Annotated in this window: 105 protein-coding genes, 3 tRNA genes, 1 pseudogene and 1 other annotated feature; of the genes and pseudogenes, 59 read left to right on the top strand and 50 right to left on the bottom strand. The window is 56.9% G+C overall.

Going from position 1 to position 114,277, the window contains the following annotated elements; all coding sequences use genetic code 11:
- Nucleotides 1–165: 165 nt before the first annotated feature.
- The 8 genes from hpaA to hpaG all read right to left on the bottom strand — a co-directional run bounded on the left by hpaA (nucleotide 166) and on the right by hpaG (nucleotide 8,117).
- Nucleotides 166–1,056 (bottom strand): 4-hydroxyphenylacetate catabolism regulatory protein HpaA, encoded by an 891-nt coding sequence (gene hpaA, locus KIF87_RS18125; protein WP_042717310.1) that lies wholly within the window; start codon nucleotides 1,054–1,056, stop codon nucleotides 166–168.
- Nucleotides 1,028–2,380, bottom strand: coding sequence for a 4-hydroxyphenylacetate permease (hpaX, locus tag KIF87_RS18120; RefSeq protein ID WP_193940839.1), 1,353 nt, complete (start codon nucleotides 2,378–2,380; stop codon nucleotides 1,028–1,030). Before hpaX ends, hpaA begins: the two co-directional genes overlap by 29 nt.
- 21 nt (nucleotides 2,381–2,401) lie before the next feature.
- A complete protein-coding gene (gene hpaI / locus KIF87_RS18115; protein WP_213329942.1) occupies nucleotides 2,402–3,199 on the bottom strand; it encodes a 4-hydroxy-2-oxoheptanedioate aldolase in 798 nt (265 codons plus the stop codon).
- Nucleotides 3,200–3,208: 9 nt separating this feature from the next.
- The gene (gene hpaH, locus KIF87_RS18110; RefSeq protein WP_108417166.1) at nucleotides 3,209–4,012 is read right to left on the bottom strand and encodes a 2-oxo-hept-4-ene-1,7-dioate hydratase; all 804 of its coding nucleotides are present in this window, start codon (nucleotides 4,010–4,012) and stop codon (nucleotides 3,209–3,211) included.
- A 120-nt stretch (nucleotides 4,013–4,132) separates the two neighbouring features.
- Nucleotides 4,133–4,513, bottom strand: coding sequence for a 5-carboxymethyl-2-hydroxymuconate Delta-isomerase (locus KIF87_RS18105; RefSeq protein WP_213329941.1), 381 nt, complete (start codon nucleotides 4,511–4,513; stop codon nucleotides 4,133–4,135).
- 9 nt (nucleotides 4,514–4,522) lie between these two features.
- Nucleotides 4,523–5,374 carry a 3,4-dihydroxyphenylacetate 2,3-dioxygenase gene (gene hpaD / locus KIF87_RS18100; RefSeq protein ID WP_213329939.1) on the bottom strand — a complete coding sequence of 284 codons (852 nt, stop codon included), beginning with the start codon at nucleotides 5,372–5,374 and terminating at the stop codon, nucleotides 4,523–4,525.
- A gap of 2 nt (nucleotides 5,375–5,376) precedes the next feature.
- Nucleotides 5,377–6,843, bottom strand: a complete 1,467-nt coding sequence (hpaE, locus tag KIF87_RS18095; RefSeq protein ID WP_213329937.1) for a 5-carboxymethyl-2-hydroxymuconate semialdehyde dehydrogenase — start codon at nucleotides 6,841–6,843, stop codon at nucleotides 5,377–5,379.
- The gene (gene hpaG, locus KIF87_RS18090) at nucleotides 6,840–8,117 is read right to left on the bottom strand and encodes a 4-hydroxyphenylacetate degradation bifunctional isomerase/decarboxylase (RefSeq protein WP_213329935.1); all 1,278 of its coding nucleotides are present in this window, start codon (nucleotides 8,115–8,117) and stop codon (nucleotides 6,840–6,842) included. Before hpaG ends, hpaE begins: the two co-directional genes overlap by 4 nt.
- Before the next feature lie 270 nt (nucleotides 8,118–8,387).
- Here hpaG and hpaR point away from each other — a divergent pair, with 270 nt between their 5' ends.
- Nucleotides 8,388–8,828 (top strand): homoprotocatechuate degradation operon regulator HpaR, encoded by a 441-nt coding sequence (gene hpaR, locus KIF87_RS18085; protein WP_023334396.1) that lies wholly within the window; start codon nucleotides 8,388–8,390, stop codon nucleotides 8,826–8,828.
- Between the two features lie 83 nt (nucleotides 8,829–8,911).
- Entirely contained in the window at nucleotides 8,912–10,576 is a 1,665-nt protein-coding gene (tsr, locus tag KIF87_RS18080) for a methyl-accepting chemotaxis protein (protein ID WP_213329933.1), read from the top strand.
- A gap of 92 nt (nucleotides 10,577–10,668) precedes the next feature.
- On the opposite strand, the gene KIF87_RS18075 is transcribed toward tsr, so the two are convergent.
- From KIF87_RS18075 to KIF87_RS18030, 10 genes are all read right to left on the bottom strand, one after another.
- Complete coding sequence (locus KIF87_RS18075; protein ID WP_213329931.1) at nucleotides 10,669–11,184, bottom strand: GNAT family N-acetyltransferase; 516 nt, start codon at nucleotides 11,182–11,184, stop codon at nucleotides 10,669–10,671.
- Complete coding sequence (gene opgB / locus KIF87_RS18070; protein ID WP_213329929.1) at nucleotides 11,184–13,475, bottom strand: phosphatidylglycerol--membrane-oligosaccharide glycerophosphotransferase; 2,292 nt, start codon at nucleotides 13,473–13,475, stop codon at nucleotides 11,184–11,186. The genes KIF87_RS18075 and opgB overlap by 1 nt, the downstream gene beginning before the upstream one ends.
- 270 nt (nucleotides 13,476–13,745) lie before the next feature.
- On the bottom strand, nucleotides 13,746–14,228 hold the full coding sequence (locus KIF87_RS18065; RefSeq protein ID WP_121425077.1) for a YjjA family protein: 483 nt from the start codon (nucleotides 14,226–14,228) through the stop codon (nucleotides 13,746–13,748).
- A gap of 83 nt (nucleotides 14,229–14,311) precedes the next feature.
- Nucleotides 14,312–15,049 (bottom strand): replicative helicase loader DnaC, encoded by a 738-nt coding sequence (dnaC, locus tag KIF87_RS18060; RefSeq protein ID WP_023334409.1) that lies wholly within the window; start codon nucleotides 15,047–15,049, stop codon nucleotides 14,312–14,314.
- The gene (gene dnaT / locus KIF87_RS18055) at nucleotides 15,046–15,591 is read right to left on the bottom strand and encodes a primosomal protein DnaT (RefSeq protein WP_213329927.1); all 546 of its coding nucleotides are present in this window, start codon (nucleotides 15,589–15,591) and stop codon (nucleotides 15,046–15,048) included. The genes dnaC and dnaT overlap by 4 nt, the downstream gene beginning before the upstream one ends.
- A 148-nt stretch (nucleotides 15,592–15,739) precedes the next feature.
- Nucleotides 15,740–16,168, bottom strand: coding sequence for an organic hydroperoxide resistance protein (locus tag KIF87_RS18050; RefSeq protein ID WP_010427173.1), 429 nt, complete (start codon nucleotides 16,166–16,168; stop codon nucleotides 15,740–15,742).
- A gap of 83 nt (nucleotides 16,169–16,251) precedes the next feature.
- Nucleotides 16,252–16,704, bottom strand: a complete 453-nt coding sequence (locus KIF87_RS18045; protein ID WP_023293337.1) for a MarR family winged helix-turn-helix transcriptional regulator — start codon at nucleotides 16,702–16,704, stop codon at nucleotides 16,252–16,254.
- A 41-nt stretch (nucleotides 16,705–16,745) separates the two neighbouring features.
- Nucleotides 16,746–17,387, bottom strand: a complete 642-nt coding sequence (locus KIF87_RS18040) for a TetR/AcrR family transcriptional regulator (RefSeq protein ID WP_023334413.1) — start codon at nucleotides 17,385–17,387, stop codon at nucleotides 16,746–16,748.
- 67 nt (nucleotides 17,388–17,454) lie between these two features.
- Nucleotides 17,455–17,928 (bottom strand): threonine/serine exporter, encoded by a 474-nt coding sequence (locus tag KIF87_RS18035; protein WP_020885295.1) that lies wholly within the window; start codon nucleotides 17,926–17,928, stop codon nucleotides 17,455–17,457.
- A complete protein-coding gene (locus KIF87_RS18030; protein WP_121424960.1) occupies nucleotides 17,919–18,695 on the bottom strand; it encodes a threonine/serine exporter family protein in 777 nt (258 codons plus the stop codon). Before KIF87_RS18030 ends, KIF87_RS18035 begins: the two co-directional genes overlap by 10 nt.
- 410 nt (nucleotides 18,696–19,105) lie before the next feature.
- Between KIF87_RS18030 and KIF87_RS18025 the strand changes: the two genes are divergently transcribed.
- Together KIF87_RS18025 and bglJ are read left to right on the top strand one after the other, a co-directional pair.
- Nucleotides 19,106–19,843 carry a helix-turn-helix transcriptional regulator gene (locus KIF87_RS18025; RefSeq protein WP_213329925.1) on the top strand — a complete coding sequence of 246 codons (738 nt, stop codon included), beginning with the start codon at nucleotides 19,106–19,108 and terminating at the stop codon, nucleotides 19,841–19,843.
- Nucleotides 19,840–20,475, top strand: a complete 636-nt coding sequence (gene bglJ, locus KIF87_RS18020) for a DNA-binding transcriptional activator BglJ (protein ID WP_213329950.1) — start codon at nucleotides 19,840–19,842, stop codon at nucleotides 20,473–20,475. The genes KIF87_RS18025 and bglJ overlap by 4 nt, the downstream gene beginning before the upstream one ends.
- A gap of 38 nt (nucleotides 20,476–20,513) precedes the next feature.
- On the opposite strand, the gene KIF87_RS18015 is transcribed toward bglJ, so the two are convergent.
- The gene (locus tag KIF87_RS18015) at nucleotides 20,514–20,972 is read right to left on the bottom strand and encodes a YbaK/EbsC family protein (protein ID WP_008502085.1); all 459 of its coding nucleotides are present in this window, start codon (nucleotides 20,970–20,972) and stop codon (nucleotides 20,514–20,516) included.
- A 328-nt stretch (nucleotides 20,973–21,300) separates the two neighbouring features.
- Here KIF87_RS18015 and KIF87_RS18010 point away from each other — a divergent pair, with 328 nt between their 5' ends.
- On the top strand, nucleotides 21,301–22,647 hold the full coding sequence (locus KIF87_RS18010) for a PTS sugar transporter subunit IIC (RefSeq protein ID WP_213329924.1): 1,347 nt from the start codon (nucleotides 21,301–21,303) through the stop codon (nucleotides 22,645–22,647).
- A gap of 140 nt (nucleotides 22,648–22,787) precedes the next feature.
- Here KIF87_RS18010 and fhuF read toward each other — a convergent pair whose 3' ends face one another.
- Both fhuF and KIF87_RS18000 read right to left on the bottom strand, forming a co-directional pair.
- Entirely contained in the window at nucleotides 22,788–23,576 is a 789-nt protein-coding gene (gene fhuF / locus KIF87_RS18005) for a siderophore-iron reductase FhuF (RefSeq protein ID WP_213329922.1), read from the bottom strand.
- A 95-nt stretch (nucleotides 23,577–23,671) separates the two neighbouring features.
- Nucleotides 23,672–24,736, bottom strand: coding sequence for a GGDEF domain-containing protein (locus KIF87_RS18000; protein ID WP_213329920.1), 1,065 nt, complete (start codon nucleotides 24,734–24,736; stop codon nucleotides 23,672–23,674).
- A 215-nt stretch (nucleotides 24,737–24,951) separates the two neighbouring features.
- On the opposite strand from KIF87_RS18000, the gene KIF87_RS17995 reads away from it, so the two are divergent.
- Nucleotides 24,952–25,221 (top strand): DUF1435 domain-containing protein, encoded by a 270-nt coding sequence (locus tag KIF87_RS17995; protein ID WP_032660829.1) that lies wholly within the window; start codon nucleotides 24,952–24,954, stop codon nucleotides 25,219–25,221.
- A gap of 41 nt (nucleotides 25,222–25,262) precedes the next feature.
- Here KIF87_RS17995 and KIF87_RS17990 read toward each other — a convergent pair.
- The 4 genes from KIF87_RS17990 to rsmC all read right to left on the bottom strand — a co-directional run bounded on the left by KIF87_RS17990 (nucleotide 25,263) and on the right by rsmC (nucleotide 26,784).
- A tRNA-Leu gene (locus tag KIF87_RS17990) sits at nucleotides 25,263–25,348 on the bottom strand.
- 33 nt (nucleotides 25,349–25,381) lie between these two features.
- Nucleotides 25,382–25,468, bottom strand: a tRNA-Leu gene (locus KIF87_RS17985).
- 28 nt (nucleotides 25,469–25,496) lie between these two features.
- A tRNA-Leu gene (locus KIF87_RS17980) sits at nucleotides 25,497–25,583 on the bottom strand.
- Between the two features lie 172 nt (nucleotides 25,584–25,755).
- A complete protein-coding gene (gene rsmC / locus KIF87_RS17975) occupies nucleotides 25,756–26,784 on the bottom strand; it encodes a 16S rRNA (guanine(1207)-N(2))-methyltransferase RsmC (RefSeq protein WP_121424966.1) in 1,029 nt (342 codons plus the stop codon).
- 102 nt (nucleotides 26,785–26,886) lie between these two features.
- Here rsmC and KIF87_RS17970 point away from each other — a divergent pair, with 102 nt between their 5' ends.
- The 8 genes from KIF87_RS17970 (at nucleotide 26,887) to KIF87_RS17935 (ending at nucleotide 33,248) form a co-directional block, all read left to right on the top strand.
- Nucleotides 26,887–27,300, top strand: a complete 414-nt coding sequence (locus KIF87_RS17970; protein WP_063143283.1) for a DNA polymerase III subunit psi — start codon at nucleotides 26,887–26,889, stop codon at nucleotides 27,298–27,300.
- On the top strand, nucleotides 27,269–27,712 hold the full coding sequence (rimI, locus tag KIF87_RS17965; RefSeq protein WP_063143284.1) for a ribosomal protein S18-alanine N-acetyltransferase: 444 nt from the start codon (nucleotides 27,269–27,271) through the stop codon (nucleotides 27,710–27,712). Before KIF87_RS17970 ends, rimI begins: the two co-directional genes overlap by 32 nt.
- Before the next feature lie 20 nt (nucleotides 27,713–27,732).
- Nucleotides 27,733–28,410: a pyrimidine 5'-nucleotidase gene (gene yjjG / locus KIF87_RS17960; RefSeq protein ID WP_213329918.1), complete on the top strand. Its 678-nt coding sequence runs from the start codon at nucleotides 27,733–27,735 to the stop codon at nucleotides 28,408–28,410.
- Between the two features lie 91 nt (nucleotides 28,411–28,501).
- The gene (prfC, locus tag KIF87_RS17955) at nucleotides 28,502–30,091 is read left to right on the top strand and encodes a peptide chain release factor 3 (protein WP_032660822.1); all 1,590 of its coding nucleotides are present in this window, start codon (nucleotides 28,502–28,504) and stop codon (nucleotides 30,089–30,091) included.
- Nucleotides 30,092–30,390: 299 nt separating this feature from the next.
- Nucleotides 30,391–31,008: a molecular chaperone OsmY gene (osmY, locus tag KIF87_RS17950; RefSeq protein ID WP_032660819.1), complete on the top strand. Its 618-nt coding sequence runs from the start codon at nucleotides 30,391–30,393 to the stop codon at nucleotides 31,006–31,008.
- Nucleotides 31,009–31,135: 127 nt separating this feature from the next.
- Nucleotides 31,136–31,297 carry a DUF1328 domain-containing protein gene (locus tag KIF87_RS17945; protein WP_003856556.1) on the top strand — a complete coding sequence of 54 codons (162 nt, stop codon included), beginning with the start codon at nucleotides 31,136–31,138 and terminating at the stop codon, nucleotides 31,295–31,297.
- A gap of 119 nt (nucleotides 31,298–31,416) precedes the next feature.
- A complete protein-coding gene (locus tag KIF87_RS17940) occupies nucleotides 31,417–32,469 on the top strand; it encodes a patatin-like phospholipase family protein (protein WP_213329916.1) in 1,053 nt (350 codons plus the stop codon).
- Nucleotides 32,466–33,248, top strand: coding sequence for a TatD family hydrolase (locus KIF87_RS17935; RefSeq protein WP_213329914.1), 783 nt, complete (start codon nucleotides 32,466–32,468; stop codon nucleotides 33,246–33,248). The genes KIF87_RS17940 and KIF87_RS17935 overlap by 4 nt, the downstream gene beginning before the upstream one ends.
- Here KIF87_RS17935 and KIF87_RS17930 read toward each other — a convergent pair.
- Nucleotides 33,243–34,103 carry a YjjW family glycine radical enzyme activase gene (locus KIF87_RS17930; RefSeq protein WP_213329912.1) on the bottom strand — a complete coding sequence of 287 codons (861 nt, stop codon included), beginning with the start codon at nucleotides 34,101–34,103 and terminating at the stop codon, nucleotides 33,243–33,245. The genes KIF87_RS17935 and KIF87_RS17930 overlap by 6 nt on opposite strands.
- Entirely contained in the window at nucleotides 34,078–35,625 is a 1,548-nt protein-coding gene (locus KIF87_RS17925) for a YjjI family glycine radical enzyme (protein ID WP_213329910.1), read from the bottom strand. The genes KIF87_RS17930 and KIF87_RS17925 overlap by 26 nt, the downstream gene beginning before the upstream one ends.
- A gap of 262 nt (nucleotides 35,626–35,887) precedes the next feature.
- On the opposite strand from KIF87_RS17925, the gene deoC reads away from it, so the two are divergent.
- The 4 genes from deoC (at nucleotide 35,888) to deoD (ending at nucleotide 40,224) form a co-directional block, all read left to right on the top strand.
- The gene (gene deoC, locus KIF87_RS17920) at nucleotides 35,888–36,667 is read left to right on the top strand and encodes a deoxyribose-phosphate aldolase (protein WP_023310320.1); all 780 of its coding nucleotides are present in this window, start codon (nucleotides 35,888–35,890) and stop codon (nucleotides 36,665–36,667) included.
- A 109-nt stretch (nucleotides 36,668–36,776) separates the two neighbouring features.
- Nucleotides 36,777–38,099: a thymidine phosphorylase gene (gene deoA, locus KIF87_RS17915; protein ID WP_213329908.1), complete on the top strand. Its 1,323-nt coding sequence runs from the start codon at nucleotides 36,777–36,779 to the stop codon at nucleotides 38,097–38,099.
- 53 nt (nucleotides 38,100–38,152) lie between these two features.
- Nucleotides 38,153–39,376 carry a phosphopentomutase gene (gene deoB, locus KIF87_RS17910; protein WP_213329906.1) on the top strand — a complete coding sequence of 408 codons (1,224 nt, stop codon included), beginning with the start codon at nucleotides 38,153–38,155 and terminating at the stop codon, nucleotides 39,374–39,376.
- 125 nt (nucleotides 39,377–39,501) lie between these two features.
- Complete coding sequence (gene deoD, locus KIF87_RS17905) at nucleotides 39,502–40,224, top strand: purine-nucleoside phosphorylase (protein WP_213329904.1); 723 nt, start codon at nucleotides 39,502–39,504, stop codon at nucleotides 40,222–40,224.
- Between the two features lie 85 nt (nucleotides 40,225–40,309).
- On the opposite strand, the gene lplA is transcribed toward deoD, so the two are convergent.
- Both lplA and KIF87_RS17895 read right to left on the bottom strand, forming a co-directional pair.
- Nucleotides 40,310–41,326, bottom strand: a complete 1,017-nt coding sequence (lplA, locus tag KIF87_RS17900; protein WP_213329902.1) for a lipoate--protein ligase — start codon at nucleotides 41,324–41,326, stop codon at nucleotides 40,310–40,312.
- A gap of 39 nt (nucleotides 41,327–41,365) precedes the next feature.
- Nucleotides 41,366–42,010 carry a YtjB family periplasmic protein gene (locus tag KIF87_RS17895; protein WP_023310324.1) on the bottom strand — a complete coding sequence of 215 codons (645 nt, stop codon included), beginning with the start codon at nucleotides 42,008–42,010 and terminating at the stop codon, nucleotides 41,366–41,368.
- A gap of 117 nt (nucleotides 42,011–42,127) precedes the next feature.
- Here KIF87_RS17895 and serB point away from each other — a divergent pair, with 117 nt between their 5' ends.
- The 3 genes from serB to nadR all read left to right on the top strand — a co-directional run bounded on the left by serB (nucleotide 42,128) and on the right by nadR (nucleotide 45,826).
- Entirely contained in the window at nucleotides 42,128–43,096 is a 969-nt protein-coding gene (serB, locus tag KIF87_RS17890) for a phosphoserine phosphatase (protein WP_023310325.1), read from the top strand.
- Between the two features lie 74 nt (nucleotides 43,097–43,170).
- Nucleotides 43,171–44,556 (top strand): DNA repair protein RadA, encoded by a 1,386-nt coding sequence (radA, locus tag KIF87_RS17885; protein ID WP_014068810.1) that lies wholly within the window; start codon nucleotides 43,171–43,173, stop codon nucleotides 44,554–44,556.
- A gap of 37 nt (nucleotides 44,557–44,593) precedes the next feature.
- Nucleotides 44,594–45,826: a multifunctional transcriptional regulator/nicotinamide-nucleotide adenylyltransferase/ribosylnicotinamide kinase NadR gene (gene nadR, locus KIF87_RS17880; RefSeq protein WP_213329900.1), complete on the top strand. Its 1,233-nt coding sequence runs from the start codon at nucleotides 44,594–44,596 to the stop codon at nucleotides 45,824–45,826.
- A 54-nt stretch (nucleotides 45,827–45,880) separates the two neighbouring features.
- Here nadR and KIF87_RS17875 read toward each other — a convergent pair whose 3' ends face one another.
- Nucleotides 45,881–46,882 (bottom strand): zinc-binding alcohol dehydrogenase family protein, encoded by a 1,002-nt coding sequence (locus tag KIF87_RS17875; RefSeq protein ID WP_213329898.1) that lies wholly within the window; start codon nucleotides 46,880–46,882, stop codon nucleotides 45,881–45,883.
- 108 nt (nucleotides 46,883–46,990) lie between these two features.
- Here KIF87_RS17875 and KIF87_RS17870 point away from each other — a divergent pair, with 108 nt between their 5' ends.
- On the top strand, nucleotides 46,991–47,890 hold the full coding sequence (locus KIF87_RS17870) for a LysR family transcriptional regulator (protein WP_213329896.1): 900 nt from the start codon (nucleotides 46,991–46,993) through the stop codon (nucleotides 47,888–47,890).
- 91 nt (nucleotides 47,891–47,981) lie between these two features.
- On the opposite strand, the gene ettA is transcribed toward KIF87_RS17870, so the two are convergent.
- Nucleotides 47,982–49,649 (bottom strand): energy-dependent translational throttle protein EttA, encoded by a 1,668-nt coding sequence (ettA, locus tag KIF87_RS17865; protein WP_101738274.1) that lies wholly within the window; start codon nucleotides 49,647–49,649, stop codon nucleotides 47,982–47,984.
- Between the two features lie 227 nt (nucleotides 49,650–49,876).
- Between ettA and sltY the strand changes: the two genes are divergently transcribed.
- Together sltY and trpR are read left to right on the top strand one after the other, a co-directional pair.
- Nucleotides 49,877–51,814, top strand: coding sequence for a murein transglycosylase (gene sltY / locus KIF87_RS17860; RefSeq protein WP_213329894.1), 1,938 nt, complete (start codon nucleotides 49,877–49,879; stop codon nucleotides 51,812–51,814).
- A gap of 55 nt (nucleotides 51,815–51,869) precedes the next feature.
- Complete coding sequence (gene trpR / locus KIF87_RS17855; protein ID WP_010427104.1) at nucleotides 51,870–52,199, top strand: trp operon repressor; 330 nt, start codon at nucleotides 51,870–51,872, stop codon at nucleotides 52,197–52,199.
- Nucleotides 52,200–52,226: 27 nt separating this feature from the next.
- On the opposite strand, the gene yjjX is transcribed toward trpR, so the two are convergent.
- Nucleotides 52,227–52,742, bottom strand: a complete 516-nt coding sequence (gene yjjX / locus KIF87_RS17850) for an inosine/xanthosine triphosphatase (protein ID WP_032649880.1) — start codon at nucleotides 52,740–52,742, stop codon at nucleotides 52,227–52,229.
- 50 nt (nucleotides 52,743–52,792) lie between these two features.
- Between yjjX and gpmB the strand changes: the two genes are divergently transcribed.
- Nucleotides 52,793–53,440, top strand: a complete 648-nt coding sequence (gene gpmB / locus KIF87_RS17845) for a 2,3-diphosphoglycerate-dependent phosphoglycerate mutase GpmB (RefSeq protein WP_023310332.1) — start codon at nucleotides 52,793–52,795, stop codon at nucleotides 53,438–53,440.
- On the opposite strand, the gene robA is transcribed toward gpmB, so the two are convergent.
- Nucleotides 53,437–54,306 (bottom strand): MDR efflux pump AcrAB transcriptional activator RobA, encoded by an 870-nt coding sequence (gene robA, locus KIF87_RS17840; protein ID WP_029740850.1) that lies wholly within the window; start codon nucleotides 54,304–54,306, stop codon nucleotides 53,437–53,439. The two genes, gpmB and robA, sit on opposite strands and share 4 nt — an antisense overlap.
- A 211-nt stretch (nucleotides 54,307–54,517) precedes the next feature.
- Between robA and creA the strand changes: the two genes are divergently transcribed.
- From creA to creD, 4 genes are read left to right on the top strand one after another with little or no spacing between them, the layout of a single operon-like run.
- On the top strand, nucleotides 54,518–54,988 hold the full coding sequence (gene creA / locus KIF87_RS17835) for a protein CreA (RefSeq protein WP_032642647.1): 471 nt from the start codon (nucleotides 54,518–54,520) through the stop codon (nucleotides 54,986–54,988).
- A 14-nt stretch (nucleotides 54,989–55,002) separates the two neighbouring features.
- Nucleotides 55,003–55,692, top strand: coding sequence for a two-component system response regulator CreB (creB, locus tag KIF87_RS17830; protein WP_029740852.1), 690 nt, complete (start codon nucleotides 55,003–55,005; stop codon nucleotides 55,690–55,692).
- On the top strand, nucleotides 55,692–57,116 hold the full coding sequence (creC, locus tag KIF87_RS17825) for a two-component system sensor histidine kinase CreC (protein ID WP_213329892.1): 1,425 nt from the start codon (nucleotides 55,692–55,694) through the stop codon (nucleotides 57,114–57,116). The genes creB and creC overlap by 1 nt, the downstream gene beginning before the upstream one ends.
- 56 nt (nucleotides 57,117–57,172) lie before the next feature.
- Nucleotides 57,173–58,525, top strand: coding sequence for a cell envelope integrity protein CreD (gene creD, locus KIF87_RS17820; RefSeq protein ID WP_213329890.1), 1,353 nt, complete (start codon nucleotides 57,173–57,175; stop codon nucleotides 58,523–58,525).
- Nucleotides 58,526–58,571: 46 nt separating this feature from the next.
- On the opposite strand, the gene arcA is transcribed toward creD, so the two are convergent.
- A complete protein-coding gene (gene arcA / locus KIF87_RS17815) occupies nucleotides 58,572–59,288 on the bottom strand; it encodes a two-component system response regulator ArcA (protein WP_003856501.1) in 717 nt (238 codons plus the stop codon).
- Between the two features lie 95 nt (nucleotides 59,289–59,383).
- Between arcA and yjjY the strand changes: the two genes are divergently transcribed.
- From yjjY to KIF87_RS17780, 7 genes are all read left to right on the top strand, one after another.
- Nucleotides 59,384–59,524: a YjjY family protein gene (yjjY, locus tag KIF87_RS17810; protein ID WP_085928893.1), complete on the top strand. Its 141-nt coding sequence runs from the start codon at nucleotides 59,384–59,386 to the stop codon at nucleotides 59,522–59,524.
- Nucleotides 59,525–59,923: 399 nt separating this feature from the next.
- Nucleotides 59,924–60,610, top strand: coding sequence for a tRNA/rRNA methyltransferase (locus KIF87_RS17805; protein WP_213329888.1), 687 nt, complete (start codon nucleotides 59,924–59,926; stop codon nucleotides 60,608–60,610).
- 211 nt (nucleotides 60,611–60,821) lie between these two features.
- Nucleotides 60,822–60,890 carry a thr operon leader peptide gene (thrL, locus tag KIF87_RS17800; RefSeq protein WP_015572623.1) on the top strand — a complete coding sequence of 23 codons (69 nt, stop codon included), beginning with the start codon at nucleotides 60,822–60,824 and terminating at the stop codon, nucleotides 60,888–60,890.
- Nucleotides 60,829–60,946, top strand: a sequence feature (Thr leader region). It overlaps the preceding gene by 62 nt.
- A 24-nt stretch (nucleotides 60,947–60,970) precedes the next feature.
- Nucleotides 60,971–63,433, top strand: a complete 2,463-nt coding sequence (gene thrA / locus KIF87_RS17795; protein ID WP_213329886.1) for a bifunctional aspartate kinase/homoserine dehydrogenase I — start codon at nucleotides 60,971–60,973, stop codon at nucleotides 63,431–63,433.
- A gap of 1 nt (nucleotide 63,434) precedes the next feature.
- Nucleotides 63,435–64,364, top strand: coding sequence for a homoserine kinase (thrB, locus tag KIF87_RS17790; protein WP_032660770.1), 930 nt, complete (start codon nucleotides 63,435–63,437; stop codon nucleotides 64,362–64,364).
- A gap of 3 nt (nucleotides 64,365–64,367) precedes the next feature.
- Nucleotides 64,368–65,654, top strand: coding sequence for a threonine synthase (gene thrC, locus KIF87_RS17785; RefSeq protein WP_213329884.1), 1,287 nt, complete (start codon nucleotides 64,368–64,370; stop codon nucleotides 65,652–65,654).
- A gap of 292 nt (nucleotides 65,655–65,946) precedes the next feature.
- The gene (locus KIF87_RS17780) at nucleotides 65,947–66,249 is read left to right on the top strand and encodes a DUF2502 domain-containing protein (protein WP_213329882.1); all 303 of its coding nucleotides are present in this window, start codon (nucleotides 65,947–65,949) and stop codon (nucleotides 66,247–66,249) included.
- A gap of 32 nt (nucleotides 66,250–66,281) precedes the next feature.
- Here KIF87_RS17780 and yaaA read toward each other — a convergent pair whose 3' ends face one another.
- Nucleotides 66,282–67,055, bottom strand: a complete 774-nt coding sequence (gene yaaA, locus KIF87_RS17775; protein WP_213329880.1) for a peroxide stress protein YaaA — start codon at nucleotides 67,053–67,055, stop codon at nucleotides 66,282–66,284.
- A 66-nt stretch (nucleotides 67,056–67,121) separates the two neighbouring features.
- Nucleotides 67,122–68,552, bottom strand: coding sequence for an alanine/glycine:cation symporter family protein (locus KIF87_RS17770; protein ID WP_213329878.1), 1,431 nt, complete (start codon nucleotides 68,550–68,552; stop codon nucleotides 67,122–67,124).
- A gap of 262 nt (nucleotides 68,553–68,814) precedes the next feature.
- Between KIF87_RS17770 and tal the strand changes: the two genes are divergently transcribed.
- From tal to KIF87_RS17755, 3 genes are all read left to right on the top strand, one after another.
- Nucleotides 68,815–69,768: a transaldolase gene (tal, locus tag KIF87_RS17765; protein ID WP_023334458.1), complete on the top strand. Its 954-nt coding sequence runs from the start codon at nucleotides 68,815–68,817 to the stop codon at nucleotides 69,766–69,768.
- A gap of 110 nt (nucleotides 69,769–69,878) precedes the next feature.
- Nucleotides 69,879–70,466, top strand: a complete 588-nt coding sequence (gene mog / locus KIF87_RS17760; RefSeq protein ID WP_213329876.1) for a molybdopterin adenylyltransferase — start codon at nucleotides 69,879–69,881, stop codon at nucleotides 70,464–70,466.
- 122 nt (nucleotides 70,467–70,588) lie between these two features.
- A complete protein-coding gene (locus KIF87_RS17755) occupies nucleotides 70,589–71,911 on the top strand; it encodes an MFS transporter (protein ID WP_032642627.1) in 1,323 nt (440 codons plus the stop codon).
- Here KIF87_RS17755 and satP read toward each other — a convergent pair.
- Entirely contained in the window at nucleotides 71,888–72,454 is a 567-nt protein-coding gene (gene satP / locus KIF87_RS17750; RefSeq protein ID WP_023334461.1) for an acetate uptake transporter, read from the bottom strand. The genes KIF87_RS17755 and satP overlap by 24 nt on opposite strands.
- Nucleotides 72,455–72,749: 295 nt before the next feature.
- On the opposite strand from satP, the gene dnaK reads away from it, so the two are divergent.
- The 4 genes from dnaK (at nucleotide 72,750) to nhaR (ending at nucleotide 78,202) form a co-directional block, all read left to right on the top strand.
- On the top strand, nucleotides 72,750–74,663 hold the full coding sequence (dnaK, locus tag KIF87_RS17745; RefSeq protein ID WP_024907421.1) for a molecular chaperone DnaK: 1,914 nt from the start codon (nucleotides 72,750–72,752) through the stop codon (nucleotides 74,661–74,663).
- An 87-nt stretch (nucleotides 74,664–74,750) separates the two neighbouring features.
- The gene (gene dnaJ, locus KIF87_RS17740; RefSeq protein ID WP_023310347.1) at nucleotides 74,751–75,896 is read left to right on the top strand and encodes a molecular chaperone DnaJ; all 1,146 of its coding nucleotides are present in this window, start codon (nucleotides 74,751–74,753) and stop codon (nucleotides 75,894–75,896) included.
- Between the two features lie 172 nt (nucleotides 75,897–76,068).
- On the top strand, nucleotides 76,069–77,244 hold the full coding sequence (gene nhaA, locus KIF87_RS17735; protein WP_213329874.1) for a Na+/H+ antiporter NhaA: 1,176 nt from the start codon (nucleotides 76,069–76,071) through the stop codon (nucleotides 77,242–77,244).
- Nucleotides 77,245–77,302: 58 nt separating this feature from the next.
- On the top strand, nucleotides 77,303–78,202 hold the full coding sequence (gene nhaR, locus KIF87_RS17730; protein WP_029740864.1) for a transcriptional activator NhaR: 900 nt from the start codon (nucleotides 77,303–77,305) through the stop codon (nucleotides 78,200–78,202).
- A gap of 57 nt (nucleotides 78,203–78,259) precedes the next feature.
- Here the strand turns inward: nhaR and rpsT are convergent, their stop codons facing one another.
- The gene (rpsT, locus tag KIF87_RS17725; RefSeq protein WP_003856458.1) at nucleotides 78,260–78,523 is read right to left on the bottom strand and encodes a 30S ribosomal protein S20; all 264 of its coding nucleotides are present in this window, start codon (nucleotides 78,521–78,523) and stop codon (nucleotides 78,260–78,262) included.
- A gap of 101 nt (nucleotides 78,524–78,624) precedes the next feature.
- Between rpsT and KIF87_RS23320 the strand changes: the two are divergent.
- From KIF87_RS23320 to folA, 13 genes and pseudogenes are all read left to right on the top strand, one after another.
- Nucleotides 78,625–78,843 (top strand): annotated as a pseudogene (locus KIF87_RS23320) (DUF2575 domain-containing protein).
- Nucleotides 78,844–78,850: 7 nt separating this feature from the next.
- Complete coding sequence (ribF, locus tag KIF87_RS17720; RefSeq protein ID WP_032644021.1) at nucleotides 78,851–79,777, top strand: bifunctional riboflavin kinase/FAD synthetase; 927 nt, start codon at nucleotides 78,851–78,853, stop codon at nucleotides 79,775–79,777.
- Between the two features lie 45 nt (nucleotides 79,778–79,822).
- Nucleotides 79,823–82,639, top strand: coding sequence for an isoleucine--tRNA ligase (gene ileS / locus KIF87_RS17715; protein ID WP_213329873.1), 2,817 nt, complete (start codon nucleotides 79,823–79,825; stop codon nucleotides 82,637–82,639).
- Nucleotides 82,639–83,139, top strand: coding sequence for a signal peptidase II (lspA, locus tag KIF87_RS17710; RefSeq protein WP_008502034.1), 501 nt, complete (start codon nucleotides 82,639–82,641; stop codon nucleotides 83,137–83,139). Before ileS ends, lspA begins: the two co-directional genes overlap by 1 nt.
- A 117-nt stretch (nucleotides 83,140–83,256) precedes the next feature.
- The gene (gene fkpB, locus KIF87_RS17705; protein ID WP_003856450.1) at nucleotides 83,257–83,706 is read left to right on the top strand and encodes an FKBP-type peptidyl-prolyl cis-trans isomerase; all 450 of its coding nucleotides are present in this window, start codon (nucleotides 83,257–83,259) and stop codon (nucleotides 83,704–83,706) included.
- Nucleotide 83,707: 1 nt separating this feature from the next.
- Entirely contained in the window at nucleotides 83,708–84,658 is a 951-nt protein-coding gene (gene ispH / locus KIF87_RS17700; RefSeq protein ID WP_213329871.1) for a 4-hydroxy-3-methylbut-2-enyl diphosphate reductase, read from the top strand.
- Between the two features lie 205 nt (nucleotides 84,659–84,863).
- Complete coding sequence (gene dapB / locus KIF87_RS17695) at nucleotides 84,864–85,685, top strand: 4-hydroxy-tetrahydrodipicolinate reductase (RefSeq protein ID WP_213329869.1); 822 nt, start codon at nucleotides 84,864–84,866, stop codon at nucleotides 85,683–85,685.
- 453 nt (nucleotides 85,686–86,138) lie between these two features.
- Nucleotides 86,139–87,287, top strand: coding sequence for a glutamine-hydrolyzing carbamoyl-phosphate synthase small subunit (gene carA / locus KIF87_RS17690; protein WP_010427050.1), 1,149 nt, complete (start codon nucleotides 86,139–86,141; stop codon nucleotides 87,285–87,287).
- Nucleotides 87,288–87,305: 18 nt separating this feature from the next.
- Nucleotides 87,306–90,530 carry a carbamoyl-phosphate synthase large subunit gene (gene carB, locus KIF87_RS17685; protein ID WP_024907428.1) on the top strand — a complete coding sequence of 1,075 codons (3,225 nt, stop codon included), beginning with the start codon at nucleotides 87,306–87,308 and terminating at the stop codon, nucleotides 90,528–90,530.
- Between the two features lie 139 nt (nucleotides 90,531–90,669).
- Nucleotides 90,670–90,903, top strand: coding sequence for a YgdI/YgdR family lipoprotein (locus KIF87_RS17680; RefSeq protein WP_023310357.1), 234 nt, complete (start codon nucleotides 90,670–90,672; stop codon nucleotides 90,901–90,903).
- Between the two features lie 103 nt (nucleotides 90,904–91,006).
- The gene (gene kefF, locus KIF87_RS17675) at nucleotides 91,007–91,537 is read left to right on the top strand and encodes a glutathione-regulated potassium-efflux system oxidoreductase KefF (RefSeq protein ID WP_193940870.1); all 531 of its coding nucleotides are present in this window, start codon (nucleotides 91,007–91,009) and stop codon (nucleotides 91,535–91,537) included.
- Nucleotides 91,530–93,395, top strand: coding sequence for a glutathione-regulated potassium-efflux system protein KefC (gene kefC / locus KIF87_RS17670; protein ID WP_213329868.1), 1,866 nt, complete (start codon nucleotides 91,530–91,532; stop codon nucleotides 93,393–93,395). The genes kefF and kefC overlap by 8 nt, the downstream gene beginning before the upstream one ends.
- Before the next feature lie 114 nt (nucleotides 93,396–93,509).
- Nucleotides 93,510–93,989 carry a type 3 dihydrofolate reductase gene (folA, locus tag KIF87_RS17665; RefSeq protein ID WP_008502023.1) on the top strand — a complete coding sequence of 160 codons (480 nt, stop codon included), beginning with the start codon at nucleotides 93,510–93,512 and terminating at the stop codon, nucleotides 93,987–93,989.
- A gap of 39 nt (nucleotides 93,990–94,028) precedes the next feature.
- Here folA and apaH read toward each other — a convergent pair whose 3' ends face one another.
- From apaH to lptD, 6 genes are read right to left on the bottom strand one after another with little or no spacing between them, the layout of a single operon-like run.
- Nucleotides 94,029–94,877: a bis(5'-nucleosyl)-tetraphosphatase (symmetrical) ApaH gene (gene apaH / locus KIF87_RS17660; RefSeq protein WP_213329867.1), complete on the bottom strand. Its 849-nt coding sequence runs from the start codon at nucleotides 94,875–94,877 to the stop codon at nucleotides 94,029–94,031.
- Nucleotides 94,878–94,881: 4 nt separating this feature from the next.
- Nucleotides 94,882–95,259, bottom strand: coding sequence for a Co2+/Mg2+ efflux facilitator ApaG/CorD (apaG, locus tag KIF87_RS17655; protein ID WP_089599206.1), 378 nt, complete (start codon nucleotides 95,257–95,259; stop codon nucleotides 94,882–94,884).
- A 3-nt stretch (nucleotides 95,260–95,262) separates the two neighbouring features.
- Nucleotides 95,263–96,084, bottom strand: coding sequence for a 16S rRNA (adenine(1518)-N(6)/adenine(1519)-N(6))-dimethyltransferase RsmA (rsmA, locus tag KIF87_RS17650; RefSeq protein WP_023310362.1), 822 nt, complete (start codon nucleotides 96,082–96,084; stop codon nucleotides 95,263–95,265).
- A complete protein-coding gene (pdxA, locus tag KIF87_RS17645; RefSeq protein WP_213329866.1) occupies nucleotides 96,081–97,067 on the bottom strand; it encodes a 4-hydroxythreonine-4-phosphate dehydrogenase PdxA in 987 nt (328 codons plus the stop codon). Before pdxA ends, rsmA begins: the two co-directional genes overlap by 4 nt.
- Nucleotides 97,067–98,353 (bottom strand): peptidylprolyl isomerase SurA, encoded by a 1,287-nt coding sequence (gene surA, locus KIF87_RS17640; protein ID WP_063143323.1) that lies wholly within the window; start codon nucleotides 98,351–98,353, stop codon nucleotides 97,067–97,069. The genes pdxA and surA overlap by 1 nt, the downstream gene beginning before the upstream one ends.
- A 53-nt stretch (nucleotides 98,354–98,406) precedes the next feature.
- Nucleotides 98,407–100,752, bottom strand: coding sequence for an LPS assembly protein LptD (gene lptD, locus KIF87_RS17635; RefSeq protein ID WP_213329865.1), 2,346 nt, complete (start codon nucleotides 100,750–100,752; stop codon nucleotides 98,407–98,409).
- A 239-nt stretch (nucleotides 100,753–100,991) separates the two neighbouring features.
- On the opposite strand from lptD, the gene djlA reads away from it, so the two are divergent.
- Complete coding sequence (gene djlA, locus KIF87_RS17630) at nucleotides 100,992–101,807, top strand: co-chaperone DjlA (RefSeq protein ID WP_023310366.1); 816 nt, start codon at nucleotides 100,992–100,994, stop codon at nucleotides 101,805–101,807.
- Nucleotides 101,808–101,837: 30 nt separating this feature from the next.
- On the opposite strand, the gene rluA is transcribed toward djlA, so the two are convergent.
- The 6 genes from rluA to araB form a co-directional block, all read right to left on the bottom strand.
- On the bottom strand, nucleotides 101,838–102,497 hold the full coding sequence (gene rluA / locus KIF87_RS17625) for a bifunctional tRNA pseudouridine(32) synthase/23S rRNA pseudouridine(746) synthase RluA (protein WP_213329864.1): 660 nt from the start codon (nucleotides 102,495–102,497) through the stop codon (nucleotides 101,838–101,840).
- 12 nt (nucleotides 102,498–102,509) lie between these two features.
- On the bottom strand, nucleotides 102,510–105,416 hold the full coding sequence (gene rapA / locus KIF87_RS17620) for an RNA polymerase-associated protein RapA (RefSeq protein ID WP_213329862.1): 2,907 nt from the start codon (nucleotides 105,414–105,416) through the stop codon (nucleotides 102,510–102,512).
- A 128-nt stretch (nucleotides 105,417–105,544) separates the two neighbouring features.
- Nucleotides 105,545–107,902 carry a DNA polymerase II gene (gene polB / locus KIF87_RS17615; protein ID WP_213329860.1) on the bottom strand — a complete coding sequence of 786 codons (2,358 nt, stop codon included), beginning with the start codon at nucleotides 107,900–107,902 and terminating at the stop codon, nucleotides 105,545–105,547.
- A gap of 116 nt (nucleotides 107,903–108,018) precedes the next feature.
- Complete coding sequence (gene araD / locus KIF87_RS17610) at nucleotides 108,019–108,714, bottom strand: L-ribulose-5-phosphate 4-epimerase (protein ID WP_213329858.1); 696 nt, start codon at nucleotides 108,712–108,714, stop codon at nucleotides 108,019–108,021.
- Between the two features lie 47 nt (nucleotides 108,715–108,761).
- Complete coding sequence (gene araA / locus KIF87_RS17605; RefSeq protein WP_023310371.1) at nucleotides 108,762–110,264, bottom strand: L-arabinose isomerase; 1,503 nt, start codon at nucleotides 110,262–110,264, stop codon at nucleotides 108,762–108,764.
- Between the two features lie 10 nt (nucleotides 110,265–110,274).
- Nucleotides 110,275–111,984, bottom strand: coding sequence for a ribulokinase (gene araB, locus KIF87_RS17600; protein WP_213329856.1), 1,710 nt, complete (start codon nucleotides 111,982–111,984; stop codon nucleotides 110,275–110,277).
- A 337-nt stretch (nucleotides 111,985–112,321) separates the two neighbouring features.
- On the opposite strand from araB, the gene araC reads away from it, so the two are divergent.
- Both araC and KIF87_RS17590 read left to right on the top strand, forming a co-directional pair.
- On the top strand, nucleotides 112,322–113,167 hold the full coding sequence (gene araC / locus KIF87_RS17595; RefSeq protein ID WP_023310373.1) for an arabinose operon transcriptional regulator AraC: 846 nt from the start codon (nucleotides 112,322–112,324) through the stop codon (nucleotides 113,165–113,167).
- A gap of 128 nt (nucleotides 113,168–113,295) precedes the next feature.
- Nucleotides 113,296–114,063, top strand: a complete 768-nt coding sequence (locus KIF87_RS17590) for a DedA family protein (RefSeq protein WP_032660723.1) — start codon at nucleotides 113,296–113,298, stop codon at nucleotides 114,061–114,063.
- Nucleotides 114,064–114,277: the final 214 nt, after the last annotated feature.

Raw genomic sequence — 114,277 nt, 5'->3', positions numbered from 1 at the left:
ATTTATGTTTTGTTTTTGTTGTTTAATTGAAGCCTGAGAGGGGCGTAACGTGAAGGGACGATTGGGACAACGGCGGGTACTTTTCAGGCTGGATTGGGATTTGTGATCTGTGCGGCTTTTCGGCGGGTGGCGCTACGCTTACCCGCCCTACAAAACGTGATGCGCTCAGGAAACCGGTACTTTCTGCGCCCGATACGCGCTCGGCGAGCACCCCACTAAGCGGTTAAAAAATCGGGCAAAATAGGCCGGATCCTTAAACCCCAGCTGCCAGGCAATCTCGCTGACCGCGCTGTCGGAGAAGAGCAGCAGCCGCCTGGCCTCCCGCAGCTGGCGGTCGAAGATCAGCCGCTTCGGCGGGCGGTTGGCGAAGCGGCGGCAGATATCGGTCAGGCGGGATTCGGTCAGGTGCAGTTCGCTGGCGTATTCGGGCACCGTCCAGTGCTGGTGGTAGTGGGCATCTATCAGCTGGGTAAAGCGCTGGAACAGCTTCAACTCGCCGCGCATGCCGCCCGAAGCGTGGTCGTCGAGCTTGGCGTTGCGCAGCAGCAGGGTGAAGACCGCCTGCGCCAGCAGGACCAGAGTATGCTCTCGCCCCGGCAGCTGTTCCGTCGATTCCCGGGCAATCAGCTGCCAGTAGTGCTTCAGCGCCGCCAGCTCGTCCGGCCTGTCGGCCAGCGAGAGGCAGATCCCCGGCAGGCCAAACGCTTCCCGCGTGCCGGGGTAGAGCACCTCCAGCAGCGGCCAGATCAGATCCTCGCGCACCGTCAGCACGTGCCCGTCGCTGTCGGATTCGGTGATAAACGCGTGCGGCACCGACGGCGGCGTGAGGACGAACAGCGGGGCCTGCACCGAGTAGCGGTGATCGTCGAGCTGGAGTTCAATCTGCCCGGTATCGAGAAAGTGCATCTGAAAATACTGGTCGTGACGATGCGCCTGCATGTCGCGGCCAAAAAAGGCCGCCATGCGGGCGAACGACTGGTAGTGCACATCGTCGGTGCCCAGACTTTCGTCGTACTCCTTGCTGATATCAATGTTGGCGATAGGGCTCTGGCACATGCTCGTTCCTCTGTTGATCCCGCTGCGTCATCGGAATGCGCGTCAGCACCAGCGCGCCGACCACCAGCAGTCCGGCCACAAACCATAGGCCGGAGCTGAAGCTGCCGGTCGCGTCGCGCAGGATCCCAATCAGCAATGGGCTGACGGCGGATCCTACGTTGCCGATGGCGTTGATCACCGCCAGCGCCACCGCGCGGGACTGCAGGCTAATCACCCGATCCGGCGTGGTCCAGAATATCGCCATGGCGGTAAACGATCCGGTTGAGGCCATGATGATGCCAAGCAGCTGGATCAGGCTGTGATCGGTGGCCGAGGCCAGCATCCATCCCGCCGCGGCGAACAGGTACGGCAGGATGGTGTGCTTTTTTCGCTCTTTCAGCCTGTCGGAGCGTCGGCTCCACCAGATCATCCCGAGGATGGTGCAAAACTGCGGGATCGCCGCCAGCAGGCCGATGACGATATTGCTGCTCCCCGTGTTAAAGCTTTGCAGGATCTGCGGCGTCCAGATGTTGATCGCGCTAAGCGTGTTGGTCAGGCAGAAGTAGGCCAGCGTGTAGAGCAGCACCGCCGGGGTCAGCACTTCGCGCAGCGTCGATCGCGGCGTGACGGATTGGGCAATGGCGACCTCCTGCTCGCGGGCGATCATCGTTTTCAGCGCCTGCTTTTCGTCGTCGTCCAGCCAGGTGGCCTGATCCGGCGTGTCGTTGAGGTAAAACCAGGTCACTACGCCGAGCACCACCGACGGCAGCCCCTCCAGCAGGAACAGCCACTGCCAGCCCTTCAGGTTCCACAGCCCGTCCATCGCCAGAATGTAGCCGGAGAGGATCGAGCCGAGCATCATGGTCACCGGCATGGCGATCATAAACAGCGCGTTGGCGCGGGCGCGGTGATAGGCCGGGAACCACCAGGTGAGATAGACCAGGATCCCTGGCAGGAAGCCCGCTTCCGCAATGCCCACCAGCATGCGTAAAACATAGAGCGTGTGCGGGCTGGTGGCGAACATGGTGCAGGTGGAGGCGATGCCCCACACCACCATGATCCCGGCGATCCAGCGCCGCGCGCCGATTTTCGCCAGCATGATGTTGCTCGGGATCCCACACAGCACGTAGGTAACGTAAAACAGCGTCGCGGCCAGGCCAAACATGGTCGACGTAAGGCCCAGATCTTTGCCCATCGTCAGCCCGGCAAAGCCGATGTTGATGCGATCGAGAAACGAAAAGACAAACAGGATAAAGAGAAAGACGATCAGGCGTCGGAACAGCTTGTTAATGGCGCGATGTTCAACAGCTTTATTATCATGGGTTTGCAGGGTAGAGGTCGTCATGGTGCGCTCCAGATCTTACGTTTAGTAGACGGATTTATTGTTATTAACTGACGTAACCGGTTGTTCGATAAAGCGTGCCGCCAGCGCTTCCGCGCCGCGGGCGAGCAGGGTGGTGTCGACGCCGACGGCGACAAACAGCGCGCCGAGTTCAAGGTAGCGTTTCGCCAGCGGCTCGTTCGCCATCAGGATGCCGGGCGCTTTACCGGCCGCACGGATCTGCGCGATCGCCTGCTCAATGGCGGCCTGCACCTCCGGGTGCTGCGGATTGCCGGCAAAGCCCATGTCGGCGCTCAGATCCGCCGGGCCGATAAACACGCCGTCGACGCCTTCCACGTCCAGGATCTGCGGCAGGTTTTTCAGCGCCTCGCGGGTTTCAATCTGCACCAGCACGCACATGGCGTCGTTAGCCTGCTGCAGGTAGTCCGGGATGCGGTTCCAGCGCGAGGCGCGCGCCAGGGCGCTGCCGACGCCGCGAATGCCCGCAGGCGGGTAGCGCGTCGAACGTACCGCCAGCCGCGCTTCGTCGGCGTTTTGAACCATCGGCACCAGCAGGGTTTGTGCCCCCACGTCCAGCAGCTGTTTAATCTGCACCGGGTCGTTCCACGACGGGCGCACCACCGGCTGGCTGGGATAAGGGGCGATGGCCTGTAATTGGGTTAACACGGTCTGCACGCTGTTCGGCGCGTGCTCGCCGTCGATCAGCAGCCAGTCGAAGCCTGCCCCCGCCAGCAGCTCGGCGCTATAGCTGCTGGTCAGCCCCAGCCATAAGCCGATTTGCGGGCGGCCCGCCTGCAGCGCCGCTTTGAATGCGTTTTGCATGGTCCTCTCCTAAACAAAGCGGCAGCTGATGGAGCCCATGCTGCCGTAGTCGACGTGGAAGGTGTCGCCTCTGCTGGCGGGCACCGGGCGGGTAAACGAGCCGCCGAGAATGATTTGCCCCGGCTCAAGCTGCACGTCGTACGGCGCCAGCTTGTTCGCCAGCCACGCTACGCCGTTCGCCGGGTGGTTGAGCACGCCTGCGGCAACGCCGGTCTCTTCAATCACGCCGTTGCGGTAGAGCAGGGCGGAGATCCAGCGCAGATCCAGCGCGTCGGGCTTAATCGGACGGCCGCCGAGGATCACCCCCGCGTTGGCGGCGTTATCGGAAATGGTGTCGAACACCTTGCGCGGGCGCTGGGTTTCCGGGTCAACGTTGTGGCAGCGGGCGTCGATCAGCTCCAGCGCGGGGATGACGTAGTCCGTAGCGTTGTAGACGTCGAAGATCGTGCAGTTCGGGCCGCGCAGCGGTTTTGCCAGCACGAAGGCCAGCTCCACTTCGATGCGCGGAACGATAAAGCGATCGACGGGAATGTCGCTGCCGTCGTGGAAGAACATGTCGTCCAGCAGCGCGCCGTAGTCCGGTTCGCTAATCTGCGAGCTGGCCTGCATCGCTTTCGAGGTGAGGCCGATCTTGTGGCCCTTCAGCACGCGGCCTTCGGCGATTTTCAGGCTGACCCATTCGCGCTGGACGGCGTAGGCGTCTTCAATCGTAATCTCCGGGTACTCAAGGGAGATCGCACGGATCTGCTCCCGGGATTGTTCCGCCTGATGCAGACGATGGGCGATCAGGGTATGGGTATGTTTGTCGAGCATGGCGATATCCTGTTTTATGTTTTTTCTCCCTCTCCCCGTGGGAGAGGGACGGGGTGAGGGCATCAGGCCGCAGAGATTTCCCCTCACCCTAACCCTCTCCCAAAGGGAGAGGGGACGGTTTTACTTAAACAACGCGTGCACGTTGTTTTGTTTGTAATTGAGCGTCGGATGCAGCTCGTCGAGCTCGAACGACAGTGCCAGATAGCGGGCGGCCATCAGCTCCGCGAAGTGCGCCTTGATCAGCCCAAACAGCATCTCCCCCACGGCTTCCCGGCTCTCCAGGCTGCGCCCGGCACCAATCTTCAGCGTCATATGCACAAAGGCGTAATCGTGCTTGCCGTCGGCCATCTGCCAGGTGTCCAGCCAGTGGGCGCGGCTGCGGATACCGCCGATGGGGAAGATGCCCGTGGCGGCGAGCGCCTCGTTGACTTTGGCGAACAGCCCCGGCAGGTCGGCCTGCTCGCGGATGTTGTCGGTACATTCAGCAATAAAGTGCGGCATGGTGGCTCCTTACGCGGGCAGCGGGAAAACGGCGTTAACCTGGCCGGTGCCGGAGCTGGCGAACAGCTCGGTGAGGAACTCCACCTTGCCGTCGTACTGGTCCCAGCCGAGCATGCCCAGCAGCATCACGGTGTCGTGCATGTTGCCCTCGCCGTAGCAGTAGTCGGCGTACTCCGGCAGCATGCTGCAAAACTCCTTAAACTGGCCTTCGCGCCACAGCTTCACCACGCGCTCGTCCATCTGACGGTCAAACTCGCGGGTGTAGCTGTTCATCCCTTCTTCCGCACGCTGGTCGTCGATAAAGCGGTGCGACAGCGAGCCGCTGGCGAGCACCGCCACGGTGCCGTCGTATTTTTCGATAGCGCTGACGATGGCCTCGCCCAGCCTGCGGCTGTCGGCGAAGTCGTGAACCGTGCAGAACGCCGAGATGGAGATCACTTTGAAGTGCTTATCCGCATTCATGTAGCGCATCGGCACCAGCGTGCCGTACTCCAGCTTGAGGCTCGGGATGTTGTGCGCTTTGGCGCGCACGCCGAGCTTCACCGCTTCGTCGGCGATCAGCTGGCCGAGCGCCGGGTTGCCGTCGTAGTCATAGGTCATGTCGCGGATAAAGTGCGGCAGCTCGTTGCTGGTGTAGACGCCCGCAAAATGGTCCGCACAGTTGATGTGGTACGCGCTGTTCACCAGCCAGTGGGTGTCGAACACGATGATGGTGTCCACGCCCAGCTCGCGGCAGCGCTTGCTGATCTCTTTATGCCCGTCGATGGCCGACTGGCGGCAGCCGTGGTTTTTCCCCGGCAGCTCGGAGAGGTACATGGACGGTACGTGGGTGATTTTCGCCGCTAACGCTAGTTTACCCATGGTCAGATCCCCCACTTTGGAATTGGATGGTCGCCCATGGAGATGCAGACGTTCTTCATCTCCGCGAACACCTCGAAGCTGTACTCGCCGCCCTCGCGGCCGGTGCCGGAGGCCTTCACGCCGCCAAACGGCTGGCGCAGGTCGCGCACGTTCTGGGTGTTGACGAACACCATGCCCGCTTCGATATTGCGCGCCAGGCGCAGCACCTTGCTGATGTCCTGGGTCCAGATGTACGACGCCAGGCCGTACTCCACGTCATTCGCCAGGCGCAGGCCTTCCGCTTCGTCCTTAAACGGCAGCAGGCAGGCCACCGGCCCGAAGATCTCCTCCTGCGCCACGCGCATGCGGTTGTCGACGTCCGCCAGCACGGTTGGTCGCAGGAAGTTGCCGCCCTTCAGGTGCGCAGGCAGATCGGTCGGTTTGTCCGGGCCGCCAGCCAGCAGGGTTGCGCCCTCTTCAATGCCGAGGCGGATGTAGCCGGAGACCTTCTCCCAGTGCTGCTTGCTGATGAGTGCGCCAATCTGGGTGTTCGGATCGGTCGGGTCGCCCACGCGGAGGCGGTTGGCGCGCTCGGCAAAGCGCTTGACGAATTCCGGGTAGATGCTCTGCTGGATAAAGATGCGCGAGCCCGCGGTGCAGCGCTCGCCGTTGATGGAGAAGATGGTGAACAGGGCTGCGTCCAGCGCGCGCTCGATGTCGGCATCTTCAAAAATCAGCACCGGGGATTTACCACCCAGCTCCATGGAGTACTTCTTCAGCCCGGCGTTTTTCATGATGTTACGCCCGGTGGCGGTGCCGCCGGTGAAGGAGACGGCGCGCACGTCGTGATGGCGCACCAGCGCGTCGCCTGCCGTCGCGCCGTAGCCCTGCACCACGTTCAGCACGCCCGCCGGAATGCCCGCCTCCAGCGCCAGCTCGCCCAGACGGTCGGCGGTCAGCGGGGAGAGTTCAGACATTTTCAGCACCGCGGTGTTGCCGAGTGCCAGGCACGGGGCGACCTTCCAGGTGGCGGTCATAAACGGCACGTTCCACGGCGACACCAGCGCGCAGACGCCCACCGGCTGCACCAGGGTGTAGTTGAGCATCTTGTCGTCCACCGGGTAGGTTTTGCCGTTCATCTGCTGGCACACCTCGGCGAAGAACTCGAAGTTGTGCGAGGCGCGCGGAATGAGCACGTTTTTGGTCTGGTGGATCGGCAGGCCGGTGTCGGCGGTTTCCATGGCGGCGATCTCGGGCACGTTCTGGTCAATCAGATCGCCCAGGCGGCGCATCAGGCGCGCGCGCTCCTTCATCGGCAGATTGGCCCATTTCGGGAACGCCTCTTTGGCGGCGGCAACGGCCTGGTGAATTTCAGCTTCACCGCCGGAGGCGACTTCCGCTAATACCTCGCCGGAGGCCGGGTTGGTGGTGTGGAAGTACTCGCTTCCGGCGACGTTTTTACCGTTGATCCAGTGGTTTATCTTTTTCATTTTGCAGTCTCCTCGCTGACAATTCTGTTCACCAGGCGTCCCACGCCCTCCACTTCCACCACCACCTCATCGCCCGGCACCACGTCGGACAGCCCTTTTGGCGTGCCGGTGGCAATCATGTCGCCCGGCTGCAGGGTCATAAAATCGCTCAGGTACGCAATCAGGAACGGAATGCTGAAGATCAGATCCGCCGTGGTGCCTTCCTGGCGCAGCTCGCCGTTGACGAAGGTGCGCAGGGCGAGATTGTGAGGGTCGGGAATCGCCGCTTTCGGCACGATGTGGGGGGAAATGGGCGTCAGCCCGTCGCGGCTTTTTACCCGCAGGTTCGGGCGGTAGTAGTTTTCCAGGTAGTCGCGGATGGCGTAGTCGTTGCAGACCGTATAGCCCGCCACGTAGTCCATCGCCTCGGCTTCGCTGGCCTTACGCGCGGTTTTACCGATGACCACCACCAGCTCGGCCTCGTAGTGCATGTATTCGATATTGTTCGGGCGCACCGACGTCTGGTTGTCGCCGTTGAAGGTGTTTGGCGCTTTGATAAATACCAGCGGCTCGGTGGGCGGCTTGAAGTCCAGCTCGCTGGCGTGATCGGCATAGTTCAGACCGAGGGCAAACAGCGTGGCGTGCGGCGGCGTGCTGTGCGCAATAGTGACGTTGCGCTCATCTACCACCGGGTTTTCCAGCGGCGGAAAGCCTGCCGCCAGAATCCGCACGCGATCGCCCGGGCGGATCTCAACGCGGCTTTGCGGCGTGCCGAGCAGGATCGCATCGCCGGGGTTGAGGGTGGCGAACTCGCTCAGGGCGCTCAGCAGTTCGGCAGCGCTGCGCTGAAGATCGGCGGTGTTCCAGTGGTCCGCTTCGCGACCGTTGATCTCGGTAATGATGGTCAGGTTATCCACGCTATCAACGGCGACAAGTTCGCCCAGCGGGCAAAATCCGTCCCGGCATTTGGCCTTGATGGCCGGGCGGTAGAAGCTCTCTTCCGGCAGGCTCACTTCGTTGGCCAGCGCGTATCCCGCGATGTAGTCCGCGGCGTCCTCCACGCGCACCCTGCTGGCGGTTTTGCCCACCACCAGCGCCACCGTCGCGCCGCTCAGCACCGTTTCCCCCTGCGGGAAGGGGATCGGCTCGCCCGCGCGAATCACCGTGTTGTGCGGTTTTATAAACCACACGGCTGTTTTCGGCGGCGTGCTGTAGGGGGCTTTTTCAAACGCCTCGCGCCAGGCTTCACGCTGGCTTCGATGGTTGAGGGCGACGGCAAAAACGGTACCTTTCATTCACATACTCCTCACCCCGGCGGTCCGGGTTATGATTTCATTAATATGTTAATGATCTGGTTTTATGCTTTTGCTGTTTATTTCGCAATCAGAAGTGAAAAATTTGTGATATGAATAACAATAAATTTACATATTGGTAATTATTTATAGGTAAATCAGCTGGTTAATAAATTTGAATGGTTTCTGTTAGACTTTTTGGCAGAAAACGTGTTGTTTATAAAAGCATCTTTTAGTGATTGTTTACTTGTTAATGATGTGAAGGGAGAGCCTATGCATGACTCATTAACCATCGCGCTGCTGCAGGCGCGGGAAGCGGCGATGTCGTACTTCCGCCCGATCGTGAAGCGGCATAACCTGACCGAGCAGCAGTGGCGCATTGTGCGCGTGCTGGCTGAGCATCCGTCGATGGATTTTCACGATCTGGCGTTTCGCACCTGCATCCTGCGCCCGAGCCTGACCGGCATTCTGACGCGCATGGAGCGTGACGGCCTGGTGCTGCGCTTAAAGCCGGTCAACGACCAGCGCAAGCTGTACGTGTCGCTGACCAAAGAGGGGAATGCGCTGTATGAACATGCCCAGGCGCAGGTCGAAGAGGCGTATCAGCAAATTGAGGCGGAATACACGCCGGAGAAGATGAAACAGCTGACGGCGCTGCTGGAAGAGTTTATTGAACTCGGAAACCGTCATAACGCAGCGCGGGAAGAAGAGTAAAAACCACAAATTCCAGAATGATTTTCGTAAAGTTTTCCCTTTCCAGGCCGAAAATTCTGTATCTGTCTGAGGAAAGAGAAAACATGTTAAACCGTATCAAGATTGTCACCAGCTTAATGCTGGTTTTAGCGATATTTGGCCTTTTACAACTCACGTCCGGTGGTCTTTTCTTTAATGCCCTTAAGAATGACAAAGAGAATTTCACCGTCCTGCAAACCATTCGCCAGCAACAATCCACGCTGAACGCCAGCTGGGTCGCGTTGCTGCAAACCCGTAATACCCTGAACCGCGCGGGTATCCGCTACATGATGGATCAGAGCAATATCGGCAGCGGCGCGACCGTTAACGATTTGATGCAAATCGCGTCTACGTCTCTGAAACAGGCGGAAAAAAACTGGGCTGCCTACGAAGCCCTGCCGCGCGATCCGCGTCAAAGCGATGCGGATGCCATGGAGATCAAGCGTAACTATGATATTTACCACGGCGCGCTGGCGGAGCTGATTCAGCTGCTGGGCGCGGGCAAAATCAACGCCTTCTTCGACCAGCCGACCCAGAGCTATCAGGACGGTTTTGAGAAGCAGTATGTGAGCTACCTGCAGCAGAACGACAAGCTGTACCAGACGGCGGTCGAGGACAGCAACAGCTCCTTCAGCCAGGCTATCTGGGTGCTGATCAGCGTCCTGATTGCCGTGCTGGTGGTGATCGTGGCCGTCTGGCTCAACATCAAGCAGACGCTGATCTCTCCGCTGAATCGTCTGATCGACAACATTCGCCATATCGCCAGCGGCGACCTGGTGAAGCGCATTGAGGTTCAGGGCACCAACGAGATGGGTGAACTGGCCGACTCGCTGCGTCATATGCAGGGTGAACTGGTGCGTACCGTCGGCGACGTGCGTAACGGCGCGAACGCTATCTACAGCGGCGCGAGCGAAATTGCGATGGGCAACAACGACCTCTCCTCCCGTACTGAACAGCAGGCCGCTTCCCTGGAAGAGACCGCGGCCAGCATGGAGCAGCTGACGGCGACCGTTAAGCAGAACGCCGAAAACGCCCGTCAGGCGAGCCATCTTGCGCTGAGCGCCTCTGAAACCGCGCAGAAAGGCGGCAAAGTGGTGGATAACGTGGTGCAGACCATGCGCGATATCGCGGGCAGTTCGCAGAAAATTGCCGACATTATCAGCGTGATCGACGGCATTGCCTTCCAGACCAACATTCTGGCACTGAACGCGGCGGTAGAAGCGGCGCGTGCGGGCGAGCAGGGTCGTGGTTTTGCGGTGGTGGCAGGTGAAGTGCGTAACCTGGCCCAGCGCAGCGCCCAGGCGGCTCGTGAAATCAAGAGTCTGATCGAAGACTCCGTTGGCCGCGTGGAAGTGGGTTCAACGCTGGTAGAAAGCGCCGGTGAAACCATGGGTGAGATCGTGAACGCGGTTACCCGCGTAACGGACATCATGGGTGAAATCGCCTCTGCGTCTGACGAGCAGAGCCGCGGTATCGACCAGGTGGGTCTGGCGGTAGCCGAGATGGATCGCGTGACCCAGCAGAACGCCTCGCTGGTTGAGGAATCTGCCGCAGCGGCGGCCGCACTGGAAGAGCAGGCGAGCCGTCTGACTCAGGCCGTGGCGGTGTTCCGCATTCAGCAGGAGCAGATGAAAGCGCGCGAATTCGCTGCGGCTAAAGCGGTTTCCGCGCCGGTGATGGCGCGTAAAACCGCGACTGCCGATTCAGGCGATAACTGGGAAACGTTCTAACTCTGCGCGTTGTGCCGGGTGGCGGCTGCGCCTTACCCGGCCTACGGTTCAGGGTTTTGTAGGCCCGGTAAGCGCAGCGCCACCGGGCGATATTACATAGGCAGGCGCATGGCGCAGCGCGTTTCATACGCGAAACCGTGCGCTGCCTCTTCTTCCCTTTTCTGACGCAGTTCAGGCGTCAGCGTCGTCATTTTTTCAAACCCCAGCCGCGCATAGAACGGCGCGTTCCACGGTACGTCCCGAAACGTCGTCAACGTCAGCGACGCCAGCCCCAGCGTCCGGGCATGGGCAGCCGCACGGGCGATGAGCTGCCGACCAATCCCTTTTCCCTGCCAGTCCAGAACGACCGAAAGCTCCACGATAAACAGCGACGAAGAGTGCGCTTCGGTGAGGATAAACCCTGCGGGGCGGTCGTTAACCAGCGCCAGCCAGCTTAGCCCACGTTCGGCATACTCAAGGTGCTGCTCAGCGGAAATGACCTCACCGTCGGCAAGCCAGGCGAGCTCCTGGACTTCACGAAAGCGCTCGCCCGCCGCGCGTTCAATGGCGGGCAGGGCGGTAACGTCGCCGGGACGCGTGGGTCGAACGGTGAGGTTAAGGTCGACCATTAGCCTGCGCGACTCACAATTTTAATTTCTACCATGCCAATCCCGATTTCGCGCGGTGAGTGTCCAAGGATATTCCCTTCATTGGTCGACTGCGGGTCCGGCGGCACGATCACCAGGGTGTTGCTGCGCGATGGGTTCTCAAAATGCAGCGTGTGCGTGCTCACGTCGTTCCCGAGCGTCAGGGTCTGCTCCCGATCGCCCACGCGCACCGGTACGGGCCTGTTAGCGTTAGGGCCATACGCTCTGGCGGTGATCACCAGGTCGAACTGTTCCGGCAGCGGATGGGCGTACTCAATTTTCACCTCATTGCCCAGCTGCGCGTTTGACCAACGTCCCCAGGACTCCGGACGCGAGATGCCGCTAAACTGCTTCACTTCCTCGGGCGCGCCGGCCACGTTAAAGATAAAGCTGTCCGCTTTGTAGCGAATATCGTTATCGCTGACTTTCAGCATGTCGATGTTGTGCTGATAGCGCGCCGTATCAATCACCGTATCTTTAAACGCGGTTTTGCCTTTCCACTGGGCTTTGTCCACGTGCTGCACGGTTTGCTCCCCGCCGAGCTGGCCCTGAGAGACGCACCAGTCGGTAGAAAGCGCCAGCGGCTGCGACCAGAGCTGGCCCATTTTGAAACACCTGTCGACCCAGACGAAATTATCGCGCGGAGCAAAATCGGCCAGCTGATAGCGCAGCGGTGCGGAATATTCGCTTTCCGGCAGCGGCTCAACGCGCCCCTCCGACACGCGCACCAGCAGCGGCAGACGGAAGCTGCTGCCCGAGAAGGCAATCGTGTTTTTATCCCGATCTACAGTGAAGTCCTTCATCTCTTTCGGGAAGTTCCACAGGCGGATGATGTCTGGCTTCCAGGCGAGGATTTTTTCCTTCATGTTGAGGAACACTTCCGACAGGGATTGCCCCGACAGCGTGCTGCGGCCCAGGCCAATAAAGTTGTCGCCACCCAGAATGTCCAGCACGGTTGCGCCGTTATCCATGGAGTTGCGTTTGGTGGCGATGACCTCCTGCTGCGGCTGGTCGCCGCGCAGGACGAAGAACAGATTGCTGCGATCCTGCTTGTTGAGCTGATCCCAGGCGCTATTTTTCATCGCCAGATGGTCAGACGAAACGACGATGACGGTGTTTTTAAACCAGGGCGAGGCTTTGATTTTCTCGACCAGCGCGGCAATGTGCTCCTGGCTGCAGGTCACGGCGCTGAAAGACTTGTTGTTTTTGCCGTCAACGTCATAGCTTTTGCGTTTGCAGCTGCGCGAGACGAACCCGTCCGGATGGTGGGTGTCCACCGTCAGCGCAAAGAGGGAGAAGCGCTTGCCCGAGCGGGAAAGCTCCTCGAATTTCTTCCAGGTTTCGTCGAGTACCGTATCGTCATAGAAGCCCCAGTCGTTACGGTAGCTCGGATCGGCAACCGTCGTTTTTAACTCTTCTGAGCCATACAGGTGGTCAAAACCGTGGGATTTCAGGAACACGTCTTTTCCGGCAAAGCGCAGGTTTGCCCCCTGCATAAAATAGTTTTCGTAGCCGGAGTTTTTCAGGATATCGCCGAGGCAAATATTCTGCGGGAAGAACGTCGACATCGAGGCTGAGGCGTTACCCTCAAAAGGCGCGAACAGCGGGATACCGCACTGGGAGGCAACCATCCCGGCAATCGTGTAATCCGTACCGGGCAGCTGCATGGTGTGGCTGAAATCAAGACCTTCATTTTTCAGCGCACCCAGGTCTGGCGTCAGGTCCGGGAACGCATCGTTATCAAAGTACGTGCGTTCCAGGCTTTCACCGTAGATGTAAACCAGGTTGAGCTTCGGGTTGGCGATCGTTTTCGACGGTTCTTTATAGTAAGCCACGAAATCAGGATCGCCGTCGCGCGACTGGGATTTCACCAGCTCGGTGATCTGATGGAACGCCGGGCTGGCGTCGACGGAGGCCAGCGCCAGGAATAACGCCAGCAGGCTGTAGCCATGATGGTGAGGATGATGGCGACGTCGACGCAGCACCCAGGCCAGCGCGCCAAAAATCGTCACCAGCGCGACAATAATGCCGAGCCCCGGAAGAATGTACTTGCCCACACCCGCGCCCGTCAGGCTGTTCGTCAGCGTGTAGAGCACCGCATCGTTAATACCGTCACCGGTAAAGTAATCGCTGGCGTATAAGGTAATGTTTAAAATAATAAAAATGCCGAGCACCACCAGCGTGGCGATAAACCACCAGGTGTGACGGCCGGCTTTCCAGGCGTAAACGCCGACGGAAGCCAGAAAAAGGATAAGAGACATGAATTCAGACAACAGCATATCCTCATGACGCCAGATGGTTCGCTGGCTAACTGTTTATTTTTTGGGTCATACAATGTAATTGCGATGTCGTTAAGCTGCAATTTTAGTGTCACGAAAGTGTGCTGTTGTTAGGATTTGGTTTAGAAAATCGTTTTTATGAAGATGGACACATCCTGACAAACGGACGCTGAGACGGTGGCAGGTGGGAAAAACGCTCATTTAGCGCCGCGCTGCAAGACTATCGCATTAAACGCGGCGTGTTGTGGCAGAAAATGGGATGGATCAGGAGAGGAAGTTAACGCCTTGTTTCAGCACCAGATCGCAGGCTTTGGTTTTCACCTGTTTTGCCAGAGAAGAGTTGCCGAGGGTGCTCAGGTTCAGCTGCTGGCCGTTTTGCGCGTTAAGCAGGCCCTGAATGCCGTCCATATAGTTGGTGTCCGCTTTCTGCTCCTGGGTATCCAGACCCAGTTTACCCAGCACCTGGTTTTTCACGTTTTGCGCGTCGGTCACGGAGGCCAGCTTTTGCTTCGCGCAATATTCCAGAATCCCCGCCGCATTGTTCATCGTGCCCGCGCTGAGGCTCTGAGAGCTGTTGCCCAGCAGGCTGGTAAGGGAGGAGGCGGAGAGTCCGCCCTGAGAGCTGCTGCTCTCCTTGGTCAGCTCATTTGCTGCGCTTGACAGGGACTCCTGCCAGGACGCCGCTTGCGCCGCGCCGGTCACCAGCAGCGCGCCTAAAAAGGTGCTGATTAGAATCTGTTTTTTCATCATGGCTCTCTCAAAAAGGTCCGTTTTGGGCCGAAGGGGTTCCAGTATATACCTATGCCCTGGCGGCGATTCCTGGAACTGTCTTAATACTCTTTGCCGGTAACGCGGCTGCGGTAACTTTCCCAGTCGAAGATGACATAGAGACTGTTACCCAGCTTCATGCGGTCCATGACGCGTTCCCCCAGCAGGCGGGTCATCTCGTCGATATTGTGGTTCGTCAGCATGCCGGTGGGGCGCTTGGACGAGGAGCGGCGATCGACAATCTGGTTGATGATCACTTTTTCATAGCGGGATTCTGTCTGAACGCCAATCTCGTCGATGACCAGCAAATCCACATTGCTCAGATCGTTAAGCAGCTGTTCTTCGCTGGTTTCGCGGTTGCTGAAGGTGTCTTTCATCGCGGACATGATATCGGCCACGGTGATGATAAGAACCGATTTACCCCGCAGAAGCAGCTCGTTGCAGATGGCGGCTGCAAGGTGATTTTTTCCGGTGCCCGGCTTGCCGCTAAAGATGAAGCTGGCGATATTGCCGTCGAATTCATCCACGTACTGACGGGCGGCGGCAAGGGCGTTCATCTGTCCATTGGTTTCGACTTTATAGTTATCGAACGAGCAGTTCTGGTGCAGGGGACGGATACCGGAGCGGTTAAAGGTGCGCTGCATTTTCATCGCCCGGTTTTCCCTGGCGAGCGCGGCGGCGCGGATCTCACCTTGCTCTTTTTGCCACGCCAGCAGCTCTTCACCCGTGGTGAAAGCGGGCTTCACGTTGGCAGGCATCATTTTTTGCAGACGTTTCATCAGGTCGCCGACGTTCTTCATTTCGCACCTCGGAATCCGCTGGGGATCTGTTTATCCGGTTCTGAAAACGCGTTGATATCGCGTTTGGGCTGGCCGTTGTTGCCGGCGCGGGTAATTTGAAGATGACGCGCAAGCTTTTGCTGCCACTGAATGTGGGTGAAGACTTTCCCTTCCGCCTGCCACCAGGCGGTAAACGCGGCGAGCTCTTCGGCGGTGGTCGGTTGGGTTAACGCAATGCCCCAAAGCGCCGCCTGCCGCTGAAAATCCGCATCTGGCTGCCAGCCCGCGTACAGGGCAAATTTTCCCATCGGAACGGTCACGGGGACGTTGACCGGCTCATCAAAGAACTGGTTGTCCAGCGCGACATCGCTCGCCGGGCGTGACAGTTGCGCTTCGATCTCCAGAAGCTGTGCCAGGCGTTCCGGCGTGATTGCGTAAAACGCCGGCGCGTTGTCGGCAAAAACCGCAACCGTGCCGCCTTCGGCGTGGGTCAACACACCGCGTGGGTCGCGCATAAAGGCATCAATGCCAGCAATGCTGGTGGTCAGAATTCTGGAGGACATAGCGCTTACTCTACTGATTACTACGGGCGTGATATGGGCTTATGGTAGCACAGAGAGAGGAAAGGGAAGGAGGGGATTTCCCCGGTGGCGCTGCGCTTACCGGGGCTACGGTCGTAGGCCTGATAAGCGCAGCGCCATCAGGTATTTATCACGCGATGATGTTCAGGGTCACGTCGATGTTGCCGCGGGTCGCGTTAGAGTACGGGCAAACAATGTGCGCCGCGTCGACCAGCTTTTTGGCTTCCGCGGGATCCATACCCTCAACGTGGATGTTCAGTTTCGCTTCGATACCAAAACCGGTTGGCAGCGGGCCAATACCCACTTCGCCTTCAATAAAGGCCTCTTTTGGCAGGGCAAATTTGTCGCGCGCCGCCACAAACTTCATCGCGCCAAGGAAGCAGGCAGAGTAGCCGGCAGCAAACAGCTGCTCAGGGTTCGTCACTTCTCCCCCCATGCCGCCCATCTCTTTTGGCACGCCCAGTTTTACGTCCAGTACGCCATCGGAAGAGGTGGCACGACCGTCACGGCCACCGGTTGCTTTGGCTTTGGCGGTATAAACGACTTTTTCTAAAGACATGGCAGGTTCCTCATCTTGCTTTAATGTGTGCTATTAAATAGCGTGCGATATATATGGGTAATAATTACGCGTAAAGTATAGCCTTACGCGCGGTGTAGCTGTTGTCGCAAAAGTTCGAGCTGCTGTTTGAGCGCCAGCAGGGTGTCGGTATCACACTGCGCTGCGCAACCCACAGCATGGGGGATACCCAATGCCTGCTGCTGCAGTTCACGTCCCGCTTCGCTCAGGGTAACGGCGACCTGACGTTCGTCTTTGCGGGAACGGTGACGGTTGATTAACCCGGCACTTTCCAGCCGCTTCAAAAGCGGCGTCAGGGTCGCAGAGTCCAGAAACAGCCGCTCGCCGATGTCCGACACCGTCATGTCATCCTGCTCCCACAGCACCAGCATCACCAGGTATTGCGGGTAAGTCAGGTTCAGCGGTGCCAGCAGTTGCCGGTACAGCTTATTAAGCGCCAGATTTGCCGAATAGAGGGCAAAGCAGAGCTGGTTATCCAGCTTGAGCGCAGCGGTTGCGTCGTTCGTTTTCGCGTTCATGAAATGAATATAGATAGTGCACGATTTAATTGCAAGCAATTTTATGGGCAGGTGTAGCGGAGCGCTACCTGAACGGCCATTTTGCGGTAGTGCTGGCGCTGGGCCTGTTCGTCCGCACCGTCTTCAAACAGGAGCGTGAAGGTGTAGCTGTTGGCAACGTAGTGAAAGCTGAAGCTGCTTATCAGGCGGTGAAGATCGCGGGCGTCGACCGTCTGGCTGAAGAGCTGTTTTTCTTTGCCCCGGCGCAGGATCTCCTCCAGCAGGTCGAGCGCGCTGCGGTTGACCTGGCGAAGATAGCTCGACTGCTGCATAAAGCGGCCACGCTGCATGTTTTCCATGCAGATAATCCGGATGTAGTCTGGATGGTCGGCATGATAGTCAAAGGTGGCTTCAACCAGGTCGACCAGCGCTTCAACGGGGGGCATTCCTGCCAGGCTTAGCGCTTTTTCACTGGCGCGAATCTGGGTGTAAACGTGTTCCAGCACCAGGAGATAGAGATTCTCTTTATTTTTAAAATGGTAAACCACCATGCGTTTGGTGGTACCCGCTTTCTCCGCGATTTGCTCCATGCGGGCACCGTTCAATCCATACTCGGCAAAAAGCGCGATGGCGCTCTGAAAAATTTTCTCTTTCAGGCTGGATTCTTCGCCGTGCTCGGGGTGTTCGCTGCCAGGGTTAGCCACATCCTTTCCTTATTTTCACCAAACGGACCAGAAGGATTATCTCCATGGCAGCGAAATAACACAAATATCAAACGCGTGGGCGTTTGCGGTACAGCCACAGTCCGGGGATTGACAGCCCGATAGAGAGCGCGCCGACGATGGACGACGCCTTAAGAAAGTTGCTCAGAAGGAGGATCATCTGGGGCTCGGTGTAGCCAAAATGGCTGATTTTCACCGCGGAAATCATCGCCGTATACGCAGATATGCCCGGGAACATCGGGATCACGGCGGCGACGGTGAACACTTTGGGATGCGCCAGATACCAGCGCGACCACTGGATGCCGATACTGCCGACCAGCATGGACGCCATGAACGTTGACCATTCGATGTTAAAACCCGCGGTCATCATCACCATTCGCGAGCCATGGCCAATCGCGCCCAGCAGCGCACACCACGGCAGCGCGCGTTGCGGAACGTTAAATACCATCGCAAAGCCGACGGCGGGAATGGCGGCCAGAAGCATGTCCTGGGCCAGCGCCAGCAGAAAATCTATCACGCCCATCCGCGTAACCCCCAGAGTGTCATGGCCATAACCACGCCGATGCAGGTCGCCAGCGTCAGCAGGCTGGCGATAGCCCAGCGTGCCAGACCGGTATTAATGTGCCCTTTAAACATGTCGGCGACGGCGTTGATCAACGGAAAGCCCGGGACCAGCAGAAGCACGCTGGCGGCCATGGCAATCGTCGGGGTGTTAGCAAACTGCGGCAGGCGCAGAAGCAGGCCGGAAACCGTGGTGGCGACAAACGCGGTAATGCAGAAGTTAATCTGCGGATGCAACTGCCGGTGCGTCAGCATCTGGCGAACATACATGGCGATACTGCTGGCAAAAAAGGTGACGATCGCACCGTCCCAGCCGCCTTTATTGAGCTTACAAAAGCAGGCGCACGACAGCCCTACCATCAGCACGACAAGCCAGCGCGGATAACGTAACGGCTTAATTTGGTTGAACCGCTTTTCAATTTCATGGAGATCGAGAAGCTTGTGCTCAGCAAGGATCACGATGTGCTGCACTTCGGTCACGACGTGCATGTTAATGCCGCGGTCATGGTTTTTGCGGGTGGAGGTCAGGCACTGACCGTCTTTGATCGTGGTAAGCACAATGGCGTTGGATGAGATCGCGCTTTCAACGCTATCCATACCCAGCGCCACGCCCAGCCGGGTGGAGAGCTCCTCAACCAGCGCGCTTTCCGCGCCGTGCTGGAGCAGAAAAAGACCGCACTGAATACATAGCCGCGTGATAGCACGCTGCGTTGACCGATCTGCCTGCATGTATTGTCCTGAAGAAGATGGAAAGTTGCCGGTTGGCCCATAGTGATTACTTTTAGCACAAAGTGCAGTGCCTCTTGCTGTGGGCCAGATCAAGGTTTATGCAAACAGTTTCCGCCCGTATCGCGAAAGGGGAGTTGGATAAATTTATCAATGCGGTGAATTATTAATATGGAAATATAGAATATTTGTATTTAGTTATTCTAATTTTATATTGTCGTTATTTTAATGGCTCCGCAATTAAATTTATTTGCGCTTTATGAGATATTACCGCTGTTTTAGGCATTTCTTAAACTAAGAACATATCTCATCTTCTGCTTGTATTAATCAGTTTTACACTCAGGGACGAAAATACTCATACATTGATGCGTTTTAACGTGACTCATCAAATGAAGAATGGACACGGAGGGTCTATGTTGTCATTGCATGGTAAGCGCGGCGTGGTCATTAGCCGGATACCCGTGATGCAAAACGGGTTAGGGGGCTTGATGGCACGCCATTTCCCGGATTTTGAATTGACCTATTGCCGCTCACTGCAGGAGCTGACGCTGCTCCAGTTACGGCGCGCGGATGTCATTATTGCCGATGTTTCAGGTGAATACAGGAATCCTCGGGGCACCCTCGAAGAGTATTACGGTTTATTGAATCAATACCGGGACATTCACTGGATCTTTTTAGTTTCGCGGCCGCTTTATCCTATTGCGGTTGAGTTGCTTATGCGCCCGGAAAGTACGTTGCTTTCTGATATGGAGCCCATTGAAGGCGTGGTTAACGCAATTCGGGCTGGTAGCGAGCGGGCAGAGCGGATAAGCCAGACGTTATTAACCCCGGAACCTCAAAGTACGGAGGATGAAGACGAACACGTTATCGCGCTCACGCACTCCGAACGCAAGGTACTGCGTCTGTTAGGTAAAGGATGGGGGATTAACCAAATCGCCACATTGCTCAAGAAGAGCAATAAAACCATCAGCGCGCAGAAAAACAGTGCGATGCGACGGCTGTCTTTACGCAGTAATGCCGATATGTACGCCTGGATCAACAGTACGCAGGGAATGAGAGAGCTGAGTCTGATGTCAGCCTATGGAGAGTTCGAGGAATGGAAAAAACCGATTCAACAAGAAATATCGCCATCGTCGAAAATTGCACGATGAGTGCTGTTGGGCTACAGCATCTTTTTGCGAGGCCCGGCCTGAACCAATATCAGCTGCATCTGTTTAGCGAATTTGACAGCTTTAAGAAAGCGCTTCAGCACGTCAATTTTTTCTCGCTGATCTATTCACTTTCCGATGCGCGAGAGGAACGTCGTAACTGTCTGGCGCACCTGCGGGATCTCGCGTTTACGCATGGTCATATCCAGCGCATTATCCTGGTCGCTGATGAAACGGAAGCACGGTTAATTAGCCATCTTTCGCCGTCACGCCTTCACGGTGTGGTCAGTAAATCGCTGACGCTTGAGCACCTGCAGCAGGAACTCATGGTGTTGTTGAGTGAAACGCTGCGCATCAATGACAATATGATGAATCACTGGTACCGGAGTCAAAACAGAATGTTAAGCCCAACGGAACGGGCAATATTGCGTTATATGTCTTGCGGTTATTCTATTCCTCAAATCGCGGCACAGCTTGAACGCAATATTAAGACCATCCGGGCGCATAAGTTTAATGCGATGGTGAAGCTGGGGGTGAACTCTGACGTCGGGTTGCTCGATGCGGCGGATATTATTACTCACCTTCCGGCAAGAGAACCGCGAAGTTCGGCACTCGGCAAGCCGACCTTTTTATAACCTGCCCGTTGCGCGCCAGACAGGCTCTGGCGCATCCATCAGATGCAAACATCAACCCACTTTGCGGAAGTCAGCTCTGCCATTCTGTCAGGTGAAATACGCACGGCACTGTGAATTGCGCCTGCGGCGGGCAGGACTTCGGCGTACTGCTTTAATGAGATATCGCAGTAAACCGCGAGCGGATTTTCCAGCCCGAACGGGCACACGCCGCCAACGGGATGACCGGTGATTGTCACCACTTCATCACTGCTGAGCATGCGCGCTTTCGCACCAAACGTGTCTTTCAGCTTTTTGTTATCCAGACGCGCATCGCCTTTCGCTACCACCAGAATCACCTCATTTTTAACCTTCAGCGACAAGGTCTTGGCGATTTGTCCCGGTTCAACACGATGGGCGGCAGCAGCCAACGCAACGGTAGCGGTACTCTGGCTAAGTTCAATTACGTCTATATCCGGCGCGTTGTCGGCAAAAAACTGCTGTACAGACTGCAAACTCATTGTTTCCTCCTGACAAATATCCTGCGTAATCTGTCATAAGAATTTATGCTCTGTAAATATCTCTTAAGTAACAAATATCCCGAACGGCTGATTTCTGGATCCTCTTCACATTCACAGAAACCGGTTACAGTAACCGGTTGCAGAGCGTGATGCGTCGATTAATACTGAGTACGTAACGTCCCCTGTATCCAATAATAAGAGCAAATTATGAAACCATTTCGTCTGAGCAGTACCACTGGTACACAAGCCAGCAAGGTTGTGAAGCTGATTTATGGAACAACGTGCGGCGCGAATGTGCCCGTAACAAACGTCTGACAGGAGATCTGCCATGTCTGCCAACCATGCTGCGTTTAACCTGATATTCCGTTTCGTTGAAAATTACGTGAGTCCGATTGCCGGGCGGATCTCTTCCCAGCGTCATGTCATGGCTATTCGTGATGGGTTCATCTCCGCGATGCCATTTATGATTGTGGGTTCATTTTTGTTAGTGTTCGCTTACCCACCTTTTTCGCCTGATACCACCTGGGGGTTCGCCCGCGCCTGGCTGGATATGGCGAAGCAGTTTGAAGGACAGATCCTGACGCCGTTTGATATGACGATGGGCATTATGTCCATTTATATCTGTGCGGCGATTGCCTATAACCTTGGCAAACACTATGTCAAATCGCACCAGTTAGATCCGTTCATGTGTGCCATGCTGTCGCTGATGGCGTTTCTGCTGGTCGCGGCTCCGAAAACCGAAGGCACGCTTCCTGTCGACAGCCTGGGTGGGACGGGGATTTTTACCGCGATTCTGGTGGCGATCTACTGCGTTGAGATGATGCGTTTCCTCAAGGCGCATAACATCGGTATTCGCCTGCCAGACCAGGTTCCTCCGATGATCAAAAACTCTTTTGATCTGCTGATCCCGGTGCTGGTGGTGGTGTTAACGCTCTATCCTCTGAGCCTGGTCATTCAGTCTCAGTTTGGCATGCTGATCCCGCAGGCCATTATGTCGGTCTTTAAACCGCTGGTGTCCGCGGCGGATTCGCTGCCTGCGATCCTGCTGGCCGTGTTGATTGGCCATCTGCTGTGGTTCGCCGGGATCCACGGAGCCGCCATTGTCTCCGGGATGCTGCAGATGTTCTGGCTGACGAACCTGGGCGCTAACCAGACCGCGCTGGCCGCCAGCCAGCCTCTGCCGCATATTTTTATGGAGGCGTTCTGGACGTTCTTTATCGTGATTGGCGGGTCGGGCGCCACGATGGGTCTGGTGATTTGCTATCTGCGTAGCCGTTCAGCGCATTTACGCTCTATCGGGCGTTTGAGCGTGGTACCCAGCTTCTTTAACATCAACGAACCCGTCATTTTCGGTACGCCGATTGTGATGAACCCGGTGTTCTTTATTCCGTTCCTGCTGGCACCGATGGTAAATGCCGTGCTGGCCTGGGCAGCGATGACGTTTGACCTGATTGGCCGCGTCATCTCAGTGGTCCCCTGGACGGCACCGGCACCGATAGGCGCAGCGTGGGCTCTGGGCTGGGATTTCCGCGCGGCTATTCTGGTTGTGGTTCTGGCCTGCGTATCGGCAATCATCTACTACCCGTTCTTCAAAGTGTACGAGAAGCAGCTGCTGGAGCAGGAAGCGGAAGAAGCGCAGCGTAACGCGGAAGAGGACAATCAGCAGGTGGCATAGGTAAAAGTAAAACGGCAACGCAGGTTGCCGTTTTTAGTGTTTGTTCCCTCTCCCTGTGGGAGAGGGGCAGGGTGAGGGCATTAGGCCGGGCCTGTTTTTGTAGGCCCGGTAAGCGAAGCGCCACCGGGCAATTCACTGCACTACTTCAGCGTGCAATCCCCGCACTGCTTAACGTCCGGCAGGCGGTAGCGCTGGCAGCAGGTGCGGCGAACCAGAAGACCATCACGGAGTACGACGGTACGGAATAACGGGTTGTCACGGCCATCGGAAAGCTGTTTTGCAAAGAAACAGGACTGACGCAGGGTGTCAACGTTCTCATCACCAAGCAGAGGCTTCATTTCCGTTAAATACCAGTGGATTAAATAGCCCGTATTGCTCCAGATAAGCTTCCCATTAATCTCTCCCGTCGCTTCAAGCGCTTCCACCACCGGGATCAGGGCCTGCGTGATAAGCTGCTCCATACGTTCCTGAGCCGTCAGGCGTTCCGCGTTCTGGTCTTCGTGAAGATCGATCCAGAAGCAGGCTGCGCGCCCGGTTTCGTGAAACTCGACGTGGAAATTATCCGGCGAGAGTTCCAGCATGCTCTTTTGCGTTAACAGCGCCAGCATGAGGGGAGGCACCATCAGCCCGATATACCACTGCGCCCAGAGTGAGAGCAGAGGTTTATTTTCCCGCGTAAGGGTGGGCTGATTGCGATAGATATGGTCGGAATAGGTGGCCAGCAGCGATTGCAGTTTTGCCGGCTGGCGCCACTCTGCGAGCGTCATTGCATTGTTCGGGTGCGCTTCATCAAGCCGGATAAAGTCCAGCAGGTGGGCGCGCGTCTCCGCAATCTTATCCCGTATGGCATCCGCAAGCGAAGCATTCCCTCTGGTGAGGGGCGCTCGCCAGAGGAGGGGTTCGACGATGTGTGCGGTATGCGTGGTCATAGTATAGATAGAAATCTAAATGATAATGATTGCCAATCCTAACTATTGCTCATACCAATGGCAAGACTTTTGTCCTGGTGACATCGCCGTGATGTTTACGCCGTCTGCAGCTCTTCGCTCAACAGAATGTTATTGCGCCCCATATGCTTTGCTTCGTAGAGGGCTTTGTCCGCTTTTTCCAGCGCGCCTTCCACGTCTTCATCCTCGAAAATGGCAATACCAATGCTGATGGTGACGTTTGTCGCGACGCTCTCGTTAAACAGATGCGGGATTTTCAAATCGTAGACTTTCTGACGGATCCGCTCGGCCGTCTGGCGAGCATGCTCGAGTGAAATATTGGTCAGCAGCACCATAAACTCTTCCCCGCCAAAACGCGCCACAATATCGCGAGAACGCACGGCGTCGCGGATTGCCGCAGAGACGCGCTTCAGCGCCTGGTCGCCCATCATATGGCCATAATGGTCGTTATAGGCTTTGAAGTGGTCGATATCCATCAGCAGGACAAAGTGCTCGCCATTTTCTACCGTCGGCAGGTTCTCCAGACGGCTTTGCAGGCCGCGACGATTATAGAGCCCGGTAAGCGGGTCCATCATGCTGAGATCGGTAAGAGTTTCTCGCTCTTCCAGCAGTCGAGAGAGCAATTCCTGAGCGAAACGATCGTTGCGTCTTTGCAAAATGTTATGAATAGCGATTGCCACCACAGGAAGTGCGAAGGAATAGGTCATTCTCAGCCATATATCGTGATCGCTTAGCCACAGGCAGACAATAAAGGTGGGCAATGAGTGCAGCGTAAATGCTTTGATATTACTGGCGAATGCCAGCGTTCCGATAAAAAGCACCGTTAACAGGGCAATTAACAAATACGTCGCATGGTCGTGGGAAATTAAGGCGAATTTCGACACAATTTGCCAGGCCCATAAAATACCGAAGATCCCTGAAACGACAGGAATATTTATCTTCCGCGCGCGCTTTCTCCAGTGCCAGACGAACAGCCCTGTGCTGATGGAGAAAATAGCTATAAGCGGGGCAGATAACAGGCGTACGGAATTGAGCGGGTTTGTTACCGAGAACACTGCCGAGGTCGCGTTCAGAAATAAAAACAAACGTAACGACAATTGATATTTTCTGTGAACCAAAGACCGCCAGGATTGTGATGTCATAGTCGTGCGTTTTTATTAATATTTAATTAAAACAAATAAGTAGGTGTTGTTTCGCAATAAAATATGCAAAAAACTCAAAGAGTAATTATCAGAAAATCTTTAGATGTTGTTAACAGGTGTGCAATTTATCACCTTAGGCAATTCCTGTCATTACGCGAAAGGTAAAGGTCGATGGATTTTGATTCATTCAGCTGACAAATGATAATCTCTGTCATATGATATTGGTTATCATTATCGTTGTGAGAGGGCAGATCATGTTGAACAGGGCGCTGGGAAGTGGTTGGGGGGTATTGCTACCGGGAGCCATTCTCGGCGGTTTGATGTTTGCCGATCTCTCCCTTGATACCTGGAAAGCGATCATTGTGTCGGGTCTGTTAGTCACGTCAGGCATGATCTGGCATAAGCAGCTTCGCCACTTTGTTTTACTGCCATCCTGTGTAGCACTGGTCAGTGGAATTCTGGTGATACTGATGAGTTTGAAATAACAGGGAAAACAAGAGGAACTTCAGAAGGGATGTAAGATAATTGGTGCGAGGGGGGGGACTCGAACCCCCACATCCTAAGGACACTAACACCTGAAGCTAGCGCGTCTACCAATTCCGCCACCTTCGCACAGTCATCTTACTATTGTTGATATCGCCTCGTTGGTGCGAGGGGGGGGACTCGAACCCCCACATCCGTAAGGACACTAACACCTGAAGCTAGCGCGTCTACCAATTCCGCCACCTTCGCCCAGTGCGAGCAATATCATTGTGATTTATGGTGCGAGGGGGGGGACTCGAACCCCCACATCCGTAAGGACACTAACACCTGAAGCTAGCGCGTCTACCAATTCCGCCACCTTCGCATACCATCGATACTTTAAAAGTATCGTAACCACGGAGGCGCATTCTAGATGTTTTCAGCTTTACGTCAACTGAAAAGTGCTCACCTTTTATTGATTGCTGCAAAAATGGCCGGAACGGAGACGCCTGCTTGCCGGATGGTGATTGCGCTTATCCGGCAAGCAGGAGTGGAGATTACTTTTTGGCCTGACGCGTCATCACGGTACGGTAGACCTTAAAGCGGCCGGTCTGGGCGATCACTTCGTGGAAGCCGAAGGTTTCGTCGAGCACTTTCGGGTACGCCAGGAAGGCGTTTGCGACAATACGCAGCTCGCCGCCGCTGTTAAGATGACGGGTTGCGCCACGGATCAGCGTTTGTGCCGCTTCAAGGCTGGTTTCCATACCGTCGTGGAACGGCGGGTTGGAGATAATCATGTCGAAGCGACCGGTGACGTCAGAGAAGACGTTGCTGGCAATCACCTCGCCTTCAATGCCGTTTGCGGCAAGCGTTGCGCGGCTGGCTTCTACCGCCGGGGCGCTCACGTCACACAGGGTTAAACGCACTTTTGGTGAATGGCTGGCGAGCACGGTAGAGAGCACGCCAGCGCCGCAGCCCACGTCCAGCACTTTGCCTTTGGTGTGCGGCGTCAGGGTGGAGAGCAGCAGCTTGCTGCCCGTATCCAGCGCGTCACGGCTGAACACGCCCGGCAGGGTTTTGATGGTCAGGCCGTCAAGCTGGTACTCGTCCCAGTAAGCCTGTGGATCAAACGTTGTCTGTTTTTCCAGACGGCCATGGTACAGACCACAGCGGCGAGCGCTGTCGACTTTGTTCAGCGGGGCGTATGCTTCCAGCATCTGTTCAGCGCTGCGCACGCCGCTGCGGTTCTCACCCACCACGAAAATATCGCAGCCGACCGGCAGCAGGGAGAGCAGGTTCATCAGCTGGAACTGGGCTTCCGGTTTGTTCTTCGGCCAGTAGTAAATCAGCGTATCGCAGTCGGCGATATCGCTCTGCTCCGCCACCAGGCTAAAGCGCGCGCGCTCGCCCATCTGGCGGCTTAGCACCTGCCAGTGGTGGTAGTATTGGGTGTGGGCACGGCTTTCAGCACAGTCGAAACGCGCAGGCAGGTCATCCTGCATATCTCCGGCAAACAGAATACGGCTTTCTTCGAAATCATCACTGTGACGCAGCAAGACTTCACTTGCCGGGGTAAATGCAGACATGAATTGTTCCTCAATAAACTCAGGCGGGGATTATAGTAGGTAGATGGCGCACTTTCGACACATTTGCTATATTTGCGCGCCTGAGAGACAGGAGTTTTCCCTATGACATCCCGACGAGACTGGCAGTTGCAGCAGCTGGGCATTACCCAGTGGGCTTTGCGTCGCCCGACGGCGTTGCAGGGCGAAATCGCCATTTCCATCCCTGCGCACGTACGCCTGGTGATGGTGGCGGAAGAACTGCCTGCCCTGAATGAACCCCTGATCGATGATGTCCTTCGCAGCCTGAAGATGACGGCCGACCAGGTTTTACAGCTGACGCCAGAGCGAGTCGCGATGCTTCCTCCTGATAGCCGCTGTAACAGCTGGCGTATCGGAGAGACAAACGAGATCCCCCTCCAGGGGAGCCAGATCTCCACGCCAGCGCTGGACGAACTGAAAGCCAACCCAAAAGCGCGCAGCGCGCTATGGCAACAAATCTGCGAATATGAACACGATTTCTTCCCTCACGACGACTGACCTGACCACCGCGTTTGCGATTGAAACACGCGCCCACGCCTTTCCGTGGAGCGAAAAAACCTTCGCCAGCAATCAGGGCGAACGGTATCTGAACTACCGACTGGACGTTGACGGCACCATGGCCGCCTTCGCGATCACGCAGGTTGTTCTTGATGAAGCGACGCTGTTTAATATCGCGGTTGATCCCGCGTTCCAGCGCCGTGGGCTGGGAAGAGAACTGCTCGAGCACCTCATCCGTGAGCTCGAAACCCGTGACGTTTTCACCCTGTGGCTGGAGGTGCGCGCGTCGAATGTCGCCGCCATCGCGCTCTATGAAAGCTTAGGCTTTAACGAGGCGACAATCCGCCGTAACTACTACCCCACCGCAGAGGGACGTGAAGACGCCATCATAATGGCTCTGCCGATTGGATAATAAAAAATAAGGTTGTAACGATGAAATGGGACTGGATTTTCTTTGATGCCGACGAAACGCTGTTTACGTTCGATTCGTTCGGCGGCCTGCAGCGGATGTTTCTCGACTATAGCGTGACCTTCACCGCTGAAGATTTTCAGGACTATCAGGCGGTAAACAAGCCGCTGTGGGTGGATTACCAGAACGGTGCCATCACCGCGTTACAGCTTCAGCATCAGCGCTTTGACGTTTGGGCGGAACGCTTAAAGGTCAGTCCGGGGACGCTAAACGAGGCGTTCCTGAACGCGATGGCCGATATCTGTGCGCCACTGCCGGGCGCGGTTTCCCTGCTGAATGCGTTGAAAGGCAAGGTGAAGCTGGGGATCATCACCAACGGTTTTACCGCCCTGCAGCAGATCCGCCTTGAGCGCACCGGCCTGCGCGATCATTTCGACGCGCTGGTGATCTCCGAAGAGGTGGGTGTACCTAAACCGGATCCGCGTATTTTCGATTATGCGCTGTCGCAGGCCGGTAATCCTGACCGCGATCGCGTACTGATGGTGGGTGATACGGCAGAGTCAGATATCCTGGGCGGCATGAATGCCGGTCTGTCGACCGTCTGGCTCAATGCGCATAGCCGCGTGAAGCCTGAAGGCATCGAGCCGACCTGGACCGTAACATCGTTGAACGAACTGGAGCAACTCCTGTGTAAACAATGATTGCCTGCCCCCCATTGATGGGTAAAATAGCCGCAATTTTGTATTCCATGATGCGTGGCGTGCTGCCGCGCTTATAAAAGAAGATTTAATTATGACGTTGTCTCCTTATCTGCAAGAGGTGGCCAAGCGCCGCACTTTTGCCATTATCTCGCACCCGGATGCCGGTAAAACGACCATCACCGAGAAGGTGTTGCTGTTCGGACAGGCGATCCAGACTGCGGGTACCGTTAAAGGCCGTGGCTCCAGCCAGCATGCAAAATCTGACTGGATGGAGATGGAAAAGCAGCGTGGTATTTCGATTACCACCTCCGTGATGCAGTTCCCGTATCACGACTGCCTGGTGAACCTGCTGGACACCCCGGGCCACGAAGACTTCTCCGAAGATACCTACCGTACCCTGACGGCGGTGGACTGCTGTCTGATGGTGATCGACGCCGCGAAAGGTGTAGAAGACCGGACCCGTAAGCTGATGGAAGTTACCCGTCTGCGCGATACGCCGATCCTCACCTTCATGAACAAACTCGACCGTGACATCCGTGACCCGATGGAAGTGATGGACGAAGTGGAAAGCGAGCTGAAAATCGCCTGTGCGCCAATCACCTGGCCAATTGGCTGCGGTAAGCTGTTCAAAGGGGTGTATCACCTCTATAAAGACGAAACCTACCTGTATCAGACCGGTAAAGGCCACACCATTCAGGAAGTTCGCGTGGTGAAAGGTCTGGATAACCCTGAGCTGGACGTGGCAGTCGGCGAAGAGCTGGCCGCGCAGCTGCGCGACGAGCTGGAGCTGGTGAAGGGTGCGTCTCACGAGTTCGACAAAGAGCTGTTCCTGAGCGGTGAAATCACCCCGGTCTTCTTCGGTACCGCGCTGGGTAACTTCGGCGTTGACCACATGCTGGACGGTCTGGTGGAGTGGGCGCCACGCCCGATGCCGCGTAAAACCGACACCCGTGAAGTGGAAGCAAAAGAAGAGAAATTCACCGGATTCGTCTTCAAAATTCAGGCCAACATGGACCCGAAACACCGCGACCGCGTGGCCTTTATGCGCGTGGTGTCCGGTAAGTATGAAAAGGGCATGAAGCTGCGCCAGGTGCGTACCGGTAAAGACGTGGTGATTTCCGACGCGCTGACCTTTATGGCGGGCGACCGTTCGCACGTTGAAGAGGCGTATCCGGGCGACATCATCGGTCTGCACAACCACGGCACTATTCAGATCGGCGATACCTTCACCCAGGGTGAAATGATGAAGTTCACCGGTATTCCGAACTTCGCACCGGAGCTGTTCCGTCGTATCCGTCTGCGCGATCCGCTGAAGCAGAAACAGCTGCTGAAAGGCCTGGTTCAGCTCTCCGAGGAGGGCGCCGTGCAGGTGTTCCGCCCAATCGCGAACAACGATCTGATCGTTGGTGCAGTCGGCGTGCTGCAGTTCGACGTGGTTGTTGCCCGTCTGAAGAGCGAGTACAACGTGGAAGCGATTTACGAGTCTGTGAACGTCGCGACCGCGCGCTGGGTTGAGTGTTCTGACGTGAAGAAATTCGAAGAATTTAAGCGTAAGAACGAAATTCAGCTGGCGCTGGATGGCGGCGATAACCTGACCTATATCGCACCAACCATGGTGAACCTGAACCTGACCCAGGAACGTTATCCTGACGTTCAGTTCCGTAAAACCCGCGAGCACTAATCCCCTCTCAGAGCACGGCTGCCGCCGTGCTCTTCTTTAATTCCTGTCTTATTAATCCCTTGCGGAATGTTCTTAATTCAACGCAATTTCACGCTATTCGAGCGTTTTTTACCCAATTCTGAAAGCGGCTCTGTGAGAGTGATCTATATTTAACTCAGTGTTTAACACCGGGCGTGGATAAATTAACTGTTCAATGCATGACTTTAGGTTGTCCATTTTGCCCGCGTGTTTATTCGCAATATATAAAACTACTAAGGAAGTATGTAGCCCGAATAACGGGTCAACACAGGAATAGATCGATGAATATGACAAGACTGAAGATTTCGAAAACTCTGCTGGCTGTAACCCTGGGTAGCGTTCTGGTGAGCGGTTCCGCCCTGGCGGAAAGCACCACCATGGATAAAGCACAGTCCACTGCCGATACCGCAGGGCAAAAAATCGATAGCTCTATGAATAAAGTCGGCAACTTCATGGATGACAGCTCAATCACAGCAAAAGTGAAAGCCGCACTGGTGGATGATGAATCCATCAAAAGCACCGATATTTCCGTTAAGACCGACAAGAAAGTGGTCACGCTGAGCGGCTTCGTGGAAAGCCAGGCTCAGGCCGAACAGGCGGTGAAAGTGGCGAAGGGCGTCGAAGGTGTTGCCTCCGTCAGCGATAAGCTGCACGTACGTGACGGCAAAAACGCGTCGGTGAAAGGTTATGCCGGTGATGCCGCTACCACCAGCGAAATCAAAGCTAAACTTTTAGCAGATGACATCGTGCCGTCCCGTAAGGTGAAAGTGGAAACCACCGATGGTGTGGTTCAGCTTTCCGGTACGGTAGATTCGCAGGCGCAAAGTGAACGCGCCGAGTCCATCGCGAAAGCGATTGACGGTGTGAAAAGCGTTAAAAACGATCTGAAAACGAAGTAAATCTGGACCATTCGCCCGTCTGGCTAACACCTGCGGGCGAAATAAGAACGACTCTGGAAGAACGCCGGTGAGTGACCTGAGCGCTCACGTTTAGCGGCCGACATTAACTATGGTAAAGGAGAAGCTTATGTTTCGTTGGGGCATTATATTTCTGGTTATCGCGTTAATTGCCGCCGCATTGGGCTTTGGTGGACTGGCAGGTACAGCGGCATGGGCAGCTAAAATTGTCTTCGTTGTGGGTATTATTCTGTTCCTGGTCAGCCTGTTTACGGGTCGTAGACGTCCGTAGCAAACGCAATATTCCTTCAACAAAAAAAGCCAGTCACTGCGACTGGCTTTTTCTTATTTGCGTAACAGGTCGGGTGCGTTACTGTGGTGTTATAAAATAATCAAAACAGGAAAGCAGAGGTGGGGCAACGAATTCCCGTTACGCTCGGCAATATTGCGCCGCTGACGTTAAAACCGTTTCGCGCAGGTCAACTCGCGCTGGTCTGCGAAGGTGGAGGACAGCGCGGCATTTTCACCGCCGGCGTGCTGGATGAATTTATGCGCGCGCAGTTCAACCCGTTTGACCTTTACTTCGGCACCTCTGCCGGCGCGCAGAACCTCTCTGCCTATGTCTGTAACCAGCCCGGCTACGCGCGAAAGGTCATTATGCGCTACACCACGGCGAAAGAATTTTTTAACCCGGTGCGCTTTGTGCGCGGCGGCAATCTGATCGATCTCGACTGGCTGCTGGAGTCGACCTCCAGCCAGATGCCGCTGGCCATGGATACCGCTGCCCGTCTGTTTGATAGCGGCAAAGAATTCTGGATGTGCGCCAGCCGGGGCGATGATTATTCGCCGGGCTATTTTTCTCCTCAGAAGCAGAACTGGCTGGACATCATCCGCGCCTCCAGCGCGATCCCCGGCTTTTATCGTACCGGCGCCCTGCTGGACGGCATTAGCTATCTGGACGGCGGGATCAGTGACGCGGTGCCGGTGCAGGAAGCCGCCCGGCGCGGGGCGAAAACCATCGTGGTGATCCGTACCGTGCCGTCGCAAATGTATTACACGCCCCAGTGGTTTAAACGGATGGAGCGCTGGTTGGGCGACAGCAGCCTGCAGCCGCTGGTGAACATCGCGAAGCAGCATGAAACCACCTACGGCGCGATGCAGCGCTTCATTGAAAAACCGCCGGGTAAGCTGCGTATTTTTGAAATCTATCCGCCTAAGCCGCTGCTGAGCATGGCCCTGGGCAGCCGCGTTCCTGCGCTGCGCATGGATTACAAAACGGGACGGCTGTGCGGGCGCTATTTCCTGGCGACGGTGGGGAAAATGCTGGCGGAGCAACCGCCGCTTCATCGCCATAAACGCATTATTATGCCGCCTGCGATTGTCGCCAACGACGCCCTGACGATGCCGCTGGTGGATATTCCGCAGGCGAATGACGCTTTACTGGATAACGAGGATCTGGCGTGACGCACCGCTTTGTCGATACCCACTGCCACTTTGATTTCCCGCCGTTTACGGGGGATGAAGCGCAAAGTATTGCGAGAGCTGCCGAGGCAGGCGTTCAGGCCATCATTGTGCCGTCAGTGGAAGCGGCCTATTTTTCCCGGGTGCTGGATCTTTCCATGCGGCACCCCGCGCTCTATGCCGCGCTCGGCCTGCATCCGATTGTGATTGAGCGGCATCTTGATGAGCACATTGAGAGGCTTGATGAGGTAGTGCTGACCGCAGGAGACAAACTTGTCGCCATCGGTGAGATCGGCCTCGATCTTTATCGCGAGGATCCGCAGTTTGAGCGCCAGCAGACGATCCTCGACGCGCAGCTCAGGCTGGCGAAGCGCCACGATCTGCCGGTGATCCTCCATTCGAGACGCACGCACGATAAGCTGGCGATGCACCTGAAGCGCATCGATCTGCCGCGCAGGGGCGTAGTGCACGGTTTCTCCGGCAGCCTGCAGCAGGCGCAGCGTTTTATTGAGCTGGGCTATAAAATCGGCGTCGGTGGCACCATTACCTATCCGCGCGCCAGTAAAACCCGTGACGTGATGGCCCAGCTGCCGCTGTCGGCGCTTCTGCTGGAAACCGACGCGCCGGATATGCCGCTGAATGGTTTTCAGGGCCAGCCGAATCGTCCGGAACAGGCGGCGCGCGTGTTTACCACCCTGTGTGAACTGCGAAAGGAGCCTGAAGAGGTGATTGCCGATGCGCTGCTTGAAAACACCCGTTCGGTATTTGGCATCACGCTATAGGTAAAGCGCCGGGCGGATCACCGTTATCTTCTGTTTTTCCAGCGCCAGCGCCAGCGGCTCAACGTCCTCTGGCGTGGCGCTGCGCCATGATGATGCCTCACCGTAAACGCCATGGGCATGAAATGCGTTGATGCGCACCGGCACATTTCCAAGCCCGTGGATAAAGGTCGTTAGCGGTTTGAGATGTTCCAGGTAATCACACTGCTCCGGAATAACCAGCAGGCGAAGTTCCGTCAAACGGTGACGATCTGCCAGCCAGCGGATGCTCTGTTTAATCAGCGGGTTTTCGCGCCCGGTCAGGAAGCGGTGATGCTCGTTCCCCCACGCCTTCAGATCCAGCATCGCGCCATCCAGTACCGGCAGCAGCTTTTGCCAGCCGGTTTCGCTTAACAGACCGTTGCTGTCTACCAGGCAGGTGAGGTGACGCAGGGCAGGATCGGCTTTGATCGCTGAGAATAGCGTCACTAAAAACGGCAGTTGCGTTGTGGCTTCGCCGCCGCTCACGGTGATCCCTTCGATAAACGGTGCGGATTTGCGGACCTGGGTGAGGATCTCGTCCAGGCTGAAGCGGTGCGCCATAGGCGTTGCCTGCTGCTGGCACAGGTGCAGACAGGTGTCGCACTGCTGGCAGTCACTCTCCTGCCACCAGACGCGTCCGGCCTGAATGGTCAGCGCGTCGTGCGGACAGTGGGGCACACAGTCCCCGCAGTCGTTGCAGCGGCCGATCGTCCACGGGTTGTGGCAGGTTTTGCAGCGCAGGTTGCAGCCCTGCAGGAACAGGGCCAGGCGGCTGCCCGGCCCGTCCACGCAGGAAAAAGGAATGACCTGACTAACTAAAGCGCATCTGCTGTTCATGGCTAATCACGCGCGGTTGACGTTCCAGAATACGGGTATTGCGCGCGGCCTCTTCTCCCAGCCACGTGGTATTGGTGCGCGATCCCGCTTCCCGGTATTTCTCCAGATCCGATAGTCGCACCATATAACCGGTCACGCGGACCAGATCGTTACCCGCCACGTTGGCGGTAAACTCACGCATACCCGCTCTGAACGAGCCCAGGCAAAGCTGAACCACCGCCTGCGGGTTGCGTTTTACCGTCTCATCCAGCGTCAGGATATCGCTAATCCCGGAAGAGTAGTGCTTGTGGTGGGGGGCCACCGCCAGCAGATGGCTGATGGGATCCGGCTCGTCGCCGTAGGGCAGGCGCGCGCCCGGCGTGGTGCCGGAGTCGGAGCTGATCCCCGACTGCGCGTGGAGCATCGCGCGGTGCTTCCAGCCGTGCTTCACCGGCGTGTTTTCCACGAACGCCGCAAGCTGTTCGCTGATGCGATAGCCCAGCGCGTTGGCCTGTTCGTCCTTTCCGTAGCGTCCCGCTATTCCTGCTTTCTCACAGAGCGCGTTTACCGCTTCCGCCAGGCCGTACATGCCAAACATGGGCACAAACCGATCGGCATCAATCAGCCCCTCTTTTACCAGGAAGCTATTCTCAAAGAAGCCAGATTGCCCGTACAGGAAATCGCAGCGTGCATCGATGATGGCAATTTGCTGCTGGCAGTAGTGCGGGAGCGCGCGGGTGAAGAAGTCTTCAATGGATGTGCTGCGTTCAGCAATGGCTTTGAGGTTAAGGCGCACCAGGGTGCTGCCACCGCCTGCAAGCGGCAGGGAGTTGTAACAACTCACCACGCCGTAACGGCCTTTTGTGAAAATTTTATCATTCATCGGGCCATTAGAAATATGCGGTTTACTGCATTCACATATGTTTTTTGCCACCTCAAGCAGCAGGTCGTCCGGGGTGATATCGGGATCGTAGATAAAGGTCAGGTTCGGCGCGACCTGCTTCAGTTCTGCGTCGGCACGCAAAATAGCACGGGTGATGGGGCCGTCGTCAGGCCCGATATTTGCGTGCATAAACGCATCCGGCAGCGTACGGTCGAGATAGCGCCAGAAACGTTTTATTCGGCTATCGATCGCTTCTTGTGTTAGAATTCTAACATATGGAGTTAATATCGCATCAAGCTGACCGAGATAGACCGGCATCGATGTGACGGACGGAACATGATGGTAGAGGATGGTTAACAGCGAGAGGGCGTCGTCGAGATCTTTTGCCCCTTCCAGCTCCAGCCATTCTGAACCGTTAGCCAGAAATTTTGCGTAATCCGGCAGAACGTAACGGGGTTTGTAAGGCGCGTGGCCTTCGAACATGTCGCAGATAACCCCCTCGTCCAGCGCGGCTCTCGCGGCCTCAGGAAGCGCCGGATAAGACAGGTTGTTTTCCGCTTCCAGCGCCAGAAAATGACGTTTTTGTTCCGGGGTTAACACCGGGCTTGTCACAATGTGCTGGCAACGTTGTTGCAGGGCGTCGGGGCTGGAGTGGGGCATATTCGCTTCCTTGAGTGTTCTGCGGATGATGAACGGATTGTAGGAAGCCAGCCTGTCGGGGCTTTTGATCCGACAGGGGGTATCGCTGCTTTAGTCGACAATTTACGCGCTAAAGTTTGAAGAAGATCTCATTACAGTAATGCAAATTTGTACGCAGTTTTCATTAACTGTGATGAATGTCGAAGTGTGGATGCGGGTGAATGTTAGAATACTCACAGACCCGCAAGGTAAAATTTATACGGCACTGCCGTTGGAGAATGTTATGACCGATTTAACTGCAAGCAGCCTGCGCGCGTTGAAACTGATGGACCTGACCACCCTGAACGATGACGACACCAATGAAAAAGTCATCGCCCTGTGCCATCAGGCGAAAACGCCGGTGGGTAACACCGCAGCCATCTGTATCTACCCGCGCTTTATCCCGATTGCCCGTAAGACGCTGAAAGAGCAGGGCACGCCGGACGTGCGCATTGCAACCGTAACTAACTTCCCGCATGGCAACGATGATATCGAGATTGCGCTGGCAGAAACCCGCGCGGCGATTGCCTACGGCGCAGACGAAGTTGACGTGGTGTTCCCGTACCGCGCGCTGATCGCCGGCAACGAGCAGGTTGGTTTTGACCTGGTGAAAGCCTGTAAAGACGCGTGTGCGGCGGCAAACGTGCTGCTGAAAGTAATCATCGAAACCGGCGAGCTGAAAGAAGAGGCGCTGATTCGTAAAGCGTCTGAAATTTCCATCAAAGCCGGTGCGGATTTCATTAAAACCTCTACCGGTAAAGTGCCGGTGAATGCGACTCCAGAAAGCGCGCGCATCATGATGGAAGTGATCCGCGACATGGGCGTGTCCAAAACCGTTGGTTTCAAACCTGCGGGCGGCGTGCGTACTGCCGAAGACGCGCAGCAGTTCCTGGCGATTGCCGACGAGCTGTTTGGCGCCGACTGGGCTGATTCCCGCCACTACCGCTTCGGCGCGTCCAGCCTGCTGGCCAGCCTGCTGAAAGCGCTGGGTCACGGCGACGGCAAGAGCGCAAGCAGCTACTGATTGCCAGACAATGCCGGATGACGCTTCGCTTATCCGGCCTACAGGATCGTAGGGCGGGTAAGCGTAGCGCCACCCGCCACAACTCCCCCGATTCCGCATGGAGGTTACCGTGTTTCTCGCACAAGAAATTATTCGTAAAAAACGTGATGGTCATGCATTAAGCGACGAAGAGATCCGCTTCTTTATCAACGGCATTCGTGATAACACCGTCTCAGAAGGGCAGATTGCGGCTCTGGCGATGACCATTTTCTTCCACGATATGTCGATGCCTGAGCGCGTGTCGCTGACCATGGCGATGCGAGATTCAGGAACCGTTCTGGACTGGAAAAGCCTTAACCTTAACGGCCCGATTGTGGACAAACACTCCACCGGCGGCGTGGGCGACGTGACGTCTCTGATGCTCGGCCCAATGGTGGCAGCCTGCGGCGGTTACATCCCGATGATCTCCGGACGCGGCCTGGGCCACACCGGCGGTACGCTCGACAAACTGGAAGCCATTCCGGGCTTCGATATCTTCCCGGATGACAACCGCTTCCGCGACATTATTAAAGACGTTGGTGTGGCGATTATCGGCCAGACCAGCTCTCTTGCTCCGGCAGACAAGCGTTTCTACGCGACCCGCGATATCACCGCGACCGTTGACTCCATCCCGCTGATCACCGCCTCTATCCTGGCGAAGAAACTGGCTGAAGGGCTGGACGCGCTGGTGATGGACGTAAAAGTGGGCAGCGGCGCGTTTATGCCGACCTATGAACTTTCTGCTGCGCTTGCCGAAGCGATCGTTGGCGTCTCCAACGGCGCGGGCGTGCGCACCACCGCGCTGCTCACCGACATGAACCAGGTGCTGGCCTCCAGCGCCGGTAACGCGGTCGAAGTGCGTGAGGCGGTACAGTTCCTCACCGGCGAATACCGTAACCCGCGTCTGTTCGACGTCACCATGGCGCTGTGCGTTGAGATGTTAATCTCCGGCAAGCTTGCCAGAGACGATGCGGAAGCGCGCGCGAAACTGCAGGCGGTGCTGGACAACGGCAAAGCGGCGGAGATCTTCGGCCGCATGGTTGCGGCGCAGAAAGGCCCGACCGATTTCGTCGAAAACTATGCGAAATACCTGCCAACCGCGACGCTCAGCAAAGCGGTGTATGCCGATAGCGAAGGCTTCGTTTCCGCAATGGACACCCGTGCCCTCGGCATGGCGGTGGTCTCGATGGGCGGCGGCCGCCGCCAGGCATCGGACACCATTGATTACAGCGTCGGCTTTACCGATATGGCCCGTCTGGGCGACAGCGTTGACGGTCAACGTCCGCTGGCGGTGATCCACGCCAAAGACGAAGCCAGCTGGCAGGAAGCGGCTAAAGCGGTGAAGGCAGCCATTACGCTTGACGATAAAGCACTGGAAATCAAACCGACTGTCTATCGCCGCATCACTGAATAACTGTATACTGATCTGATCGCTATTTTTTGAAGCACTACGTACGGAGAACAATTATGAAACGTGCATTTATTATGGTGCTGGACTCATTCGGCATCGGCGCAACCGAAGATGCAGAACGTTTTGGTGACGTGGGTTCCGATACCATGGGTCACATCGCGGAAGCCTGTGCGAAAGGCGAAGCGGACAACGGTCGTAAAGGCCCTCTGACTCTACCCAACCTGACCCGCCTTGGTCTGGTGAAAGCGCATGAAGGCTCTACCGGTAAAATCGCAGCCGGTATGGACGGCAACGCGGAAGTCGTGGGTGCCTACGGCTGGGCTCACGAGCTCTCCTCCGGTAAAGACACCCCGTCTGGCCACTGGGAAATCGCCGGTGTGCCGGTGCTGTTCGACTGGGGTTATTTCTCCGATCACGAGAACAGCTTCCCGCAGGAGCTGCTCGATAAGCTGGTGAAGCGCGCCAATCTGCCGGGCTACCTCGGCAACTGCCACTCTTCCGGTACCGTAATTCTGGATGAGCTCGGCGAAGAGCACATGAAAACCGGCAAGCCGATTTTCTACACCTCCGCTGACTCCGTGTTCCAGATTGCCTGTCACGAAGAGACCTACGGCCTGGATAAACTCTACGAGCTGTGCGAAATCGCCCGTGAAGAGCTGACCGAAGGCGGCTACAACATTGGCCGCGTGATCGCGCGTCCGTTTGTGGGCGACAAAGCGGGTAACTTCCAGCGTACCGGTAACCGTCACGACCTGGCCGTTGAGCCACCGGCGCCAACCGTGCTGCAGAAGCTGGTTGAAGAGAAAGACGGCCACGTGGTTTCCGTGGGTAAAATCGCGGATATCTACGCCAACTGCGGCATCACCAAAAAAGTGAAAGCCACCGGTCTGGATGCGCTGTTCGATGCCACCATCAAAGAGATGAAAGAAGCGGGCGACAAGACCATTGTCTTCACCAACTTCGTAGACTTCGACTCCTCCTGGGGCCACCGTCGTGATATCGCGGGTTACGCCGCCGGTCTGGAACTGTTCGACCGCCGTCTGCCGGAGCTGATGGAGCTGGTGGGTGAAGATGACATTCTGATCCTGACCGCGGACCACGGCTGCGACCCAAGCTGGACCGGTACCGACCATACCCGTGAGCACATTCCGGTGCTGGTGTACGGCCCGAAAGTGAAGCCGGGCTCGCTCGGTCACCGTGAAACCTTCGCGGACATCGGCCAGACTATTGCGAAATACTTTGGTACGTCTGACATGGAATATGGCAAGGCCATGTTCTAAACGGATTGGGTGCGGCCTGATGCCCTCATCCCGGCCCTCTCCCACAGGGAGAGGGAGAACAGAATGTAGGCCGGGTCAGGCGTAGCCGCCACCCGGCAAAAACAACAATGTAAAAGGAACTGAAGATGGCAACTCCTCACATTAATGCAGAAATGGGTGATTTCGCTGACGTCGTATTGATGCCGGGCGACCCGCTGCGTGCGAAGCACATTGCAGAAACCTTCCTGGAAGACGTGCGTGAAGTGAACAACGTTCGCGGCATGCTGGGCTTCACCGGTACCTACAAAGGCCGCAAAATCTCCGTGATGGGCCACGGCATGGGTATCCCATCCTGCTCTATTTACACCAAAGAGCTGATCACCGACTTCGGCGTGAAGAAAATCATCCGCGTGGGCTCCTGCGGCGCGGTGCGCATGGACGTTAAGCTGCGCGACATTGTTATCGGGATGGGTGCCTGCACCGATTCCAAAGTTAACCGCATGCGTTTCAAAGACCATGACTTCGCGGCGATTGCTGACTTTGGCATGGTGCGTGACGCGGTTGACGCGGCAAAAGCGCTGGGCGTTGAAGCGCGCGTGGGTAACATCTTCTCTGCTGACCTGTTCTATGCACCGGACGGCGGCGAGATGTTCGACGTGATGGAGAAATACGGCATCCTGGGCGTGGAAATGGAAGCGGCGGGTATCTACGGCGTCGCGGCTGAGTTCGGTGCGAAAGCGCTGACCATCTGCACCGTGTCTGACCACATCCGTACCCACGAGCAGACCACTGCTGCCGAGCGTCAGACTACCTTCAACGACATGATCAAAATCGCGCTGGAATCCGTTCTGCTGGGCGATAAAGGGTAAGAGCTGTTGTGCCGGGTGGCGGCTTCGCCTGACCCGGCCTACGGTTTTGTAGGCCCGCTAAGTGCAACGCCAGCGGGCTTTTTTACTAGCGCACGGCCTGCGCAATCCATGCTGACAAATCCCTTAACTCTTTCTCCTGCTCCGGGAAATCCCCAATCAACGCGTCGCATTCCTGCTGCAGCATATCCGCCCGGTACAAACAGCCCTGCAAACGTGCCGCCAGCGCCTCTAACGGTGCCGGGTTCAGGCTATCGGTAAACACCTGCGTGCGGGTGATATGGCCTTTCTCCACGTCAAAGTGCAGCTCCACGCCGCCCCAGGTAAAACGCTCGTCCAGCAGATGGGAAAACGCAGGCGCCTGACCGAAGTTCCACTCCCAGCTGCTCTGGCGGGCGAAGGTGTCGGCGAAGTTGGGCAGGTCCGGGGTTTTGTCAGGGGAGATCACTTCTGCTTCCACTCGCTCGCCGTAATGCTCAAAGAATGCCTCGCGGATCGCATCGCAAATCTGCTCGTGGGTAATTCCCGGCAGCAGCTCCACCAGATTCGCCACGCGCCCGCGCACGGAGGTAATGCCTTTCGCCTGGAGCTTTTTCTTATCAGGATTCAGATAGTTCGCCAGGCGGCTCAGGTCAGCGTTCAGCAGCAGGGTGCCGTGGTGGAAGCCGCGATCCATCGTTTCGCGGTAGGCGGAGCCGGAGACCTTCCGGTCGCCCTCGGGGGTTTTCACCACCAGATCGTTACGCCCGGACGCTTCCGCCGTCACGCCGAGCGAATTGAGGGCGTTAAGGACGATGGAGGTTGAGATGGTTTTGTCGTACTCCGGTTTGCCCGCCATAAAGGTAAAGCAGGTATTGCCCAGATCGTGAAACACCGCGCCGCCGCCGCTGCTGCGGCGCGCCAGGCGGACGTCATCCTCTTCCATACGCCGCGTGTTGCACTCTTTCCACGGGTTTTGCGCGCGGCCAATGACCACCGTATCGGCGTTACGCCAGAGAAACAGTACGCGCTGGGTAGCGGGCATCTGGCGGAAGATGCACTCTTCTACCGCGAGATTAAACCAGGGATCGTAAGAGTCAGAGATAAGCAGGCGTAACGTCGTCATGGCAAAGTTCCTTTTCCGAATCGTTCGCCTACTTTATCACTAATCTTTCTTCTCGCTCTCTTCGTCTTCGGGGACGGATTTGCTGGCGGTCAGCAGGAACGGGGATTGCTGCCAGCGCGAGCGCTTGCCGCGAAGCAGGGTACGCGCCAGCACAACGCCGATGGCGAGTGAAAGCAGCAGCATCAGGCGCAGAATATTGGTGGTATTATCGACCTGTTTGGCTTCAGTGGGCAGGGTGTGGGTATCGAGGGTCAGGCGCAGATAGCCCAGCGGGCCATTCTTCCCCTGAATAGGTTCGACGATCTGCTGGTTAAAATAGCCCCCGGCTTTTTTGCCGTCCAGCGCCAGCCTGTCGCGCACGTCGACGTGCTCGCCCGCGCGGGCAATCAGGTTGCCTTGCTCATCATAGACGCCGGCATCAAGAATGCGGCTGTTCTCCGTGAGCAGGCGTAAAACCTGGCCTATCCGCTTATCGTCCGGCGTTTCGGTACGCATGGACGGCGCGACGTTGAGCGTCACCTGGCGCGCCAGCGTGCGGGCCAGCTCTTCAAACTGCGGGTTGCGTTGCCGTTGATGGTTCTGGCTAAACCACGATGCCCCTTGCATCAGCACGACTAATAGTGCGAGACAGGAAAGGACAATCACGGCGCGATGAAGCCGGAATTTCAGTTTTGCGCGAGCCATATTCCACCTGCTGAAAATTTACGGCTTAATGTTGCCAGAAGTGATGGTTACAGGGTAGCCTCATGCGTTATTTTCCCTCTGCAACCTTCCGGCGCGAACGAAATTACAGGAGCTTTAATGCCGAACATTACCTGGTGTGACCTGCCAACGGATGTCTCTTTATGGCCAGGATTGCCGCTCTCTTTAAGTGGCGATGAGGTGATGCCTCTGGATTACCACGCCGGTCGTAGCGGCTGGCTCCTCTACGGACGCGGTCTGGATAAGCAACGCCTGACCCAGTATCAAAGCAAGCTGGGTGCGGCGATGGTCATCGTCGCCGCCTGGTGCGTGGAAGACTACCAGGTGATTCGCCTTGCGGGTTCCCTGACGCAGCGCGCAACGCGTCTGGCGCATGACGCCGGGCTGGACGTCGCGCCGCTGGGTAAAATCCCTCACCTGAAAACCCCTGGCCTGCTGGTCATGGACATGGACTCAACCGCCATTCAGATCGAGTGTATTGACGAGATTGCGAAGCTGGCGGGCAGCGGCGAGCTGGTGGCGGAAGTTACCGAGCGTGCGATGCGCGGCGAGCTGGACTTTACCGCCAGCCTGAGACAGCGCGTGGCGACCCTGAAAGGGGCCGATGCCAACATTCTGCGCCAGGTGCGCGACGTGCTGCCGCTGATGCCTGGGCTGACGCAGCTGGTGCTGAAGCTGCAGTCCCTCGGCTGGAAAGTGGCGATCGCCTCCGGTGGCTTCACCTTCTTCGCGGATTACCTGCGGGAAAAACTGCATCTGACCACCGTGGTGGCCAATGAGCTGGAGATCATGGACGGCAAGCTGACCGGCCAGGTGATCGGCGATATCGTGGATGCCCAGTACAAAGCCAACACCCTGACCCGTCTGGCGGAAAAATATGAAATTCCGGTCGTCCAGACCGTCGCCATCGGGGACGGCGCGAACGACCTGCCGATGATCAAAGCGGCCGGGCTGGGCATTGCCTACCATGCCAAGCCAAAAGTGAATGAAAAGACGGAAGTCACTATCCGTCACGCTGACCTGATGGGGGTGTTCTGCATTCTCTCCGGCAGCATTAATCAGAAATAACGGTCTGCTTTGTAGGCCGGGTAAGCGTAAGCGCCACCCGGCACGCTGGCCGCACAGAAATAACGAGGTAAACCGTGGCGAAAGCTCCAAAACGCGCATTTGTCTGTAATGAATGTGGTGCGGATTATCCGCGCTGGCAGGGGCAATGCAGCGCCTGTCATGCCTGGAACACCATCACCGAAGTGCGTGGTGTGGCGGCTTCGCCGAGCGTGGCCCGCAACGAGCGCCTGAGCGGCTATGCCGGTAACGCGGGCGTGGCGAAGGTGCAAAAACTCTCGGACATCAGCCTCGAAGAGCTGCCGCGCTTCTCCACCGGGTTCAAAGAGTTTGACCGCGTGCTCGGCGGCGGCGTGGTGCCGGGTAGCGCCATTCTCATCGGCGGTAACCCGGGGGCGGGTAAATCGACCCTGCTGCTGCAAACGCTCTGCAAGCTCGCCGAACAGATGAAAACCCTGTACGTCACGGGCGAAGAATCACTTCAGCAGGTGGCGATGCGCGCGCACCGTCTGGGCCTGCCGACCGGCAACCTGAACATGCTCTCGGAAACCAGCATCGAGCAGATCTGCATGATCGCTGAAGAAGAGCAGCCGAAGCTGATGGTTATCGACTCCATCCAGGTGATGCACATGGCGGACATTCAGTCCTCGCCGGGCAGCGTCGCGCAGGTGCGTGAAACCGCGGCTTACCTGACGCGTTTTGCCAAAACGCGCGGCGTGGCGATTGTGATGGTCGGCCACGTGACCAAAGACGGCTCGCTGGCGGGACCGAAGGTGCTTGAACACTGTATCGACTGCTCCGTGATGCTCGACGGCGACGCGGATTCCCGCTTCCGTACCCTGCGTAGCCACAAGAACCGGTTTGGGGCGGTGAACGAACTGGGCGTGTTTGCCATGACTGAACAGGGGCTGCGTGAAGTCAGCAACCCGTCGGCCATCTTCCTGAGCCGTGGCGATGAGATCACCTCCGGCAGTTCGGTGATGGTGCTGTGGGAAGGGACGCGCCCGCTGCTTGTCGAAATTCAGGCGCTGGTGGACGTGTCGATGATGGGCAACCCGCGGCGCGTGGCGGTCGGTCTGGAACAGAACCGTCTGGCGATCCTGCTGGCGGTGCTGCACCGTCACGGCGGGCTGCAGATGGCGGATCAGGACGTCTTCGTTAACGTGGTCGGCGGCGTCAAAGTCACTGAAACCAGCGCAGACCTGGCGCTGCTGCTGGCGATGGTCTCCAGCCTGCGCGACAGACCGCTGCCGCAGGATCTTGTCGTCTTCGGCGAAGTGGGCCTCGCCGGGGAAATCCGTCCGGTGCCCAGCGGTCAGGAGCGTATCTCCGAGGCGGCAAAACACGGCTTCCGCCGGGCGATCGTTCCCGCCGCCAACGTGCCGAAAAAAATCCCGGAAGGGATGCAGGTATTTGGCGTGAAGAAACTCGCAGATGCGTTAAATGTCTTTGACGACTTATAATTACGTAAATTTGATTTTGCAGGAGGCACCGTAATTTATGTCATCATTTGACTACATCAAGACCGCAATCCGCCAGAAGGGCTGCACGCTGCAGCAGGTGGCGGACGCCAGCGGCATGACCAAAGGCTACCTGAGCCAGCTGCTGAACGCCAAAATCAAAAGCCCCAGCGCGCAGAAGCTCGAAGCGCTGCACCGCTTTCTGGGGCTGGAGTTCCCGCGTATGCAAAAGAACATCGGCGTGGTGTTCGGCAAGTTTTACCCGCTGCATACCGGGCATATCTATCTGATCCAGCGCGCCTGTAGCCAGGTTGACGAGCTGCACATCATCATGGGCTACGACGAAACCCGCGACCGCCAGCTGTTCGAAGACAGCGCCATGTCGCAGCAGCCCACGGTGTCAGACCGCCTGCGCTGGCTGCTCCAGACCTTTAAGTATCAGAAAAACATTCGTATTCATGCCTTTAACGAAGAGGGCATGGAGCCGTATCCGCACGGCTGGGACGTGTGGAGCAACGGTGTAAAAACCTTTATGGAAGACAAGGGGATTGCGCCGAACTGGATCTACACCTCTGAAGAGTCCGACGCGCCGCAGTTCCGCGAGCATCTGGGCATCGAGACGGTGCTGATCGATCCGAAACGCACCTTTATGAACATCAGCGGGGCGCAGATCCGCGAAAACCCGTTCCGCTACTGGGATTACATTCCGACCGAAGTGAAGCCGTTCTTCGTGCGCACGGTAGCTATTCTGGGCGGCGAGTCGAGCGGTAAATCAACGCTGGTCAACAAGCTGGCGAACATCTTCAACACCACCAGCGCGTGGGAGTATGGCCGCGATTATGTCTTCTCGCACCTTGGCGGCGACGAGATGGCACTGCAGTATTCCGACTATGACAAAATTGCGCTCGGACACGCCCAGTACATTGATTTTGCGGTGAAATACGCCAACAAAGTGGCGTTTATCGATACCGACTTCGTCACCACGCAGGCGTTCTGTAAAAAATACGAAGGGCGCGAGCACCCGTTCGTGCAGGCGCTGATTGACGAATACCGCTTTGACCTGGTGATCCTGCTGGAGAACAACACCCCGTGGGTGGCTGACGGCATGCGCAGCCTCGGCAGCTCCGTGGACAGGCGAGAGTTTCAGACCATGCTGGTGGAGATGCTCAACGAGAACAACGTTGAGTTTGTGCATGTGGAAGAGTCGGACTACGACTCCCGCTTCCTGCGCTGCGTCGAGCTGGTGAAGGAGATGATGGGGGAGCAGGGGTAGGCGTTAACCTCCCTCTCCCTGTGGGAGAGGGCCGGGGTGAGGGCATCAAACCACTCAGAACTCAACCACCACTTTCCCCCGCATATGCCCCTCCAGCACCTTACGGTGCGCCTCGGTAATGCTTTCCACGCTCAGCCCATGCAGCGTTTCACTCAGCGAACTTTCCACCACGCCGTTATCCACCAGCTTCGCCACCTCATCTAAGATCTCCCCCTGACGCGCCATATCTGCCGTCTGGTACATGCTGCGGGTATACATAAATTCCCAGTGCAGGGCGGCGGATTTGGACTTCAGCTTGTCCTGGTTCAGCGGACGTTCATTCTCGACGATAGAGCAGATATGCCCCTGCGGCGCAATCAGTTCGCTGACCGCATCCCAGTGCCCGTCGGTGTCGTTGAGGATGAAAATATAATCCACAAAGGTGAGCCCGTGTTTCGCCAGCTCGCCTTTCAGGTCGCGGTAGTTGACGACAACGTCAGCCCCGCGATCGCGGCACCACCGGGCGGAATCTTCTCGCGAAGCGGTTGCGACGATCTTCACCTTGCTGTTGTGCTTCGCAAACGGGATCGCCAGCGATCCCACGCCGCCCGCGCCGCCGATGATCAGCAGCGTTTTGTCCGCCCCGGCATCCTGAATATTCAGCCGTTCAAACAGACCTTCCCACGCGGTGAGCGCGGTCAAGGGCAGTGCAGCGGCAGCCGCCCAGCCGAGGCTGGCAGGCTTGTGCCCGACAATCCGCGCATCGATCAGCTGATGCGTGGTATTGCTGCCCGGGCGGGTGATGTCGCCCGCGTACCACACTTCATCCCCCGGTTTGAATCCGGTGACGCCAGCCCCAACGGCTTTGACGATCCCGCTGGCATCCCACCCGAGAATGCGCGGCGCGTTCAGCCCGTTTTTAGCAACGCCCGCGTGGACTTTGGTATCGACCGGGTTAACGGAGACGGCCTTCACCTCTACCAGCAGATCGTGCTCGCCGGGCTGCGGCATCGGCGGGGTGATTTCAATGAAGGTGGACGGATTTTCTGGGTTAACGGCGATGGCTTTAACAGACATGGTGTGCTCCTCAATGGAATGCGTTTTGTTGAGGCTAGTCTATAAAGTGGACAGCTGCGTGATAAGATGGACAATCAAGAACTCAGCGTTCGTACAGGATGAACAATCATGTTTAAACAGCTGCAGGATATGGCGCTGTTCGCGCTGGTGGCGGAGATGGGCAGCTTTACCGCGGCGGCGCAGAAGGCGGAACTGCCGAAATCCAGCGTTAGCCAGCGAATTAGCCAGCTGGAGCAGCAGGTGGGGATCCGTCTGCTCAACCGCACCACGCGCAGGATCAGCCTGACATTTGCGGGCGAGCACTATCTGGTGCACTGTCGTGAGATGCTGGCGGCCAGCGAGCGGGCGGAGTACGCCATTCAGCGGCTGCGCGAAAACCCGAGCGGGCGGCTGCGGATCACCTGCCCGGCGGGGATAGGGGCGACGCTGCTGGCGCATATGAATGCCGAGTTCCAGCTTCGCTATCCTGACGTGTCGCTGGACGTGTCGATCTCTGATGACGTGGTGGATCTGGTCGAGGCCGGGTTTGACGTGGCGCTGCGTACCGGCAAGCCGCAGGACTCCTCCCTGATTGGCCGGATGATCGGGCACTGCCCGCGCTACATGCTGGCCTCGCCGGACTATCTGGCGCGTCGGGAATCGTTAATTCATCCCCGTCAGCTGGTGGAACACCGCTGCATTACGCACCGGGCATGGTCGGAGTGGCTTCTGCGAAGCGAAAGCGAGGATTACCGCTACCTGCCGGATAACGCACACATGACCGATAATCTGGTATACGCCCGCGAGTGTGCGATTGCCGGTGCGGGGATCACGCTGTTACCCGCGTTTCTGCTGGAGGATAAGATCGAAAAGGGTGCGCTGGTTCAGGTGCTGCCGGAGTGGAATGTTGAAGGTAACGATCTTTGGCTGGCGTACCCAAGCCGCAAGCTGAACTCGCCCGCGCTGATGAGCTATATCGAGTTTGCGATGCAGTTCGATGAGGTGAAGCGGTATTACGTGGGTGGGTGATTTTGTGCGGCCTGATGCCCTCACCCTGACCCTCTCCCACGGGGAGAGGGTACAAACATAAAAAACGGCAACCGAAGTTGCCGTTTTGCTTTTATTTCGCAATACGCTTGTACTTAATACGCTTCGGCTCCAGCGCGTCGGCGCCCAGCGTGCGTTTCTTGTACTCTTCGTATTCGGTGAAGTTACCTTCGAAGAACTCCACTTTACCTTCGTCCTGGTAGTCCAGGATGTGGGTCGCGATACGGTCCAGGAACCAGCGGTCGTGCGAGATAACCATCGCGCAGCCCGGGAACTCCAGCAGGGCGTTTTCCAGCGCGCGCAGAGTTTCAATGTCCAGGTCGTTTGTTGGTTCATCGAGCAGCAGAACGTTACCGCCAACCTGCAGCAGCTTCGCCAGGTGCAGACGACCGCGCTCGCCGCCGGACAGCTCGCCCACGCGTTTGCCCTGGTCGGTGCCTTTGAAGTTGAAGCGGCCAACATAGGCGCGGCTTGGCATCTCGGTGTTGCCGATACGCATGATATCCAGACCGCCGGAGACTTCTTCCCACACGGTTTTGCTGTTATCCATCGCGTCACGGAACTGGTCAACGGAGGCCAGCTTCACGGTTTCACCCAGGGTGATAGAGCCGCTGTCAGGCTGTTCCTGACCGGACATCATGCGGAACAGGGTCGATTTACCCGCGCCGTTCGGACCGATGATGCCAACGATAGCGCCTTTCGGTACGGAGAAGCTCAGGTCGTCGATCAGCAGGCGGTCGCCGTAAGACTTGCGCAGGTTGCTGACTTCAACCACTTTATCCCCCAGACGTGCTCCAGGCGGAATAAACAGTTCGTTGGTTTCGTTACGTTTCTGGTATTCGGTGTTGTTCAGCTCTTCGAAGCGTGCCAGACGGGCTTTGCCCTTAGACTGACGGCCTTTCGCGCCCTGACGAACCCACTCCAGCTCTTTCTCAATAGACTTGCGACGCGCCGCTTCCTGAGAAGCTTCCTGCGCCAGACGCTGATCTTTCTGCTCCAGCCAGGAGGAGTAGTTGCCTTCCCACGGAATACCTTCGCCGCGGTCCAGCTCCAGGATCCAGCCAGCGACGTTGTCGAGGAAGTAACGGTCGTGGGTGATCGCCACAACGGTGCCTTCGAAGTCGTGCAGGAAGCGCTCCAGCCACGCCACGGATTCCGCATCCAGGTGGTTGGTTGGTTCGTCGAGCAGCAGCATGTCTGGTTTTTCCAGCAGCAGGCGGCACAGCGCCACGCGGCGGCGTTCACCCCCGGAGAGCTTCTCAACTTTCGCATCCCAGTCCGGCAGACGCAGGGCATCAGCCGCGCGCTCCAGCTGCACGTTCAGGTTGTGACCGTCGTGCGCCTGGATAATCTCTTCATACTTGCCCTGCTGCGCGGCCAGCTTGTCGAAGTCCGCATCCGGTTCGGCGTATTTGGCATACACTTCATCCAGACCTTTCAGCGCGTTAACCACTTCGGAAACCGCTTCTTCAACGGATTCGCGAACGGTGTGTTCCGGGTTCAGCTGAGGTTCCTGCGGCAGGTAGCCAATCTTGATGCCAGGCTGCGGACGGGCTTCACCTTCGATGTCTGTATCGATGCCCGCCATGATGCGCAGCAGGGTGGACTTACCGGCACCGTTGAGACCCAGAACACCAATTTTTGCGCCCGGGAAGAAGCTCAGCGAGATATTTTTAAGAATATGACGTTTCGGCGGGACAACTTTGCCGACACGATGCATGGTATAAACGAATTGAGCCACGTTGGACTTCGCCTCTTTTATCGTGATGAGAAGGAATTTCAGCCTCGAAGTGTAGCCTTTTTCACGTCCTAATCCCAGCCAGGAACGTCGGGAGTGTTAAAACGCGCAAGAAAGGTAAAAAAGTGTCCATGACGTGGCGCGTTGAAGGATGCCTGGTTAGCATAAGTTAATTAGACTTTGACGTGGCAAGACGCTGCAATTGACGAAAAAACAATGAGGAAGAGCTTGTGGAAAAAGCCAAACGGGTGGTCTGGCGTCTGCTGGCTGCCAGCGTATGCGTAATGGCGGTAAGCCAGGCGGTGCATGCCGATTCACTGGATGAACAACGTAACCGCTACGCCCAGATTAAACAGGCGTGGGACAACAAGCAGATGGATACCGTGCAGGCGCTGATGCCGACGCTAAAGGATTATCCGCTGTATCCGTATCTGGAGTATCGCCAGATAACCGACGATCTGATGAACCAGCCTACCGTCACCGTGAATAACTTCATTCAGGCGAACCCGACCCTGCCGCCTGCCCGAAATCTCCAGTCTCGCTTTGTGAATGAGCTGGCGCGCCGCGAAGACTGGCGCGGACTGCTGGCGTTTAGCCCTGAAAAGCCGAACGCCACCGAAGCCCAGTGTAACTATTACTACGCGAAATGGGCGACCGGCCAGCAGGAAGAGGCCTGGGCCGGGGCGAAAGAGCTCTGGCTGACCGGGAAAAACCAGCCGAACGCCTGTGATTCCCTGTTCGGCGCATGGCGCGCTTCCGGCAAGCAGGATCCGCTGTCCTACCTTGAGCGCATCCGTCTGGCGATGAAAGCCGGTAACACGCGTCTGGTGACCTCGCTGGCGGGGCAGATGCCGTCCGATTACCAGACGATCTCCACCGCGGTTATCTCGCTGGCTAACGATCCAAACAGCGTGCTGACCTTTGCCCGCAGTACGGGCGCGACCGATTTTACCCGCCAGATGGCGGCGGTGGCCTTTGCCAGCGTGGCGCGTGACGATGTGGAAAACGCGCGGCTGATGATCCCGCAGCTGGTGCAGGCGCAGCAGCTCAATGAGGAGCAAACCCAGGAGCTGCGCGACATCGTGGCGTGGCGACTGATGGGCACCGATGTGACCGATGAACAGGCGCGCTGGCGTGACGATGCCATTATGCGTTCGAACTCCACGTCGCTGGTGGAGCGCCGCGTGCGCATGGCGCTGGGCACGGGCGATCGCCGTGGGCTGAATACCTGGCTCGCGCGGTTGCCAATGGAGGCCAAAGAGAAAGACGAATGGCGCTACTGGCAGGCCGATCTGCTGATGGAGCGCGGTCGTGATGATGAAGCTAAAGAGATCCTCCATACGCTGATGCAGCAGCGCGGGTTTTACCCGATGGCCGCCGCGCAGCGTCTGGGCGAGGAGTACACCTTCCGCATTGATAAAGCGCCCGCTAACGCGAACCCGGCGCTGACGCAGGGGCCAGAAATGGCGCGCGTTCGCGAGCTGATGTACTGGAATATGGATAACACCGCGCGCAGCGAGTGGGCGAATCTGGTGACCAGCCGCACCACCGATGAGAAAGCCCAGCTTGCCCGCTATGCGTTTGATAATCACTGGTGGGATCTCAGCGTGCAGGCGACGATCGCCGGCAAGCTCTGGGATCATCTCGAAGAGCGTTTCCCGCTGGCGTATAAAGATCTTTTCGATCGCTATACCAGCGGCAAAGATATCCCGCAAAGCTACGCGATGGCGATCGCTCGTCAGGAGAGCGCCTGGAACCCGAAAGTCCGTTCCCCGGTGGGCGCCAGCGGCCTGATGCAGATCATGCCGGGCACGGCGACGCACACGGTGAAGATGTTTAATATTCCGGGGTACAGCAGCCCGTCACAGCTCCTGGATCCGGATACCAATATCAACATCGGTACCAGCTATCTCCAGTACGTGTATCAGCAGTTCGGCAATAACCGCATCTTCTCTTCGGCGGCGTATAACGCGGGGCCTGGACGCGTGCGTACCTGGCTCGGCAACAGCGCCGGACGCATCGACGCCGTAGCGTTTGTCGAGAGCATCCCGTTCTCGGAAACGCGCGGGTACGTGAAGAACGTGCTGGCCTATGACGCCTACTATCGCTACTTCATGGGGCAGAAAGATACCCTGATGAGCGATGCCGAGTGGCAGAGACGTTACTGATCGGCGTGGGTTGTGTTATGCTGTACTCGCTAATGAGTACAAGAGGCAGCATAACATGACCCAGCATTCCCCGTATTCCTCGGCAATGGCCGAACAACGTCATCAGGAGTGGCTTCGTTTTGTGGAGCTGCTGCGTCAGTCTTACGAGCAGGATTTGCACTTGCCCCTTATGCAGCTGATGCTCACGCCGGACGAGCGTGAGGCGCTGGGCACGCGCGTGCGGATCATTGAGGAGCTGCTGCGCGGTGAGATGAGCCAGCGTGAGCTGAAAAATGAGCTTGGTGCGGGTATCGCAACGATCACCCGCGGCTCGAACAGCCTGAAGTCGGCACCGGTTGAGCTGCGCCAGTGGCTGGAAGCGGTATTGCTGAAAAACGCCGGATGACGGCTACGCCTTATCCGGCCTGGAAACTTACCGATAAATCGCGTTATGGAACGGGCTTAACGCCAGAATCACCGCCTGGTGGTAAACGCCTGAACGCGTCAGCGCGCCTGCGGTAAAGACGCCAATCGCTCCTTCTTTACGACCAATCTCATCAATGCCGGTGTACTGCGACATCACCGGCCCGAGCGCTTCACCCGCACGGACTTTTTCCAGAATGATCTCCGGCAGCGGCAGGGTGGCCGAACGCGCTTCACCTCGCTGCTCGCGGCTTTCGATGACCACCCAGCTAAAAGTTGCGCCTTCGTCGATACCTGCTTCAATCGCTACCCAAAAGTCAGCATCCGGTGCCGCGGCCTTAGCGTTTGCCACGCGATTTCGTGCGCCAGCGCGCGTTTCCTCGCTGCCAAAGGGTTGTTCAGGTACGCCGCTCTCGACGCCGATGGCCTCAATATGGCAGGATCCTGCGCCGAAGATCTCGTCAAATGCCCTTAGAATTGCCTGAATTTTGGCAGGATTAGTGGTAGCAGAGACAACATGGTGCATAATTAAGCTCGATTCAAAAAAAACTCATCGCAGTATAACGGAAAAAAAGCATGTTACAGGTATACCTTGTTCGCCACGGTGAAACGCAGTGGAACGCCGAGCGACGTATTCAAGGCCAGTCAGACAGTCCTCTCACTGAGAAGGGTGTGCAGCAAGCGTGGCAGGTGGCGGAACGCGCCAGAACGCTGGGGATTACCCACGTGATTACCAGCGATTTAGGTCGCACACAGCAGACGGCGCGCATCATCGCAGATGCCTGCGGCTGTGACGTCATGCTGGAGCCGCGCCTGCGCGAGCTGGATATGGGCGTGCTGGAAAAACGCCATATCGATACGCTGACGGAAGCGGAAGAGGGCTGGCGCCGCACGCTGGTGAACGGTACCGAAGATGGCCGTATTCCTGAAGGCGAATCCATGCAGGAGCTCAGCGTACGCATGCATGCCGCACTGGCGGAATGCCTGAAGCTTCCGGCGGGAAGCCGTCCGCTGCTGGTGAGTCACGGGATTGCGTTGGGTTGCCTGGTGAGCACCATTCTGGGGTTACCGGCCTACGCTGAGCGCCGTTTGCGTCTGCGCAACTGCTCCATTTCCCGAATTGACTATCAGGAAAGCGCGTGGCTGGCCTCGGGCTGGGTAGTGGAGATGGCAGGGGACATTTCGCATCTTGATGCCCCTGCGCTTGACGAACTGCAGCGTTAACGACGTATCGGAATCAAGAATTCCATACGCAGATTGATTGGGCCTTCTTCCGGTTTGGCATCCTGCGCCGGGTAGTAGCGCTCAATGTCCTGACCCTTACGGCGATTCAGATTCAGCATCGGCATGCAGGTTCCGTAAACGGTCAGGATAAACTCCTGAACCCCCGTTCCCAGCCCTTCATAGGCGAACATCACGTATTCGCCGCCTTCCAGCACGACAGGCTTCGAACCCTGAATATACCCATTGGCCATCTCTGGCGTCAGCGCGGTGGTGTAGAACACCTCCTGCTCGTCGTCTTTTTCCTGGCTTGGGTGCGTTTCGTTGAGGCCATACAGAATTGGCGGGATCGCCGGTGCGTGGCTCAGGAAGTCGCGCCAGAACTGGACGCGCATCTGATGACGGAACTCAGAAATCTGCTCCAGTGAACAGGAGTAGCTCTGGGTTGTGCCGATCAGATGGGTTTCCGGCAGCGCGACAATTTCATATTTCGGCATTGCGAACTCGCCCAGACGCAGCGGCGGACGCATGCCAAACGAGCTCCAGTCAGGCGAGCGACGATAAAGCGCTGGCGTCAACGAGAACTGTTTTTTAAAGGCGCGGGTGAAGGTCTGCTGCGAATCGAAACGATATTGCAGGGCAATATCCAGAATCGGCCGCGCGGTCAGGCGCAGTGCCACAGCAGATTTTGATAAACGACGTGCGCGAATATAGGCCCCGATAGCATGACCGGTGACATCCTTGAACATCCTTTGCAGATGCCACTTGGAATAGCCTGCTTTAGCCGCCACATTATCCAGTGACAAAGGCTGGTCGAGATGACCTTCCAGCCAGGTGAGCAGGTCGCGAATAATTCCAGCCTGATCCATATACTATCCTCATCCTTAAAACAGCAGGTGCCTGATAACAGGTTAGCGGATAATAGCATTTTTTGATGTTTTAGCATTCAGTGTTTTTTTTGCGCATTCATGCTTTTTAGAGCACATTACAGGCAGATATATTCTAATCCTGTGATCTTGCTACATTTTTGTCTAAAGTGTTGAATAATCGCTCAGTGTAATTTTAAAGAATGGTAACAATATGAAATACAAGACTTTGATCTTCACCGCGTTGATGCTGATGGTCGGGCGCGCGGCGCAGGCAGAACAGATTGGCTCCGTCGATACCGTGTTCAAAATGTTTGGCCCAGACCACAAAATCGTGGTGGAGGCGTTTGACGATCCGGACGTGAAAAACGTCACCTGCTACGTCAGCCGCGCGAAAACGGGCGGTATCAAAGGCGGGCTGGGGCTGGCGGAAGATACCTCCGATGCGGCGATTTCCTGTCAGCAGGTGGGGCCGGTTGAGTTGAGCGATAAAATTAAAAACGGTAAAGCGCAGGGCGACGTGGTATTCCAGAAACGGACCTCGCTGGTGTTTAAAAAGCTGCAGGTGGTGCGTTTCTATGATGCCAAACGCAACACCCTGGCTTACCTCGCCTATTCTGACAAAGTGGTGGAAGGCTCGCCGAAAAACGCGATCAGCGCGGTGCCGATTATGCCGTGGCATTAATTCAGGGATGAACCATGCAACAACCTGTGGTCTGGCTGGTTGAAGACGAAACCAGTATCGCCGATACGCTGATCTACATGCTTCAGCAGGAGGGATTCGCGGTAAAGGCGTTTGAACGCGGTTTACCCGTGCTGGAGGCGGCGCGGCGGCAGGCTCCGGCGCTCGCCATTCTGGACGTCGGGCTGCCGGACATCAGTGGATTTGAGCTTTGCCGCCAGCTGCTGGCGCAGCATCCTTCACTGCCCGTGCTGTTTCTGACGGCGCGCAGTGATGAGGTAGACAAGCTGCTTGGCCTGGAAATGGGCGCTGATGACTACGTTGCGAAACCTTTTTCACCTCGTGAAGTCTGCGCCCGGGTGCGGACGATTTTACGGCGCATGCAAAAATCCGCCGCGCCAGCAGAAACGTTGCGCATCGGGCAGTTTGAACTGAACGAGCCTGCCGCGCGAATTAGCTGGTGCGGGGAAGCATTGCCCCTGACCCGCTACGAGTTTTTGCTGCTCAAAACCTTGTTGCAGGCTCCCGGGCGGGTCTTTTCTCGTCAGCAGCTCATGGACAAGGTGTGGGGTGAAGACGGCGACAGCTTCGATCGTACCGTGGACACCCACATCAAAACCCTGCGCGCCAAGCTGCGGGCGGTGAACGAGGAACTGTCACCCATCAGCACCCATCGCGGTATGGGCTACAGTCTGGGCCTTTACTGATGCGCATTGGGATGCGGCTATTGCTGGGGTATTTTCTGATCGTGGCCATCGCCGCGTGGTTTGTGCTGTCGATCTTTGTTCAGGAAGTAAAGCCCGGCGTGCGCAGGGCAACCGAGGGCACGTTGATCGACACCGCGACTCTGTTGGCTGAAATTGGACGTGATGATTTGCTTTCGGGTCATGCGCAGCAGGGCAAACTGGCGCAGGCCTTTTCTCAGCTTCATCAGCGCCCCTTCCGCGCCAATATCGGCGGGATTCATAAAGTGCGTAACGAGTACCACGTCTACATGACCGATGCGCAGGGCCGCGTCGTGTTTGATTCCGCCGGTCTGGCCGTGGGGCAAGATTACTCGCGCTGGAACGATGTCTGGCTGACGCTTCGCGGTGAATACGGCGCGCGCAGTACCCAGAGCCATCCTGACGATCCGGAGAGCACGGTGATGTATGTTGCCGCGCCGGTTGTGGATCAGGGCAAGATTATCGGCGTGCTGTCGGTCGGGAAACCTAACAGCGCGATGGCCCCGGTTATCCATCGCAGCGAGCGGCGGATCCTGTGGGCAGGCGGGGCGCTGCTCGGCATTGCCCTGCTGATCGGTCTTCTCGTCGCCTGGTGGATCAATCGTTCTATCAGTACGTTATCGCGCTATGCCGACTCGGTGACCACGGATACGCCTCTCCCGCTGCCTAATCCTGGCAGCAGCGAACTGCACAAGCTGGCCCTGGCGCTGGAGAATATGCGCATTCGCCTGGAAGGGAAAAACTACATTGAACACTATGTCCATGCGCTCACCCACGAGCTGAAAAGCCCCATCGCCGCTATACGCGGCGCGGCGGAAATTCTCGCCGAGCAGCCGCCGCCGCAGGTGGCCGCGCGGTTTATCGATAATATTCTGGTGCAAAACGCGCGCATGCAGTCGCTGGTTGAAAAACTGCTCACCCAGGCGCGGCTTGAAAATCGGGTCGAGATTACGCCTCAGACCGTCCGCGTCGACCTGCTGTTTACGCGTCTTGCCGACGCCCGCTCGGCGGTGCTGGCGGCAAAAGAGATTGGGCTGACACTCCAGCCCGCTTCGCTTCATGTTGAAGGCGATCCCGACCTGCTCGAGCAGGCGCTCGGTAATTTGCTGGATAACGCTATCGATTTTACGCCGCAGGGGGGCGCCATTGAACTGGCGGCCCGGGAAGAGCAGGGGCAGATACAGCTTCTCGTCACCGACAGCGGAAGCGGGATCCCGGATTACGCGCTGGCGCGTATTTTTGAACGCTTTTATTCCCTGCCGCGCGAGAACGGGTTGAAGAGCAGCGGACTCGGGCTGGCGTTTGTCCAGGAGGTGGCACGTTTGCATCAGGGAGAGATTACGTTGCGTAATCGTGATGAAGGCGGCGTGATGGCCACGCTGACGCTTCACCGTCTCTTCACATAACTTCAAACTGACCCCACACGGCCTGGTTACGCTCTCCTCATCACAAAGGAGACGTAATGATGAAATCCCCCCTGTTCTGGAAAGTAAGCACCCTGCTGGGGTGCATCCTGCTGCTGTTAGTCCCGCTTTTTATGGTCAGTAACCTGATATCAGAGCGGGAGAGCTACCGCAACGATGTCGAAAATACGCTTCGTCAGAGCACCAGCGGACCGCAAAAGCTGGTCGGTCCGATGATTGCGATTCCGATGACGGAGATCTTTTACAAGATAGAGGACGAGAAGAAAGTCGAATACAAGAAAAGCTATATGCATTTCATTCTGCCGGAATCTCTGGTTGTGGAAGGGAACCAGCGCGTGGAGTCCCGCAATATTGGCATCTACGACGGGCAAATCTGGAACACTGACCTGAAGATAAAAGCGCAGTTTAATACCGACGAGCTGAAGCAGCTGAAAGGGGAAACGATCGCGACAGGGCAGCCGTTTATCGTGACGGGCGTTGGCGACGCGCGGGGCATTGGCACGGTCAGTATCTCTAAAATCAACGGTGAGACGCTAAGCGTGGAACCCGGCTCAGGCGTCTACGGGGCGCTTGCAGGGATCCACATCCCGCTGACCGACAAAGCGCTGGAAGCCAAAACGTTTGCGCTTGAGATGTCCCTCAGCCTGGCGGGAACCGGCAGTTTTGCGGTGGTACCGGTAGGGCGTAATAGCGAAATGACCCTCACCAGCAACTGGCCGCATCCGGGCTTTATGGGCGATTATCTCCCTGTTAAGCATCAGATTGGCGAGTCTGGTTTCCAGGCGAACTGGCAGAGCAGCTGGTTTGCAAATAACCTTGAAAGCTGGTTCTACGACAAGGAGTCGCCGGAGTGGGAGGCACTCCCGGCCTTTAGCGTCACGGTAGCCACGCCCGCCGATCAGTATCAGCTGACCGACCGTGCGATCAAGTACGCCATTTTGCTGATTGCGCTGACGTTTATGGCCTTCTTTGTCTTCGAAACCTTAACCGGATTGCGCCTTCATCCGATGCAGTATCTGCTGGTGGGGCTGTCGCTGGTCCTGTTCTATCTGGTGCTGCTGGCGCTGTCAGAACACGTCGGGTTTACGCCAGCCTGGGTTGTTGCAAGCCTGGTAGGCGCAGCGATGAACGGAATGTACCTGCAGGCCGTGCTGAAAAGCTGGAAGCGCAGCGGGCTGTTTGTGCTGGCGCTGCTCGGGCTGGACGTGGTGATGTGGTTCCTGCTGCGCTCGGAGGACAGCGCGCTGCTGTTGGGGTCAGCGGTTCTCGCGCTGGCGCTGTTCGCCGTGATGTATCTGACCCGGCATTTCGACTGGTACTCGCTCTCTCAGCCGAAGCGACCTGAGCCACCCGCAGCATCGGATGACGATACGATGCGGATCTGGAAATAAAAAAAACGGCGCAAATGCGCCGTTTTTTAATGCGTTAACTGCGGGATTACTCCTGCAGATCGCCGCAGAAACGGTACCCTTCACCGTGGATCGTGGCGATGATTTCCGGCGTATCTGGCGTAGATTCGAAATGCTTACGAATACGACGGATGGTCACGTCTACGGTACGGTCGTGCGGTTTCAGCTCACGGCCGGTCATTTTCTTCAGCAGCTCTGCACGGGACTGAATTTTGCCCGGGTTTTCGCAGAAGTGCAGCATCGCGCGGAATTCACTGCGCGGCAGTTTATACTGCTCACCGTTCGGGCTAATCAGCGAACGGCTATTGATATCAAGTTCCCAGCCGTTGAATTTGTAGCTGTCTACGCTACGACGCTCTTCGCTGACCGTACCCAGGTTCATGGTGCGGGACAGCAGGTTGCGTGCACGAATGGTTAACTCGCGTGGATTAAACGGTTTGGTGATGTAGTCATCCGCACCGATTTCCAGGCCAAGAATTTTATCAACTTCGTTATCACGGCCCGTCAGGAACATTAACGCGACGTTCGCCTGCTCGCGCAGTTCGCGCGCCAGAAGAAGACCGTTTTTGCCCGGCAGGTTAATATCCATGATCACCAGGTTGATATCATTTTCAGAAAGGATCTGATGCATCTCTGCGCCATCGGTCGCTTCAAAGACATCGTAGCCTTCTGCTTCGAAAATGCTCTTTAACGTGTTGCGTGTTACCAACTCGTCTTCAACGATAAGAATGTGCGGGGTCTGCATGTTTGCTACCTAAATTGCCAACTAAATCGAAACAGGAAGTACAAAAGTCCCTGACCTGCCTGATGCATGTCGCAAATTAACATGATCGGCTTAACGTGACTAAAGTACGTAATTGCGTTCTTGATGCACTTTCCATCAACGTCAACAACATCATTAGCTTGGTCTTGGGTACTTTCCCTTTGGACCCGACAGTGTCAAAAACGGCTGTCATCCTAACCATTTTAACAGCAACATAACAGGCTAAGTGACACCAGACACCCAATAAAACTACGCTTCGTTGACATATATCAAGTTCAATTGTAGCACGTTAACAGTTTGATGAAATCATCGTAGCCGAATGCTAGCCTTTGTCACAATTTTTCAATAAACCAACTAGTTGCGGACATTGATTTATAAACGAAGCGAATCCAATCAGAATAGGGTATTCATGTCGCTATTATCATTATAAAACATAGGGATAATAGTGTTCTGTTAACATTCTAACTGATTGTTCAGACAAGGAATAGTTTAGCGTTTTTAATTTGTTATGAAACGCTATTTCGGTGATTTGTGTTGCAATTTTGTAAATTCGCGCTGCGTAATATGTTGAGGCGCATCACATTTTTACCCGCTAACTGATTAAAAAGAGACCATAAATGCATCTGTCGATTGTACTGGTTGCCCCAGCCAGAGCAGAAAATATAGGCGCTGCCGCGCGTGCCATGAAGACCATGGGTTTTACCGATTTACGTATTGTGGACAGCACGGCCCACCTGGAGCCTGCGGCACGTTGGGTGGCACATGGTTCAGGCGATATTCTCGATAATATAACCACTTACGCGACGCTGGCTGATGCGCTGCACGACATTTCATTTACCGTTGCAACCACCGCGCGCACCCGGGCGAAGTTCCACTACTACGCCACCCCGGCTGAACTGGTGCCGATGCTGAGCGAGAAAAGCCAGTGGCTGGATAAAGCCGCACTGGTGTTTGGTCGCGAGGATTCCGGATTAACCAACGAAGAGCTGGAGCTGGCGGACGTTCTTACCGGCGCGCCGATGGTAGCCGATTACCCCTCCCTGAATTTAGGCCAGGCGGTTATGGTCTACTGCTATCAATTAGCCTCCCTAATACAAATCCCCCAGCCTCAGGCAGAAGGGGCAAATGAAAATCAGCTGGCTGCGCTGCGGGCGCGCGTTGAGCAGCTGTTATCTCAGTTGGGGGTGACGGACGATCAAAAAATGGCTGACTGGCTGCAGCAGCGTTTGGGGCGTCTTGAGCAGCGGGACACCGCAATGCTGCACCGTTTGCTGCACGATATTGAAAAAAAATTGGCCGAGTAAAATACTGCCATAAGTTTTTACTATGGCGAATAAGTCTGTCCAGAAGGGTTGCTATTGGGCGAATCGGATGAAAATAAATCTGCAAGCAGCGGGACGTGAGAGTCTCCCGAATTGTGATCAAATTAAAAATTCGTTGACTTAAGGTGCCCGATCCTTTAACCCTAAAAGAATACAGCACAGACAGATAATAATGACAGAGTACACAACATCCATGAAACGCATCAGCATCACCACCATTACTACAACCATCATCATTACCACAGGTAACGATGCGGGCTGACGCGTACAGGAAAAACAAAAAAAAGCCCGCACCTAGACAGTGCGGGCTTTTTTTTCGGCTAAAGGAAACGAGGTAGAACCATGCGAGTGTTGAAGTTCGGCGGTACATCAGTGGCAAATGCAGAACGTTTTCTGCGTGTTGCCGATATCCTGGAAAGCAACGCCAGGCAGGGGCAGGTTGCGACCGTGCTCTCTGCCCCGGCAAAAATCACGAACCATCTGGTGGCGATGATTGAAAAAACCATCGGTGGCCAGGATGCACTCCCGAACATCAGCGACGCAGAGCGTATCTTCGCTGACTTACTGCAAGGGCTGGCAGAGGCGCTGCCTGGCTTCCCGCACGCTCAGCTGAAGTCCTTCGTTGAGCAGGAATTCGCGCAAATCAAACACGTCCTGCACGGCATCAGCCTCCTCGGCCAGTGCCCGGACAGCATCAACGCGGCGCTGATCTGCCGGGGCGAAAAACTCTCAATCGCCATCATGGCGGGCGTGCTGGAAGCGCGCGGCCATAGCGTGACCGTAATTGACCCGGTTGAAAAACTGCTGGCGGTGGGCCACTACCTCGAATCCACCGTTGATATTGCCGAATCAACCCGCCGTATCGCCGCAAGCAAAATTCCCGCTGACCACATGATCCTGATGGCGGGCTTCACCGCCGGTAACGAGAAGGGCGAGCTGGTGGTGCTGGGCCGTAACGGCTCCGACTACTCCGCCGCCGTGCTGGCCGCCTGTTTACGCGCGGACTGTTGTGAGATCTGGACTGACGTCGACGGCGTCTATACCTGCGACCCGCGCCAGGTACCCGATGCCAGACTGCTGAAGTCGATGTCGTACCAGGAAGCGATGGAGCTTTCCTACTTCGGCGCTAAAGTGCTTCACCCGCGTACCATCTCCCCGATTGCCCAGTTCCAGATCCCTTGCCTGATTAAAAATACCGGTAACCCGCAGGCGCCGGGTACGCTGATTGGCGCGAGTACCGATGAGGACGGTCTGCCGGTGAAAGGCATTTCCAACCTCAACAACATGGCGATGTTCAGCGTCTCCGGTCCGGGGATGAAGGGGATGGTCGGCATGGCGGCGCGCGTGTTTGCGGCCATGTCACGCAACGGTATTTCGGTGGTGCTGATCACCCAGTCCTCTTCCGAGTACAGCATCAGCTTCTGCGTGCCGCAGGCCGACTGCCTGCGCGCCCGCCGCGCGCTGGAGGAAGAGTTCTATCTGGAGCTGAAAGAAGAGCTGCTGGAGCCGCTCTCCATTCAGGAGCGTCTGGCGATCATCTCTGTGGTCGGCGACGGCATGCGCACGCTGCGCGGTATCTCCGCCAAGTTCTTTGCCGCGCTGGCGCGCGCCAATATCAATATCGTGGCGATTGCCCAGGGCTCGTCTGAGCGTTCAATTTCTGTTGTCGTGGACAACGATGACGCCACCACCGGCGTACGCGTGGTTCACCAGATGCTGTTCAACACCGATCAGGTCATCGAGCTGTTCCTGATTGGCGTGGGCGGCGTGGGCGGCGCGCTGCTGGAGCAGGTGAAGCGTCAGCAGGAGTGGCTGAAGAAGAAACATATCGATCTGCGCGTCTGCGGAATTGCCAACTCCAGAGCGCTACTCACCAACGTTCACGGTCTGAACCTGGAGAACTGGCAGGCCGAGATGAACGAGGCGAAAGAGCCGTTCAACCTGGGCCGCCTGATCCGTCTGGTGAAAGAGTACCACCTGCTCAACCCGGTGATCGTCGACTGTACCTCGAACCAGGCGGTGGCCGATCAGTACGCCGACTTCCTGCGCGAAGGTTTCCACGTGGTGACGCCGAACAAAAAGGCCAACACCTCGTCGATGGATTACTATCACCAGCTGCGTCTGGCGGCGAGCAAGTCGCGCCGCAAGTTCCTGTACGACACCAACGTGGGCGCGGGGCTGCCGGTTATCGAGAACCTGCAAAACCTGCTGAACGCGGGCGACGAACTGCAGCGTTTCTCCGGCATTCTCTCCGGCTCGCTGTCGTTTATCTTCGGCAAGCTGGATGAAGGGATGAGCCTGTCGGAAGCCACCCGCGCCGCGCGCGAGCTGGGCTATACCGAGCCGGATCCGCGCGACGACCTTTCCGGGATGGACGTGGCGCGCAAGCTGCTGATCCTCGCGCGTGAAACGGGCCGCGAGCTTGAGCTTTCGGATATCGTGATTGAACCTGTCCTGCCGGCAGAATTTGATGACGGCGGTGACGTCAGCGCCTTTATGGCGAATTTGCCACAGCTTGACGACGCTTTTGCCGCGCGCGTTGCGAAAGCCCGTGATGAAGGTAAGGTATTGCGCTATGTTGGCAACATTGAAGAAGATGGCGTGTGCCGGGTGAAGATTGCCGAAGTGGATGGCAACGACCCGCTGTACAAAGTCAAAAACGGCGAAAACGCCCTCGCGTTTTACAGCCACTATTATCAGCCATTGCCGCTGGTGCTTCGCGGCTATGGCGCAGGGAACGATGTTACGGCGGCGGGTGTGTTTGCCGATCTGCTGCGTACCCTGTCATGGAAGTTAGGAGTTTAACATGGTCAAAGTTTATGCCCCGGCTTCCAGCGCGAATATGAGCGTCGGATTTGACGTGCTGGGTGCGGCGGTGACGCCGGTGGATGGTTCGCTGCTGGGCGATACGGTCACGGTGGAAGCGGCGGATAGCTTCAGCCTGAATAACGTGGGCCGCTTCGCCAGCAAACTGCCGTCTGAGCCGCGCGAAAATATCGTCTATCAGTGCTGGGAACGCTTCTGTCAGGAGATCGGCAAAAACGTGCCGGTTGCCATGACGCTGGAAAAAAGCATGCCGATTGGCTCGGGACTGGGTTCCAGCGCCTGCTCGGTAGTCGCCGCGCTGGTGGCGATGAACGAGCACTGCGGCAAGCCGCTGAACAACAACCGCCTGCTGGGGTTAATGGGCGAGCTGGAAGGGCGCATCTCCGGCAGCATTCACTATGACAACGTGGCGCCGTGCTTCCTCGGCGGCATGCAGCTGATGATCGAAGAAAATGGCATCATCAGCCAGCAGGTGCCAGGGTTTGATGAGTGGCTGTGGGTGCTGGCCTATCCGGGCATTAAGGTTTCTACCGCGGAAGCGCGTGCGATCCTGCCCGCGCAGTATCGTCGTCAGGACTGTATCGCCCACGGGCGTCATCTGGCGGGCTTTATTCACGCCTGCTACACCCGTCAGCCGCAGCTGGCGGCGAAGCTGATGAAAGACGTCATTGCCGAGCCGTACCGCACGAAGCTGCTGCCCGGCTTTAACGAGGCGCGACAGGCCTCGATGGATATCGGCGCGCAGGCGTGCGGCATCTCCGGCTCCGGCCCGACGCTGTTCGCCCTTTGCGACAAGCCTGACACCGCGCAGCGCGTGGCGGACTGGCTCTCTAAACACTACCTGCAAAATCAGGAAGGCTTTGTTCATATTTGCCGTCTGGACACGGCTGGCGCACGAGTACTGGGATAATCAATGAAACTCTACAACCTTAAAGATCATAACGAGCAGGTCAGCTTCGCGCAGGCGGTAACTCAGGGGCTGGGCAAAAACCAGGGGCTGTTTTTCCCGCATGACCTGCCGGAAGTTCAGCTGACCGACATCGACGAGCTGCTGAAGCAGGACTTTGTTACCCGCAGCACCAAAATTCTCTCGGCGTTTATCGGCGATGAAATCCCGCAGGAACTGCTGGAAGAGCGCGTGCGTGCGGCGTTCGCTTTCCCGGCGCCGGTGAAGCAGGTTGAGCCTGACGTTGGCTGCCTGGAGCTGTTCCACGGCCCGACCCTGGCGTTTAAAGACTTCGGCGGCCGCTTTATGGCGCAGATGCTGACCCACATCAGCGGCGACAAACCGGTGACCATCCTGACCGCAACCTCCGGCGATACCGGTGCGGCGGTGGCGCACGCGTTCTACGGCCTGAAAAACGTCCGCGTGGTGATCCTCTATCCGAAAGGCAAAATCAGCCCGCTGCAGGAAAAACTGTTCTGTACGCTCGGCGGCAACATTGAAACCGTGGCAATTGACGGCGATTTCGATGCCTGCCAGGCGCTGGTCAAGCAGGCCTTCGACGATGAAGAGCTGAAGGTGGCCCTGGGTCTGAACTCCGCCAACTCTATCAACATCAGCCGTCTGCTGGCGCAGATCTGCTACTACTTCGAAGCGGTGGCGCAGCTGCCGCAGGAAGCGCGCAACCAGCTGGTGATCTCCGTGCCGAGCGGCAACTTCGGTGACCTGACGGCGGGCCTGCTGGCGAAATCCCTGGGTCTGCCGGTGAAACGCTTTATCGCCGCCACCAACGCCAACGACACCGTGCCGCGCTTCCTGAAAGACGGGAAGTGGGCGCCGAACGCCACGCAGGCAACGCTCTCTAATGCGATGGATGTGTCGCAGCCGAACAACTGGCCGCGCGTGGAAGAGCTGTTCCGTCGTAAGATCTGGCGTCTGGGTGACCTGGGCTACGCCGCGGTGACGGATGAAACCACCAAAGCGACCATGCGCGAGCTGAAGGCGGTGGGGTATACCTCTGAACCGCATGCGGCGATTGCCTACCGCGCGCTGCGCGACCAGCTTAACCCGGGTGAATACGGCCTGTTCCTGGGCACCGCGCATCCGGCGAAGTTCAAAGAGAGCGTGGAAGCGATCCTGGGCGAAACGCTGTCGCTGCCGAAAGAGCTGGCCGAGCGTGCCGACCTGCCGCTGCTGTCTCATGAACTGCCGGCAGATTTTGCCGCGCTGCGTAAGCTGATGATGGCTCGAGCGTGATTTGTGTCGGGTGGCGGCTACGCCTTACCCGACCTACAACGGCTCAGAACGTAGGCCGGGTAAGCGCAGCGTCACCCGGCAACAGCAGTACTGTACCGAGGCCGGGTAAGGCGAAGCCGCCACCCGGCTTTTTTGTGAAGAAATTAAGGAGAAATAAAGCAGGAAAAAAGCAGAAATTCCCAATAAATGCGGTCACTTAGCGTTTAGGATTGCAGAGAATAACATCCCCCGTTCCCCTCGCGTAATCTCCTTACATCGGCCCACGTTGGGCAAGAAGAATAAGGAGTCACCTGTGTCTACACTGAAACCTGCACTCATCGCGCTTTCACTGGTGCTGGCCGCCCCCATGGCGGTTCAGGCGTCTGAAATTACCCTCATACCTGCGGTAAAACTGCAGATTGGCGACCAGGATAACAACGGGCACTACTGGGACGGCGGCCGCTGGCGAGACCACGACTGGTGGAAAGCGCACTATGACTGGCGTGATAACCACTGGCGTCCACATGATGAGCATCGTAAACATGACGATCGCCATGATGACCATCACCACGATGACCACCGTGACGATCGCGGCCCGGACTGGAAACACCATTAATGCAAAACCCCGCCATCTGGCGGGGTTTGTTTTTACTGCTCGTGGCGCTTAAACACCAGCTCGCCTCTCCCCGACGACGCCTCGTCAAAGAAATAGCCTTGGCTGTTAAAGGCGGTCAGCTGCTCCGGCTTCGTCAGGCGGTTCTGGATGATGTAGCGGCTCATCAGGCCGCGCGCTTTCTTGGCGTAGAAGCTGATCACCTTGAACTTGCCGTTCTTCTCGTCGAGGAACACCGGTTTGATAATCTCTGCATCCAGCTTTTTCGGTTTCACCGACTTGTAGTACTCATCGGATGCCAGGTTAATCACCACGTTATCGCCCTGAGCGCGCAGCGCCGCGTTCAGCTTGTCGGTAATGATATCGCCCCAGAAATGGTACAGGTCTTTGCCTTTGGCATTTTCCAGGCGAATCCCCATCTCCAGACGATACGGCTGCATCAGGTCCAGCGGGCGCAGTACGCCGTACAGACCCGACAGCATGCGCAGATGCTGCTGGGCAAAATCGAAATCGGCTTCGCTAAAATCTTCCGCCTGCAGGCCGGTATAGACATCGCCTTTAAAGGCCAGAATCGCCTGGCGAGCGTTCGCCGGGGTGAAATCCGGGTGCCACTCGTGAAAGCGGGTCGCGTTAAGATCGGCCAGCTTGTCGCTGATGCTCATCAGCGAGGCGATTTGCGGCGCAGAGAGCTTACGCGCTTCGCGGATCAGCTGTTGCGAGTAGTCCAGCAGTTCAGGCTGGGTATAGCGCTCGGTGGCGAGCGGGCTCTGGTAGTCGAGCGTTTTTGCAGGTGAAATCAGAATCAGCATATCCAGTCCTTGCAGGAAATTTAGAGCGACTTTAGCAAAAAATCGCCCTGAATTGATCGATAGCTGTTATTGTCGCGGCAAATCATCCCACGTGCCGGGGGCAAGCTGCGCCTTAATGTCGGGATAGCGGGCGGGATCAAATACCGGTGGCACGCCGAGTTTGCGCTGGCGCAGATAGTCTCTGGCAATCAGGGTCACAACGGGCGAGAGCAGCAGGATCGCCGTGAGGTTAGTGATCGCCATCAGCGCCATAATAATATCGGCCAGCTGCCAGACCAGCGGCATACTGAGCAGGGAGCCTGCTATCACCATCAGTATGACCCCCAGGCGCAGGGTTCCGATTGCGGCGCGCGAGTCGAGCTTCAGGAAAATAAGGTTATTTTCGGCGTAGAGGTAATTCACCACAATCGAGCTGAAGGCAAACAGGATCAGGATGAGCGAGACAAACCCTGCACCCCAGCCGCCGGTCAGGTTCACCAGCGCCTGCTGGAGAAGCTGTATCCCGGCGGTTCCCGACGAATGCGGTACGGGGCCTGCCAGCAGCAAAATCATGGCGCTGGCGGAACAGATGATAATGGTATCGGTAAAGACGCCAATCATCTGCACAATGCCCTGTGCGGCCGGGTGCGGCGGCCAGGAAGAGGCGGCGGCTGCCGCGTTGGGGGTTGATCCCATACCGGCTTCGTTGGAGAACATTCCCCGCTGAAAACCCGCCATCAGCGCCTGGCTGAAGGTGTAGCCCAGCGCCCCGGAGGCCACCTCGCGCCAGCCAAAGGCGCTTTTGAAGATGGTCGCAATCACGCCCGGAACCAGGTCGATATGCAGTGCGGCGACGAACAGACTCGCCACAACCCAGAGCAGCGCCATAATGGGAACCAGCCACTGCATCAGGCGGGCGATGCCCTTAAGACCGGCAGAAATGGTGAGCAGAACGACGAGGGCTAAAGCGATACCGGCGACCCACTCCGGGCAGGAGAAGGCGTAGCTCAGGGCATTGGCGACAGAATTTGCCTGGACGGTATTAAAAATAAGACCGTACGCGAGCAGTAAAAAAAGCGAGAACAGGACGCCCATCCAGCGCATCCCCAGGCCACGCGCCATGTACCAGGCAGGACCACCGCGAAACTGGCCGTTTTTATCTTTCTCTTTATAAAGCTGGGCGAGCGAACTTTCGGCAAAGGAGGTGGCCATTCCGAGTAGCGCCGTCACCCACATCCAGAAGACCGCGCCTGGCCCGCCCGCGCTGATGGCCAGCGCAACGCCCGCCAGATTACCGCTGCCGAGCCGTGCCGCCAGGCTGGTACAGAGTGCCTGGAACGACGTTAATCCGCCCGGCTGGGGCGTAACGCTGTTTTTCAGACTTCTGCCAAACTTGCGAATATAACGAAACTGGATGAACCCACTGCGTAGCGTAAACCAAATACCTGCTCCCAGAAGCAGGTAAATCATTATCGAACCCCAGAGGACTTCGTTAATAAAGAAAAAGAAATCAGGCATTAACGTCCCTCTTGTTGATGCCAATGTGAATATGTAAGCGCTACCACTGATTGGGCATGCTGTTGCTTAGCAGCCTGTTAATCTTCCCAGTTTACCATACTCTGCCTAAGCGCACTGTCTGCGGTTGCGCTACCCCTCCGTCGTGTTATCATCAGGGCAGACCGGTTACATCCCCCTAACAAGTAAACCTGTCATTTTTCCGCTGCAGGCATGCTGTCGGTAGCGTGAATTATCCAGGGCACGTTAAAAGAGAAACACTATCATGACGGATAAATTGACCTCCCTTCGTCAGTTCACCACTGTCGTAGCTGACACCGGAGATATCGCGGCAATGAAGCTGTACCAGCCGCAGGATGCCACAACTAACCCTTCTCTGATCCTTAACGCCGCACAGATCCCTGAGTATCGCAAACTGATTGACGACGCAGTGACCTGGGCGAAAGCACAGAGCAACGACCGCGCGCAGCAGGTTGTGGATGCCACCGACAAGCTGGCAGTGAACATCGGTCTGGAAATCCTGAAGCTGGTTCCTGGCCGTATCTCTACCGAGGTGGATGCGCGTCTCTCCTACGACACCGAAGCGTCTATCGCCAAAGCGAAACGTCTGATCAAAATGTACAACGACGCTGGCATCAGCAACGACCGTATCCTGATCAAACTGGCTTCCACCTGGCAGGGTATCCGCGCGGCAGAGCAGCTGGAAAAAGACGGTATCAACTGTAACCTGACCCTGCTGTTCTCCTTCGCGCAGGCGCGTGCATGTGCAGAAGCGGGCGTATACCTGATTTCTCCGTTCGTGGGCCGTATTCTGGACTGGTACAAAGCCAACACCGATAAGAAAGAGTACGCACCGGCTGAAGATCCAGGCGTGGTTTCTGTTACTGAAATCTACGAATACTACAAACAGCACGGCTATGAGACCGTGGTTATGGGCGCAAGCTTCCGTAACGTCGGTGAAATCATCGAGCTGGCTGGCTGTGACCGCCTGACCATCGCGCCTGCCCTGCTGAAAGAGCTGGCTGAAAGCGAAGGTACTCTGGAGCGTAAACTGTCCTACACCGGTGAAGTGAAAGCACGCCCAGAGCGCATCACTGAATCCGAGTTCCTGTGGCAGCACAACCAGGATCCAATGGCTGTAGACAAACTGGCGGACGGTATCCGTAAGTTTGCTGTTGACCAGGGCAAACTGGAAAAAATGATCGGCGACCTGCTGTAATCATTCTGCGTGACCGGGCTTCCGGTCACGCGTCTTACCCCCGCCTCTGTCTGAATTTCCTCTCTGCGTGTATCATTCCCTTTAATCAGTACTCTTTGAATGGAATGGATATGAATACCTTACGCATCGGCTTAGTGTCGATTTCTGACCGCGCCTCCAGCGGCGTTTACCAGGATAAAGGCATCCCCGCTCTGGAAGAGTGGCTTGGCAGCGCGCTGACCACCCCCTTTGACATTCAGACCCGCCTGATCCCTGACGAACAGCCGATCATCGAGCAGACGCTCTGCGAGCTGGTGGATGAGATGAGCTGCCACCTTGTTCTGACGACGGGCGGAACCGGCCCCGCGCGCCGCGACGTGACGCCGGACGCAACGCTGGCGATTGCCGATCGTGAAATGCCGGGCTTCGGCGAGCAGATGCGCCAGATAAGTCTACACTTTGTCCCGACGGCCATTCTTTCCCGCCAGGTGGGGGTAATCCGCAAGCAGGCGTTGATCCTTAACCTGCCGGGCCAGCCGAAGTCGATTAAAGAGACGCTGGAAGGGCTGAAATCAGAAGATGGCAGCGTCCTCGTTCACGGCATCTTTGCAAGTGTACCGTATTGTATACAGCTGCTTGACGGTCCCTATGTGGAAACCGATGAGAAAGTGGTAGCAGCTTTTCGTCCGAAAAACGCACGTCGCGAAACAATCTCCTGAAATTAATCAATATGTGACATTAGCTGAAGCGGCGATAGCGTGGTAAAGCTTTTACGGTATAGTAATTTTTTCTTTACGATTGCTGTAAAAATAAATCCACAATAAACGCATAATGGTTCGCTATGTCACATAACACCCGACCTCTGAATCGACAGGACTACAAAACCCTCACGCTCGCGGCCTTAGGCGGCGCGCTGGAGTTTTACGACTTTATCATCTTCGTCTTCTTCGCCGCCGTGGTGGGAGAACTCTTCTTCCCGGCGGATATTCCTGAATGGCTGCGTCAGGTGCAAACCTTCGGCATTTTTGCCGCCGGGTATCTGGCGCGTCCGCTGGGCGGCATTATCATGGCCCACTTTGGCGATCTGGTCGGGCGCAAGAAGATGTTTACCCTTAGCATCCTGCTGATGGCCGTACCCACGCTGGCCATTGGTCTGCTGCCCACCTATGCCTCGATGGGCATCCTTGCTCCGCTGCTGCTGTTGCTGATGCGCGTCCTTCAGGGCGCGGCGATTGGCGGTGAAGTGCCGGGCGCGTGGGTGTTTGTCGCGGAGCATGTTCCGGCGCGCCGCATTGGTATCGCCTGCGGAACCTTAACGGCGGGGCTGACCGTCGGAATCCTGCTCGGTTCGGTGGTTGCAACGATTGTTAACACCAGCATGACGCAGCAGGCCGTGCACGACTGGGGCTGGCGTATTCCGTTCCTGCTGGGCGGGGCGTTTGGTCTGGTGGCGATGTACCTGCGCCGCTGGCTGCAGGAGACGCCGATTTTCCTCGAGATGCAGCAGCGCAAAGCGCTGGCGCAGGAGCTGCCGGTGAAGGCGGTCGTGGTACGCCATAAAAAAGCGGTGGTGGTGTCGATGCTGCTCACCTGGCTGCTTTCGGCGGGCATTGTGGTGGTGATATTGATGTCCCCGGTGTGGCTGCAAAAGCAGTACGGCTTCGCCCCTGCCGTGACGCTACAGGCGAACAGTATCGCGACAATCATGCTCTGCTTTGGCTGTCTGGCCGCCGGGCTGGCGGCAGATCGTTTCGGTGCCAGCGTTACCTTTATCGTCGGCAGCCTGTTACTGGCCGCATCAAGCTGGGCGTTTTACCATCTGGCGGGCAGCCATCCTGAACAGCTGTTTTTGCTGTACGGCGTGGTAGGGTTGTGCGTGGGCGTAGTGGGTGCTGTGCCTTACGTCATGGTGCGAGCTTTCCCGCCGGAAGTGCGTTTCACCGGGATCTCGTTCTCTTACAACGTCTCATATGCCATTTTCGGCGGGCTGACGCCAATTGCCGTCACCGTGCTGATGGGCGTGTCGCCGATGGCGCCAGCCTGGTATGTACTCGCGCTCTCGCTGATGGGGCTGGTATTAGGATTTTGGCTGCGTCAGGCGGGGGGATGTCGTGCCCGCGAGGCGGGCACGACAGAGGGATCAGTGTTTTTCACCAATCGGTAGAATGGTGCGGTCAAACTGCTCGTTCAGCACTTCACCCATTGCGAGGTAGATAGCGCTTGCGCCGCAAACCAGACCAATCCAGCCTGCAACATGAACGATGCCTTCGTTATCCACCAGGTGACCAATCGCCAGCAGGGCGAACAGCACGGTCAGGCTCAGGAAAACGAACTGCAGCATGCGGTTACCTTTCAGGGTACCGAAGAACATGAACAGGGTGAAGACGCCCCACAGGCCCAGGTAAACGCCCAGGAAATGGGCGTTTGCCGCGTCCGCCATGCCCATTTTAGGCAGCAGCAGAATGGCAACAAGGGTCAGCCAGAAAGAACCGTAAGAGGTGAAGGCGGTTAAGCCGAAGGTATTGCCTTTCTTATATTCCAGCAGGCCCGCGAAGATTTGCGCGATACCGCCGTAAAAAATGCCCATCGCCAGGATGATGCCATCCATCGGGAACATCCCGATATTGTGCAGGTTCAGCAGGATAGTGGTCATGCCAAAACCCATCAGGCCCAGCGGAGCCGGATTAGCCAACTTAGTGTTGCCCATAAGTCCTCAAAAAAATCATCATTAATATGGTGAAATGGTTAAACCCGCGTCAGTACTCCCTGACTGGGCGCGGCATCATAATGGGCGCAATCGATGGCGTCTATGATCTCATCAGGGTGAAATTAAATTTTTTTTATGCTTGCCCCTTGATGGATGCCGTCGCGACCCCATCTTGTAGTCAACCGCAGTGTGTGGACCTGAAAAAAATCAAATCTGGGCAGTTGAAAAAGCACGTTCTGCCCTTATTACAGGTACACAACCACATGTTGACTGAATTTTTAGTGGAGACGTTTAGATGGGTAAAATTATTGGTATCGACCTGGGTACTACCAACTCTTGTGTAGCGATTATGGATGGCACTACTGCACGCGTGCTGGAGAACGCCGAGGGCGATCGCACCACGCCTTCTATCATTGCTTATACCCAGGATGGTGAAACTCTGGTTGGTCAGCCGGCTAAACGTCAGGCAGTGACAAACCCGCAAAACACCCTGTTTGCGATTAAACGCCTGATCGGTCGCCGCTTCCAGGACGAAGAAGTTCAGCGTGACGTTTCCATCATGCCTTACAAAATCATCGCGGCAGATAACGGCGATGCGTGGCTTGATGTGAAAGGCGCTAAAACTGCACCACCGCAGATTTCTGCTGAAGTGCTGAAGAAAATGAAGAAAACCGCTGAAGATTACCTGGGTGAACCGGTAACTGAAGCTGTTATCACCGTACCTGCTTACTTCAACGATGCTCAGCGTCAGGCAACCAAAGATGCTGGCCGTATCGCAGGTCTGGAAGTAAAACGTATCATCAACGAACCAACCGCTGCTGCACTGGCTTATGGTCTGGATAAAGAAGTTGGCAACCGTACTATCGCGGTTTACGACCTGGGTGGTGGTACCTTCGATATCTCTATTATCGAAATCGACGAAGTTGACGGCGAAAAAACCTTCGAGGTTCTGGCAACCAACGGTGATACCCACCTGGGTGGTGAAGACTTCGATACCCGTCTGATCAACTACCTCGTTGACGAGTTCAAGAAAGATCAGGGCATTGACCTGCGTAACGACCCGCTGGCGATGCAGCGCCTGAAAGAAGCCGCTGAGAAAGCGAAGATCGAGCTGTCTTCCGCTCAGCAGACCGACGTGAACCTGCCGTACATCACTGCAGACGCGACCGGTCCTAAACACATGAACATCAAAGTGACCCGTGCGAAACTGGAAAGCCTGGTAGAAGACCTGGTGAACCGTTCAATCGAGCCGCTGAAAGTAGCTCTGCAGGACGCTGGCCTGTCCGTATCCGATATCCAGGACGTTATCCTGGTCGGTGGTCAGACCCGCATGCCAATGGTTCAGAAGAAAGTGGCTGAGTTCTTTGGTAAAGAGCCACGTAAAGACGTTAACCCGGACGAAGCGGTTGCAATCGGTGCTGCGGTTCAGGGTGGCGTACTGACCGGTGAAGTTAAAGACGTACTGCTGCTGGACGTTACCCCGCTGTCTCTGGGTATCGAAACCATGGGCGGTGTGATGACTGCGCTCATCAACAAAAACACCACCATCCCGACGAAACACAGTCAGGTGTTCTCTACCGCTGAAGACAACCAGTCTGCGGTAACCATCCATGTGATTCAGGGTGAGCGTAAGCGTGCGGCGGATAACAAATCTCTGGGTCAGTTCAACCTGGACGGTATCAATCCGGCACCGCGCGGCATGCCGCAGATCGAAGTGACCTTCGACATCGATGCTGACGGTATCCTGCACGTGTCTGCGAAAGACAAAAACAGCGGTAAAGAGCAGAAGATCACCATCAAGGCATCTTCTGGCCTGAACGAAGCGGAAATCGAAAAAATGGTTCGCGATGCCGAAGCTAACGCGGAATCAGACCGTAAGTTCGAAGAGCTGGTTCAGACCCGCAACCAGGGCGACCATCTGCTGCACAGCACCCGTAAGCAGGTTGAAGAAGCAGGCGATAAACTGCCAGCGGAAGACAAGACTGCTATCGAAGCTGCACTGAGTGCGCTGGAATCCTCACTGAAAGGTGAAGACAAAGCGGACATCGAAGCGAAGATGCAGGAACTGGCGCAGGCTTCTCAGAAGCTGATGGAAATCGCTCAGCAGCAGCACGCTCAACAGCAGGCGGGCGCTGACGCTTCAGCGAACAACGCGAAAGACGACGACGTTGTCGACGCTGAGTTCGAAGAAGTTAAAGATAAAAAATAATCGCCCTGATGCAGGGTAATTAATCGGCACGGGCGTAGGAGAACTCTCCACGCCCGTGCTCGCATGTTAAGGGGCTTAAAAAAACCAATGGCAAAGCAAGACTATTACGAGATTTTAGGCGTTCCGAAAACTGCGGAAGAGCGTGAAATCAAAAAGGCGTACAAGCGCCTGGCCATGAAATTCCACCCGGACCGTAACCAGGGTGACAAAGAGGCTGAAGCCAAATTTAAAGAGATCAAAGAAGCCTACGAAGTCCTGACCGATGCACAAAAACGTGCGGCCTATGACCAGTACGGTCACGCAGCCTTTGAACAGGGCGGCATGGGCGGCGGTGGATTCGGTGGCGGCGGCTTTGGCGGCGGCGCTGACTTCAGCGATATCTTTGGCGATGTATTTGGCGACATCTTCGGCGGCGGTCGTGGTCGTCAGCGCGCGGCGCGCGGCGCGGATCTGCGCTACAACATGGAGCTGACGCTGGAAGAGGCCGTTCGCGGTGTCACCAAAGAGATCCGTATCCCGACGCTGGAAGAGTGTGACGTTTGCCACGGCAGCGGCGCGAAAGCGGGTACGCAGCCTCAGACCTGTCCAACCTGTCACGGCTCTGGTCAGGTACAGATGCGTCAGGGCTTCTTCGCGGTACAGCAGGCCTGTCCGCACTGTCACGGTCGCGGTACGCTGATTAAAGATCCGTGCACCAAATGCCACGGCCACGGTCGCGTTGAGAAAACCAAGACCCTGTCCGTTAAAATCCCGGCTGGCGTCGATACGGGCGACCGCATCCGTCTGGCAGGTGAGGGCGAAGCAGGCGAGCACGGCGCACCGGCAGGCGATCTGTACGTTCAGGTGCAGGTAAAGCAGCACGCCATCTTCGAGCGTGAAGGTAATAACCTGTACTGCGAAGTGCCGATCAACTTCGCGATGGCTGCACTGGGCGGTGAAATCGAAGTACCGACGCTGGATGGTCGCGTGAACCTGAAAGTGCCGGGCGAAACCCAGACCGGCAAGCTGTTCCGCATGCGCGGGAAAGGCGTTAAATCCGTTCGCGGTGGTGCGCAGGGCGACCTGCTGTGCCGCGTCGTCGTGGAAACGCCGGTTGGCCTGAACGACAAGCAGAAACAGCTGCTGAAAGAGTTGCAGGAGAGCTTTGGCGGCCCGACGGGTGAGAAAAACAGCCCGCGCTCCAAAAGCTTCTTCGATGGCGTCAAAAAATTCTTCGATGATTTGACCCGTTAATCTGTTCTCAGGTTTTCATCCGTAAAGGCCCGGAAGCGATTCCGGGCTTTTTCTATTTATGGGTATTGCTCGGTAAAACTGAATCTATACTCAATATTAATCTGTTTTTGCCGAGCTATCTGGCTTGGTATTATGGTTTTATCGAGGTATTGTTGTAACAGAGAGAATTAAAGTGAAATTACTACACCGTTTTTTTAGCAGTGAGGCGTCCGGCGGCGTGATCCTGATTATTGCCGCTGCGGCCGCGATGGTGCTGGCTAACCTTGGCATCACGCAGGGACTCTACCATGCATTTCTGGAAACGCCCGTTGAGCTGAAGGTCGGGGCGCTCGAAATTAAAAAGAACATGCTGCTGTGGATCAACGATGCGCTAATGGCGGTGTTCTTCCTGCTCGTCGGGCTTGAGGTTAAGCGTGAGCTGGTTCTGGGCTCGCTTGCCAGCCGCCAGCGCGCGGCGTTTCCGGTGATTGCCGCGCTCGGCGGGATGGTGGTGCCGGCGCTGCTCTTCCTGGCGTTCACCTGGCAGGATCCGATTGCACGTCACGGCTGGGCGATCCCGGCTGCGACGGATATCGCCTTTGCGCTCGGGGTGCTGGCACTGCTGGGAAGCCGCGTGCCGGTGGCCCTGAAAATCTTCCTGATGGCGCTGGCGATCATCGATGACCTGGGCGCCATTGTGATTATCGCGCTGTTCTACACCAGCGATCTGTCGATCCTGTCCCTGAGCGTGGCCGCTGGGGCGATTGCCGTGCTGGCGCTGCTGAACATCTTCAATGTTCGCCGCATCGGTATCTATATCCTGGTGGGGATGGTGCTGTGGACGGCGGTGCTGAAATCGGGCGTGCACGCGACGCTGGCAGGTGTGATCGTCGGCTTCCTCGTGCCGCTTAAGCCGCAGGACGGTAAGTCGCCTGCCAAACAGCTGGAGCATGTGCTGCACCCGTGGGTCGCCTTTATGATCCTGCCGCTGTTTGCGTTTGCCAACGCGGGCGTTTCCCTCGGCGGCGTGACGCTGGACGGGCTGACGTCCGTGCTGCCGCTGGGCATCATTGCCGGGCTGTTTATCGGTAAGCCGCTGGGCATTAGCCTCTTCTGCTGGCTGGCGACGAAGCTGAAGCTGGCGTCTTTGCCGCACGGCACCACGTTTAAGCAGATTATGGCCGTCGGCGTGCTGTGTGGCATCGGGTTTACGATGTCGATCTTTATCTCGACGCTGGCGTTTGGTGCGCATGCGCCTGAGCTTATCGTCTGGGCTAAACTCGGCATTCTCATCGGGTCATTACTGGCCGCGGTAATCGGTTATACCTTGTTGAAGGTGAAATTGTCCGGACAGGCTGTCCAGGCATAACGGAACACCGGGAGGAGGCGATCCTTCTCCCGATACACACTCAGGGAGAGAAGACGCGATGTCTCATTTAAATTACAACCATCTGTACTACTTCTGGCACGTCTATAAACAGGGCTCGGTGGTGGGGGCGGCAGAGGCGCTCTACCTGACGCCGCAAACCATCACCGGGCAAATCAAGGCCCTGGAAGAGCGCCTGCAGGGCAAGCTGTTCAAGCGTAAAGGGCGTGGGATTGAACCCAGCGAACTGGGCGAACTGGTTTTCCGCTATGCGGACAAAATGTTCACCCTGAGCCAGGAGATGCTGGATATCGTCAACTACCGCAAAGAGTCGAACCTGCTCTTTGACGTGGGCGTGGCGGATGCGCTGTCCAAGCGGCTGGTGAGCGGTGTGCTGGATGCGGCGGTGGTGGAAGATGAGCAAATCCATCTGCGCTGCTTTGAATCCACCCACGAGATGCTGCTGGAACAGCTGAGCCAGCACAAGCTGGACATGATTATCTCGGACTGCCCGATCGACTCCACCCAGCAGGAAGGGCTGTTCTCGGTGAAAATTGGCGAATGCGGCGTCAGCTTCTGGTGCATTAACCCGCCGCCGGAAAAACCGTTCCCCGCGTGCCTTGAAGAGCGCCGCCTGCTGGTGCCGGGAAGACGTTCCATGCTCGGACGCAAGCTGCTGAACTGGTTTAACTCGCAGGGGCTAAAGGTAGAAATCCTCGGTGAGTTCGACGATGCGGCGCTGATGAAAGCCTTTGGCGAAGCGCATAACGCGATCTTCGTTGCGCCGACGCTGTATGCGCACGATCTCTATTCGGACGATAAGATTACGGAGATAGGCAGAGTGGATAACGTGATGGAGGAGTATCACGCCATATTTGCCGAACGGATGATTCAGCACCCGGCGGTACAGCGAATCTGTAACCGTGACTACGCGGCGCTGTTTACGCCACCGGCAATCTGAAGGCATAAAAAAACCCGCGTTAAGCGGGTTCTTTAAACAAGCAACAACAAGTAGCGATTAAGCCAGTTTGTTGATCTGCGCGGTCAGGTTTGCTTTATGACGCGCTGCTTTGTTTTTGTGGATCAGACCTTTAGCAGCCTGACGATCCACGATTGGTTGCATTTCGTTAAATGCGTTCTGCGCTGCAGCTTTGTCGCCTGCTTCGATTGCTGCGTATACTTTCTTGATGAAAGTACGCATCATAGAGCGACGGCTTGCGTTGTGCTTACGAGCCTTTTCAGACTGAACGGCACGTTTCTTAGCTGATTTGATATTAGCCAAGTCCAACTCCCAAATATGTTCTATGTGGACAATTCAAAGGCCGAGGAATATGCCCTCTTTGCCTTCTTTTGTCAATGGATTTGTGCAAATAAGCGCCGTTAATTAGCGACGCTACGTTACGTAGTGATGGCGCAGGATTCTACCAGCTTGTCTTCCCTGAATACAGCCTTTCGGCATAAAAATCGCAGTTCACGAGCAGATTTTTTCGCTGCGAAAGGTCAGCCTGATGAAATCATTACGGCTTTCTGTTTTGCGCGAACAATCGCCGGTTAACCTTAACCGCTGTACAAGGTATACTTTGGCGATTTTCACTGTTTTGAGCCAGACATGAAGCTGATACGCGGCATACATAATCTCAGCAGCGCGCCACACGGGTGCGTGCTGACCATTGGTAATTTCGACGGCGTGCATCGTGGTCATCAGGCGCTGTTGCAGGGATTGCGTAAAGAAGGGGAGGCCCGTGGCCTGCCCGTTGTAGTGATGATTTTCGAGCCGCAGCCGCTGGAGCTGTTCGCGGGCGATAAATCTCCCGCCCGCCTCACTCGCCTGCGCGAGAAGCTGCGCTATCTGGCGGAGTCCGGCGTGGACTATGTATTGTGTGTGCGTTTCGATCGCCGCTTTGCCGCGCTGACAGCACAAAATTTCGTCAGCGACCTGCTGGTTAAGCGTCTTGGCGTGCAGTTTCTCGCCGTGGGCGATGATTTCCGCTTTGGCGCTGGTCGTCAGGGCGATTTCTTGCTATTACAGAAGGCTGGTCTGGAGTACGGATTTGACGTCACCAGCGCGATGACCTTCTGCGAAGGCGGCGTGCGCGTCAGCAGCACGGCGGTTCGCCGGGCACTGGCCGATGACGAACTGGATACGGCGGAAACCCTGCTGGGGCATCCGTTCACTATCTCTGGCCGCGTGGTCCATGGCGATGCGCTGGGCCGCACGATAGGCTTCCCGACGGCGAATATACCGCTGCGTCGTCAGGTTTCCCCGGTTAAAGGGGTGTATGCGGTGGAAGTGGCAGGACTGGGCGATAAGCCGTTTTACGGCGTCGCCAACATTGGTACGCGTCCGACCGTCGCCGGTGTGCGTCAACAGCTAGAAGTGCACCTGCTGGACGTTGTAATGGACCTCTACGGTCGCCATATAGATGTGATACTGCGTAAAAAAATACGCAACGAGCAGCGATTTGGTTCGCTGGATGAACTAAAAGCGCAAATTGCGCGAGATGAATTGACGGCCCGCGAGTTTTTTGGGCTTTGAACCCGGCTTAACTGCCTACGTGATAAATACGGAACCGAGAATCTGATGAGTGACTATAAATCAACCCTGAATTTGCCGGAAACAGGGTTCCCGATGCGCGGCGATCTCGCCAAGCGCGAACCGGGAATGCTGGCGCGTTGGACCGATGATGACCTGTACGGCATCATTCGTGCAGCCAAAAAAGGCAAAAAATCCTTCATTCTGCATGATGGCCCTCCATATGCGAATGGCAGCATTCATATTGGTCACTCGGTTAACAAGATTCTGAAAGACATTATCGTGAAGTCCAAAGGCCTCACGGGATATGACTCGCCTTACGTTCCGGGCTGGGACTGCCACGGTCTGCCGATCGAGCTGAAAGTAGAGCAAGAGTTTGGCAAGCCGGGTGAGAAGTTCACCGCCGCCGAGTTCCGTGCGAAGTGCCGCGAATACGCCGCTACGCAGGTTGACGGTCAGCGCGCTGACTTCATCCGTCTGGGCGTGCTGGGCGACTGGTCGCACCCGTACCTGACCATGGACTTCAAAACTGAAGCCAACATCATCCGTGCGCTGGGTAAAATCATCGGTAACGGCCACCTGCACAAAGGCGCTAAGCCAGTGCACTGGTGCGTGGACTGCCGCTCTGCGCTGGCAGAAGCGGAAGTGGAGTATTACGACAAAACCTCTCCTTCTATTGACGTGGCATTCCATGCCGTCGATCAGGATGCGGTGAAAGCCAAATTTGGCGTGTCGTCCGTTAACGGCCCAATCTCTTTGGTTATCTGGACCACCACCCCGTGGACCCTGCCAGCCAACCGCGCGATCTCCCTGTCCGGTGAGTTCGAATACGCGCTGGTTCAGGTTGAAGGTCAGGCGGTTATCCTGGCGAAAGATCTGGTTGAGAGCGTGCTGAAGCGCGCGCATATCACCGACTACACCGTGCTGGGCACCGTGAAAGGTGACGCGCTGGAGCTGATGCGCTTCAAACACCCGTTCCTGGACTTCGACGTTCCGGCGATCCTGGGCGACCACGTGACGCTGGAAGCGGGTACCGGTGCGGTGCATACCGCCGGTGGCCACGGTCCTGACGACTACAACATCAGCCTGAAGTATGGTCTGGAAATCGCTAACCCGGTTGGCCCGGACGGCTCTTACCTGCCTGGCACCTACCCGGCGCTGGACGGTATCAACGTCTTCAAAGCGAACGACATCATCGTCGACATGTTGCGCACCAGCGGCGCGCTGCTGCACGTTGAAAAAATGCAGCACAGCTATCCGTGCTGCTGGCGTCACAAGACTCCGATCATCTTCCGTGCGACCCCGCAGTGGTTCGTCAGCATGGATCAGAAAGGTCTGCGCGAGCAGTCTCTGAAAGAGATCAAAGGCGTGCAGTGGATCCCTGACTGGGGCCAGGCGCGTATCGAATCCATGGTGGCTAACCGTCCTGACTGGTGTATCTCCCGTCAGCGTACCTGGGGCGTGCCGATGTCTCTGTTCGTACATAAAGAGACGCAGGAGTTGCACCCGAACACTCTGGAACTGATGGAAGAAGTGGCGAAGCGCGTCGAAGTTGACGGCATTCAGGCGTGGTGGGATCTCGACTCCCGCGACATCCTGGGCGCTGACGCAGACAGCTACGAGAAAGTGCCGGATACCCTGGACGTATGGTTCGACTCCGGGTCTACTCACTCCTCCGTGGTTGACGTGCGCCCGGAATTTGCCGGTCACGCTGCCGATATGTATCTGGAAGGGTCTGACCAACACCGCGGCTGGTTCATGTCATCGCTGATGATCTCCACCGCCATGAAGGGTAAAGCACCTTACCGTCAGGTACTGACTCACGGCTTCACCGTGGATGGTCAGGGCCGTAAGATGTCCAAATCTATCGGTAACACCGTTTCTCCGCAGGATGTGATGAACAAGCTGGGCGCAGACATTCTGCGTCTGTGGGTGGCCTCTACCGACTACACCGGCGAAATGGCGGTGTCCGACGAGATCCTGAAGCGTGCCGCCGACAGCTATCGTCGTATCCGTAACACCGCGCGCTTCCTGCTGGCGAACCTGAACGGGTTCGATCCGGCAAAAGACATGGTGAAACCGGAAGAGATGGTGGTGCTGGACCGCTGGGCGGTAGGCTGCGCGAAAGCGGCGCAGGACGATATCCTGAAAGCCTATGAGTCTTACGACTTCCACGAAGTGGTGCAGCGCCTGATGCGCTTCTGCTCCATCGAGATGGGCTCGTTCTACCTCGACATCATCAAAGACCGCCAGTACACCGCGAAAGCGGACAGCGTGGCGCGTCGTAGCTGCCAGACCGCACTGTTCCACATCGCAGAAGCGCTGGTGCGCTGGATGGCGCCGATCATGTCCTTCACCGCGGATGAAATCTGGGGCTATCTGCCGGGCGACCGTGAGAAGTATGTCTTCACGGGCGAGTGGTACGAAGGCCTGTTCGATCTCTCCAGCACCGAAGCAATGAACGATGCCTTCTGGGACGAACTGCTGAAAGTGCGTGGCGAAGTGAATAAGGTTATCGAGCAGGCGCGTGCAGACAAGAAAGTCGGCGGCTCTCTGGAAGCGGCAGTGACCCTGTACGCCGAACCGGAGCTGGCGGCGAAGCTGACGGCGCTGGGCGATGAATTACGATTTGTCCTGTTGACCTCCGGTGCGAAAGTTGCGGATTATGCCGAAGCTACTGCTGATGCTCAGCAGAGCGAACTGCTCAAAGGACTGAAAGTCGCGCTGAGCAAAGCCGACGGTGAGAAATGCCCGCGCTGCTGGCATTACACCACCGATGTTGGCCAGGTGGCGGAACACGCAGATATCTGCGGACGCTGTGTAAGCAACGTCGCCGGTGACGGCGAAAAACGTAAGTTTGCCTGATGAGTAAAACTCTCTGTTCAACAGGACTGCGCTGGCTGTGGCTGGTTGTGGTGGTGCTGATTATCGATCTGGGCAGCAAGTTCCTGATCCTCCAGAATTTCGCTCTGGGGGAGACGGTCCCGCTGTTCCCGTCGCTTAACCTGCACTACGCACGTAACTACGGCGCAGCGTTTAGTTTCCTTGCCGACAGCGGTGGCTGGCAGCGCTGGTTCTTTGCGGGTATCGCTCTCGGTATCTGCGTGATCCTGGCGGTGCTGATGTACCGCTCGAAGGCCACGCAAAAGCTGAATAACATTGCCTACGCGCTGATCATTGGCGGCGCCCTGGGCAACCTGTTTGACCGCCTGTGGCACGGCTTTGTGGTCGATATGATCGACTTCTACGTCGGCGACTGGCACTTCGCGACCTTTAACCTCGCCGATAGCGCAATTTGCATCGGTGCGGCGTTAATCGTGCTGGAAGGCTTCTTGCCAAAACCGGCCGCGAAAGAGCAGGCTTAATTGTCAATGCCGGGTGGCGCTGCGCTTACCCGGCCTACAGAATTTGTGGCCTCCCGTAGGCCCGGTAAGCGCAGCGCCACCGGGCAACAGGTGACCCAAAACAAGCGAGCAATTTGCATGTCTAAATCCGTACAGAGCAACAGCGCGGTTCTCGTTCACTTCACGCTGAAGCTGGATGACGGCTCCACGGCTGAATCCACCCGCAACAACGGCAAACCGGCCCTGTTTCGTCTTGGCGATACCTCACTTTCTGAAGGTCTTGAGCAGCAGCTTCTCGGTCTGAAAGAGGGTGAGAAAAAAGCCTTTTCGCTGGAGCCGGATGCCGCGTTTGGCGTACCGAGTCCGGACCTGATCCAGTATTTCTCGCGCCGTGAGTTCATGGACGCGGGTGAACCGGAAATCGGGGCGATTATGCTCTTTACCGCTATGGACGGCAGCGAAATGCCTGGCGTGATCCGCGAAATCAACGGCGACTCTATTACCGTTGATTTCAACCATCCGCTTGCCGGGCGTACCGTTCATTTTGATGTTGAAGTGCTGGAAATCGATCCTGCACTGGAGGCCTGAAATGCAGATCCTGTTGGCTAACCCGCGCGGCTTTTGCGCCGGTGTAGACCGCGCTATCAGCATTGTTGAAAACGCGCTGGAGATTTACGGCGCGCCGATTTATGTGCGTCACGAAGTGGTGCATAACCGCTACGTGGTCGACAGCCTGCGCGAGCGCGGCGCAATCTTTATTGAGCAGATCAGCGAAGTGCCGGACGGTGCGATCCTGATCTTCTCCGCGCACGGCGTCTCGCAGGCGGTACGCAACGAGGCGAAAAGCCGCGACCTGACCGTATTCGATGCCACCTGTCCGCTGGTGACAAAAGTGCATATGGAAGTGGCGCGCGCCAGCCGTCGTGGTGAAGAGTCGATTCTGATTGGCCATGCCGGGCATCCGGAAGTCGAAGGCACCATGGGCCAGTACAGCAACCCGGAAGGGGGTATGTATCTGGTTGAGTCGCCGGAAGATGTCTTGACGCTGAACGTGAAAAATGAAGACCGTCTGTCGTTTATGACCCAGACGACGCTCTCCGTAGATGATACCTCGGACGTGATTGACGCCCTGCGCCAGCGCTTCCCGAAAATCGTCGGTCCGCGTAAGGATGATATCTGCTACGCGACCACTAACCGTCAGGAAGCGGTGCGCGCACTGGCTGAACAGGCGGATGTGGTGCTGGTGGTCGGCTCCAAAAACTCGTCTAACTCCAACCGTCTGGCCGAACTGGCGCAGCGCATGGGGAAAATGGCTTTCCTGATTGATGACGCGTCGGATATTCAGGAAGCGTGGGTTAAGCACGCGGCCTGTGTCGGCGTGACGGCCGGGGCGTCTGCGCCAGATATTCTGGTACAGAACGTCATTTCCCGTCTGCAGGAGCTGGGCGGCGGCGAAGCGGTGCCGCTGGAAGGACGTGAAGAGAACATCGTTTTCGAAGTCCCGAAAGAACTGCGCATCGACGCCCGCGAAGTCGAATAGTCCTTTTTCTGATGAAAGGCCAGCACCTCCTGTGCTGGCCTTTTTTTTACCCGTTACTTTATCGTGACGACAAAATCATGTCTTTTACTGATATTTAAGTCGGTTTCACGTTAAATTCTAATTATTGGTGTTTTCAGTTGGCAGTGCTTCTCAAGGCTGGTTAATCTGAAAACGGTTTACATCATTTTAACGTAAGAGAATAACTATGCATGATGCACAGATCCGTGTCGCCATTGCGGGCGCGGGTGGACGTATGGGCCGTCAGCTTATTCAGGCGGCACTTCAGATGGATGGCGTCGCGCTTGGCGCGGCTCTGGAGCGTGAAGGTTCTTCGCTTCTGGGGACCGATGCCGGCGAGCTGGCGGGCGCAGGCCACACGGGCGTTACCGTGCAAAGCAGCCTGGAGGCGGTAAAAGAGGACTTCGATGTGTTCATCGATTTTACCCGCCCGGAAGGGACGCTCGCGCATCTGGCGTTTTGTCGCCAGCACGGCAAGGGGATGGTGATCGGCACCACCGGTTTTGACGATGCGGGTAAGCAGGCTATCCAGGATGCATCAAAAGAGATTGCGATCGTCTTCGCCGCAAACTTCAGCGTGGGCGTTAACGTCATGCTGAAGCTGCTGGAGAAGGCCGCGAAGGTGATGGGCAACTACACGGATATTGAGATCGTAGAAGCTCACCACCGTTACAAAGTTGATGCGCCATCAGGTACGGCGCTGGCGATGGGCGAAGCGATTGCTCATGCACTCGATAAAAATTTAAAAGAGTGCGCGGTCTACACCCGCGAAGGTTACACCGGCGAACGCGTGCCGGGCACCATTGGTTTTGCAACCGTGCGGGCGGGTGACATCGTCGGCGAACACACGGCGATGTTCGCCGATATTGGTGAACGCGTCGAAATTACGCATAAAGCCTCCAGCCGAATGACGTTCGCCAACGGCGCGGTACGTTCCGCTTTGTGGCTTAAAAACAAGAAAGATGGTCTTTTTGATATGCGAGACGTGCTCGATCTCAACAATTTATAAGCATTATTACCCATCGTGATGTGGTTATTGCAGTCGTAATTGTTTGATTGCATAGGGCAATATTTTATTGCCCTTTTATTTTACCTACTTCATGTTTTATTTTGCTTTAAAGCCATATATATCTATTTAATGTTGCATTTTAACGTTACTGAAATGTAAATTTTGACCATTTGGTCCACTTTATTATGCTCTATCGCGTTATTTTTTATTAAACCAGGCGCGCAAGCGTTTTCTGCTGTGATTTACCTGATCTTTTTGTCGCTTAAGCCGCATTCTTCTCGCCAGGCCTGCAAAAGACTAAACAAAATATCCGTTTTAAGTTGACTTTTACCCACCAAATCCCCAGAATGCCGCCGTTTGCCAAAAATCCGCTGGTAACACATTTGCATTGATCCATGACATGCTATGAATTAATATGCAAATAAAGTGAGTGAATATTCTCTGGAGGGTGTTTTGATTAAGTCAGCGCTATTGGTTCTGGAAGACGGAACCCAGTTTATCGGTCGGGCCATAGGGGCAACGGGTTCGGCGGTTGGGGAAGTCGTTTTCAATACTTCAATGACCGGTTATCAAGAAATCCTCACTGATCCTTCCTATTCTCGCCAAATCGTTACTCTTACTTATCCTCATATCGGCAATGTCGGCACCAATGCGGCTGACGAAGAATCTTCTCAGGTACATGCGCAAGGCCTGGTCATCCGCGACCTGCCGCTGATTGCCAGCAACTTCCGCAATACCGAAGACCTCTCTTCTTACCTGAAGCGCCATAACATCGTGGCGATTGCCGATATCGATACCCGTAAGTTAACGCGTCTGCTGCGCGAGAAGGGTGCACAGAACGGCTGCATCATCGCGGGTGATAACCTCGATGCGACGCTGGCGCTGGAAAAAGCGAAAGCCTTCCCGGGCCTGAACGGCATGGACCTGGCGAAAGAAGTGACGACCGCTGAAGCCTACAGCTGGACCCAGGGTAGCTGGACGCTGGAAGGCGACCTGCCGGAAGCGAAAAAAGAGAGCGAGCTGCCGTTCCACGTGGTGGCCTACGATTTCGGCGCCAAGCGCAACATCCTGCGCATGCTGGTTGACCGCGGCTGCCGCCTGACGGTGGTTCCGGCGCAAACGTCTGCCGAAGACGTGCTGAAGATGAATCCGGACGGTATTTTCCTGTCCAACGGCCCTGGCGACCCGGCGCCGTGCGATTACGCTATCGCCGCCATCAAGTCCTTCCTGGAAACCGACATCCCGGTATTCGGCATCTGCCTCGGCCATCAGCTGCTGGCGCTGGCGAGCGGTGCGAACACCGTTAAGATGAAGTTCGGCCACCACGGTGGCAACCACCCGGTGAAAGACATCGATAACAACACGGTGATGATCACCGCGCAGAACCACGGCTTTGCCGTCGATGAAGCCTCGATGCCGGCTAACCTGCGCGTGACCCATAAGTCGCTGTTCGATGGCACCCTGCAGGGGATTCATCGCACCGATAAGCCAGCATTCAGCTTCCAGGGGCACCCGGAAGCCAGCCCGGGCCCACACGACGCCGCGCCGCTGTTCGATCACTTCATCGAACTTATCGAGCAATACCGTAAGACCGCTAAATAATCAGGAGCCGAGAAGACAATGCCAAAACGTACAGATATAAAAAGCATCCTGATCCTTGGCGCTGGCCCGATCGTCATCGGCCAGGCCTGCGAATTCGACTACTCCGGCGCGCAGGCGTGTAAAGCCCTGCGTGAAGAGGGTTACCGCGTTATCCTGGTGAACTCTAACCCGGCAACCATCATGACCGACCCGGAAATGGCCGATGCAACCTACATCGAGCCGATTCACTGGGAAGTGGTGCGTAAAATCATCGAGAAAGAGCGTCCGGACGCGGTGCTGCCAACCATGGGCGGCCAGACGGCGCTGAACTGTGCGCTGGAGCTGGAGCGTCAGGGCGTGCTGGCCGAGTTCGGCGTGACCATGATTGGTGCGACCGCCGACGCGATTGATAAAGCAGAAGACCGTCGACGCTTCGACGTGGCGATGAAGAAAATCGGCCTCGACACCGCGCGTTCCGGTATCGCACACAACATGGAAGAAGCGCTGGCCGTCGCGGCTGACGTGGGCTATCCGTGCATCATCCGTCCATCGTTCACCATGGGCGGCACCGGCGGCGGCATCGCCTACAACCGAGAAGAGTTCGAAGAGATTTGCGAACGCGGTCTGGATCTCTCCCCAACCAAAGAGCTGCTGATTGATGAATCGCTGATTGGCTGGAAAGAGTACGAGATGGAAGTGGTGCGTGATAAAAACGACAACTGCATCATCGTCTGTTCTATCGAAAACTTCGATGCGATGGGTATCCACACCGGCGACTCCATCACCGTTGCGCCAGCCCAGACCCTGACCGACAAAGAGTATCAAATCATGCGTAACGCCTCGATGGCGGTACTGCGTGAAATCGGCGTGGAAACCGGCGGTTCTAACGTGCAGTTCTCCGTTAACCCGAAAACCGGCCGTCTGATTGTTATCGAAATGAACCCGCGCGTGTCCCGTTCCTCCGCGCTGGCCTCTAAAGCGACCGGCTTCCCGATTGCGAAAGTGGCGGCGAAGCTGGCGGTGGGTTACACCCTCGACGAGCTGATGAACGACATCACCGGTGGCCGCACGCCTGCGTCCTTCGAGCCGTCCATCGACTACGTTGTCACCAAAATTCCACGCTTCAACTTCGAGAAATTCGCAGGCGCGAACGACCGTCTGACTACCCAGATGAAATCTGTCGGTGAAGTGATGGCGATTGGCCGCACGCAGCAGGAATCCCTGCAGAAAGCGCTGCGCGGCCTCGAAGTGGGCGCGACCGGCTTCGACCCGAAAGTGAGCCTGGACGACCCGGAAGCGCTGACGAAAATTCGTCGCGAGCTGAAAGACGCGGGCGCAGAACGTATCTGGTACATCGCCGATGCCTTCCGTGCGGGCCTGTCCGTCGACGGCGTGTTCAACCTGACCAACATCGACCGCTGGTTCCTGGTGCAGATTGAAGAGCTGGTGCGTCTGGAAGAGCAGGTGGCTGAGCTGGGCATCACCGGCCTGGACGCTGACTTCCTGCGCGTGCTGAAGCGTAAAGGCTTCGCCGATGCGCGTCTGGCTAAGCTGGCGGGCGTGCGCGAAGCGGAAATCCGCAAGCTGCGCGACCAGTACGACCTGCACCCGGTCTACAAGCGCGTGGACACCTGTGCGGCTGAATTCTCGACCGACACCGCCTACATGTACTCCACCTATGAAGACGAGTGCGAAGCGAACCCGTCCGTCGACCGCGACAAGATTATGGTGCTGGGCGGCGGTCCAAACCGTATCGGCCAGGGCATCGAGTTCGACTACTGCTGCGTACACGCCTCCCTGGCGCTGCGTGAAGACGGTTACGAGACCATCATGGTCAACTGTAACCCGGAAACCGTATCGACCGACTACGACACCTCTGACCGCCTCTACTTCGAGCCGGTTACGCTGGAAGACGTGCTGGAAATCGTGCGCATCGAGAAGCCAAAAGGCGTTATCGTGCAGTACGGCGGCCAGACCCCGCTGAAGCTGGCGCGCGCGCTGGAAGCAGCAGGCGTGCCGGTTATTGGCACCAGCCCGGACGCGATTGACCGTGCGGAAGACCGCGAGCGTTTCCAGCAGGCGGTTGACCGTCTGAAGCTGAAACAGCCGGCGAACGCCACCGTCACCGCCATCGAAATGGCCGTTGAGAAGGCGAAAGAGATTGGCTACCCGCTGGTGGTGCGTCCTTCGTACGTGCTGGGCGGCCGCGCGATGGAAATCGTGTATGACGAAGCCGACCTGCGCCGCTACTTCCAGACCGCGGTAAGCGTCTCCAACGATGCGCCAGTGCTGCTCGACCGCTTCCTCGACGACGCGGTGGAAGTGGACGTTGACGCCATCTGCGACGGCGAAATGGTGCTGATTGGCGGCATCATGGAGCACATCGAGCAGGCGGGCGTGCACTCCGGTGACTCAGCCTGTTCTCTGCCTGCGTACACCCTGAGCCAGGAGATCCAGGACGTGATGCGCCAGCAGGTGCAGAAGCTGGCCTTCGAGCTGCAGGTTCGCGGTCTGATGAACGTCCAGTTCGCGGTGAAAGACAACGAAGTCTACCTGATTGAAGTGAACCCGCGTGCGGCGCGTACCGTACCGTTCGTCTCCAAAGCCACCGGCGTACCGCTGGCGAAAGTGGCGGCGCGCGTGATGGCGGGCCAGACGCTGGCGCAGCAGGGCGTGACCAAAGAGATCATTCCACCGTACTACTCGGTGAAAGAAGTGGTGCTGCCGTTCAACAAATTCCCGGGCGTTGACCCGCTGTTAGGGCCAGAAATGCGCTCTACCGGGGAAGTGATGGGCGTGGGCCGCACCTTCGCAGAAGCGTTTGCGAAGGCGCAGCTGGGCAGTAGCTCCACCATGAGAAAATCAGGCCGTGCGCTGCTCTCCGTTCGTGAAGGCGACAAAGAGCGCGTGGTTGACCTGGCCGCTAAGCTCCTGAAACAGGGCTTCGAGCTGGATGCAACCCACGGTACGGCGATTGTGCTGGGCGAAGCCGGCATCAACCCGCGTCTGGTGAACAAGGTGCATGAAGGTCGTCCGCACATTCAGGATCGTATCAAGAATGGCGAATACACCTACATCATCAACACCACCGCAGGCCGCCAGGCGATTGAAGACTCCAAGCTGATTCGCCGCAGCGCGCTGCAGTACAAAGTGCACTACGACACCACCCTGAACGGCGGTTTCGCAACGGCCATGGCGCTGAACGCGGATGCCACCGAGAAGGTGATTTCAGTGCAGGAAATGCACGCGCAGATTAGCAAGTAAGTCAAAATGCCCGGTGCCGTTCGGCTGCCGGGCATTCTCCCCATCTTCAGAACCTTCTGGTTTTTCATCCGCTTTCAGTCAGTTAGCCTAAAATGGTTAGGTCGATAACGAAATTCAACTGAGAGCAGGGGAAAACACCATGCAAAATAAATTACTGATCGCTTCCGTTCTGGCTGCCACGACAATGTTTACCGTTGCGGGCTGTTCGTCTAATCAGGCCGTAAAAACCACCGATGGCAAAACCATTGTCACCGACGGCAAACCGCAGGTGGATGACGATACCGGTCTGGTGTCGTACAAAAACGCCGAAACCGGTCAAACCGAGCAGATCAACCGTGACCAGGTGAAATCCATGGGCGAGCTGGATAACTAATTCAGAATTCTGACGTAAGCCCGTCAATAATATTCACTATTAGCCTGTTGAATTACTGACTACACTCTTTTGTTAAAAGAAAGCAGTAACAACAGGCTAATCAATGATTCTGATAATTTATGCCCATCCATATCCGCAGCACTCGCATGCGAATAAGCGGATGCTTGAGCAGGTAAGGACGCTTGATAACGTAGAGATACGTTCCCTCTATCAACTCTATCCCGATTTTAATATCGATATCGCCGCCGAGCAGGAGGCGCTTTCCCGTGCCGATCTGATTGTCTGGCAGCATCCCATGCAGTGGTACAGCACGCCCCCGCTCCTGAAGCTGTGGATTGATAAAGTCTTCTCCCACGGCTGGGCGTACGGCCACAACGGCAATGCGCTAAAAGGAAAAAGCCTGATGTGGGCGGTCACTACCGGCGGAGGGGAAAGTCACTTTGATATCGGTTCCTTCCCGGGTTTTGACGTCCTGGCGCAGCCGCTGCAGGCGACTGCGCTCTATTGCGGTCTGAACTGGCTCCCGCCGTTTGCGATGCACTGCACGTTCGTTTGCGATGATGAAACGCTGCAGGCGCAGGCTCGCCATTATAAACAACGCTTACTTGAGTGGCAGGAGGCGCACCATGGATAGCCATACGCTGATACAGGCGCTGATTTACCTCGGCGCGGCGGCGCTGATTGTGCCCGTGGCGGTACGCCTGGGGCTGGGCTCTGTTCTCGGCTACCTGATTGCGGGCTGCGTTATTGGGCCGTGGGGCTTTCGTTTAGTCACCGATGCCGAAGCGATACTGCATTTCGCTGAAATTGGCGTGGTGCTGATGCTGTTTGTGATTGGCCTGGAGCTTGACCCGCAGCGGCTGTGGAAGCTTCGCGCCTCGGTATTTGGCGGTGGGGCACTGCAGATGGTGGCCTGCGGCCTGCTGTTGGGCGGGTTCTGCATCCTGTTGGGTATGGACTGGAAAGTGGCAGAGCTCATCGGCATGACGCTGGCGCTCTCCTCAACGGCCATTGCCATGCAGGCGATGAACGAGCGAAATCTGACGGTATCCCAGATGGGACGCAGCGCGTTCTCGGTGCTTCTGTTCCAGGACATTGCCGCTATCCCGCTGGTGGCGATGATCCCGCTGCTGGCGGCCAGCGGTTCCTCTACCACGCTGGGCGCTTTCGCGCTGTCGGCACTGAAGGTGGCGGGCGCACTGGCGCTGGTGGTGCTGCTTGGCCGCTACGTGACCCGCCCGCTGTTGAGGTTTGTTGCCCGTTCTGGCCTGCGCGAAGTGTTCAGCGCCGTGGCGCTGTTCCTGGTGTTTGGCTTCGGTCTGCTGCTGGAAGAGGCTGGGCTGTCGATGGCGATGGGGGCGTTCCTCGCAGGCGTTCTGCTGGCGAGCTCTGAATACCGTCACGCGCTGGAAAGCGATATCGAGCCGTTCAAAGGGTTGCTGCTGGGGCTGTTTTTCATCGGCGTCGGGATGTCCGTCGACTTCGGCACGCTGGTGACGCACCCGCTGCGGATCGTCGTCCTGCTCGTCGGCTTCCTGGTCATTAAAATGGTGATGCTGTGGCTGATTGCGCGTCCATTGAACGTGCCGGGCAGGCAGCGCCGCTGGTTTGCCGTGCTGCTGGGGCAGGGGAGTGAATTTGCGTTCGTGGTCTTTGGCGCCGCGCAGATGGCTAACGTGCTCGATCCCGAGTGGGCGAAAGCGCTGACGCTGGCGGTCGCACTGTCGATGGCGGCGACGCCTGTGCTGCTGGTGATGCTGACGCGCCTGGAAAAATCGGACAGCGAGCAGGAGCGCGAAGCCGATGAGATTGACGAGGAGCAGCCGCGCGTCATCATCGCCGGATTTGGTCGCTACGGGCAGATCGTCGGCCGCTTACTGCTGTCGAGCGGAGTGAAGATGGTTATCCTCGATCACGATCCCGACCATGTCGATACCCTGCGTAAATTCGATATGAAGGTATTCTACGGGGATGCGACTCGTGTCGATCTGCTGGAATCCGCCGGGGCGGCAAAAGCCGAGGTATTGATTAACGCCATTGACGATCCGGAAACCAGCATGCAGATGGTGGAGATGGTAAAAGAACATTTCCCGGCGCTGACCATTATTTCCCGCGCGCGCGATGTGGATCACTACATCCGGCTGCGGCAGGCGGGCGTAGACGCGCCGGAGCGTGAAACGTTTGAAGGTGCGCTGAAGTCTGGCCGTATGGCGCTGGAAAACCTGGGGCTCGGCGCGTATGAAGCGCGCGAGCGGGCGGACCTGTTCCGCCGCTTTAATACCGAGATGGTTGAAGAGATGGCGGCGATGGCCGGCAGTACGGCCACCGAGCGCGCGGCGGTGTTTAAACGCACCAGCGCGATGCTGACGGAAATCATTAACGAGGACCGTAACCACCTGTCGCTTACCCAGCGCCATGGCTGGCAGGGCACGGAAGAGGGCAAGCATACCGGCGATCCGGCTGACGAGCCCGAGAGTAAACCTTCCGCGTGAAGTGGAGTTGCCAGCAATATTAAAAAATTTCTTTATCTTTACCCTGCCGCCAGTCGACGAAAGATTAAGCTTTCCGTATAGTGGCGGCAATTTTTTGCATCCGGGAAATTTTCAATGATCAGTCTGATTGCAGCGCTGGCGGTGGACCGCGTTATCGGTATGGAAAATGCCATGCCGTGGAACCTGCCTGCCGATCTCGCATGGTTTAAACGTACTACGTTAAACAAGCCGGTAGTGATGGGCCGCCTGACCTGGGAGTCGATTGGTCGTCCATTGCCGGGCCGTAAGAATATCGTTATCAGCAGCCAGCCGGGCACTGACGATCGCGTCGAATGGGTAAAATCAGTAGACGAGGCGATTGCTGCATGCGGCAATGCCGAAGAGATCATGGTGATTGGCGGTGGGCGCGTGTACGAGCAGTTCCTGCCAAAAGCGCAGAAGCTGTATCTGACCCACATTGATGCAGAAGTGGAAGGGGATACCCATTTCCCGGACTACGATCCGGACGAGTGGGAATCGGTATTCAGCGAATTCCACGACGCGGATGCACAGAACTCCCACAGCTACTGCTTCGAGATTCTGGAACGTCGTTAAGTGATTGTCCCTCTCCCGGCCGGGAGAGGGAATAGCGTATCAGGAGGCAACGGCCTCACTTTCTCCTAAGTCCAGCTGTCGGTTGGACGGCTGCACAAAGTAAGCTTTATCTTCCCAGCGTAAGCAGGTTAACTCTCCGCCCCAGCAGCATCCGGTATCCAGACCGTAAATCCCTTCCGGTGTTCCTTTTCCTTCCAGCGCAGCCCAGTGACCAAATACCACGCTGTACTCGCTGGTCACCGGTCCCGGAATGGCAAACCACGGTTTCAGCGGGGCGGGCGCACTTTCCGGCGTCTCTTTGGAATACATGTCGAGCTGCCCGTTCGGGAAGCAGAAACGCATGCGGGTGAACGCGTTGGTGATGAAGCGCAGGCGTGCCAGACCGCTGAGTTCTTCGCTCCAGTGGTTCGGCATATCGCCGTACATGGCATCGAGGAAGAAAGGATAGGAGTCGCTCGCCAGCACCGCCTCAACGTCACGCGCGCAGGTTTTCGCCGTCTCAAGATCCCATTGTGGCGTGATCCCGGCATGCGCCATGACCAGCTTTTTCTCTTCGTCGATCTGCAGCAGGGGCTGACGGCGCAGCCAGTTAATCAGATCGTCCGCGTCCGGCGCTTCCAGCAGTGGGGTGAGGCGATCTTTAGTTTTGTTGCGGCTGATCCCGGCGAAAACCGCCAGCAGATGCAGATCGTGATTACCCAGCACCATGCGCACGCTGTCGCCCAGCGATTTGACGAAACGTAATACTTCAAGGGAGCCGGGGCCACGCGCGACTAAATCGCCCGTCAGCCAGAGCGTGTCCTGACCTGGCGTAAAGTCGACCTGTTTTAATAATGCGATCAGTTCATCGTAGCAACCGTGAACGTCGCCAATCAGATATGTAGACATTAGATTAATGAATGAATGTGGTTACGGCGAGACGGAACACAGGAATGGCAACGCGGAATCCATTGCCATCGACGTCGACCATTTCATAATGGCCTTGCATGGTACCCATCGGCGTTTCAATCACCGCGCCGCTGGTGTACTGGTACTCTTCGCCAGGGGCGATGTGGGGCTGTTCACCGACCACACCTTCGCCCTGAACTTCGATTTCGCGGCCATTGCCGTTAGTGATAAGCCAGTAGCGCCCGCGCAGCTGCACGGGCATCCGCCCCAGATTGCGAATGGTCACGGTGTAAGCGAAAACAAAACGTTCTTCGTCCGGGGAGGACTGTGATTCAACATAGACGCTTTGTACATGGACACATACGCGGGGCGAATCAATCATGGCTTAACTCTCCTTCGGCGGCGCATTATCGCTGATGTAATTAGCCAGCTTGCAGTACTGCTCTACGGAAATGTTCTCCGCACGCATTGCCGGGTCGATCCCCAGCTCGGCTAATACCTCAACGGTAAACGAATTGCTCAGGCTGTTACGGATCGTTTTACGGCGCTGGTTAAAGGCTTCTGTGGTAATGCGGCTCAGTACGCGCAGATCTTTAACCGGATACGGTTTCGTTTTGTGCGGCACAAGGCGCACAACCGCTGAATCCACTTTCGGTGGTGGTGTGAACGCTGACGGCGGTACTTCGAGTACCGGGATCACGTTGCAGTAATATTGTGCCATCACGCTTAAACGACCATACGCTTTACTGTTCGGGCCTGCAACCAGACGGTTAACAACCTCTTTTTGCAACATGAAGTGCATGTCGGCAATGGCATCAGTATAGCTAAAGAGGTGGAACATGAGCGGCGTGGAGATGTTGTACGGCAGGTTGCCGAAGACGCGCAGCGGCTGGCCCATTTTTTCCGACAGCTCGCCAAAGTTCATGGTCATGGCGTCCTGCTGATAGATGGTCAGCTTCGGCCCGAGGAACGGGTGCGTTTGCAGGCGTGCGGCCAGATCGCGGTCCAGTTCGATGACGGTCAGCTCGTCGAGGCGTTCGCCTACCGGCTCGGTCAGCGCGGCAAGGCCCGGGCCGATTTCGACCATCGCCTGACCTTTTTGCGGATTAATAGCCGAGACAATGCTTTCGATCACGAACTGATCGTTAAGGAAGTTTTGCCCGAAACGTTTACGGGCTAAGTGGCCCTGATGGACTCGATTAGTCATTGAGTATTAACAATCATTTTGATGGCGAGATTAAGCGCCGTAATAAAACTGCCGACATCCGCTTTCCCCTGGCCTGCCAGATCCAGCGCAGTACCGTGGTCAACGGACGTTCGAATAAAGGGTAAACCGAGGGTGATATTCACCCCGCGGCCAAAGCCCTGGTATTTTAGCACGGGCAGGCCCTGATCGTGGTACATCGCGAGCACGGCGTCGGCATTATCCAGGTATTTCGGCTGGAAAAGGGTATCCGCAGGCAGCGGCCCGCTGAGATTCATCCCTGTCGCCCGCATTTCATTGAGCACCGGAATAATGGTGTCGATCTCTTCGGTGCCCATGTGCCCGCCTTCTCCGGCGTGCGGATTCAGGCCGCAGACCAGCACGTGCGGCTGCGGAATCCCGAATTTTGTCTGCAGATCGTGGTGCAAAATCCCGATGATCTCGCGCAGGAGTTCAGGGGTGATCGCATCAGGAATGGCTTTGATCGGCAGATGGGTTGTCACCAGCGCAACGCGCATCTCCTCCGTCGCCAGCATCATCACCACTTTCGGGCTGTGCGAGCGCTCTTCGAAGAACTCCGTATGCCCGGTAAACGGTATGCCCGCTTCGTTGATGACGCCTTTGTGGACGGGGCCGGTAATCAGGGCGGCAAATTCGCCCTTCAGGCAACCGTCGCAGGCGCGCGCAAGGGTTTCAACGACATAATGACCGTTTTCCGTGCTGAGCTGGCCCGGGATGACCGGCGTACGAAGGGGAACTGAAAGAAGGGTGAGCGTACCGGCTTGCTGCGGTGCAGGCTGTTGGCCTTCAACGTAGGGGATGAGCGTTAAAGGCAGACCGAGCAGCGTTGCCCGGTCTTGTAACAGTGTTGCATCGGCGCAGACAACCAGTTCTACCGGCCAGCTGCGCTGGGCGAGCTGGACAACGAGGTCAGGCCCAATCCCGGCGGGTTCGCCGGGCGTGATAACAACACGATGCTGTTTCATTAGTTACTCAGAACTTTCACGTAAGCACTGGCGCGTTGTTCCTGCATCCAGGTTGCTGCTTCTTCAGAGAACTTACGGTTAAACAGCATACGATAGGCTCTGTCTTTCTGTGCCGCATCCGTTTTATCAACGTTACGGGTGTCCATCAGCTCGATCAGATGCCAGCCAAACGAAGAGTGGACCGGCGTGCTGATCTGGCCTTTGTTCAGCTTCATCAAGGCGTCACGGAAGGCAGGATCGTAAATATCCGCAGCCGCCCAGCCCAGATCGCCGCCCTGGTTAGCAGAGCCTGGATCCTGAGAGAACTCTTTTGCTGCCTTCGCAAACGAGGTTTTGCCGCTCTTAATGTCTGCTGCGATCTGTTCCAGCTTCGCACGCGCCTGATCGTCAGTCATGATCGGTGACGGTTTCAGAAGAATGTGGCGAGCGTGAACTTCGGTGACGGAGATATTTTGGCTCTGGCCGCGCAGATCGTTCACCTTCAGAATGTGGAAGCCCACGCCTGAACGGATAGGACCGACGATATCCCCTTTCTTCGCCGTGCTCAGCGCCTGGGCAAAGATGGATGGCAGCTCCTGAATACGTCCCCAGCCCATCTGGCCGCCTTTCAGCGCCTGTTGGTCAGCGGAGTAGGTGATTGCCAGCTTGCCAAAGTCGCCGCCGTTACGCGCCTGTTCAACGATAGAACGCGCCTGGCTTTCTGCTTCCGCAGCCTGATCTGACGTTGGGTTCTCTGGCAGTGGGATCAGAATGTGGCTCAGGTTCAGCTCTGTGCTCGCATCGTTCTGGTTACCCACCTGTTTAGCCAGCGCGTCCACTTCCTGAGGCAGGATCGTGACGCGGCGACGCACTTCGTTGTTACGCACTTCCGAAATCAGCATCTCTTTACGGATCTGGTTACGGTAGGTGGCGTAGCTGATGCCGTCATAGGCCAGACGGCTGCGCATCTGGTCTAAAGACATATTGTTCTGCTTCGCGATGTTAGCGATCGCCTGATCGAGCTGCTCGTCAGTGACCTTCACACCCATTTTCTGCCCCATCTGCAGAACGATCTGATCCATGATCAGACGCTCCAGGATCTGGTGGCGCAGCGTGGCGTCATCCGGAAGCTGTTGACCGGCTTCGCCCGAATTGAGCTTCACCGATTTCATCAGACCGTCAACGTCACTTTCAAGCACGACGCCGTTGTTAACCACAGCAGCGACTTTATCAACAACCTGGGGGGCCGCGAAGCTGGTATTCGCAACCATAGCGACACCGAGCAGCAGCGTTTTCCAGTTCTTCATACTTTTTCCATTTCAATTAACCGCAAAGCGGATTACGTTGCAAATCAAGCACATTACAAGGCGCTACTGTACGGCAGAATATTCGAGCGCAGCATTTTCTGCGTACCCAGACCGTAGTTGGAACTCAGGCCACGTAACTCGAAGTTAAAGCCAATCACGTTATCGTATTTGCTCTGATTGTTTTCCCAGCCGTTAAGCTTACGTTCGTAACCGACACGCAGCGCGTAACAGCAGGAGTTATATTGCAGACCTACCATCTGGTCAGCAGCTTTATTGGCGTTAGTGTCGAAGTAGTACGCGCCTACGATTGACCAGCGGTCGGCGATTGGCCAACTCGCTGCGCCACCCACCTGCGAAATACCGTCTTTATACTGCTCTGCAGTACCATAGTTTGGTAACGTCGCCTGAATATATTCCGGGCTGGCATAACGATAGGTCAACTGCAACATACGATCTTCATCCCGACGATACTCAATGGACGCCGTACTGTTGGCGATATTGTCGAGACGGGTGTCATATTGCACGCCACCGCGCAGACCCCAACGATCGGTCATGCGCCAGTAGGTATCACCAGCCCAAATCAGCGAACCTGTCTTGTTATCTTTCTCCCACTTAATATTGTCATCGCCCGTGCGAGACTCGGTGAAATAGTAGATTTGACCAACAGAAACGTTAAAACGTTCAACGGCAGCGTCATCATAAACGCGCGATGTGACCCCGGTCGTTAACTGGTTCGCTGAGGCGATGCGGTCAAGACCACCGTAGGTACGGTCGCGGAACAGGCCGCTGTAGTCAGATTGCAGTAACGAGGAGTCGTAGTTATTGATGTTGCTCTGGTCGCGATAAGGCACGTACAGGTACTGCATACGTGGCTCAAGCGTCTGGGTATAGCCATCCGCCAGAAGTTCCATATTGCGTTCGAAGATCAGCTTACCGTCCATTTTGAACTGCGGAAGCGTACGGTTTACGGATTCCTCAAGATGGGCGTTATTGCTGGTATTGTAATCATCAATATTTTTTTGCTGATAGTGTGTCGCCATCAGCTTGGCTTCCGTGTTCAGGCTTGCCCAGTCATTCGACCATGGCAAGTTGATGACGGGCTCCAGGTGAACTCGGGTGGCTTCCGGCATACTGGAATTGGTGTTTACAAAATGCACCGCCTGACCATAAATACGGGTGTCGAACGGACCCACGTCATTCTGGTACCAGTTAACGTCCAGCTGCGGCTCGGCACCATAGGTACTCGCGGTCTGGCTGGAGAACACCTGGAACTGCTTGTTGGTTACCGTCGCATCGAAGTTCTGCACCGCATAGCCAACGCTGAAGATCTGTGTGGCGTAACCGTCGGTGCTTGAACCGTATTTTGACGAGAAATCGTTGAAGTAGTTCGGGTCACTGACCTTGGTGTAGTTGACGTTGAAACGCCAGACCTGATCCATCACCCCAGAATGCTGCCAGAAATACATCCAGCGGTGCTTGTCGCCTTCAGTCGGATGCTCGTCCTGGAAGACTTTATCCGACGGCAGATAATCCAGCTCCATCAGACCCGCACCGGCGTGGGTCAGATAGCGGAACTCGTTCTCCCACATGATGTTGCCGCGCTTGTGGATATAGTGCGGCGTGATCGTCGCATCCATGTTTGGCGCGATGTTCCAGTAATACGGCAGTTGGAACTCAAAGTAGTTCGTGGTGCTGTATTTGGCATTCGGGATCAGGAAACCGGAGCGACGTTTGTCACCCACGGGAAGCTGCAGATAAGGGCTGTAAAATATCGGCACCGGACCCAGCTTGAAGCGGGCGTTCCAGATCTCTGCGACCTGTTCTTCGCGGTCATGGATAACCTCGCTCCCGACCACGCTCCAGGTATTCGAACCCGGCAGACATGACGTGAACGTACCGTTTTCCAGGATCGTATAGCGGTTTTCACCGCGCTGTTTCATCAGGTCCGCGTCACCGCGCCCCTGGCGACCCACCATCTGGTAATCACCTTCCCAGACGTTAGTATCTTTCGTATTCAGGTTTGACCAGGCTTTCGGACCTTTCAGGATGACCTGATTGTCGTCGTAGTGCACATTACCCAGCGCATCCACCGTTCGTACCGGCTCGGCCGCACCTTCCGGCTGCTTCTGGTGCAACTGCACTTCATCTGCCTGCAGGCGGCTATTACCCTGGTTAATATCAACATTGCCCGTAAACGTGGCATTGTCAGGGTAAGTCCCTTTCGAACTGTCGGCAGTAATGGTTACCGGCAAGCTATTTGTATCGCCACTCACCAGTGGGCGATTATAACTTGGGACGCCAAGCATACACTGCGAGGCGAGATCGGCCGCCAGCCCCTGTTGACTGTACAGGGCGGTGCCAATCATTGTGGCCAGGAGGGTGGGGATACGTTTTTTCATACGTTGTATTTTATTGTTCCGTCATCAGTGGCTACGGCTTACAAACGCTCAGAGACTATCTTACTCATCTGCGCAGTACCAGCGTTAATCCTGCCCGTTTGCGTGCCAGAGTGTTAGGCTCGCTATCGAATGACGAGTATGATAAAGCAAATTATAGGCGATGTCCTTCAATTGACCGTGACTTGAACACAGTGATGATGACGTTGCGTCGGCCAGGAATATGACTATCCGGGGAGTATATGCAGTATTGGGGTAAAATAATCGGCGTTGCGTTCGCCATCATCATGGGTGCCGGGTTCTGGGGGATTGTGCTTGGGCTTATTATCGGCCATATGTTTGATAAGGCGCGCAGCCGCAAAATGGCCTGGTTTGCCAATCAGCGCGAGCGTCAGTCACTCTTTTTCTCCACCACCTTTGAGGTGATGGGGCACTTAACCAAATCCAAAGGGCGTGTCACAGAAGCCGACATTCAGATTGCCAGCGTCTTTATGGATCGCATGAACCTGCACGGCGACTCCCGTCTGGCAGCGCAAAATGCGTTTCGCATCGGTAAATCGGATAATTATCCGCTTCGCGAGAAAATGCGTCAGTTCCGCAGCATCTGTTTTGGACGTTTTGATTTAATTCGGATGTTTCTGGAAATTCAAATCCAGGCGGCCTTCGCCGACGGTTCGCTTCACCCTAATGAACGTGATGTGCTGTACGTCATTGCGGAAGAGCTGGGCATCTCCCGCATGCAGTTCGACCAGTTCCTGCGCATGATGCAGGGCGGGGCGCAGTTTGGCGGCGGCTATCACCAGCAGTCGTCCGGCGGAGCCTGGCAGCAGGCGCAGCGTGGTCCGACGCTGGAAGATGCCTGCAACGTGCTTGGCGTAAAGCCCTCTGACGATCAGACCACGATTAAACGTGCCTATCGTAAGCTCATGAGCGAGCATCATCCGGACAAACTGGTCGCGAAAGGCCTACCGCCAGAAATGATGGAGATGGCGAAGCAAAAAGCGCAGGAAATCCAGAAGGCGTACGAGCTCATCAAAGAGAAGAAAGGTTTCAAATAAGAAAAAGCCCGACGGTGTCGGGCTTTTTTTTTAGAAGTCCACCGGGGCTTTAAACGTCATCGCGTTACCGAAGGCCGGATGAGTGATGGTGAGCGTCTGCGCGTGCAGCTGCAGACGTGGCGCTAAGGCCAGCGCTTCAGGCGGCGCGTAGAAGCGGTCGCCCAGAATCGGATGACCCAGGGCGAGCATATGCACGCGCAGCTGGTGTGAACGTCCGGTAATCGGCTTAAGCAGGACGCGCGCGGTATTATCCGGCGCGTACTCCAGCACTTCATACTCGGTCTGCGCGGCCTTGCCGGTTTCATAACACACCTTCTGCTTTGGCCGGTTCGGCCAGTCGCAGATCAGCGGTAAATCCACCAGCCCTTCCGCCTGCGCGGGGTGGCCCCAGACGCGGGCGATATACTGCTTTTTCGGCTCGCGCTCGCGGAACTGGCGCTTTAATTCGCGTTCCGCGGCTTTATTCAGCGCCACCACAATCACGCCGCTGGTGGCCATATCAAGGCGATGGACGGACTCCGCCTGCGGATAATCGCGCTGAATGCGCGTCATCACGCTGTCTTTGTGTTCGTCCAGACGCCCCGGCACGGACAACAGGCCGCTGGGCTTGTTGACCACCATAATGTGTTCATCCTGATACAGAATGACCAGCCAGGGATCCTGCGGCGGATTGTAAGGCTCTATCACCATTTTGCGCTCCGTTTACTGATGCGTCACAACGATAAGACGCAGGGCATCCAGACGCCAGCTCGCCTGATTCAGGCTTTCCAGCACCTGCTGACGGTTGCTTTCAATCGCCGCTAGCTCGTCGTCACGGATGTTCGGGTTAACGGCTTTTAACGCTTCCAGACGGGATAGCTCCGCAGACAGTTTGTCGTCGGCTTCGCTGCGCGCGGCGTCAATCAGCGCTCTGGCCGCTTTTTCAATCTGGGTTTCACCCAGTTGCAGAATAGCGTGCACGTCCTGCTGTACCGCGTTCACCAGCTTGCTGCCCGTATGGCGGTTTACCGCGCTCAGCTGTCGGTTGAAACTCTCGAATTCAACCTGTCCCGCCAGGTTCGTGCCGTTTTTGTCCAGCAGCAGGCGGACGGGCGTTGGCGGCAGGAAGCGGGTGAGCTGCAGCTGTTTCGGCGCCTGCGCTTCCACAACGTAGATCAGCTCCACCAGCAGGGTGCCCACCGGCAGCGCCTTGTTTTTCAACAGGGAGATGGTGCTGCTGCCGGTATCGCCGGACAGGATCAAGTCCAGACCGTTGCGGATCAGCGGGTGTTCCCAGGTGATAAACTGGGCATCTTCGCGGGACAGCGCCACATCACGCTCAAAGGTGATGGTACAGCCATCTTCCGGCAGTCCCGGGAAATCCGGAACCAGCATGTGATCGGACGGGGTCAGGACAATCAGGTTCTCGCCACGGTCGTCCTGGTTGATGCCGACGATGTCGAACAGGTTCATGGAGAAGCCGATCAGACTGGTGTCATCATCTTGTTCTTCAATGCTGTCGGCAAGCGCCTGCGCTTTTTCACCGCCGTTGGAGTGGATCTCCAGCAGGCGGTCGCGGCCCTGCTCCAGCTGCGCCTTCAGCGCATCGTGCTTCTCACGGCAGGACTTGATCAGCTCATCAAACCCTTCCACGTTTTCCGGTGCGGCCAGGTAGCCGATCAGATCGCCATGCACCCGATCGTAAATGGTGCGGCCCGTCGGGCAGGTGTGTTCAAACGCGTCCAGACCTTCGTGGAACCAGCGCACCAGCACGGACTGGGCGGTTTTTTCCAGGTAAGGAACGTGGATCTGAATATCATGCGCCTGACCGATACGATCCAGACGGCCGATACGCTGCTCCAGCAGATCCGGGTTAAACGGCAGATCGAACATCACCAGGTTGCTGGCGAACTGGAAGTTACGGCCTTCAGAGCCAATTTCCGAGCACAGCAGAACCTGTGCGCCGCTGTCCTCTTCCCCGAACCACGCCGCGGCGCGGTCGCGCTCGACGATGGACATGCCTTCGTGGAACACGGCGGCACGAATACCTTCGCGCTCGCGCAGGACCTGCTCCAGCTGCAGCGCGGTGGCCGCTTTGGCGCAGATCACCAGCACTTTCTGGGAGCGGTGCGCGGTCAGGTAGCCCATCAGCCACTCCACGCGCGGATCGAAGTTCCACCAGGTGCCGGTATCGCCTTCAAATTCCTGGTAGATTTGTTCCGGATAAAGCATGTCGCGGGCGCGCTCTTCCTGGGTTTTGCGCGCACCCATAATGCCGGAGACTTTAATCGCCGTCTGATACTGCGTCGGCAGCGGCAGCTTGATGGTGTGCAGCTCGCGTTTCGGGAAGCCTTTGACGCCGTTACGGGTGTTTCGGAACAGCACGCGGCTGGTGCCGTGGCGGTCCATCAGCATGTCGATCAGCTCTTTACGCGCGGATTCCGCGTTGTCGCTCTCGCTGTTCGCAGCCTGCAAAAGCGGCTCGATGTCCTGCTCGCCAATCAGATCGCTCAGGGTGTTGAGTTCGTCATTTGAAAGACGCTTGCCCGCCAGCAGCATAGCGACGGCATCCGCGACCGGACGGTAGTTATTCTGTTCCTCCACGAACTGCTCAAAGTCGTGGAAACGGTTTGGATCGAGCAGGCGCAAGCGGGCGAAGTGGCTTTCCAGGCCCAGCTGCTCCGGCGTTGCGGTCAGCAGCAGAACGCCAGGCACGCGCTCGGCAAGCTGCTCGATAGCCATGTATTCGCGGCTCGGCGCGTCTTCGCTCCAGACCAGATGGTGCGCTTCGTCAACGACCATAATGTCCCACTCGGCATCGCACAGGTGCTCAAGGCGCTGCTTGCTGCGGCGCACGAAGTCCAGGGAGCAAATGACCAGCTGTTCGGTTTCAAACGGGTTGTCGGCGTCGTGCTGCGCTTCGGCATAGCGTTCGTCATCGAACAGGGAGAAACGCAGGTTAAAGCGGCGCAGCATCTCAACCAGCCACTGGTGCTGCAGGGTTTCTGGCACCACAATCAGCACGCGTTCGGCAGCGCCGGAAAGCAGCTGCTGGTGCAGGATCATGCCCGCTTCGATGGTTTTACCCAGACCCACTTCATCTGCCAGCAGCACGCGCGGCGCGTGGCGACGGCCCACGTCATGGGCGATGTTCAGCTGGTGGGGGATCAGGCTGGTGCGCTGGCCGCGCAGGCCGCTCCACGGCATGCGGTACTGTTCACTCTGGAACTTACGCGCGCGATAGCGCAGGGAGAAGCGATCCATACGGTCGATTTGCCCGGCAAACAGGCGGTCCTGCGGCTTACTGAACACCAGCTTGCTGTCGAGCAGCACTTCACGCAGGATGACATTGGCCTCGTCGGTGTCCAGGCGAGTCCCGATGTAGGCGAGCAGTCCATTCTCTTCTTTTACGTCTTCAATCTTGAGCTGCCAGCCGTCATGGCTGGTCACGGTGTCACCCGGATTAAACATCACGCGGGTTACAGGGGAGTCATTGCGAGCGTACAGACGGTTTTCACCGGTGGCTGGGAAGAGGAGGGTAACCATACGCGTATCGATTGCTACGACGGTTCCTAATCCAAGTTCGCTTTCTGTATCGCTGATCCAGCGTTGACCAAGTGTAAAAGGCATAGTTGTTCGGCTCTAATCTTTAATTGCAGGCAATAGTTCGACCCCCGTCAAAAAAGACGGTCATCGAAAAATGGGTCCGGGAATGGAAAGGGCGCTATGGTACTGGATGGCAGCCATTTCGTCACGCGTCAAAATAGGCCAAGTTGCCCTGTCGCTAGTGTAGCAAAATCATCGTCGATGAAGGGCAAAATTCCGTCGGCAACCGGCTGAAGCTGACGCGTCAGATAGTGTTCGTAATCCAGAGGAGAATGCTGATAATCCACGGGTTCCGGGCCGCTAGTGGTCCAGACGTATTTGATGGTTCCCCGGTTTTGATACTGCGGCGCGCGGCCACGGCGTACGTTTTCTTCATCCGCCAGACGCGCGGCGCGTACGTGAGGAGGAACGTTACGCTGGTACTCCGCCAGCGGGCGGCGCAGGCGCTTGCGGTACACCAGCTGCGCGTCAAGTTCGCCCGCCATCAGGCTGGCTATCGTCTCACGCACGTAGTCCTGATATGGCTCATTGCGGAACACCCGCAGATAGAGCGTCTGCTGGAACTGCTGCGCCAGCGGCGTCCAGTCGGTACGCACCGTTTCCAGCCCTTTAAAAACCATCCTCTGCGCATCGCCTTCCTGAATCAGCCCGGCATAGCGCTTCTTGCTGCCCTGATCGGTACCGCGAATGGTGGGCATTAAAAAGCGGGCGAAATGGGTTTCAAATTCCAGCTCCAGCGCGCTGGTTAACCGCTCTTTCTGCAAATGTTCCTGCCACCAGTCGTTCACGAAGGCGACCAGCGCTTTGCCGATTTGCGCGGCGTCGTCTTCTGAATGCGTGCCCTTAAGCCACACAAAGGTGGAGTCCGTGTCGCCGTAGATGACGTCATAGCCCCGGGATTCAATCAGCGCTTTAGTCTGGCGCATAATCTCGTGCCCGCGCATGGTGATCGAGGAGGCCAGACGCGGGTCAAAGAAGCGGCAGGCGCTGGTGCCCAGCACGCCGTAAAAGGCGTTCATGATGATTTTCAGCGCCTGAGAAAGGGGTTTGTTACCGTGGCGCTTGGCCTCGTCGCGGCCGTTCCAGATGTTTCCCACGATTTCAGGCAGGCAGTGTTTTTGTCGCGAGAAGCGTGCGCCGAGGAAGCCTTCGGTGCTGTGCTCATCATCCGGCTGGGCCATACCCTCAACCAGCCCGACGGGATCGATCAGGAAGGTGCGGATAATCGACGGGTACAGGCTTTTGTAATCCAGGACCAGAACGGAGTCATACAATCCTGGTCGGGAGTCCATGACGTAGCCGCCGGGGCTGGCCTGCGGCGGCACGTCCCCAAGGTTGGGGGCGACATATCCCACGCGGTGCATGCGGGGAATATAAAGATGGCCGAACGCGGCTACCGAACCGCCGTGCCTGTCGACAGCCAGTCCGTTCACCGTCGCGCGCTCCAGCAAGAACGGCATGATCTCGGTTTTGTGGAATATCTGCGTGACCAGCTCGCAGTCTTTCAGGTTATAGGTGGCGAGCGCGGGTTTATCTTCGTTAAAGCGCCGGTCGATCTCGTCCATTCTGTCCCATGGATTGTCGATGGATTTGCCTTCGCCAAGCAGCTCCTGCGCGACGGCTTCGAGGGAGAATGAAGAGAAGTTCCAGAAGGCGGATTTTAGCGCCTCTATGCCGTCGATAATCAGGCGACCGTTAGCCTGCGCAAAGAAAACGCCGTTCTTAAAACCGTGTTCGCGCCATTCCAGCTCGCTGTTTCCGCGCCCCAGCATCAGCGGGATGCGGTAGCGCTCGGCGTGCTTTTGCAGCACGCGCAGGTCGAATTGCACCACGTTCCAGCCGATCAGAACATCGGGATTGTAGTCGGCAAACCACTGGTTAAGCTTCTCCAGCAGCTGTGGGCGGCTGTTGACGTACTCAAGCCGGAAATCCAGCGCGGTAGCATCACCATTCGGCGGCCCAAGCATGTAGACGACCCGATCGCCGCAGCCTTCCAGGCCAATGCAGTACAGCTCGCCGTGGCGGGTGGTTTCGATATCCAGCGATACCCACTTCAGCGGTGGGCGATAGTGTGGGTTAGGCTTCAGGCGCGCGTTAACGACGCCGCCGTTTTGTTCGATGCCATCCACCCAGACGGGGGCGGTGATGAACCGCTCCATCAGAAAGCGTTCCGGTGGGCGGATATCCGCTTCGTAGAGCGTCACGCCCGCCTCGCGGAGCAGTTTTTCATAGCGCATCAGCTGTCGATGGGCGCGGCAGTAGAGGCCGTAAACCGGCTGGCGGTGGAAATCTTTCAGTTCAAGCGGGGTGATGCGCCAGCCGTTTTCGCCGCGCAGCAGCTGCTTCACCTTCTCGACGTGGGCTTCAGGAATAAAGGCCACGGATTCCTGCGGGGGCAGCGTAACGTGCAGCGGGCCGTTGTCCGTCGCCAGCCAGAACGCGACCTCGGTGCCCTGAGGGGTATCCCGCCAGTGTCGGGTCAGTAAAAAACCTTCTTGCGCCTGCGCCACGCCGTTATCCCATAAAACAAAACCAGGCCTGATTATAGCCTGGTTAAGGTGGGTTTGCTGGGGTTTTATACAGTGCCTGTTTTGCCGGATGGCGCTGCGCTTATCCGGCCTACAGGCTACTGCCCGTAATACGCCTTCGCGCCGTGCTTGCGCAGGTAATGCTTATCCAGCAGGGTTTGCTGCATGTCCGGCAGCTGCGGCGTCAGCTGTCGGCAGAAGATCCCCATATAGGCGACCTCTTCCAGCACGATGGCGTTATGCACCGCGTCTTCTGCGTTTTTCCCCCAGGCGAACGGGCCGTGGGAATGGACCAGCACGCCGGGCATTTGCGCCGCGTCGATCCCGTGTTTTTCAAAGGTTTCAACAATCACGTTACCCGTTTCCCACTCGTACTCACCGTTAATCTCCGCATCGGTCATCAGACGCGTGCAGGGAATGGTGCCGTAAAAGTAGTCCGCGTGGGTGGTGCCGGTCGCCGGGATGGACTGGCCCGCCTGCGCCCAGATGGTGGCGTGGCGCGAATGGGTATGCACAATGCCGCCGATGGTCGGGAATGAGCGGTATAGCAGTCGGTGAGTCGGGGTATCGGAGGAGGGTTTTTTGTTGCCTTCCACCACTTCGCCGGTCTCGAGGCTGACAACGACCATATCGTCTGCGTTCATCACCGTGTAATCCACGCCGGAAGGCTTAATCACGAACACGCCTTTTTCCCGGTCAACGGCGCTGACGTTGCCCCAGGTCAGGGTCACCAGATTATGTTTCGGCAGCGCCAGGTTGGCTTCGAGCACCTGACGTTTGAGATCTTCTAACATCGTTATCTCCCTGCCCGGTGAGCGTAGCGTCACCGGGCATTCCGTACTTAGCGTTTTGAACCGTAATAGACTTCGTTCCAGCGCAGCGCGTCTTTGAAGGCGGGCAGGCGCGTGTCGTTATCAATCACGGTCAGTTCGATGTCGTGCAGCTCGGCGAACTGACGCATGTCGTTGAGATCCAGCGCGTGGCTGAACACCGTATGGTGCGCGCCGCCGGCCAGGATCCAGGCCTCTGAGGCGGTTGGCAGGTCAGGCTGCGCTTTCCACAGGGCGTTGGCGACCGGCAGTTTCGGCAGGGAGTGCGGCGTTTCAACCGCATCGACGCAGTTCACCAGCAGGCGGAAACGATCGCCCAGGTCGATCAGGCTGGCGTTGATGGCCGGGCCCGTACGGGTGTTGAAGATCAGCCGCGCCGGATCGGCTTTACCGCCGATGCCGAGATACTGCACGTCGAGGATCGGTTTCTCTTCGACGGCGATTGTCGGACACACTTCCAGCATGTGGGAGCCGAGCACCAGGTCATTGCCGTTTTCGAAGTGGTAGGTGTAGTCCTCCATAAAGGAGGTGCCGCCCTGCAGACCGGTCGACATCACCTTCATGATGCGAAGCAGAGCGGCAGTTTTCCAGTCGCCCTCGCCCGCAAAGCCATAGCCCTGCTGCATCAGACGCTGTACCGCCAGGCCCGGCAGCTGTTTCAGGCCGTGGAGGTCTTCAAAGGTGGTGGTAAAGGCGTGGAAGCCGCCCTGTTCCAGGAAGCGCTTCATGCCCAGCTCGATGCGCGCCGCGTCCAGCACGTTCTGGCGCTTGTCGCCGTTGATTTGTGCCGCAGGAGTCAGGCGGTAGCTGCTTTCGTACTCGTCCACCAGCGCGCTCACGTCGCCGTCGCTGATTTCATTCACCACCTGCACCAGGTCGCCCACGGCCCAGGTATTCACGGAGAAGCCGAACTTGATCTGCGCGGCCACTTTGTCGCCGTCGGTGACCGCCACTTCACGCATGTTGTCGCCGAAACGCACCACTTTCAGGTGGCGGGTGTCCTGCTTAGAGACCGCCTGGCGCATCCATGAGCCGATACGTTGTTGCGCCTTGCCATCCTGCCAGTGGCCGGTGACCACCGCGTGCTGCTGACGCATACGCGCGCCGATAAAGCCGAACTCGCGGCCGCCGTGCGCGGTCTGGTTCAGGTTCATAAAGTCCATGTCGATGCTGTCCCACGGCAGGGAGGCGTTGAACTGGGTATGGAACTGCAGCAGCGGTTTGTTGAGGATAGACAGACCGTTGATCCACATTTTTGCTGGCGAGAAGGTGTGCAGCCACACCACCAGACCGGCGCATTTATCGTCGTAGTTGGCGTCGCGGCAGATGTGGGTAATTTCGTCAGGCGTGGTGCCCAGCGGTTTTAGCACCAGTTTGCACGGCAGTTTAGCTTCCGCGTTCAGCGCGTTAACGACGTGCTCCGCGTGTTTCGTCACCTGCTGCAGCGCTTCCGGTCCGTACAGATGCTGGCTGCCAATCACAAACCACACTTCATAATTATTAAAAATGGTCATCATCGTGTCCTTAATGGGTCAGGGTTGCCGTAGTGTCCGCGGTGCTTTTGGCTGGGGCGGCGACAGGGAGATAGTGAAGTTCGGCGCTTTTTGCCCATTGCTGGTAGCGCTGATAAAGCTGTTCAAAGCGTTGTGCCTGCTGGGCGCGCGGCTGAAGCGTGTTTTCGACGGCGCTCGCCATATGCTGCTGCGCGGTCGGAATGTCGGCGTGAACGCCTGCCGCCACGGCGGCGAAAATCGCCGCGCCCAGCGCGCAGCACTGATCGGAGGCCACAATCTGCAGCGGACGGTTCAGCACGTCGCAGCAGGCCTGCATGATCACCGGGTTTTTACGGGCGATGCCGCCCAGCGCCATCACGTTGTTCACGTCGATGCCCTGCTCGGTGAAGCACTCCATAATGGCGCGGGCACCGAAGGCCGTTGCGGCAATCAGACCGCCGAACAGCGCAGGCGCGTCGGTCGCCAGGTTGAGATCGGCGATCGCCCCTTTCAGACGCTGGTTGGCAAACGGCGTGCGGCGCCCGTTAAACCAGTCCAGCACCACCGGCAGGTGTTCGAGAGACGGATTTTTTGCCCAGGCTTCGGTGAGCTGTGGCAGAAGCTGCTTTTTGCTCTCGGCGATCTGGGTTTTCAGTTCAGGATGCGCCGCCGCCAGCCGATCCAGCGGCCAGCCGAGCACGCGACCAAACCAGGCGTAGATATCGCCAAACGCGGACTGACCGGCTTCGAGGCCGATGAAGTCCGGCACCACGCTGCCGTCCACCTGGCCGCAGATGCCTTTCACCGCGCGGTCGCCGACGGTGGCTTTATCCGCCGTCAGGATGTCGCAGGTGGAGGTGCCGATAACTTTGACCAGCGTGTTTGGCTGCGCGCCCGCGCCCACGGCGCCCATATGGCAGTCAAAGGCGCCGCCTGAGATGGCCACGTTTTGCGGAAGCCCCAGGCGTTTTGCCCACTCTTCGCAGAGGGTGCCGACCGGAATATCGGCAGTGAAGGTGTCGGTAAACAGCGGGTACGTCAGGCTCTTGTTGAGGATCGGGTCGAGCTCATCGAAGAACGCGGCCGGAGGCAGGCCGCCCCAGCTTTCATGCCACAGGGATTTATGCCCGGCGCTGCAGCGACCGCGGCGGATATCCTGCGGGCGCGTGGTGCCGGAGAGCAGGGCAGGCACCCAGTCGCACAGCTCAACCCATGACGCCGCAGCCTGTGCGACGGCGGCGTCGGCACGGGTGACGTGGAGGATCTTGGCCCAGAACCATTCGCTGGAATAAATCCCGCCGATGTAGCGCGAGTAGTCTGTTTTGCCCGGCTGATGGCACAGGTGCGTAATGGCTTCAGCCTCTTCCACGGCGGTATGGTCTTTCCACAGCACGAACATGGCGTTCGGGTTGTCGGCGAACTCCGGGCGCAGCGCCAGCACGCGGCCTTCGGCATCCACGGGGGCTGGCGTGGAGCCGGTGCTGTCGACGCCGATGCCGACAATCTCAGCCCGCTGGGCGTCAGTCAGTTCAGCCAGGACGGTTTTGATCGCCGCTTCCATCGACTCGATATAGTCACGCGGGTGGTGGCGGAACTGGTTGTTCGGCGCATCACAGTAGCGCCCCTCTTGCCAGCGCGGGTACCACTCAACGCTGGTTGCTATCTCCTGGCCGGACGTACAGTCCACTGCCAGCGCGCGAACTGAATCGCTGCCAAAATCGAGGCCAATCGCAATTGCCATGGTGTTGCTCCATCGAAAAAACAGGTATGGAAGAACATTAGAGACTGGGGACAAAAGTCGTCAGGCAGGATCCGCTAATCTTATGGACTAAATTGCTGTTACAACGGAAAGTGTGACGCCGTGCAAATATTCAATGTGGACATTTCTGCCGCACTTATAGACACTTTTGTTACTGGTTATCTGCCTGCTCTGGCGGAGAAATCAGGGGGAAAGGCTGAAACATGGCGGACGTAAAAGCGGCGTGATGCTTTTTGGATCTTTTCGCGGGCCATTTTTAAGCTGCTTTTAGTGATATGGACAATTGGTTTCCTTCAGGACCCTTGGGAGAACTGAATCTATGGCCGAAACGCAAAACGATCCCCTGCTGCCGGGATACTCGTTTAACGCGCACCTTGTGGCGGGACTGACCCCTATCGAGGCTGAGGGATATCTCGACTTTTACGTCGACCGACCGCTCGGGATGAAAGGGTATATCCTCAACCTGACCGTGCGGGGGGAAGGGATCATCAAGAACGGCGACCAGCAGTTTGTCTGCCGCCCCGGCGATATCCTGCTGTTCCCGCCGGGGGAGATCCACCACTATGGCCGTCATCCGGATGCCAAAGAGTGGTATCACCAGTGGGTCTACTTCCGTCCGCGCGCCTACTGGCAGGAGTGGCTTTCCTGGCCAGCTATTTTTGCGCACACCGGTTTTTATCGTCCGGATGAGGTTCATCTGGCGCAGTTTCGCGAGCTTTTTGCGCAGATTATTGAGGCGGGACAGGCCGGTGGGCGCTACGCTGAACTGCTGGCGATTAACCTGCTCGAACAGCTGCTGCTGCGACGAATGGAGGCGATTAACGAGTCGCTTAACCCGCCGCTGGATAACCGCGTGCGCGACGCCTGCCAGTACATCAGCGACCACCTGGCCGATAGCCAGTTTGATATTGCCAGCGTTGCTCAGCACGTCTGCCTGTCGCCGTCGCGGCTGTCGCATCTGTTCCGCCAGCAGCTGGGCGTCAGCGTATTGAGCTGGCGCGAGGATCAGCGCATCAGCCAGGCGAAGCTGCTGCTCAGCACCACCCGGATGCCGATCGCCACAGTGGGGCGCAACGTGGGCTTTGAGGATCAGCTCTATTTCTCCCGGGTATTTAAAAAATGTACCGGAGCCAGCCCGAGTGAATTCCGCGCAGGATGTGAATAAACGGTAAAAAAAGATAAACAAACAGGTGAATGCAGAAAGCAACCTGTAAACTATTCAGACAATTGTTGCCTTGACGCGGTGCGGGGCGCTAAGCAGAATCGCTGATTCGTTTTCTGACCGGAATAGTTATGCAGGCATTGCTGGAACACTTTATTACCCAGTCCGTTATGTACTCGCTCATCGCCGTGGCGCTGGTGGCGTTTCTGGAATCGCTGGCCCTGGTTGGGTTGATCCTGCCCGGCACCGTGATGATGGCAGGGCTTGGGGCGCTGATTGGCAGCGGCGAGGTTAATTTCTGGCAGGCGTGGCTGGCCGGGATTATCGGCTGCCTGCTGGGCGACTGGATCTCCTTCTGGCTGGGCTGGCGCTTTAAGAAGCCGTTGCACCGCTGGTCGTTCATGAAAAAGAACAAAGCCCTGCTGGATAAAACCGAGCATGCGCTGCATCAGCACAGCATGTTTACCATCCTCGTCGGCCGTTTTGTCGGGCCAACGCGTCCGCTGGTGCCGATGGTGGCGGGGATGCTGGATCTGCCCGTCGCGAAATTCGTGGTGCCGAACATTATCGGCTGCGTCTTCTGGCCACCGTTCTACTTCCTGCCGGGGATCCTCGCGGGTGCTGCGATTGATATTCCTGACGGTATGCAAAGCGGCGAGTTTAAATGGCTGCTGCTGGGCACGGCTGTGCTGCTGTGGCTGGCGGCATGGCTCTGCTGGCGGCTGTGGCGCAGTGGGAAAGCGAATATCGATCGCCTGACGCGCTACCTCCCGCGTACTCGTCTGCTCTGGCTGGCCCCGCTGACGCTGGGTGTGGCCGTGGTAGCCCTGGTCGCGCTGATTCGTCACCCGCTGATGCCGGTGTACGGCGAGATTTTATTAAAAGTGGTCAGCCGTTAAGGACTTTTTCCCTCTCCCTGTGGGAGAGGGTCAGGGCGAGGGCATCAGACCGCACAAGGTAAAAGCAAAACGGCAACCAGAGTTGCCGTTTTTGATGTTTGTACCCTCTCCCCGTGGGAGTGTACAGTCCGGGGACATGGTAGACAGGTGTTCGGGGACATGGTGAACACTTTTTAACATCCTTTACCCATGGTGATCGACTTTTTCTTCAGGT

It is taken from the genome of Enterobacter sp. 120016 (assembly GCF_018383635.1).
GTDB classification, from domain to species: Bacteria; Pseudomonadota; Gammaproteobacteria; order Enterobacterales; family Enterobacteriaceae; genus Enterobacter; species Enterobacter asburiae_D.
The sequence above is the reverse complement of the archived record's forward strand: the minus strand, read 5'-3'. Positions and strand labels throughout refer to the sequence as shown.

Bases quoted from the DNA above. Each gene is read 5' to 3' on its own strand.
- creB (WP_029740852.1), top strand. From the start codon at position 55,003: ATGCAACAACCTGTGGTCTGGCTGGTTGAAGACGAAACCAGTATCGCC.
- KIF87_RS18010 (WP_213329924.1), top strand. From the start codon at position 21,301: ATGTCTGCCAACCATGCTGCGTTTAACCTGATATTCCGTTTCGTTGAA.
- serB (WP_023310325.1), top strand. From the start codon at position 42,128: ATGCCGAACATTACCTGGTGTGACCTGCCAACGGATGTCTCTTTATGG.
- hpaA (WP_042717310.1), bottom strand. From the start codon at position 1,056: ATGTGCCAGAGCCCTATCGCCAACATTGATATCAGCAAGGAGTACGAC.
- pdxA (WP_213329866.1), bottom strand. From the start codon at position 97,067: ATGAAACAGCATCGTGTTGTTATCACGCCCGGCGAACCCGCCGGGATT.
- rsmC (WP_121424966.1), bottom strand. From the start codon at position 26,784: ATGTCTGCATTTACCCCGGCAAGTGAAGTCTTGCTGCGTCACAGTGAT.
- KIF87_RS18025 (WP_213329925.1), top strand. From the start codon at position 19,106: ATGTTGTCATTGCATGGTAAGCGCGGCGTGGTCATTAGCCGGATACCC.
- deoD (WP_213329904.1), top strand. From the start codon at position 39,502: ATGGCAACTCCTCACATTAATGCAGAAATGGGTGATTTCGCTGACGTC.
- creD (WP_213329890.1), top strand. From the start codon at position 57,173: ATGATGAAATCCCCCCTGTTCTGGAAAGTAAGCACCCTGCTGGGGTGC.
- hpaE (WP_213329937.1), bottom strand. From the start codon at position 6,843: ATGAAAAAGATAAACCACTGGATCAACGGTAAAAACGTCGCCGGAAGC.
- apaH (WP_213329867.1), bottom strand. From the start codon at position 94,877: ATGTCTACATATCTGATTGGCGACGTTCACGGTTGCTACGATGAACTG.
- surA (WP_063143323.1), bottom strand. From the start codon at position 98,353: ATGAAGAACTGGAAAACGCTGCTGCTCGGTGTCGCTATGGTTGCGAAT.
- dnaK (WP_024907421.1), top strand. From the start codon at position 72,750: ATGGGTAAAATTATTGGTATCGACCTGGGTACTACCAACTCTTGTGTA.
- rluA (WP_213329864.1), bottom strand. From the start codon at position 102,497: ATGGTGATAGAGCCTTACAATCCGCCGCAGGATCCCTGGCTGGTCATT.
- araD (WP_213329858.1), bottom strand. From the start codon at position 108,714: ATGTTAGAAGATCTCAAACGTCAGGTGCTCGAAGCCAACCTGGCGCTG.
- KIF87_RS18075 (WP_213329931.1), bottom strand. From the start codon at position 11,184: ATGGTCGACCTTAACCTCACCGTTCGACCCACGCGTCCCGGCGACGTT.
- arcA (WP_003856501.1), bottom strand. From the start codon at position 59,288: ATGCAGACCCCGCACATTCTTATCGTTGAAGACGAGTTGGTAACACGC.
- hpaX (WP_193940839.1), bottom strand. From the start codon at position 2,380: ATGACGACCTCTACCCTGCAAACCCATGATAATAAAGCTGTTGAACAT.
- osmY (WP_032660819.1), top strand. From the start codon at position 30,391: ATGAATATGACAAGACTGAAGATTTCGAAAACTCTGCTGGCTGTAACC.
- lspA (WP_008502034.1), top strand. From the start codon at position 82,639: ATGAGTAAAACTCTCTGTTCAACAGGACTGCGCTGGCTGTGGCTGGTT.
- lptD (WP_213329865.1), bottom strand. From the start codon at position 100,752: ATGAAAAAACGTATCCCCACCCTCCTGGCCACAATGATTGGCACCGCC.
- ileS (WP_213329873.1), top strand. From the start codon at position 79,823: ATGAGTGACTATAAATCAACCCTGAATTTGCCGGAAACAGGGTTCCCG.
- KIF87_RS17755 (WP_032642627.1), top strand. From the start codon at position 70,589: ATGTCACATAACACCCGACCTCTGAATCGACAGGACTACAAAACCCTC.
- yaaA (WP_213329880.1), bottom strand. From the start codon at position 67,055: ATGCTGATTCTGATTTCACCTGCAAAAACGCTCGACTACCAGAGCCCG.
- nhaR (WP_029740864.1), top strand. From the start codon at position 77,303: ATGTCTCATTTAAATTACAACCATCTGTACTACTTCTGGCACGTCTAT.
- djlA (WP_023310366.1), top strand. From the start codon at position 100,992: ATGCAGTATTGGGGTAAAATAATCGGCGTTGCGTTCGCCATCATCATG.
- KIF87_RS18000 (WP_213329920.1), bottom strand. From the start codon at position 24,736: ATGACATCACAATCCTGGCGGTCTTTGGTTCACAGAAAATATCAATTG.
- creC (WP_213329892.1), top strand. From the start codon at position 55,692: ATGCGCATTGGGATGCGGCTATTGCTGGGGTATTTTCTGATCGTGGCC.
- carB (WP_024907428.1), top strand. From the start codon at position 87,306: ATGCCAAAACGTACAGATATAAAAAGCATCCTGATCCTTGGCGCTGGC.
- hpaI (WP_213329942.1), bottom strand. From the start codon at position 3,199: ATGCAAAACGCATTCAAAGCGGCGCTGCAGGCGGGCCGCCCGCAAATC.
- KIF87_RS17770 (WP_213329878.1), bottom strand. From the start codon at position 68,552: ATGCCTGATTTCTTTTTCTTTATTAACGAAGTCCTCTGGGGTTCGATA.
- KIF87_RS18035 (WP_020885295.1), bottom strand. From the start codon at position 17,928: ATGGGCGTGATAGATTTTCTGCTGGCGCTGGCCCAGGACATGCTTCTG.
- KIF87_RS18015 (WP_008502085.1), bottom strand. From the start codon at position 20,972: ATGAGTTTGCAGTCTGTACAGCAGTTTTTTGCCGACAACGCGCCGGAT.
- tal (WP_023334458.1), top strand. From the start codon at position 68,815: ATGACGGATAAATTGACCTCCCTTCGTCAGTTCACCACTGTCGTAGCT.
- hpaR (WP_023334396.1), top strand. From the start codon at position 8,388: ATGCATGACTCATTAACCATCGCGCTGCTGCAGGCGCGGGAAGCGGCG.
- KIF87_RS17870 (WP_213329896.1), top strand. From the start codon at position 46,991: ATGTTTAAACAGCTGCAGGATATGGCGCTGTTCGCGCTGGTGGCGGAG.
- hpaH (WP_108417166.1), bottom strand. From the start codon at position 4,012: ATGCTCGACAAACATACCCATACCCTGATCGCCCATCGTCTGCATCAG.
- dnaC (WP_023334409.1), bottom strand. From the start codon at position 15,049: ATGAAGAACGTCGGCGACCTGATGAAACGTCTGCAAAAAATGATGCCT.
- KIF87_RS17995 (WP_032660829.1), top strand. From the start codon at position 24,952: ATGATATTGGTTATCATTATCGTTGTGAGAGGGCAGATCATGTTGAAC.
- trpR (WP_010427104.1), top strand. From the start codon at position 51,870: ATGACCCAGCATTCCCCGTATTCCTCGGCAATGGCCGAACAACGTCAT.
- ispH (WP_213329871.1), top strand. From the start codon at position 83,708: ATGCAGATCCTGTTGGCTAACCCGCGCGGCTTTTGCGCCGGTGTAGAC.
- KIF87_RS18105 (WP_213329941.1), bottom strand. From the start codon at position 4,513: ATGCCGCACTTTATTGCTGAATGTACCGACAACATCCGCGAGCAGGCC.
- thrB (WP_032660770.1), top strand. From the start codon at position 63,435: ATGGTCAAAGTTTATGCCCCGGCTTCCAGCGCGAATATGAGCGTCGGA.
- deoC (WP_023310320.1), top strand. From the start codon at position 35,888: ATGACCGATTTAACTGCAAGCAGCCTGCGCGCGTTGAAACTGATGGAC.
- thrA (WP_213329886.1), top strand. From the start codon at position 60,971: ATGCGAGTGTTGAAGTTCGGCGGTACATCAGTGGCAAATGCAGAACGT.
- hpaG (WP_213329935.1), bottom strand. From the start codon at position 8,117: ATGAAAGGTACCGTTTTTGCCGTCGCCCTCAACCATCGAAGCCAGCGT.
- araC (WP_023310373.1), top strand. From the start codon at position 112,322: ATGGCCGAAACGCAAAACGATCCCCTGCTGCCGGGATACTCGTTTAAC.
- rapA (WP_213329862.1), bottom strand. From the start codon at position 105,416: ATGCCTTTTACACTTGGTCAACGCTGGATCAGCGATACAGAAAGCGAA.
- satP (WP_023334461.1), bottom strand. From the start codon at position 72,454: ATGGGCAACACTAAGTTGGCTAATCCGGCTCCGCTGGGCCTGATGGGT.
- gpmB (WP_023310332.1), top strand. From the start codon at position 52,793: ATGTTACAGGTATACCTTGTTCGCCACGGTGAAACGCAGTGGAACGCC.
- KIF87_RS18050 (WP_010427173.1), bottom strand. From the start codon at position 16,168: ATGTCTTTAGAAAAAGTCGTTTATACCGCCAAAGCCAAAGCAACCGGT.
- dnaJ (WP_023310347.1), top strand. From the start codon at position 74,751: ATGGCAAAGCAAGACTATTACGAGATTTTAGGCGTTCCGAAAACTGCG.
- rimI (WP_063143284.1), top strand. From the start codon at position 27,269: ATGAACACGATTTCTTCCCTCACGACGACTGACCTGACCACCGCGTTT.
- KIF87_RS18045 (WP_023293337.1), bottom strand. From the start codon at position 16,704: ATGAACGCGAAAACGAACGACGCAACCGCTGCGCTCAAGCTGGATAAC.
- kefF (WP_193940870.1), top strand. From the start codon at position 91,007: ATGATTCTGATAATTTATGCCCATCCATATCCGCAGCACTCGCATGCG.
- ribF (WP_032644021.1), top strand. From the start codon at position 78,851: ATGAAGCTGATACGCGGCATACATAATCTCAGCAGCGCGCCACACGGG.
- KIF87_RS18065 (WP_121425077.1), bottom strand. From the start codon at position 14,228: ATGAAAAAACAGATTCTAATCAGCACCTTTTTAGGCGCGCTGCTGGTG.
- dnaT (WP_213329927.1), bottom strand. From the start codon at position 15,591: ATGTCCTCCAGAATTCTGACCACCAGCATTGCTGGCATTGATGCCTTT.
- KIF87_RS17680 (WP_023310357.1), top strand. From the start codon at position 90,670: ATGCAAAATAAATTACTGATCGCTTCCGTTCTGGCTGCCACGACAATG.
- dapB (WP_213329869.1), top strand. From the start codon at position 84,864: ATGCATGATGCACAGATCCGTGTCGCCATTGCGGGCGCGGGTGGACGT.
- lplA (WP_213329902.1), bottom strand. From the start codon at position 41,326: ATGACGACGTTACGCCTGCTTATCTCTGACTCTTACGATCCCTGGTTT.
- KIF87_RS17805 (WP_213329888.1), top strand. From the start codon at position 59,924: ATGCATCTGTCGATTGTACTGGTTGCCCCAGCCAGAGCAGAAAATATA.
- KIF87_RS17895 (WP_023310324.1), bottom strand. From the start codon at position 42,010: ATGGCTCGCGCAAAACTGAAATTCCGGCTTCATCGCGCCGTGATTGTC.
- mog (WP_213329876.1), top strand. From the start codon at position 69,879: ATGAATACCTTACGCATCGGCTTAGTGTCGATTTCTGACCGCGCCTCC.
- prfC (WP_032660822.1), top strand. From the start codon at position 28,502: ATGACGTTGTCTCCTTATCTGCAAGAGGTGGCCAAGCGCCGCACTTTT.
- yjjX (WP_032649880.1), bottom strand. From the start codon at position 52,742: ATGCACCATGTTGTCTCTGCTACCACTAATCCTGCCAAAATTCAGGCA.
- bglJ (WP_213329950.1), top strand. From the start codon at position 19,840: ATGAGTGCTGTTGGGCTACAGCATCTTTTTGCGAGGCCCGGCCTGAAC.
- nadR (WP_213329900.1), top strand. From the start codon at position 44,594: ATGTCATCATTTGACTACATCAAGACCGCAATCCGCCAGAAGGGCTGC.
- KIF87_RS17925 (WP_213329910.1), bottom strand. From the start codon at position 35,625: ATGCCCCACTCCAGCCCCGACGCCCTGCAACAACGTTGCCAGCACATT.
- fhuF (WP_213329922.1), bottom strand. From the start codon at position 23,576: ATGACCACGCATACCGCACACATCGTCGAACCCCTCCTCTGGCGAGCG.
- creA (WP_032642647.1), top strand. From the start codon at position 54,518: ATGAAATACAAGACTTTGATCTTCACCGCGTTGATGCTGATGGTCGGG.
- KIF87_RS17945 (WP_003856556.1), top strand. From the start codon at position 31,136: ATGTTTCGTTGGGGCATTATATTTCTGGTTATCGCGTTAATTGCCGCC.
- araA (WP_023310371.1), bottom strand. From the start codon at position 110,264: ATGACCATTTTTAATAATTATGAAGTGTGGTTTGTGATTGGCAGCCAG.
- KIF87_RS18030 (WP_121424960.1), bottom strand. From the start codon at position 18,695: ATGCAGGCAGATCGGTCAACGCAGCGTGCTATCACGCGGCTATGTATT.
- deoB (WP_213329906.1), top strand. From the start codon at position 38,153: ATGAAACGTGCATTTATTATGGTGCTGGACTCATTCGGCATCGGCGCA.
- robA (WP_029740850.1), bottom strand. From the start codon at position 54,306: ATGGATCAGGCTGGAATTATTCGCGACCTGCTCACCTGGCTGGAAGGT.
- kefC (WP_213329868.1), top strand. From the start codon at position 91,530: ATGGATAGCCATACGCTGATACAGGCGCTGATTTACCTCGGCGCGGCG.
- apaG (WP_089599206.1), bottom strand. From the start codon at position 95,259: ATGATTGATTCGCCCCGCGTATGTGTCCATGTACAAAGCGTCTATGTT.
- KIF87_RS17875 (WP_213329898.1), bottom strand. From the start codon at position 46,882: ATGTCTGTTAAAGCCATCGCCGTTAACCCAGAAAATCCGTCCACCTTC.
- tsr (WP_213329933.1), top strand. From the start codon at position 8,912: ATGTTAAACCGTATCAAGATTGTCACCAGCTTAATGCTGGTTTTAGCG.
- KIF87_RS17970 (WP_063143283.1), top strand. From the start codon at position 26,887: ATGACATCCCGACGAGACTGGCAGTTGCAGCAGCTGGGCATTACCCAG.
- thrC (WP_213329884.1), top strand. From the start codon at position 64,368: ATGAAACTCTACAACCTTAAAGATCATAACGAGCAGGTCAGCTTCGCG.
- hpaD (WP_213329939.1), bottom strand. From the start codon at position 5,374: ATGGGTAAACTAGCGTTAGCGGCGAAAATCACCCACGTACCGTCCATG.
- folA (WP_008502023.1), top strand. From the start codon at position 93,510: ATGATCAGTCTGATTGCAGCGCTGGCGGTGGACCGCGTTATCGGTATG.
- KIF87_RS17590 (WP_032660723.1), top strand. From the start codon at position 113,296: ATGCAGGCATTGCTGGAACACTTTATTACCCAGTCCGTTATGTACTCG.
- fkpB (WP_003856450.1), top strand. From the start codon at position 83,257: ATGTCTAAATCCGTACAGAGCAACAGCGCGGTTCTCGTTCACTTCACG.
- araB (WP_213329856.1), bottom strand. From the start codon at position 111,984: ATGGCAATTGCGATTGGCCTCGATTTTGGCAGCGATTCAGTTCGCGCG.
- KIF87_RS17930 (WP_213329912.1), bottom strand. From the start codon at position 34,103: ATGAACAGCAGATGCGCTTTAGTTAGTCAGGTCATTCCTTTTTCCTGC.
- yjjG (WP_213329918.1), top strand. From the start codon at position 27,733: ATGAAATGGGACTGGATTTTCTTTGATGCCGACGAAACGCTGTTTACG.
- rsmA (WP_023310362.1), bottom strand. From the start codon at position 96,084: ATGACTAATCGAGTCCATCAGGGCCACTTAGCCCGTAAACGTTTCGGG.